Here is an 82877-nt window from a genome sequence, read left to right as displayed (position 1 = left end):
GTGGATGCGCATTATAGGGATGCGAAGAATTAACGCAAGCACTTTTTGTAGAAAACTACTAAAAACTTACCTTTCGCGCAAAAAACAAGCTAAAGGCAGTAAAAAACACAGTTTACTGTACAAAATACAGCCAACTTTTCTCGAGAGGATCTTAAGTATTATCGAAATTAGGTAATACGCAAGTTTTTAAATAAAAAAAGCGCCACAATTTTTAATGGCGCTTTTATCAATCAATAATGGATTAGTACAAGATACTATATAACTTACGGCGATACTTAGATGCCAAGGCATCGCCATCAGGTAAAGAAGCGATAATTTCTAGATAGCTTGGTTTTGCATCTGCGTAATTAAGATCTTTTTTAAGTACATTAAATAACATCTCTAAAGCTTCTTCTTTACGACCCGCACTATTAAGTGCATTACTTAGTTCTACTTTTATCTCTAAATCATTTGGGTATTTTTCAGCTTTCGTTTGTAGTGCTTTTATTTCAGGTGAATCTGTTGCAGCTAATGCTTGTTCACACTTTGCTTGAATATTTGTGAAATACGCATCTCGTTCATTTTCTGCAACTGAAGCTAACAATGCTTGCGCATCTTCTAATTTATGTATTTGAATACAGATATCAGCTAATACTAATTTTACACGCGTATGGCTTGGATCTAACTCGTAAGCCTGCTTTGCGTAATTAAAGGCATTATTTAAATCTTGATTAATTAACGCTTGTTTAGCTTGCTCTAATAATAACTCGTGCTGTGCTGGTAAATGTTTTGCAAGCGCATCACGAATTTGCTGTTCTGTTTGAGCACCCGGTAACATATCGACAGGTGCAGAATCTTTTAACATCACAAGTGTTGGTAATGCTTGTAAACCAATTTGTTGAGCAAGTTGCCCAGCAAGAGCTTGCTCAATATCACAATCTAATGTTGCTACCAATAAATGCTCACCATATTCATGTGCGATTTTTTCTAAAATAGCAGCTTGCTGATGACACTCAGGATTTTGCGCAGAGTAAAAAGTAAGTAACACTAATTTTTCAGCGGATGTTTCACCCAAAGCTTGCTGCAAATTTTGCGGGGTAAGATTTATCATATTATTCATTTGATTGATTGCACTATATAAGTATTTAGGTTTTTATATAGTGGCAAACATAACAATTACAAGTCCCACAGGTCGAGGTCATTATGAAATTATCTGCTATTTCTGCAGCTTTATTACTTCTTAGTCCATTCGCACAAGCAACAACACTAGATTTAAACCTTCAACAAACTATGCCTGAGATTGAAAAGCTCTATTTAGACTTGCATCAATCTCCTGAACTGTCGTACCACGAAAAACAAACAGGCCAAAAGATAGCAAAGCAATTAAAACAACTAGGCTTTACTGTTACAGATAATGTAGGGGGTTACGGCGTTGTTGGGATTTATGAAAATGGTGATGGCCCTACAATTATGATCCGCACTGATACTGACGGATTACCAATTGTTGAACAAACCGGTAAGCCTTACGCTTCTAAAGTAACCGTCACTAATGATACGGGTGCAACTGTTGGCGTAATGCATGGTTGTGGTCATGATATTCACATGAGTTCATTTATTGGCACAGCACAACAGTTAATGACCCACAAAGATCAGTGGCAAGGTACACTAATGATGGTCGCACAACCCGCAGAGGAAGTAGGCGGTGGTGCAAAAGCAATGCTTAAAGAAGGGCTCTTTACTAAGTACCCTACCCCAGACCATGTTATTGGGTTACATGTAAGTGCGAGTGTTCCAGCTGGTAAAGTCAGTATGAAAACTGAATATACGATGGCAAGTGTTGACTCTGTTGATATTACTGTAAAGGGTAAAGGCGGTCACGGTGCCTATCCTCATACAACAATAGACCCTGTTGTGATTGCTTCGCGCATTGTATTAGCACTACAAACAATTACGAGCCGTGAATTGTCACCATTAGAACCGTCTGTTATTACTGTTGGCTCAATTCATGGTGGCTCTAAACACAATGTCATTTCAGATGAAGTAAAACTACAACTGACACTGCGCAGTTATAACCCTGAAGTTCGTTTACAACAAATCGCGGCGATTAAACGAATTTCTAAAGGCATAGCATTAAGTGCTGGCCTTGATGAAAGCTTAGCGCCTGAAGTCTATGTACATGAAGACGAATCAATTCCTTCAACTTATAATAATCCAGCTCAAACCAACCTAGTGCGTTCAGCAATTGCTAACGCTATTGGTGAAGAGAATGTACTTGAAACTGAAGCTGTCATGGCAGGTGAAGACTTTGGTCTTTATGGTCGTACAGAGCAGCACGTACCAATTACTTTGTTTTGGTTAGGTGGTGTTGAACCGAGTCAATATGATGCAGCAATGCAATCTGGCGCAACATTACCTTCATTACACTCAAGTAAGTTTGCGCCTGATTACAAGAAGGCGCTTCCTACTGGCATTACAGCGATGAGTAACGCCGCGGTTGCCCTATTCAACAAAAAGTAGTTTAGGCTGACTTGGCTCTAGGCTTAGCTTTTCTTTTAAAACGTCGCTTTTGCGGCGTTTTTGGTAATTGGGCGAATACTTGACTGTCGCACTGCTTTGCTTGCTCAACTAAAGCATGCAGCTCTGCTAGTAATGGCGTTAAAAACTGCTGATAACTCATATGTTGCTCAGCTATATTCCCTAACGACGCTTCCCACTTAGCTGTTAAGTCAGGGCTAGCAAGCTGCTCTGGTAATGTACTTATGAGAGCTTTACCTGTTGCGGTAGCTAGAATGTTTTTACCCTGACGCTCTAAAAAGCGGCGTTTGAATAAAAGTTCAAGAATACCTGCCCGTGTAGCCTCAGTGCCTAAGCCATCAGTTTCTTTGAGGATCTTTTTAATTTCAGGGTCTTTCACATAGCGGCTGATACCTGTCATAGCACTTAATAAGGTAGCATCAGTAAAGTGTGCTGGCGGTGTTGTCATTTTATCTACCACTTCACCTTGATTACAATGCAGCTGCTGACCTTTTTCAAGTGGCGGTAAGGTCTGCTCATCTTTTAATTCGGTTTTGCCCATTAATGCTTTGAAGCCTAAGCTAACATCTTGCTTAGCCGCTGCTTTAAAAAGCCCACCCGCAATTTCGACCGTTACTTTGGTTTCGTTAAATAGATAGTCTGGATAAAACTGAATTAAATAATGACGGCAGATCAACCGATAGATTTTTTGTTCATCACTATTTAATGAGGCTGAGCGAAGTTGTTTTTCGGTAGGAACAATGGCGTGGTGAGCTGCAACCTTACTATCATTAAAACATTTACTCCGCTTACTCATATCGGCTTGCTTGCAAGCTTCACTTGCTTGCCCTTCATTATTCGCAATAGCAGCAATAATTTTAGCTGCATCTTTATGATGCTCTTTTGGTAAATAGCGATTATCTGAACGAGGATACGTAATTAACTTATGACGTTCATATAAACTTTGACAGGTATCGAGCACCTTTTGCGCTGGCATTGAAAATGCTTTTGCCGCATCAATTTGTAAAGCGGATAAATTATAAGGTAGCGGGGCTTGTTGCTTTTTTTGCTTTTGCTCAAGCTCAGCTACTTTAGCTGGCTGATTAGTTATTCGTGATACAACATTTTCAGCAAGCCCTCTATGCAATACTCTACCCTCTTCATCTTGATAAGGTTCGCAAGCTTTACTTGGTTGCCACTTAGCAGAAAATGTTTGCTGCTGCTCTGTTTCAAGGTGTGCTAAAACTTCGTAAAAAGGTTTTGCTACAAAATTAGCGATTTCATTATCACGATTAACGACTAAACCTAAGATAGGCGTTTGTACACGCCCAACAGATAACACATTACCAAATCCAGCTTTTTGCCCAGCAAGCGTATAAGCGCGAGTTAAATTCATGCCAAATAACCAATCGGCACGTGAGCGAGCTAAGGCTGATACGCTCAAGGGAATAAAATCGCGATTCGACTTTAAGTTATTCAGTGCTTTTTTCACCGCACTTAAGTTTAAGTCGCTGATTAATAGTCGTTGAATTTGCTGTTTCTTAGCTTGGCTTAATTTGACCTGTTCAATTACCTCATCAACCAATAACTGGCCTTCGCGATCAGGGTCGCCAGCATGAACAATTATGTTTGCCTGCTTAATTAGCTTTTTTAATACAGTAAGTTGTTTGCGTGTTTTTGCTTTAGGTTTTAATTGCCATTGTTCTGGCACGATAGGTAAGTGCTCAAATCGCCACTTTTTAAAACTTGCATCGTAATCATCTGGCTCTGCTTGTTCAAGCAAATGACCAATACACCAAGAAACACAATCACCATTAGCAAGCTCTATATAACCATCCTGTTTTTTTTGTGGTTTAGGCAATGCATCTGCAATGGCTCGCGCCAAGGACGGTTTTTCGGCAATGTAAAGTTTCATAACGCAACACTAAATACTGTTTTTATAAACAGTAGTCTAGCACAAGAATTTTAACTAAGGAATGACTTACGTCTGCGGGCTACGTCGAGTAAAAAGGTAAATGAGGGGTAGATAGCAGACGACCACAGTCCCAATATTGATTAGCGGTAGCAGGGTCTTATACATGTAAGTGCTGTATGACAAATCCCACAGATGGCGGTCAACTAAACGAAACAATTGCAAAATGGGCGCCATTATAACAACAAGTTGCCCCAAAGCACTTTGCCATAAGTAAACTTTATCTTTAATACCTAAGTAAGCAATGACAGCCATCCAAGCAATATCATTAAAAGCCCAAACGACATAGCGCCAGATATAAATGTCATCAAATGCTTTTAAAGCAGAATAAATAAGAGTCCCGTATAGGAAGAAAGCGGCTGTGATAACAGCAAAGTAAAATGCAGGCCAGTCTTTACGAAGATAAAAAATAATAATAGCTGGGCTCAAAATGAACACCCAGCTATTGCTCAAAATAACTCTAATTTGTTCAAACCAATCAGGCACAATAAAGCGTCTTAATCAGTTTTATCATCATCACCGCCATCACCATTGCCTGGCATGTAGCTATATTTATCAACTTTTTTCATTTTTATACTCCATTACATGTGTTAATGAAGTTTCACTTTAATTGATTTACGGCCTTACATCAATAGGGTCAGATTCGTGTGCTTTGCCTTGCATGATAGAGATTTCAACACGGCGATTTCGTTTACGATCTTCATCGGTCACATTCGGTACAAGGGGCCTTGTTTCAGCATGCCCTACCACGACCATTCGTGACTTATCAAAGCCTGGTGCTTTTTCCATTTCACTGGCGACTGCCACTGCGCGTTTTGATGATAAATCCCAGTTATTCGTATAAAGCTCATTCGATACTTGGAAATCATCAGTATGCCCTGACACGGTAATTTCGCCCGGCACATCTTTTAACAGCGTGGCGATATCTCGAATAATCGGTTTAAATTTTGGCTGTAAAAACGCACTGCCAGACGGGAATGAACCATTTTCTCGAATGCGAATAATAATTTGTTGGCCTAATGACTCAAGCTCAATTGCCCCATCCATTATTTGCTGTTCTAGCTGCTGGGCAATTTTCTTCACAAGTTCATTTGTTTGTTCTTGATCAGCCGCAGAAATTGACTGTTCCAAGGCTTGTTGCTGAGCCGTACTTTGTGACTCACCACCACGCTTGTTACCGCGTTGCTCTTGACGACCACCGGCAGAGCTTTCGTCGCCGGCCTGAAACTCAAGCATTTGCTGCGTCATTTCTACGGTTTGTTGTTGAATCGTTTCAATTGGAGTGGGTTCAGGCTTACCAGGCGTGAACTCCATGGCAATGACTGAGGTTCCTTTAGGAATATCTTTTACTTCTATTTTATTTTGTACACCGAAAGCAAACTTCATAGAGCCGGCAATTTGCTTGAACTTCAGTACATCCATTTCAGAGAAGGCAAGTAAGAGTACAAAGAAACACATTAATAGTGACATTAAATCTGCGAAAGTTCCCATCCAAGCAGGTAAGCCTGGTGGTGGGCATTTGCACTCTTGATCAGACATCCCCTACTCCTCGGTATCAACTTTACGTTTTGATTCAGCCAAGTAGTTTTTCAAGATACCTTCAATCACTTTCGGGTTTTGGCCATCTTGAATACCCAGTACTGCATCAAGAATTAAGCGTTGGTTAAGCGCTTCCTCATCTTTACGCAGCTCTAGTTTTACCTGAATAGGAATAGCAACAACGTTTGCTAAGAAAGCACCATAAAGTGTTGTTAAAAGAGCAACCGCCATTGCAGGACCGATTGCTTTAGGGTCATCCATGTTTGACAACATAGCAACCAGACCGATCAGTGTACCGATCATCCCCATCGCTGGAGCGATATCGGCGAGGGACTTAAATAAGCCTGCACCAATTTCATGGCGAGTAGCAGTAAGGGAAATATCTTTTTGCAGTGTAGCTCGTACCACATCAGCATCATGACCATCCACTAACATATCAACCCCTTTACGCATAAAGCCGTTAGGGATTTCGGCTTCTTCTAATGCTAAGAAACCACCTTTACGTGCTGAGTCAGCTAATTCTACTGCTTTTTCGATTAATTCTTCTGGCGATTCAATTTTGAACATAAAGGCTTTCGCAGCGACCTTACCAATGCCCAAAAATTGCCCCATAGTGAAATTCGATAATACGATAAAAATCGAACCACCAAATACAATGACCACCGAAGGCGTGTTGTAAAACATTGCAACTTGGCCGTCACTACTTAACACCATCGACATAGCAATTAAGCCTATGGCACCAAGAATACCTATTATGGTTGCTAAATCCACATACCCCTCCAGAGGAACAATTACACGACACCCATAGGCATCAAATTTTTATTATTAACTGCTTATCGGCAAGCAATTGAAATACTTAAATCATTAAATGAATTAATTTTATTTTAATGTAAGATTTTTAAGCTACAAGTTTAAGCTGTATCTAAAACCGTAAAAATAGCATATTGAAAATGGATTATGCGTAAAAAAACACATCATTCTTTGACCTAGTTTAGCATTCCCCCTAAAATTGGCCTCACTTTCTAACAGCTATCGAGGCCACAATGGCAACAAAGAAACCAGAAAACTTAAGCTTTGAAGAAGCACTGGATGAATTATCTCAAATTGTTGCACAAATGGAGCAAGGTGAACTGTCGCTAGAGCAGTCACTAAAACAGTTTGAACGCGGCATTGCGCTGGCGAATGCTTCATCTGGTAAGTTACAACAAGCCGAACAAAAGGTTGCCATTTTAATGGGCAACGATAGCCAAGCGCCTCTTAGCAATTTTGATTCAAACCTGGACTAATTAAGTGCAATTAAAAGAACAACTACAACGCGCTCGAGAAGACGTTGAAGCACATTTAAATCGCTATTTCGAACGACCACTTAATACCGAAAAAACCATCAAAGAAGCCACGCATTATGGTGTTTTAAATGGTGGTAAGCGCTTACGTCCCTACCTTGTTTATGCAACTGGCCGAATGATGGGCGCAGACAAAGCCGATCTTGATATTCTTGCCGCTGCTATTGAGTGTATTCATAGCTACTCATTAGTCCATGATGACCTACCTGCCATGGATGATGATGACTTAAGACGTGGCCGTCCTACCTGTCATATTGTTTACGGGGAAGCGCAAGCCATACTTGCCGGAGATGCATTACAAACACTGGCATTTGATTTAATCGCCAACCATCAATTTGCAGTTTCAGCTACGCAACAAGTAAAAATGATAGCCTCGTTAAGCAAAGCCTCAGGTATTGAGGGTATGGTAGGTGGACAAGCACTGGATATCGAAGCGACCGATAAACAAATTACTGTTGAACAGCTGGAGCGCATTCACCAGCTAAAAACAGGCGCATTACTTAATTGTGCAATTACACTTGGTGCGTTGTGTGCTAAAAATTGCGATGAACATACCCTCGCGCAATTAAACCTATTTGGCCAAGCAATAGGACTGGCTTTTCAGGTACAAGACGATATCCTTGATGTAGAAGCTGATACTGAAACATTGGGTAAACCACAAGGTTCAGATATTGCAGCTAATAAAGCAACTTACCCTGCTTTATTAGGTATGGCTGGCGCAAAGCAAAAAGCACAAGATTTACTGGCTCAAGCTCATCAAGCTCTTGAGGCAATTGATTACGACACCAGCGAACTGGCGAGCCTTGCTAGCTATATCGTTGAACGTAATTATTAATGCCTACAAAAGAAAGACAAAATAACTAAAAAATCAGAGCAGCAATGGGCTATAATGCACTCTGGTTAGCGAAGGATGTATAAAAAATCATGACACTTGATAGTAGCAAGTATCCATTATTAAGTTTGGTTGACGAACCAGCACAACTGCGTGATTTAGCGCAAGACAAGTTACCTGCGTTTAGTAAAGAGTTACGCGAATACCTACTTAACTCGGTTTCGCAAAGTAGTGGTCATTTAGCATCAGGTTTAGGCACTGTTGAACTAACAGTTGCGCTGCATTATGTTTATAACACTCCTGAAGATCGTTTAGTATGGGATGTGGGTCATCAAGCATACCCGCACAAAATCTTAACGGGTCGCCGTGACCAAATGCATACTATCCGTCAAAAAGACGGTTTGCACCCTTTCCCATTCCGTGAAGAAAGCCCTTACGACACTTTCAGTGTTGGCCATTCGAGCACCTCAATTTCAGCAGCCTTAGGCATGGCCATTGCCGCTGAAAAAGAAGGTAAAGATCGTAAAACTGTAGCGGTTATTGGCGATGGTGCGATTACGGCGGGTATGGCATTTGAAGCAATGAATCACATGGGTGATGTAAACCCTAACGTGTTAATTATCTTAAACGATAATGAAATGTCGATTTCAGAAAACGTAGGTGCACTAAATAATCACTTTGCTCGTATTTTATCTGGTAGTTTCTACACCAATATTCGTGAAGGCAGTAAAAAGCTGCTTTCAGGTTTACCGCCAGTGAAAGAACTTGCTAGCCGCATGGAAGAACACTTAAAAGGTATGGTCATTCCAGGCACGTTCTTTGAAGAATTAGGCCTAAACTACATCGGCCCAATTGATGGTCATGATGTAAATATGTTGGTTGATACCTTACGTAATATGCGTAACCTTAAAGGCCCGCAGTTACTGCATATTAAAACGCAAAAAGGTAAAGGTTATAAGCCTGCTGAAGCGGATCCAATTGGTTACCATGGTGTACCAAAATTTGATCCGAGCATGTCAAAATTACCAAAATCAAAACCAGGCGCTGCCACATTCTCAAATGTGTTTGGTGACTGGTTATGTGATATGGCAGCACAAGACGACAAGCTAATGGCAATTACCCCAGCGATGCGTGAAGGCTCAGGCATGGTACGTTTTTCAAAAGAGTATCCAGCTCAATACTTTGATGTGGCGATTGCAGAGCAACATGCTGTAACGCTTGCTGCTGGCTTTGCATGTGAAGGTTTGAAGCCTGTTGTTGCTATTTATTCAAGCTTTTTACAACGTGCGTACGATCAACTTATCCACGATGTAGCATTACAAAACTTACCTGTTTTATTTGCTATTGACCGTGCTGGTATTGTTGGTGCAGATGGTGAAACTCACCAAGGTGCTTATGACTTAAGCTTTATGCGCTGTATTCCTAATATGGTTATCATGGCACCAAGCGACACGAACGAGTGCCGTCAAATGCTTTATACTGGTTACCAATGCAATCAACCTGTCGCTGTTCGTTACCCGCGTGGTAGTGCAGGCACGTGTGAGGTTGAATCAACCATGAGTGCGATTGAAATTGGTAAAGCGCGTAGTATCAAACAAGGTAGCAAAGTGGCCATCTTGTCGTTCGGTACGCTTTTAGAGAACGCCAAAGTAGCTGCAGAAGCGCTTAACGCAACAGTCATTGATATGCGCTTTATCAAACCGCTTGATACTGATGCTATTAGTGAGTTACTTAATAACCATGATGTGATTGTTACCTTAGAAGACAACGCCATTGCTGGCGGTGCAGGTTCTGCTGTGAATGAATACTTAGCTGCAATTAAAGCAAATGTGACTATCTTGAACTTAGGTATTCCAGATGAATTCATTAAGCATGGTACGCAAGATGAAATGCATGCCGAAATGGGCCTAGATGCAAATGGTATCTTAACTCGCATCAAAGAGTTCATGGCTTAAGCCAAACACCATTCACAAAAAAGGAGCCTTAAGGCTCCTTTTTTAATACCAATAGAAACGCTAGCGCATCCAAATTTTAATATCGGCTAAGCCATTAGCTTGTAGTGCACTAAGTTGCTGATCAACATTGTTGCTTTGCTCGAACTCAAACGCATCTAATTGCTCATCAAAGGTAATATTTGCAACGCCATCGCCACCGCGCTTTTTAACTTGGTGCAGTGCGATATCGGCAAGGTTAACTGAGGTTTCCCAACCAATAACTTGGCCACCCAATAAAGGTAATGGGTAGAAAGACCAGCCAATCGACGCAGTAATGGTGGTCGATTCTCCATTCGGTAATCTAAATAGGTTTGCTGCAATTGCTTCACATAAATCGGCCACATAATTGTCTATCGCTGTGCGTTTGAAGTCACGTAGTAAGAGTAAAAACTCATCGCCACTCCAGCGTGCAACATAGTCAGAACCTTGAGTACGACTATTCAATAAAGTCGCCATTTGTTGTAAACAGCTATCGCCAGCAAGGGGGCCATACGCATCATTAATGCGACTGAAGTTATCAAAGTTAATTATCAATAGAACGAGCGACTTACCCTGCGCTTGCAATGACTGCGAGTTACGCTGGAAGTGTTCGATATCTTTAGGGAGCTGATCAAATAAGAAGCGGCGACTACGTAACCCTGTAAGCTCATCTGAGTGACTAACTAACTTAAGCTGTGAATTCACTTGGTTAAGCTTATCGTTGGCTTCTCGAAGCTCTACGGTTCGTTCTGTTACTAAGCTTTCAAGCGCTAATTGCTTACGTTTCTCTTGCGCTCTAAATACCCAAAATACAAGGTAGAACAGTAAAATAAAGCTACTGGTGATCAAGAGTCTAAAATAAATAGTCTCATCAAAACGGCGCGGCACTACAAAGCTGTACTCAGTACGACGTGCTTTTTGCCAATCTTCACCACGGCGCTTTGCTTCAAGTTGGAATAAAAACGACCCTGGCGGTAAGTTGGTATAAATTGCCTCACGACGAGTATTGGCATAACGCCAATCACTGTCTAAGCCACTTAAGCGATAGCGGAACTCGATACTTGAAGGGGCATAATAATCAATCGCGGTGTATTTTAACGTTACATCGCGTTCATCAATTTGCAGCTGTGGTTTATCACCTAAGGTTGCGGTACTTAAATGACGAAGCGGCGTGATCAAGCTTTCAATACGTGGCTTAAGTGCTTGAACACCAAAAAGCTCAACGCTCTTAGGTATTTCTACCACACCTTGTAAGCTTGGGTACCAAATAGAGTTACCCGTGTCTGCTACAGCATCGTGGCCAAGGCCGGCACAACATTGACTGGCTTTACCATCTAGTTGGCGGTCAAACGATGAAATCACTTGTTCTACTTTTAAGCTCTCGATATCTGTACCAAACTGCTCTACCGGCATGCGGTATACGCCTTTCATGGTGCTGACCCAGATACGTTTTAATTGCTTATCGTAAACCAGACTAAAAATAGAGCCATAAGGTAGACCATCGGTCGCATCTAACTGACGCCATTGGCCTTTGGTACTGCGATAAAATAAACCATCGTTAAGTGAGCCAATTAATATACCCACCCCTTCAATATTCAAAATACTGGTGACGTAGGCACTTTCTAAGCTAGTTTGGTCGCCAATTTTTTCAATACCGCGGTCGGTAAAGTAATACGCCCCTTTACTGGTGCCAATTAAGCCAAAGTTTTGCTCATCCAGAACATAGGTAATAAATTTACTACTTAAGAAGGCATTGTATGCAAAAGGTGTTAAACCACCATAACTTAAGCGGTACATTCCGCGGCCTGTACCTAGCCAAAAACCGCCTTTGCTAGAACGGCTAATTGCGAATACTGGGTTATCGCGCAGTGCTCGCCCCGGCACCGTATACAAGTTTTGGTTTTCGTAATAAAACACACCGCGGCCTGTTGCGATGTACAAACGATCACCATCAAATTGTAAGTCGTGTACCGCAGCTCGACCAAATTGATTACTCGGAATTTGATTTACAAAATTCTTGTTGTAATCGAAGTAGCCGACACCGCTGCGGTTAGCTACCCATAATTTGCCATCAGGTGCTTGGCTAATCGCCATCACCGCTTCGGTCATATTTGAGATAGCTGAGTGACGCTCAATACGCCCCTCGTGAGCAAGCCATAAGCCTTCACTGAAGCTTGCCAGCCAAATGTTATTTTGATTGTCACGGAAAATATCGGCAAACCAAATGCTTTGATCGAGCTGGCTTGGCTCAACCCATTGCCAATCCCCTGAGTTATCACGAAATAACAGTCGGCCGTAAGTCGAAATCCAGAGCGCCCCATCAGAGTCACTCATAAATTTATAAACGGCAGAGTTACTCGCATTGGGCAGTGGGAATGGACGCAGCTCGTCATCTAAATCAAGAAAGTAGGCACCCAGCTCTGAGGCAAGGTATAAGTTACCTTCAAGCCACGCCATATCATGAATAATGGTTTGTGCTAAACGCTCAGGTAATGAAACCTTGGCAGTAAGCTCTAATCGTAATTTAGCAAAGTCAGATGAAGTATTGGTTAAACGCAATAAATGGCGCTCATTGACCAGCCAAATGCCTTCTGGCGATAATGCCATTTGACTCACCGAACCAACAATTTGCGTAATAGCGGTGGCATTGGAGACCGGTACAATTAACGCGGAGTTTTGATTGAGTGTGACTTGATTTCGAGCAACATAATAAAGGCCATTGGCTGCAATCCAAATGCTGCCTTTGGAATCTTCGAGAATATCGCGAACCGGGCCTTTTACATTAAAGGTCTGCGACATCATGGTCTTAGGGTCCAGTGTTACCAAGCCATTTTTGGTACCAACCCAAAGTAACCCTGTGCTATCGACTAATAGTTTATTAATACCATTACTTGGCAGGAAGTCGCTGTTTTGCGTATTGAAGTTAGTGAACGTGTTACCATCAAAGCGGCTTAGACCAAACTGGGTACCCAGCCACATATAGCCTTGCTCATCTTGGGCAATACTTTTTAAGGATTGTGATGGCAAGCCATTTTGGATGTTCCACTGTTTGACCACATACTCTGTGATAGATGCAAACGCAGGCATGCTGCAAAACACCAACAAACAGACAACTAGAAATCGCATCATATACTTGCCACCAAGTAACACTTAACTCATCGTTTAAAAAGGTAAATAACCAGCTTTAAACAAGGCTTGAACACAAATTAATGAAAAAACACCTGCTAAAATATCATCAGCCATGATGCCCAAGCCACCGTGTAAACGTCTATCTAAAATTCGGATAGGACCTGGTTTAGCGATATCAAAAAAGCGGAACAATAAAAAACCCACCAACAGTGACTGCCAACTCAATGCAGCACCAATCATGGTGATATAATAACCAGCAACTTCATCCCAAACAATGGCTGGATGATCATGTACCCCTAAGTCATCTGCTGTTTTACCACATGCCCAAATACCAAACACGCTGATCACGATTGCAAACACAATCTGTAACCACAGCGGAAAGTACATCGTGGTGAAAATAAATGGCAAAGCAGCAAAAGTACCAAATGTGCCTGGCGCTTTAGGGGCAAGGCCTAAGCCAAAACCCAAACCAAAAAATTGGTGTGGGCGTTTTAAATTGAATAAACGGTTACTGCTCAAACCGGCTCCTTCGCGAAGTGCTGAAAGCCCTTTCCTTGATAGTTAAACTTTTCACCATCAAGTAATAGCTCAATCTCACCTTCGCCACTTTTAATTTGCCCAACACAACTTGCTTCAACACCATATTGGCGTAATTTCATATCAACCATGCTTTTATTGCTTTCAGGCACAGTAAACAGCAACTCGTAATCGTCACCGTAATTTAAGATATAATCAAACTGCTCGGCACGTGGAATCGACGAATTTAATGCATCAGAAACAGGCACTTTATCGACATTGATCACCGCACTAACTTGCGATAGCGCTAAAATATGGCCTAAATCTGCCAACAAGCCATCAGAAATATCGATAGCCGCAGAGGCCGCGCCTCGCAAAACCTGACCTGCTGCTACACGAGGCGTCGGATAATCAAAGCGATTATTTAAATAGCTTAAATGTTCAGGGGCAATATCAAGGCCTTGTTTACGGGCTTCAATAGCTACACCAGCATCACCTAATGGGCCTGTTACATAAATCCAATCGCCAACTTTAGCACCGCTACGGCGTAGTGCTTTGCCTTCAGGCACAATACCTTTAGCGCAGATTGTAATAGTTAAAGGGCCTTGGGTGGTATCACCACCAATGATTTGCACATTGAAGTACTCTGCAATTTCATGCATACCTTCAGTGAACTCTTCAAGCCACTCTATATTTACCTCAGGCAAGGTTAAGCCAACCGAAATCCACGTAGGTTCAGCGCCCATTGCCGCAAGATCACTTAAATTAACAGCTAACGCCCGATGCCCAAGGGCACGCGCAGAGATGTCATCAAAAAAGTGTACGCCCGCAACTAAGGTGTCTGTTGTTACCGCCAATTGACAGTTTTCAGGCACAGTTACTAAGGCACAATCGTCACCAATACCTAGGTTCACATCACGGCGAATAATGCCACGACCCTTAAAGTAACGATTGATTAGTTCAAATTCCTTCATACACAAAAAAGCCGGCCCAAGCCGGCTCTCCTTTACGGGGCTACTTACTTACGCAGCTCTTTAACTGCTTTATCAAGTACACCGTTGACAAACTTATGGCTGTCTTCAGCACCAAACATCTTCGCAAGCTCAATGCCTTCATTGATTGCCACTTTGTAAGGTACGTCTTCACGGAATTTCAGCTCATAGGCAGACAGACGTAAAATTGCTTTTTCGACCATGTCTAACTCATCTGCTGGGCGTGCTAAATGTGGCGCAACGATTTCATCTAATTGCTTACAGTTAACAACAACACCGCGTGCTAGGTCTTTGAAATATTCGACGTCGATCTTAGTCACATCATTTTCAATTAACATTTGCTGTTCAATATCAGCAATTGGGTTACCGCTTAACTGCCAAGAGTATACGGCTTGAAGTGCTAAGATACGTGCTTTACGTCTTGCTGCTGGTTTCACAGAGATTCCTTAAACTTAAATTTTGTCTAACACATTAACCATTTCAAGCGCGCCTAAAGCAGCTTCGCCGCCTTTATTACCCATTTTGGTACCTGCGCGCTCAATTGCTTGCTCAATGCTTTCAGTGGTTAATACGCCAAATGCAACCGGGATATCATACTCAAGAGATACTTGCGCAAGACCTTTGTTTGATTCGCCAGCGACTAAATCAAAGTGTGGTGTACCACCTCTGATCACTACGCCTAAAGCGATGATTGCATCGTGTTCTTTCTTTGCTGCAACGCGTTTCGCTGCTAAAGGTAATTCAACGGCACCTGGTACGTAAACAACAGTAATGTCGTCATCAGATACGCCACCTGTGCGCTTAAGCTCATCAACAGCACCTGCTAATAGGCTGCTACCAATAAAGTCATTAAAGCGAGAAATGACAATGGCAAATTTTTTGCCCGGTGCGTATTTGTTACCTTCAATAATTTTCATTTAATAACCCTAAAAAATAAGTTTAAGCGGTTGCGATTGCGCAAAAATTACGGCGCATAATACCACAAAAATATAAAAGTAGCCTAGAAAATCTGTTTTCCCTAATTAAGAGCGCGGCTCAACGTAGTCAACCACTTCTAAGTGGAAACCAGATAATGCATGGTACTTCTTAGGACGGCTCATTAAGCGCATCTTTTCAATACCTAAATCAGCCAAAATCTGAGACCCCACGCCCACTGTACGCGATGTACCTTGGAACTTTCGATGACTGACATTTTCGCCCGCATCTTCAGCAGCAAACGCTTTAACGGTTGCTTCTAAGTCTTCAGTTGATTCTTGTTTACCTAAAATAACCAGCACGCCGTTGTGCTCAGCGATATAAGCCATTGCATCTGATAAGCCCCAGCTACGATCAGCACTTCTATCTGATAATAGAATGTCGTTAAAGGTGCTTTGTAAGTGAACACGTACTAGCGTAGGTTCATCTTTCGATACTTCACCTTTTTGTAAAACATAGTGAAGCTGACCATCAATAGTGTCTTTGTAGGTCACTAAATCAAACTCACCGTGATCTGTTGGCAGTTTACATTTAGCAACGCGCTCAATGGTGGTTTCGTTTAGGTTTCGGTATTCGATTAAATCTGCAATAGTGCCAATCTTTAAGTCATGCTCTTTAGCAAATACTTCAAGATCTGGGCGACGAGCCATGGTGCCATCTGCATTTAAGATTTCAACAATTACAGATGAAGGCTCAAGACCTGCTAAACGCGCTAAATCACAACCTGCTTCGGTATGACCAGCACGTGTTAACACGCCACCTGGCTGCGCCATGATAGGAAAAATATGCCCTGGTTGTACAATATCGCTCGGCACGGCACCTTTAGCAATTGCCGCTTGCACTGTACGAGCACGGTCAGCTGCTGAAATACCCGTTGTTACGCCTTTCGCTGCTTCAATCGACATGGTGAAGTTAGTTGAAAAAGCAGCCCCGTTATTTTTCACCATTAACGGCAAATCTAACTGCTGACAACGCTCTTGTGTCATTGTTAAACAAATTAAACCACGACCATGTGTTGCCATAAAATTGATAGCATCAGCACTAATGTGCTCTGCTGCGATAATTAAATCGCCTTCATTTTCTCGGTCTTCATCGTCCATTAAAATAACCATTTTACCGGCTTTAATGTCATCGATAATTTCTTGCGCGCTGTGTAAATTCATAATGTGCCCATGAGAGTATGATTAATAGTGACGTATCTGTACTTATTTAATAAAGCCAGCTTGTGCGAGCAAGCTCATTGATATGTCTGAACGGGAAGGTTGTTCGGCCCCTTTTATTAGGCGCTCTAAATAGCGAGCAATCTGGTCAACTTCTAAGTTCACCTGAGTCCCCACCTGAAATTCTGCAATCGTAGTTTGCTCAGCAGTATGCGGAACAATCGTCAACTTAAAGCGATTTTGCTCGACCTCGTTGACCGTTAAGCTAATGCCATCAATACACACCGAACCTTTGTACGGAATATATTTCATTAAATCGCTATCTGTACTTAGCCAGTACTCTGTTGCACGAGCATTAGGGCTGATACTTTCAACGGTCGCAATACCATCAACATGGCCTGACACTAAGTGTCCACCTAAACGAGAAATAGGTTGCATGGCTTTTTCAAGATTAACTGTTTGCCCTTTTTTGTAATGAGCAAACCCAGTTAAGCTGATGGTTTCGTTTGATAAGTCAGCACTAAAACCATCGCTATGTTTAGCGACAACCGTTAAACACACACCGTTGGTGGCAATACTGTCACCGAGCTTGACGTCTTTCATATCCAAATTAGCGCTTTGAATACGAATAGCTAGATCACCTTGCTTTTGTGTTAGTTCAACAATTTTACCTGTTGCTTCAATAATTCCAGTAAACATAGTGCTACTCTTTATTTTCAATGTCTGTGGCTTGCTTTGCTTTTACCGCTGTTAGGCGGATGTCGTCACCAATCATCACTGTATCAGTAAAGGTCAGTTCAGTGATATCACTCATCATGGTGACTTCTGCAAAGTTTAGTAAGCTTTTGCCCATATCACCTATTAACTTAGGGGCAATATAAACAAAGTATTCGTCAATTAAATCTTGCTCAGCAAACACGCCAGCCAGGGTCGCACCTGCTTCGAGCCAAACGTGATTAAATTGTAGTTCAGCAAGACGCTTTAAAAGTGCCGATAAATCAACTTTATTATTAACTGCTGGCACTACTTCGTGTTTAACAAAGTGAGGCCACTTAGTTTGATTATCAAGCGACGTGGTAAAAATTATCACCGGGCTCTCGATGCTGAATAACGCAAGCTCAGGCGTTAACCTATTTTGTGAGTCAATAATGATTCGGGTAGGTTGGCGTAAAGGCAACGAGGTCGGCATGCTAAATGGCAACTCATCAACACGGACATTAAGTTTGGCATTATCGCTAATAACGGTGTCTGCACCGGTTAAGATAGCACAGCTTTGCGCACGAAATGCTTGCACGTCTTGGCGCGCTTTAGGACCTGTTATCCATTTACTTTGGCCATTATTGAGTGCGGTTTTACCATCTAAACTGCACGCCATTTTACAGGTTACATATGGCAACCCTGTTTCCATTCGCTTTAAAAAGCCTTTGTTTAAATCCCGCGCTTGTTGCTCAAGTAAACCAGATGCCACCTCAATGCCAGCATCGGCTAAAATCTGTAGGCCACGACCACTCACAGCAGGGTTTGGGTCAACCATAGCAGCAATCACCTTGCTAACACCCGCAGCTTTTAAACCTTCGGCACAAGGCGGAGTTCGCCCATAATGACTACAAGGCTCTAAAGTGACATAGGCAGTAGCACCTTTCGCTTTGTCGCCAGCCACGGCTAATGCATTGACTTCAGCATGGCCCTGCCCTGCGATTTGATGAAAGCCTTCACCGACTATTTCGCCATTTTTAACCAGTACACAGCCAACATTAGGATTTGGCGTCGTAGTAAAACGGCCGTGTTTAGCAAGCTCAATGGCACGCGCCATATAAGCAGTATCAAGCTCTGTAAATGACATGATTAATCACCTAAACGAGCGATTTCTTCACCAAACTCGCGAATATCTTCAAATGAACGATAAACCGAAGCAAAGCGTACGTAGGCCACTTTGTCGAGTTTCTTCAGAGATTCCATGATGCACTCACCAATCAAATGGCTAGAGATTTCACGTTCACCCGTGGCACGAAGTTGAGATTTAATGATGTTAACGACTTCGTCGACCTGCTCAGTGCTGACTGGGCGTTTCTCTAAAGCGCGATGCAAGCCATTCAGTAACTTGTCTTCATTGAATGGTTCACGGCTACCGTCTTGCTTGATGACTCTTGGCATAACAAGTTCAGCGCCTTCAAAGGTGGTAAAGCGCTCATGGCATTCGTTACATTCACGTCGACGTCTCACTTGATGACCACCGCCAACAAGTCGAGAATCAATTACTTTGGTATCTTTTGCTGTGCAAAAAGGGCAATGCATAGGGTTCAACTTCCGTTTATAAAAAACAAAAAAAGGCCGCTTTATAAGCGGCCTTTATAATAGCAAAAAACAACGCTATTGTTATCTTAATTACGGTTTAACCAGTAATTAAGCGTAAACTGGTAATTTTTTACAGATAGCTTTAACTTTCTCTTTTACTTCTGCTTGTACAGACTCATCGTTGATGTTGTCTAGTACGTCACAGATCCAGCCAGCAAGCTCTTTTGACTCAGCTTCTTTGAAACCACGGCGAGTAATAGCCGGAGAACCAATACGAAGACCAGACGTTACGAACGGTGAACGAGGGTCGTTTGGTACTGAGTTTTTGTTAACTGTGATGTTTGCGTTACCTAGTGCAGCGTCAGCATCTTTACCTGTGATATCTTTATCGATTAGGTCAAGAAGGAATAAGTGGTTGTCTGTTTTACCAGAAACAACTTTGTAGCCACGCTCTTGTAGTACTTCAACCATCGCTTGTGCGTTCTTAACTACTTGTGCTTGGTACGCTTTGAATTCTGGTTGTAATGCTTCTTTGAAAGCAACCGCTTTAGCAGCGATGATGTGGCATAAAGGACCACCTTGACCGCCAGGGAATACAGCACTGTTTAGCTTTTTGTAGATCTCTTCATCACCACATGCAGAAACGATTAGACCGCCACGAGGACCCGCTAATGTTTTGTGAGTTGTTGTTGTAACAACGTGTGCGTGAGGGATTGGGCTTGGGTATACACCAGCCGCGATAAGACCAGCAACGTGAGCCATATCTACGAATAAGTATGCACCTACTTTATCAGCGATTTCACGGAATTTAGCCCAGTCAACAACGCCTGAATATGCTGAGAAACCAGCGATGATCATTTTTGGCTTGTGCTCTAATGCAAGTGCTTCAACTTGAGCGTAATCAATTTCGCCTGTTTCTTCATTTAGGCCGTATTGAATTGCATTGTACGTTTTACCAGAAAAGTTAACGTGTGAACCGTGAGTTAAGTGACCACCATGAGCTAAGCTCATACCTAGTACTGTATCATGTGGCTGAAGAAGTGCTTGGAAAACAGCTGCGTTTGCTTGTGAACCCGCATGTGGTTGAACGTTAGCGTAGTCAGTGCCGAATAACTCGTTTGCACGGTCAATAGCTAGTTGCTCAACAACGTCAACATGCTCACAACCGCCATAGTAACGTTTGCCTGGGTAACCTTCAGCGTATTTGTTGGTAAGCTGAGAACCCTGCGCTTCAAGTACGCGTGGGCTACAGTAGTTTTCAGACGCGATCAGTTCGATGTGCTCTTCTTGACGAGCCGTCTCTTTAGTGATGGCTGCAAATAACTCTGGATCGAAATCCGAAATATTCATGCTACGTTCTAACATGGGGTCTCCTAAGGCAACGTGTATGGTGTTTTTTTGAAGGCTGTATTGTACGCTTAAAACGCACTTTTGCCTATCTTGTAAAGATGAACATATTTAAACAGGGATTGAATTTATTTCACAGTGTTTTAATAATGATATTTTTTTATTGATACATAATAAAAATTTATGAATTTAAAATATTTCATAGCTTTTTAAAATGTTATTTCAACAAAAAATAGCCCTGTTACATTGCGTTTTTATAGGGGCAAACTAAGCTTATAGGACTGGTCAATATCAAGGATGGTATAAGTTCATGTTAGCTAAACCAATATACGAATTAGTCCCCTACGGATACTTTTTTCTCGGCATCAGTTGTATCACATTAGCCAATGATTATGTGCCTACATTAATCGGTGTCATCTTATTTTTATTAGGTGCTAACATTTGGCGGATGCGTTCTGAAGCCAGAAGAACCGATCATTCAAGCCAGCGAGTTAAACAAAAAAAACTTCGCTATTACTATGAATTTAAACCTTTTATTATTTTTATTTCGGCATTCACTTTGATGCAATGGACACAAAATGAACTCGTCTCTGTGATCAGCATTTTGCTGTGTATTGCGGCTGGGGTCATTCTAAGTATGCGGGTTTTAAACCGTCATAGTCATTCGTTACTTCATTAAAGGCTTCACTTAAAGACTGCATTAAAAAGAGCGGCTTAGCCGCTCTTTACTTGCTGTTATGCTAATTTATTTAACAGCTCAGTGCGAAGCAATTGATAATCAAACTTAATATCTTCTGCTAAACACTGTTTTGCTAATGCATCTGCCAGTGGTTTCGGCATAGGCAATTCGATGTCTAAAATTTGCTCTACGCTGTCTTTGAATTTAGCTGGGTGTGCAGTCGCTAAAAAGATACCTGCACTGCCATCAGCTAGATTTTCTTTCAAGCCCTGATAAGCAATTGCAGTATGAGGCTCTGCGATGTAACCGGTTTGATGAATTTTTTTCATCACCTCTTTTGTTTCTTCTTCACCTACACAGCTTGAATAAAAGTCATCATAGCTAAACCATTCGTTATCTAGCATAAATTGCACTCGTGGCCAGTTATTCGGTTTACTTACATCCATAGCGTTGGATAACGACTCAAGGGTGTCATTTGGCGCCCACTCTTTGCTTTGTAAGAAACGTGGCACTGTGTCGTTTTGGTTAGTGGTAGCGCTTAATTTCGCTACTGGCATACCAAGCACAGCACCAATCATTGCAGCGCACACATTACCAAAGTTACCACTAGGTACTGAGATATGCGCTTTACTGCGCTGCTCTTTTGGTAATTGAGCAATCGCTTCAAAGTAATAGCATACCTGTGCAACTAAGCGACTGATATTGATTGAGTTTGCTGAGTTTAGACCAAGCTTTTGTTTAACTTCGTCGTCTAAAAAGGCTTGCTTTACCATGCTTTGGCAATCATCAAAGCTGCCATCAACCGCATAGCAGTGAATGTTATTACCTAAAGTAGTGAATAGCTTTTGTTGCGCTAATGAAATCTTACCTTTCGGGTATAAGATCACGACATCGATATTAGGCTTATTATAAAAAGCATGGGCAACCGCCGCCCCTGTATCGCCTGATGTAGCCGTTAAAATCGTGACTTTTTCGCCCTGATTAAATTGCGCAAGACACTCAGCCATAAAACGGCCGCCAAAGTCTTTAAACGCAAGCGTTGGGCCATGAAATAATTCAAGGCAATAAATGTCTTTTTCTACTTCAACTAATTTCACATCAAAGTTAAAGGCATTTTGCACCATCTGTGCAACGGTATCGGCAGGAAGCTCGTCACCAATAAGGTGCGATAAAATCTTGCTGCTACGGCTAACAAAGTCTAAATCAAGTAACGCATCAATATCTTGAATTGGCGTAAGACTATTAGGGAAGAATACACCTTGATTACGCCCTAAACCCGTTTTTACCGCTTCAACAAACGACACCTGTTGTGTTTCATCTTTTAAATTATGTAATTGCATGTTTATTCCTTAAATTCTTTAAAGCTGTCGTGTGCCAAGCTGATCTAGTTGACAGATGTGGCAGAAGCCCTGCTCATTGATGTAATTATCATTCAGCCACGCTGCACACTTTTGTGCAGCTTCAAGGCTCTTACACACGGTAAATAATGTTGGCCCAGCCCCCGAAATGCTGACTATCTCTGCGCCAAACTCAGGTAAAGCACTTTTAGCTTCTGCAAAGCCTTGAATAAGCGGTGCACGATGTGGCTCGGCTATTTCATCACTCATAATGGAGAGCGCTGCATCAAAGCGACCTGTTAGTAATAAACTACTAAACGCAGAAAGTCGCTGTGCAAACTCAACACTGTCATGCATTGATAATTGCTTTGGCAGTACTGAGCGCGCTTTTGCGGTATTCAGTGAAAAACCTGGAAAAGCCGCTACGTAATACCATTGATTATCAACGGGTAACGAAATTGACTTGTTCGGAATAAGTTCACCAGTTAATTGCAAGCCACCCAAGTAACATGGTGTGATGTTATCGTAATGACGGCCGCCACTAACAATAGCTTCAAAATCAGCCATCAACTCGATAAGTTGCTCTTGAGATAAATTCGTTTCAGCGAACTTATCAAGGGCTGCAAACGCAGCCACCACAGAACACGCGCTTGAACCTAAACCAGAACCAATTGGTAGGTTCTTTTTCAGCTCAAGTTTTACCGCTGGCATAGTCGGCGCAACGTGTTCTTTAAAATGAATTAAACATTGATAAGCCAAGTTTTCTTCAGCATTAGCAGGCAGTTTATGGGCATAGTCGCCAGAGCAAACAAAAGTATCTTGCTCAGCGGCACTCACCTCAACAACATCACCTAATAAGGTGCCATCGATAGGTGCTAGCGCAGCACCTAAAGCATCAAAGCCGACAGCAAAATTCCCGATTGAAGCGGGTGCATATACACGGATCATGACCAGCTCCTAACGCGTTAACGTTTTTAAAATGTCGGCAAATACGCCTGCAGCCGTTACTTCAGCACCTGCGCCATAACCACGGATCACAAACGGACGAGGTTGATAATATTGACTTAAGATGGCCAGTGCATTTTCACCGTCACGGATATCGTAAAGAGCATGGCTACTATCTACAGCTTCAATGCCTACTTTACATTGACCGTTTTCAATAGTGCCCACATAACGAAGTACTTTACCTTCACTTGCAGCGCTTTGAATGCGGTCGTTAAACTGTGCATCAAGTGATGGTAGTTTTGCCATAAAATCTGCTACAGAATCACCTTCTGCAAACCCTTTTGGTAAAACAGATTCAACTTCGATATCGCTTAGTTCTAACTCAAGACCCGATTCACGAGCAATGATCAGTAGTTTTCGAGCCACATCAGTACCTGATAAATCATCACGCGGATCTGGCTCAGTAAAACCACTTTCTTTCGCTTTTAACGTTGCTTCGCTAAGTGATAAACCATCTTGTAGCGCACCAAACATATACGATAATGAACCAGACAAGATACCGCTGAACTTAATAAGTTCATCACCGGCACCAAATAGCGATTTCAGATTATCAAGAACCGGTAAGCCGGCACCTACGTTTGTTTCGTATAAAAATTTACGATTATTCTTTTGTGTCGCTGCAACTAAATCTTGATAGTAAGCATACGAGCTAGTATTGGCTTTTTTATTTGCAGCAACGACATGGAAACCTGCATTCAAGAAATCAACATATTGCGCAGCAAGTTTATCGGCTGAGCTACAATCTACGATCACTGGATTGATTAAGTGATTTTGTTTAACAAATTGCTCAACCAGATTTAAATCAAATGCCTGCTCTGACTCGGCTAGTTTGTCTTGCCAGCCATCAAAAGCAATGCCTTCGCTATCTAGATAAAGCTGTCTTGAGTTAGCTACACCGTATAAGTTCAGTTTAATGTTACGTTTTTCAAGCCATGCTTGTTGACGCTTTAACTGCTGGATAAGTTCTTGGCCGACTAAGCCACAGCCAAGTAAAAACACATCGATTGAAGGAATGTGAGTAAAGAAGTTCTCATGGCACACTTTCACCGCGTCGTTGCATAACTCACCGTCGATAACCGCTGAAATGGCGCTTTCTGTTGAATCCTGTGCAATAGCAACAATGTTAACTTGGGCTTGTGCTAATGAGGCAAAGAACTTAGCAGCTAAGCCTTTGTGCGCACGCATGTTATCACCCACTAAAGTGACAATAGCAAGGTTACGTTGTACTTGAACTGGTTCGATTAAACCGGCTTGTGATTCCAATTCAAAAGCAACTTGAAGCGCTTCAAGCGCGAGCGTTAAATCACTTTCGTGAACACAAAAACTGATACTAAACTCACACGAAGATTGAGTGATTAGCACAATTGAAACATTGTCGTGTGCCAGCGCATTAAATACTTTTGACGCCATGCCCACTTTGCCTTTCATACCTGGACCAGACACCGTCAACATAGCCAGGTTTTGTAAGCTTGATAGCGCTTTAACAGGTTCGTTCGATACACTGTCGTTGCTGATCACAGAACCTTCAGCACGTGGGTTATGAGTATTTTTGATCTCACACGGCACGCCTGCTTTAGCACAAGGTAAAATCGTTTTCGGGTGCAATACTTTTGCACCAAAGTAAGAAAGCTCCATTGCTTCTTTATAGGATAATGAATCAACTTTAGAGGCTTTTTTGATATAGCGCGGATCCGCATTGTAAACGCCATCTACATCAGTCCAGATCTGACATACGTCGGCTTCTAAACACGCTGCAGCAATCGCAGCTGAGTAATCTGAACCATTACGACCAAGTGTTGTTAGCTCACCTTGCTCATTGGCAGCAGTGAAACCCGGCATGATATAAATAGTACTTGGTGCTGCTTTTAAGGCTTCTTGAAAACGTAGCTTACTAGCATTCAAGTCTGCTTCAGCATCAATGTAGCCACCCACTGATGCAATACAGTCTGTTGCTTCTAAATAACGAGCATTACTTTCTTTAAGCATGCACTCCATTAAAGCAACACTAACGCGTTCACCAAAGCTGATAACATAAGCACGCACTTGGTCTGGACAACACTTTAAAAGTGCAACACCATCTAGTTTATTCTTAAGTTCACTAAGATTAGGCCAACTTGCTACCTGACCAAAATCAGCTTCGACAGCAGCTTTTAATTGCTCACAACGTGCAACCAAAGCTTGCCATTGCTCACTAAACTCTTGCCCCTGCTCTGCAGCACTTGCTAATGCAACTAATGAATCTGTCATACCACCTGGTGCAGACAGTACTAACAACATTTCATCGCGTAATTCTTCTTTAACTAACTGAGCTACCTGTTGCAAACATGCGTAGTCGGCCAAGGATGACCCACCAAATTTTAATACTCGCATTATTTATGTTTCCTCATTCCATAAACGAAAAAGGCCTGTGTTCTAGTGAACACAGGCCTATAAATTTGTTGCACCGACCTATGCCACTATCCCGTAAGGATGATGGTTGTAATAATAATGGTCGTTGCGTGATTAAATGTTTTCATAGACTGTAGACTGCCTTAATTATAGCCAGCCTGTCAACCCTTAAAGAAAAGATAAATTATGCGTTTGCGTTATATAAAAGATTAATGAATACCAAATTTATGCAAAGTTGCTTTAAGACGCACAAGATCTATCGGTTTATCAATGAAGTCAATAGCACCCAATTTTACTACTCTTTGTTTCATTTCAGCCTGAATATCAGCCGAAATCACTATTACGAAGCACTCTATTTTCTCTGCTTTAATCGTTTCGAGCACTGCAACGCCATCAATTTCAGGCATGGTTAAATCTAAGCACAGTAGATCAAAATTTTGCTCACGAAGTAGCGCAAGAGCTTCTCGGCCATTGGTAGCTTGCTGAATATCTGCATCCAAGCAATCACCTAAACAGCGTACTACCTGCTTACGGGCAATATTTGAATCATCACAGACTAGTACTGAAAAATTAGGATTATTCATGAAATAAAAATCTTCGCTGTAGCAAATACAACATTAAAAAAGGCTAAATTAAAGATGAAATAAATTTATAACACACTTTTTCAAGCGCAGTAAGGTTAAGTTTTTTCAAAAAATACTAACAATTTATAAATGTTCCAGTAAAAAAGGATATATTTATTTCTTTTTAACCATTTATTAGCTAACTTTAGAACTAGCTGAATGTATTACAATTGTCACCAAGGAGCTATGGATATTCCATGCTACAAAAAAGCCTGTCAAAAGAATTATTAACAAATGTACTCTCAGTCTACTTTTTACTTACTTTTGTAGTGACCTGTGGACAAGTTATTGCTGAGTACGTTAATACCAAAGATTACATTCGTGACGAGTTAACGACTTTACAAAAAACATTTAGCCGTAGTTTAACCCGCGCTATTTGGGAGTTGAACGATAAACAAACCATTACGACAGCTGAAGGCCTATTAGCGATCCCTATGATTGAAGGCATTATTGTACGTGATGACAGTGGCGAAGTGCTTTCACAACTAGGCCGTTCGCTAGATATCCATGAGCTTTACAGTCAGCAGTTAGTGCAAGAAGAAGCGATTATCGAAGATACGCCGTCAGGTTTATTCGGTTATACATTCCCACTCATTTTTGAATTCTCTGGTAAAACAACCCAAGTAGGTGACGTAACCTTATTCTCAAGTCGTGAAGTGGTATTTAGCCGCATCATGATTTCTATCTACTTTTTAATTGGTAATGCGATGATCAAAACCACCTTTTTGATCATTCTTTTCTTACTGGCATTTAGAAAACGCTTAACCGAGCCATTAGCAGAATTTACAGAACAAATTGAAGATCTTGAATTAAACGACTTAGAAGGTCGCCATATTCAGATCCATACCGTTGAGCACAACGAGCTTAAAGTAATGGAAGAGTCTTTCAACCGGCTAATCGATAAGGTGGTACTTTACCGTGAAGAGCTCGAACATACACAAAAAGAATTATTGATAAGCAATGAAAAGCTCGACCAACATAACTTACAGTTAGAACAAGAAGTGGCGCGCAAAACATCAAACTTAAGCCAAGCAATGATGGACTTGCAGCAGCAAAAATATGAGCTTGAAAAACAAAAGCTAACACTGACTGAAGAAATCGATTTACGTAAGCAAACTGAACAAGAGCTCATCACCAAACAAACAGAGTTACAACGCTACCTTGATGAACTAAATATGGCGCAAGAACGTTTAGTTGGCTCAGAAAAAATGGCTGCATTAGGCGGTTTAGTAGCGGGTATTACGCATGATGTGAATACACCTATCGGGATTGGTGTTACTGCGACGTCATTCTTACAAGAACGCTTGGACCAAATTGAAGCGGCTTACAAGGATAAAACCCTGTCACCAAAAGCCCTTGAAGAATTTATTAATGATGCTAAACAAAGTACGAGCCTACTGACTAGTAACCTAGATAGAGCTTCAGAGCTGGTTGCAAGCTTTAAGCAAATTGCAGTAGACCAAGCCAGTGAAGCGGTACGGACGATTAACTTTAAAGAGTACTTGGGTGAAGTGATCCGCTCACTCCATCCAAAACTAAAGAAAACGTCGCATCATATTAATTTAGATTGCCCTGACGATTTAACACTTAACCTGCCCGCGGGGGCGATTAGTCAGATTTTCACAAACTTGATTATGAACTCTCTTATTCATGGTTTCGAAGGAATTGAAAGTGGCATCATCGATATCGTTATCAAAGAAGAAGATGACGAAGTCGTTATCGACTTTAAAGATAATGGTAATGGCGTATCAAAAGACCAGCTAGAAAAGCTATTTGACCCATTCTTTACAACCAAGCGCGACCAAGGCGGCAGTGGCTTGGGCACGCATATTACTTTTAACCTCGTTAAGCAAACCCTGAGTGGCGATATTGAGGTATCAAGCGAAGTCGGTAAAGGCTTGCACTACCATATTAGTTTTCCGAAAAACATGCCAAAACCACTTTCAATGTTTAACTCATAAGCAATTAGCACTGATGCCGAAATGATTCATTTCGGCATCAGTTTTTTATTGTTATGATTGGGCAAATTTATTGAAAGGATTAGCCTAATTATGTGGTTTAGTAACCTTATCTGTTACCGTTTTAAACAAGACGTTTCATACGCTCAAGAAGACTTCGACAAAGCCCTAGAACAAGACCTGTTCCGCTCATGTACAGGCCAAGAGCTTGCAACTTTCGGTTGGACAAAAGCCTTTGGTAAGCACGGTCAAACTCTGTCTCATTTCTCTCAAGACAGCATTTTAGTATGCGCTAAGCGTGAAGAAAAAGTGCTGCCAGCTGCCGTTATCAACGAATTGGTTGCAGAGAAGGTTGAACAAATCGAAGCCGAAGAGAACCGCCCAGTAAAGAAAAAAGAAAAAGACGAACTAAAAGAAAATATTCTGCACACTTTACTGCCTCAAGCATTTAAAAAATCGAGCCTGCAGTTTGCATTTATTGATCAAAAGAATGGCTGGGTTGTGGTTAACAGTGCAAGCTTTAATAAAGCAGAAGAGCTTTTAGCTCTACTTCGTAAATCACTTGGCACGCTTCCTGTCGTACCTGCATTTGCGAATTACGATTTAGATGTATTTTTAACTGACTGGTTAACTAATTTCAGTACCCCTGAAGGCTTTTCTATCGGTAATGATGCAGAGCTTGAGGAAGCCGATGACAGTGGCGCTCAGGTTAAATTAAAAGGCCATGACTTATCGTGTGACGAAGTAAAATCACACTTAGAAAATGGTAAGCGCGTAACTAAGCTGGCTCTTGATTGGCAAGAACGCGTTAAGTTCATGCTACAAAACGATGGTTCAATTAAGCGTTTAAGCTACTCAGAAACATTAAAAGAAGAAAACGCCGACATTCCAAAAGAAGATATGGCGGTCAAACTTGATGCTGACTTCATCTTAGCGTCAGAAGAAATTAAACAATTACTAGAAGAGCTAACCCAAGGTTTAGGCGACGCAGAAGATTTATAAAATTAATCTGAGAGTTAGTTAATTTAAAGCGCGACTAAGTCGCGCTTTTTGCTGTAGTTAGTCAGTAAAAATTGCTTTTACTTCGTTAAGCATATCGTTATATTCATCGTCACTGAACATATCAAGTGATTCAATCACGCCTTTATCCATATAGGTTTGTAATGCCGCTGACTTATCAGAAACCTGTAAGATGCCTTCTAATATCGCACCAATACGAATGAAATCGACATAACAAATATGCTCTGGTCGATAGTTTGGATTTGCCCAACTTTCAGCAACTTCTACAAACTCATCAGTAAATCCCCAAGCACGCATAATTGCGCCACCCACTTTACCGCCCAGCTTTTGGATAGCATGAGCAAGGAAACTAGGGTTTGCAAACACTTCAGGGTGCTTCTCAGCTTCAGTTAAAATTGGCAGCACGCCAATGTTATAAACTAATGCAGCCAAAGTAATTGTGTCACGATTCAATGATGTATGCTTGTTTCGGCGTAAAAAGAAGTCCATCAAGGTAATTGAATGGCACGCTACTTTAAGGGTTTTCTGCCATGCCTTGTCCATATAGCCTTTAATCAGCTCATTATGTGATACAAACAGCTGCTCCATTGCCATTGCCGTCGCAATGTTCTTGATTTGACGCAGGCCAATTCGTGTTACAGCTTGGTGTAGGTTTGTGACTTTAACTGAGCGCCCCATAAATGCACTATTCGCGACTTTGATCATCCGTGCCGACAATGCAGGGTCATGCGAAATGACATCTGCCATATCCATCAAGTTTACCTCGGGGTTATCCGCGGCTTGCCTCACCTTCACTGCAACTTCTGGTAAGGTAGGTAACACTAACGTGTCATTATTTATTCTGTCGACCAATATGGTCAGTAATGCATTCTCTGTTGACATATGTGTGCCATCCTCTTGGGTTAGTTTGTCAAAATAAATACAAACTAATGACTGACATTATTAGATTAGTTATAGTTTTAGTATTGTCTAACTTAGCGCTAAAGTTAAGAAATTCACAGAAATTATCTATTTTTATATTTTTTAACTCCCTAACTCATAAATAAATATTGCTTCTAGCGCTGTAAACTTGCCATATATATGTCAGGTTTGCTTTAATGCATAGACTTTTTGTTTTCTAAGCAATGACTCTCACTTTTTAACGGGCAAAAAAATGACATTAAATAAAATTAGCCAAGCACTTATCTTATCAGGTGCTGTTTTTCTTGGTGCATGTTCTGATCAACAAGCAACCACTTCTCAAACTAAGCCTGCTGCAGAGCAAACAAAGCAAAGTACTGAACAAAACAACCCACAACTTATCAATGCAGAGAAAAGCCGTTTAGACATTTACACAGACTTCACGCTTACTTCTGATCTTAGTCACTTAAGTGACAACCAAAAACAAATGGTTGGTAAGTTGATCGAAGCCTCAAAAATTATGGATGAGCTATTCTGGCGCCAAGCATTTGGTGAGAATAAAGACGCATTTTTAGCAAAAATTAATGATGAAAAAGTTCAGAAGTTTGCAGATATCAACTATGGCCCTTGGGATCGCTTAAACGGCGACCAAGTATTCTTATCAGGTTATGAAGAAAAGCCACTAGGCGCTGAGTTTTACCCAAGCGATATCACAAAAGAAGAGTTAAACAATGCAATCGTTGATGACAAAACCGGTCTTTACTCGGTGATCAAACGCGATGAAAAAGGTCTTCTTTATAGCGTAGCTTACTCGGTTGAGTACGCACAAGAACTAGAAAAAGCAGCTAACTTATTACGCGAAGCAAGCACTCTTGCTGATGATAAAGAGTTCGCTAACTACCTAAGCATGCGCGCAGACGCATTGGTAAGTGATGACTTCCAACCTTCTGATTTTGCTTGGATGGATATGAAAAATAACCCAATTGATGTGGTTATTGGTCCTATCGAAACCTATGAAGATCAATTATTTGGTTACCGCGCAGCGTATGAAGCCTATGTACTAATCAAAGACTTAGCTTGGAGCGAGCGTTTAGCCAAGTTTGCCGCTTTCTTACCAGAGCTACAAAAAGGTTTACCTGTAGATGAAAAGTATAAGCAGGAAGTCCCAGGCTCTGATGCTGACCTAAATGCTTATGATGTTGTTTATTACGCAGGTCACTCAAATGCAGGTAGTAAAACTATTGCTATCAACCTGCCAAATGATGAGCAAGTACAGCTAGAAAAAGGCACACGTCGTTTACAGCTTAAAAATGCAATGCGTGCTAAGTTCGATAAAATCTTAGTGCCAATTTCAGAGCAGCTAATTGTTCCTGAGCAACGCAAGCACATCACCTTTGACGCGTTCTTCGCAAACACAATGTTCCACGAAGTAGCGCACGGTTTAGGTATTAAAAACACCATTACAGGTAAAGGAACTGTTCGCCAATCATTGCAAGAGCATGCTAGTGCCCTTGAAGAAGGTAAAGCGGATATCTTAGGTCTATACATGGTTGAGCAATTACTTAAGAAAGGCGAGATCACTGACGGTACATTAGAAGATTACTACATTACCTTTATGGCTGGTATCTTCCGCTCAGTGCGTTTTGGTGCATCAAGTGCACACGGTAAAGCGAATATGATCCGCTTTAACTTCTTTGCTGAAGAAGGTGCCTTCTCAAAAAATGCTGACGGCTTATACAGCGTTAACATGGAGAAGATGAGCCAAGCAATGGAAAAACTATCACGCTTAATCTTAACGATTCAAGGTGACGGTGATTACCAAAAAGTTGATCAGCTAATCGCAACCCATGGCGATATCAAAGCTGAACTAGCTAAAGACTTAGAAAAGCTAAGCCAAGCTAACATCCCTGTTGATGTTACTTTCAAACAAGGTAAAGAAGTATTAGGTCTTTAAGCCCTATTCTCCTTTAATAAAAAACGCTGCAATTGCAGCGTTTTTTATTGCCTGAAATCGAGTAAAACACGACTAGTGTGCAACGAAGTTCAAACCATATTTGGAGTTTAGTTCTACAATATCCCCGTTGATCAGCATTTTTTGAAACTCGGCATTAAAAGCATCAATAAATTCATCGAGTTCGCGTTGTTTACTAAAGCCATAGTAGCCCTGATTAATCGTGACAGGTGGCGATAACATAATCACTTTATCTGCTATGTCTAAACTGTCGATCACTGGCTTTGCTGCCCGAGGATGGGTGAGAATTAAGTCAACTCGGTTATACATCAGCTGTAAAAAACTAGCCCGCACATTGCCCACTTCAGATAGCGATAAACTTGTTTCATTACGTTTAAATTCAGGGCCATAGTTCCAGCCTCGAATGGTACCAATAATATCTTTTCGTAAACTGGCAAAATTACCAACCCAGGTCACATCATTGTTCTTCTTGGTATAAAAAACGATCGGGTCTTCGTAAAAGGGCAAGTCACTAAATTGCATATACTGCTGACGCATAGGGGATTTGTAAGGACCGATAATGGCATCAGCGTGACCTTGCTCTACCATTTTTAGTGCGCGTTTTAGTGGCATGATATCAATAACCAACTCATGCCCTAAACGTCTGCAAATTTCGTGTGCGATATCGGCACCTAAGCCGACCACTGTTCCCTGCTGATCTTGTTCTAAAATGGCAGGAAAGTGACTACCAACAAAGTAATAGCTTTTTGCTAAACAAGAAAAAGAGCTCAGAATAAGCAACACGGCAAACACTGTGTGTTTCATTTATTCTGTACCCCTTCGTGCATCATCCATTTAGCTTAGTCCAATCTTGGTAGAACAAACAGTTTAAAAGTGCGCTTTTAATACCGCAATTTGTTCGTCTGTATAAGGCACTGCTGGTAATTTACCCCAGATTGGTGTTGGCCAAGCCGCATCAGTTGTGAAGCGCGCAATATGATGAACATGTAATTGCGGTACCATATTCCCTAGTGCTGCTACATTAAGTTTGTCTGGGTTGAATACCTGTTGTAATAGTTTACTCAGTTTGCCCGACTCTTGTAATAAGGTAATTTGTAGCTCTTCAGAAAGGTCGATAATCTCTTTAACACCAGCGACTCTTGGCACTAAAATAAACCATGGGTATTGGCTATCATTCATCAGTAATACTTTACACAGTGGCCAATCCGCAAGCTCAATGCAGTCGCGTTGTAGTTCTGGGGCCAGAGAAAACGGCGTATCAGTATTTTTCATCAATAAATCCTTTGATATTGGGTAAACATCCCCTACTTTATAGCATTTTGTTGCAGTTGCCTAAGCTTACCATTACCATCGTGGCAGTTTTTATTCGAGCGAAGGTACTCCTGTGCTAAAAAAAATTAAATCTCTCTCACTTGCTTTGCCGATGGTGGCAACAGCATTCAGTGTGACCGCTGAACCGCTTACTCTTGAGCGTATTTTTGACGATCCAAGCTTAGCAGGCAAAGCGCCTGTGCAACTTAAATTCTCTCCAGATGGCAGTCGTGTCACTTACCTGCAAGGTAAAACCGATGATTACAATCGCTACGACTTATGGGAATACAACTTAAAAGATAACAAAAACCGCTTATTAGTTGACTCTGCTGCACTATTCTCTGGTCCAGAGAACTTATCTGACGAAGAAAAAGCACGCCGTGAGCGCCAGCGTATTTTTGGTAAAGGGATTTTAGAATATAAATGGTCAAAAGACGGTAAAGCGCTTTTATTTCCACTTAATGGCGACCTTTACTATTATGAGCTTGCTTCAGCTAAAAGCCGTAAATTAACCGACACAGAAGCATTTGAAACCGATGCACGTTTCTCACCTAAAGGCCATTATGTGTCGTTTATTCGTGAGCAAAACCTATATGCACTTAACTTAAAAACGGGTCAAGAAATCCAATTAAGTAAAGATGGTGGCGGCGTTATTAAAAACGGCATGGCCGAGTTTGTTGCGCAAGAAGAAATGGGCCGTATGACTGGCTACTGGTGGTCTGGTGATGAATCTAAAATCGCTTATACCCGTGTTGATGAAAGCCCAGTAAAAGAAGCTATCCGTAATGAAATTTACGCGGATGAAGTAAAGCTTTTTAACCAACGCTACCCGTTTACAGGTACCGACAACGTTAAAATTCAGTTAGGTGTTGTAAGCATCAACAATCAAAAAACTGACTGGGTTGATTTAGGCGACGATCAAGATATCTATATCGCTCGTGCTAACTGGTTAAAAGATAACAAAACACTTTCTTATCAGTGGCAAGACCGCTCGCAACATAACTTAGAGTTACGTTTTTATAATAGCGACACTAAAAAACAAACCGTTGCCCTAACAGAAAGCAGTGATACTTGGATTAACCTGCACTTTGATTTGCAGTTCTTAAACGATAAAAAACATTTCGTTTGGGCATCTGAGCGCGACGGTTTTAAACATCTTTATTTATACCGCACAAACGGCGAAATGATCCGTCAAATCACCCAAGGTGAATGGGTTGTTGATAGCTTAAAAGGTATCGATGAGAAAAAAGGCATCGTTTATTTTGCAGGTCGTAAAGATACAGCACTTGAAAGCCACCTTTACAGCGTACCGCTATTCAAGAAAGGCGAAATTAAACGCGTAACTGAACTAGGCGCTTACCATAATGTGGTGATTGCTAAAGATAACAAAACCTTTATCGATAACAGCTCATCAGTTAATAAGCCAGGCTCAGCAGCATTACGTAAAATTAATGGCGAATTTATCACTTGGCTTGAAGAAAACAAGTTAGATAAGTCACACCCATTAACGCCTTACCTTGCTGATTTGATCACACCTGAATACGGCACGTTGACGGCTGAAGACGGGCAAATCATGCATTACCGTTTATTCAAGCCAACTAATTACCAAGACGGTAAAAAGCACCCGGTTATTGTTAACGTGTATGGCGGCCCTCATGCTCAGCGCGTAACAAACAGCTGGCGTAGTAAAAACTTATACTTCCAGTACATGGCACAACAAGGCTATGTTATTTTCCAACTTGATAACCGTGGTTCATACAACCGTGGTAAAAAGTTTGAAGACGTGATTTATAAGCACTTAGGTGTTGCTGAAGTGGCAGACCAAATTAAAGGGGTCGAGTTCTTACGTACCCTTGATTACGTTGACCCTGAGCGTATTGGTATTTATGGCCACAGCTACGGTGGTTACATGGCGCTTATGACCATGTTTAAAGCGGGCGACTACTTCAAAGCCGGTGTTTCTGGTGCGCCAGTCACTGATTGGGAACTTTACGACACTCACTACACTGAACGTTATGTAGGTCACCCTGCAACTAACGCGAAAGGTTACGAAGCAAGTGCAGTTTTCCCGTATGCTGAAGGCTTAAAAGGCCCACTGATGATTTACCACGGTATGGCTGATGATAACGTATTATTCACTCACGCCACTAAGTTATTCAAACAACTGCAAGATCAAGAAAAACAGTTCGAAATGATGACTTACCCGGGTTCAAAACACAGTTTACGTGGCAAGAGCGTACAAACGCACTTACACCAAACTATCACAAGTTTCTTCAACCGACACTTTAACGTTGAATAATCACGTTCAATTTCGATAACTTAGACTAAAGGCTGATTGTTAAATCAGCCTTTTTTTTGTCTCAATGTATTCTACTATTTAACTAGATTTTCGACCTATTTTGGCTACGCTTAATACATTGCTCCTATGAGCATGACGAAGGAACACACATGAATTACTTACGCCGTTTTACAATTTTTCAGCGCCTCGCCATGTTAGTGAGTGTGGTCGTGATAGGGCTGATATTTTTGAGCGTCTCGAGTTTAACGCAGCAATACAGCTCGCTAAAACATGAGCAATACATAAAAACCCAAAACCTTGTTGAGTCTGCTTACTCTATTATTGAGCATAACTATGAATTGTTTGAGCAAGGTAAGCTAAGTGAGCAACAGGCCAAACAAGCAGCCCTCGAAACAATTTCTGCACTACGTTATGACAACAACAATTACTTTTGGATCAACGATTATCAACCCGTGATGGTCATGCACCCGTTTAAGCCCGAATTAAATGGTAAATCGCTAGCGAGCAGTAAAGATCCAGATGGCGTGTTGTTATTTGTCGATATGGTCAATATTGTCAAAAAACAAGGTAAAGGCTTTATTCCCTACAAGTGGCCAAAACCTGGTAAAGACAAGCCGGTTGATAAAATTGCCTACGTAAAAGGTTTTGACAAGTGGCAATGGATTGTAGGCTCTGGTGTCTACATCGATACCATTGAAGAAGCATTCTCTTCGCTTCGTACCCATGTCATTATCACCGCTGTGGTGCTCATTGCCCTACTGGTTGCACTTAGCTACCTAATTGCCAATAGTATTCTACGCCCGACCCAACTTGCCGCAAACATGATGAAAGACATCTCACAAGGCGAAGGGGATTTAACCCAAAAGCTTGATGAAAATGGCAACGATGAAGTGTCTCGTTTGTCGCGCTATTTTAATTTGTACACCGCAAAAATGCGTGAGTCACTGAAGCATGTTGCCCACAATGCCGAGCAAGTAAATCAGTTTGCTCATAGCGTAGATGATGCCAGTAAAACCAATCACTCTTTTATTGAATTACAAAACGATAGCTCAACTCAAGTAGCAACCGCGATGGAACAAATGACTCATCAAATTCACGATGTTAGTCAAAATGCTGACCAAGCTGAACATGCCGCCAATGAAGCGGCGCAAAATGCCGAAGCAGGCAAGCAGGTTCTTAACAAGACCATTACCGCCATTGAGACCCTGTCGCATAATATTGAACAAGTGAGTAAGGTAACGGCGGATCTTGCTGCAGAGAGTAACAACATAGGCTCGGTATTAGATGTTATTCGCAGTATTGCTGAGCAAACCAACCTACTGGCACTCAATGCTGCTATTGAAGCGGCTCGTGCTGGTGAGCAAGGCCGAGGCTTTGCTGTGGTAGCTGACGAAGTACGTACATTAGCAAGTCGTACAGGTAAAAGTACCGACGAAATTCAAGCCATGATCAGTAAACTACAAACCGGTGCACAAGCTGCTGTTGATGCTGTATCAGCAAGCCAACAGTTATCAACCGAAACAGTTTCACAGGCAGGTGAAGCAAATAGTTCGCTGAGTGAGATTGAGCGACTTGTCACTATTATCAAAGATATGAACAGCCAAATCGCCCGCGCTACCGAGCAACAAACTAGCGCCGCAGATGAGGTTAATTTACGGATTAATGAGCTTTCGCAATCAACTGAGCAATCACTGTCGAATACCGAAGGACTTTCGAACGCCAGTGAAAACTTAAAACAAAGCTCGCAAGCGTTAAGTGATGTCGTTAACCGCTTCAAGCTCGACTAACACCACAAAAAAGCCCCGCACTGCTGTGCGGGGCTTTTCAAACTTAAAACTTATAACTTTAGCTTATAAACAATAACGAGCGAATAAGCTGCTTACTGTTGCTGCGGTAGGCTTACCATGTTGCCAATCACCACCTTCTACACCGCTACCTGCGATATCCATATGAACATACGGTAATGGCTTTTCAGATTCAGTGCCATGCTTATCTAAGCCACCAACAATCGCTAAGAATGCCATTGGGAACTGGTGACCACGTGCAGTTACAGCTGATGGTGCATTGTTGCTTGAAAGTACGTCATCTGCCAGTGTACGTGGTTTTACGAAATCGTAATCTTCACGGCGGCTACGAGATACTTCTGCGCCATCTGCCCATAAATCACCTAAATCAGCAATTTGGCGTGAAACATTCGCTGCACGAGCTGGACCATTTTCAACATACGCACTGTAAGGACCCATCGCACGTGCTGCGTGGCCTGTTAGCGTAGCAACAGTGAATAGCTCTGGGTTCACTTCGTTTAAAGCGCGATCTTTCATTTCACTTAGTAAGTCACCCATTGCTAAACGACCTTCAGCATCGGTGTTACCGATACGAACACGTACACCTTCACGGCAAGTGATGATTTCATCAGGAACAAAACAATCAGAACCAATTGAGTTACGAACCACGGCTAAATAGGCAATTACTTTTACGCCTTTTGGTGCAAAGTCAGCCACTGATTTCATAAAGCCAGCAACCGAAGCCGCACCGCCTTTATCGCGGCTCATGCCTGCCATAAAGCCACCCACTTTAAGGTCTGCACCACCGGTATCGTAAACTAAACCTTTACCAACAAACATTAAGGTACGCTCAACGTCGCCTTCAGGCACGTATTCTAGTTTTACAACACGTGGGTGATGACGTTCAACAGCGTAAGATGCGCGCGCTACAGTGCTCATCATTGGGTAATCTTTATCGATAGTGTTGATATCTGAAATCACTTCAACAGATACCTTGCTACCCGCAAATAACTCAACGCAGTAATCAGCAAAACGTGGTGGTGCCATACGCTCAGGTTCTGTACCACATAAATCACGTGCAGCGTATTGACCCGCAGCAATAGCATTAAGCGCTTTGCTCATTGCCTCGTCTGCGCCAACTAGGCTAATTTGGCTAATTGGTTCAATCGCTTGACCATGGTACTCACGAGCCTCAAGTGGTTGCCAAAGTGCTTGGCAAGCACCTAAATAAGCCACTTCGAGGGCGTGCTTGTAACGGCTATCTTGATTTACATTAGCAAGTAAAATTGCAGGCTGAGTGCTACCCGATGCTTTCGCTTCTAGTACACCTTGCTTTGCCGCATCAAAGTAACGACGTACATCATCATAATCACGGTTCAGAGGGCCTGTAGGCGCCAAAATAACGCGTTTAGAGTCAATTACAAGTAATGTCACTTGTTTACCAATACGTGCGTCTACGGCTTGTTGAGCGCTAATAGCTTGGCTTAAGCTTGCGTCTGCTAAAGAAGAAAAATCATCACCGATAATAATCAATGCATCGTGATTTGCATCCGCTAATTGCGGGGCTGCAACTGCATGAGGGTATGCCATAAAAAAGGTCCTGCTGTTAGAAACATAGGACCTTATTATCATTGATTTAAAGCGCTATTGCCAGCCAAGTAAGATAGCTTACGATAAGGCTGGCAAGCTAAGTTTACTGCTCTGTAATGTCTGCTGAGTCTTTACGATGCTTAACAATCACAGACCAAGCTTCAAGCATAACCAGTACGCTCACCACCAGTACTAACAAATCAAGTGTCACCAGTAACCAGTTACCTTGTTGATAGTACTCGCCAAGTTTAATAACCCCAGCAAAGAACGCCATTATCAATACAAAACTCATTGGGATCAGTGTGTATTTTGCAGGACGATTCGCCTTAATTAGCATCACTGAAATAACCAACAAGGTTAAACTTGCAAGGATTTGGTTAGTCGAGCCGAATAACGGCCAAATGATCATACCGCCGCTACCATCAGCGCCACCAGCACCAAAAGCAAGCAGTAAACAGCAAAGTACAGCAACTAACGTCGCAACCACACCGTTTCGAATAATGCTGATATTATAAATATCGCCCCATTCTTGGATGATATAACGCTGCAGACGAACGCCAGAGTCCATCGTAGTCCCCGCAAACAGCACCACCATTACGGCAAGTAATGTTGAGGCGACTTCTTGCGAAATACCCCAGCCGTTTTCAATTAGATTAGCGCCACCATTAATAAAGGCACTCACACTACCGGCACCTAAGTGGCTGTAAATTTCATGCCATTCTTCTGGAGATACCGCAAGCGCAACACCACTTACTGCAACCAATGTAATAAGCGCAAGCATACCTTCGCCTACCGCACCTAAGTAACCAACAAAGCGACCATCGGTTTCTTTGTTAAGCTGCTTAGAACTGGTACCTGAAGACACAATACCGTGGAAACCCGATACCGCACCACAAGCTATAGTCACGAATAACAATGGAATAATACTTGGTGTATCTACCGCCGTTTGGGTATTAAACGCAGGCGCTGTGATATCTGGCATTGAAATAAATACCGCACCATAAAGTAGTACTAATCCCACTAATAACTGCATACCGTTGATGAAGTCACGTGGCTGTAACAGCATCCATACCGGCAATAATGAAGCAATGGCAGCATAAATAAATAAGATGATGATCCAGTTCGCATTCGCACTCAATCCGAACATTTCATCAGGTAATGCGATTGGCATGCTACTACCTAGGTAAATTGTGTAGTAAAGAATGGCAACACCAATTAAACACAGTGGAATTAACGACACTTTACGGCGTAACAATTGACCGATGACTAAAGCCACCACAATCGCTGACCAAGCAGGGAATACCGCGTTAGGTTGAGATACAAATGATTTAGCAATGACCACACCAAATACCGCATTCACCATCAGCAGTACTAAGAACACCACAATCATAAATAACGCACGGGTGCGTTTACCAATTACGCTTTCAGATAAAGCGCCCATTGATTTGCCTTTGTTACGCGCACTGGCCCATAGAGCCCCCATGTCGTGAACACCAGCAAAAAAGATAGTACCAAATACCACCCAAAGTACCGCAGGCACCCAGCCCCAATAAACGGCAATGGCAGGGCCAACAATTGGCGCGGCACCTGCAACAGAAGTGAAATGGTGACCCCATAACACAACTTTGTTAGTTGGCACATAATCCACACCATCCTCAAGTTCATGAGCAGGTGTGACAAAATTATCATCCATTTTAAATATTTTTTCGGCGATGAATTTCGAATAAAAGAACCATCCGAACAACATACCGACTATTCCGAGCAGCACGATTACGACCGATTGCATAGTCATCTCTCTTATTAAGTTATAATGTTGTCTAAGGTGTTGAACTAGGCAGGCCTAGCACCCCAACTAGACACTAACAAACTTTCAAGCACCAAGGTGTTAACCTTTAGTCTAATATACTCAGCTGAAAATGCTCGTGAGCCTGACTCTTTATTCCGACACCTATCCCTAGCAGGCGTACTGGCTGGTTGTTACCTCGCTCATAGGCTTTGCTCATTAACTCAGCAAAAATGCGTTCGTCTAATTGATGGTGGCTTTGATCGGCACTGGTCACAACAAAATTGGCAAACTTGACCTTCACCGATAATTTATTGATGCGGTTGTTTAATTGTTGTCTATCAAGACGACGAGTTAATTCATCCATCAAGCGGGGTAACTGGCTTAAACACTCGTCTAAATTATTTTTGTTGTATTCATAGGTGTGCTCAACACTGAGCGACTTTCGCACTCGCTCTGTTGACACTTTGCCAACGTATTCGCCTGCACACTTTTGATATAAAGACACGCCAAAATTACCAATGTGCTGCTGCATCCAATTAACCCCTTTCGCACGCACATCAGCCCCCGTGTAAAGCCCTTTAAGTTGCAGCTTTTCTAATGTCACCTTGCCTACGCCAGGAATTTTGCCAAGCGGTAAACTCGCCAAAAAGTCATCAACTTGATCGGGCAATACCACAAACTGACCATTAGGCTTATTTTCATCGCTGGCTATTTTGGCAATAAACTTAATTGGCGCAACGCCCGCTGAGGCTGTTAGTCCGGTGGTGTCATAGATTTCTTGGCGGATTTGCTCTGCCATCAGAGTTGCACTGCCTTTGCATGCGGTACTGTCGGTTACATCAAGGTAGGCTTCATCTAACGATAACGGCTCAATAAGGTCAGTGTACTTTGCAAAAATGGCGCGAATTTGCGTGGAGATTTCTTTGTAAACCTGCATGCGTCCGGGCACGATAACCAGATCGGGGCACAGTTGTTTGGCGTGATAGTTCGACATCGCCGAGCGCACACCATATTTACGGGCAATATAATTAGCTGTTGATAGCACCCCGCGACGACTATTACCACCTATAGCCAGTGGCACATTGGCAAGCGCGGGGTTATCACGCATCTCAACGGCTGCATAAAAGCAGTCCATATCGATGTGAATGAATTTTTTCATCAGGAATACAACAACTGTTTATATATACAGTTATTATATTTAAACTTCCTGAGAGTGCAAGCTAAGAGGTTTGGCTTGTTTGTTGGTTTGGTTTTTTGCGACTGATAAGCCGTGCGCCAAATAACCAAAACGCGGCTTCGAATAACAAGCCCACGACAATTAAAGCGATAAATCCTGACATTGTGCCCATGCTATAACAGAGCAAAGCTAGAGCGAGTAAGATGAAAAGTGCAATCCACTTTATCACCCTCAAGGTTAGTTGCTGCATAATTAAGGTCCTTTAATGTGTGTTCATTTTGCTCACACTTTACGTAAGCGTGAACTTATAAATCTAGCACAATCTACTGAGTTTTCTAATTTCCTTGAGCTAAAAGCAGCATATTGCTAACCTAAGTTTTCTCACAATCAACGAAGATTTACTATGCAATCGTTTATAGAACAACACCCTATCAGAACAAAAATTAATGTTGCATGGGGTGAAATGGATGCCCTGCAGCACGTCAATAATGTGGTGTATTTTCGCTACTTTGAAACAGCCCGTATCGATTTTTTTACTCAACTAGGTTTTCTTAAAGATTTACAAGTAACAGGTGTGGGTCCGGTGATCAGCGAAAACAATGCTCGCTATAAACGCCCGGTGACATTTCCTGATACGGTGCATGTTGGTGTAAAGATTAGTGACATTGAACACGATCGTTTTATGATGCATTACACTGTATTTAGTGAAAGCCAAGACGCAGTAACAACCATTGGCTCATCACAAGTGGTTATGTTTAATTTTAAAACGGGTAAAAAAGCGCAGTTAAATGATGAGTTATTAACTGCACTTAAAGCCCATTCTAGCGATTAACAAGGATCTATTATGCTTTATAGCCCACTTGGTCGAAGTGGTATTGATGTATCTCGTGTTTGCTTAGGTAGCATGACATGGGGTATGCAAAACAACCAAGCCGATGCCGATGAACAAATCGCCTATGCATTAGATAAAGGCGTTAACTTTATTGATACTGCCGAAATGTATGCCGTACCACCTTCTCCAGACACCTACGGTAAGACAGAAGAGATCATCGGTAATTGGTTAGCGCGTAATAAAGACAAACGCGATGATCTTGTCATTGCCACTAAAATTGCGGGTAACGGCTTACCTTGGGTACGCGATGCAGGCGATATTACTCGCCAAGCAGTGGTTGAAGCCGTTGATGCATCTCTTAAACGCTTGCAAACTGAGGTTATCGATTTATACCAATTACATTGGCCTAACCGTACATCACCGCACTTTGGTAAACAGTGGCCAGGTAAAGTGTGCTTCTCAGAGGCTGACACTGATCAAAATATCGCGGGTATGTTAGATATTCTTGAAGGGCTGAATGACTGTATCAAGGCTGGTAAAATTAAGCACTGTGGTTTATCAGACGATACACCTTGGGGCATCAGCCAGTACTTACGCTTAAGTGAGCAGCATAACCTTCCGCGCATGGTATCGATTCAAAACGAATTTAGTTTATTGCACGCCAAAGATTGGCCGTATTTGATTGAACAATGTATTCATGAAGATATTGCTTACCTACCTTGGTCACCCCTAGGTGGCGGCATGCTAAGTGGTAAGTACTTAAATGGTGCTCGCCCTGAAGGTAGTCGTTGGACGCTAGTGCAACGTAATGGCCTATTTAGAGACACAGCACAATCACGCGCTGCGATTGCTGAATATGTTGAAATTGCTAACGCCTTTAATTTAACACCTTCACAACTTGCATTGGCTTGGTGTGATCAAGTGGATGGCGTAAGCTCAACGATTATAGGTGCAACATCAATGGCGCAGTTAAAAGAAAATATCGATGCTTTCTCGGTGCAATTAAGCGATGAAGCTAACGATAAAATCGCTGACGTATTTACCCGCTATCCTATGCCTTTCTAGGTAATATTCGAAAATATGAGTGAGTCTACCCTCTGTAGGCTCACTAGCACTAATTTATCATTTTTCTGTTTCACCTACAGGTTTATCCATACTTTAGTGTATAGTTACTCATAGCATTTAACTTTGTAGGGTGTTAATGAGTAGAGTCGTAAAACAAGTATTATGCGTGGTTGCAGGGTCGTTGTTTGCCACCATTACTCATGCCTCTGAGCAGCTCTCAATTACTTGGCTTGAAAATGATGGTAAGCCCTTCTTTATCGAGAAAAGTAACGCTTATCCCCATGGTGGGCTATGCAATGAAATTACCGATATGTTGATTGAAGCCTTACCCAACATTAACCACAACAAAGTGATGTTGCCGCAAAAACGTGGCAGTAAATATCTCGATGACGGACAAATGGCGTGCTATGCCTGCATGATCCATCGTGATAAAAAAACCAACCGCGCTACTTACTCAATCCCAACCACAGTGTACCCACCCTTTAGCGTATTAAGTACCGAAGAGAAAGCACTGAAAATTAAGCAAAAACACGGTAACCCAGTATCACTTATCTCTTTGCTCACTGATGCCAATTTTATTTATGGTCAAAATGATGCGCGTAAATTTGGCAATAAGCTTGATGCTATAGCGAAAAATACCAAGCTTTACGAAAGTGCAGCATTAAGTGGTAACGGCAGTAGTCCAAATTTTGCTTTGCTCTCGCAGTTAGAGCATGGCTACATTGATTACACCATTGATTACCCCTACGTTGCTGATTATTACAATCAACAAAACCAACAGAATATTCAAAAGCTCACCATTGTTAATCCGGCTCAGAATGTGGTATTTGGCGCCATTGGTTGCTCAACGAACGCGCCTAATAACTATGCCGAAAAAGTGCTTGCAGAAATTAATGAGGCGCTGAAGAACAAAGTACTGCCAAGTGAGAGATACCAGCAAAGCCAACGAACTTGGCTCGAACAAAGCTTTCCTGAGTTTTCAACTTATTACCAGCGCTACATTTTAGAGCCGCTTAAAGAGCCTGCCACTGATGAGATAGCAACGCCTGTTGATCATCCATAAGGGTTACAACAAAGCTTGAATTAGCGACAACCTTCCCTACCCCTTCAGGCGTGCCAGTCATAATGATATCGCCATCTTCTAGGTCCATAAATTCACTGATTTCAGCTAAGATTTGCTCAGCGTTATGCAGCATTAACTTTGTATCGCCGAATTGGGTCTCTTTACCATCAATCTTCAGACTAAATTGATAATGGTAACTGTCATTCACCGTGACAAATTCAGTAAAAAGTGCAGAACCATTAAATGCTTTTGCTCGCTCCCAAGGCAGGCCTTTTTCTTTAAGCGTGCTTTGTAGGCCTCGCTTGGTTAAATCAAGCCCTAGCCCAACCGCAGACAGTTGTTTGTTTTTAACTAAATAGCAGAGCTCAGTTTCGAAGTGGAGTGCCTCACCTAAGTGCTCACTTTTAAGAGACTCTGTGATTGCGCTATTTGGTTTTGCAAACAGCACCATATTTGTTGGTGTTTCATTGTTAAGCTCTGCAATATGCGCAGCATAATTACGACCAACGCAAATGATTTTGCTTGGGGTAAACAGACCTTCATTCCATTTCACTGATTGCACAAAAACACCTCTTGTTTTAACAAATGTAAAAGACTCTAATTTTCTAATTTTAGCTGAAAGGTGTTGCCTTTGTACCTAAAAAACAGAAACTTTTTGATAAAATATTTCCCATAATAACATAAACATAGATATTACCTCTAATCTTAAACCGTTATTTGTGTTGACGATTGTTTTACTTTCTAATAACTTAATGTAAGCGGTTACATTTATAAAATCGGGTTCGGCGATTTTTTTTGAAAGAAAATGTAAGCGCTTACAAAAATAGACAACAACATAAAATAAAACCAAATCTGGAGATTTGCATGAACCACACACTTTTCAAGAAAAAGCAGCTTGCTATTAGCCTGTCTATGGCAATGGGTCTAAGCGCGCTAGTTCCTCACTCAGCTGTCGCCGAAGAACAGCCCGACAAAGCAAGTGATATTGAAGTAATACAAGTATCAGGTATTCGCGGAAGCCTAGTAAAATCAATGGATATCAAACGTCAATCTGCAGGTGTTGTTGATGCAATTACCTCTGAAGACATTGGTAAATTCCCTGATACCAACCTAGCAGAATCTTTACAACGTATTACCGGTGTGTCTATTGACCGTAGTAATGGTGAAGGTAGCAAAATTACGGTTCGTGGTTTTGGTCCTGAATTTAACTTAGTAACCCTTAACAATCGTCAAATGCCAACAACTGGCGGTCGTTCATTTGATTTTGGCGACATCGCAACAGAAAGTGTAAGCGGTGTTGAAGTATATAAAACAGCGCGTTCTGATATCCCTAGCGGGGGTATTGGTGCAACAGTTAATATCACCACAGCTAAACCTCTTTCTAACCCTGGTTTACACGCTTCGATTGGTGCAAAAGCAGTTCACGACACATCAAACGAAACAGGTGATGATGTAACACCTGAGCTATCAGGTATCTACAGCAACACATTCAACGATGACAAATTCGGTATTTTAATTTCAGGCTCAGTTCAAGAGCGTGACAACCGCGAACAATCAATGGCGGTTGATAACTGGATCCCAAATGTTGATATTTCATCGTCTCCTGATTTAGCACTGACAGATAACAACCAACGCGCTGATGGCGCAACCTGGTACCCGCAAAATGCTGGTTATGCGTTTTCAGACAATTCACGTAAACGTACCAATGGTCAACTTGTGCTGCAATACGCACCGAATGACCGCATTACTGCAACCGTTGATTACACTTACTCAAAACTTGAGTTTGAAAAAGATGGCCGTAGCTTTGGTGTGTGGTTCAACAATGGTGGTAATGTTAGCGCAGCAACGATTAATGAAAACGGTACTTACACGCAAGTAACTGAAATTGGTGGTGACTACTCAACAAACTTAAACCGCGGTGCAACAACTAACGAAAATAAATCACTTGGTTTAAACATTGATTGGCAAGTAACAGACAATTTAAACATCGAGTTTGATGCGCACAACTCATCGGCTGAAAGTGCCGGTGTGGGTATCGGCCATGATGCGTTTATGATTATTGGTAACACGTCATGTTCATGGTGTGAAAACCCAACAGTGAATATCGACGAAAAAATGGCTGACTTCAGCAAAGGCGAAATTCCGCTTATCGATATGACATTAACCAATGGCCAAGCAGAAATTTTACCGAGCGACATGGGGACCCTTTTCGCCGGTGTAAACAAAGACACTAACACCAACGACCTTGACCAATACCAGTTAAAAGGTACGTGGTATAACGAAAACAGCGGTGCCCTATCGAGCATTAACTTTGGTGTATCACACACAAAAATTGATTTCCGTACGACTACAGCCTACTCAGGTCAGCTTGCTGCTGGTTGGTGGTTAATGTCAGCTGATTGGTACGATGACAGCATGTTCACTCGTGTAGACAGCTCAGGTTTACTTGATGGCTTCTCTGGTGGTGGTAGCGATAAGCTATTAAATTACTACTACGATGCTGATTTCGATGACATTGTCGCGATTGCCGAAAGCATTGACTGTGATCACCCTGATGGCGGCGTTGGCGCATGTAGCTGGCCTGCTGATGTAAACGGCATGGTACAAGCGGGTCCAATCGATGACGATCATCGTGTAAGCGAAGAAACAACTGCGGTATACGCACAAGCTAACTTCGAAACAGAATTTAACGGTATGCCAGTGAACATCACTGCGGGTTTACGTTACGAATCAACAGATGTTACAGCAAACAGCTTAGAGCGCCCTGCTGTTGCAATGGAGTGGGTTAACGGTAACGAATGGTCTTACATTTACGCTGATGAACGTTCATTCTCAAACGGTGAAGGTAGCAGCAAAGAGTTTTTACCTAGCATCGATATGAACATCGAAGTAGTTGAAGACGTTATTGCACGCTTCTCTTACAGCCGTAGCCTTGCTCGTCCTCCTGTTGGCGCGCTTCGCTCAACAACGTCATTCTTAGGTAACCCGAAAGTGGGTCAACGTAAAGTGGCTGTGGGTAACCCGAACTTAAAACCTTACACTTCAGATAATATCGATCTATCACTTGAATACTACTACGGTGAAGGCAGCTATGTGTCTGCGGGTTACTATCGTAAGCAAGTTGATAACTTCCTTGTAAATATCACAACCGAAGAAACGATTGATGGTATTACAGACCCATTCATTGGTGATCGTGCAGAGCAAGCGCGTGAAGATTTAGCAGCAGCAGGTGAGCAACCATCTGACCAAGCAATCCACGATAAGATCAACGAAAACCAAGGCACTGAAGAAGGCACGCCTATCGTTGGTAACGATACAGATCCACTGGCAAGCTTCTTCGTATCGCGTGATAACAACGTTGAAACAGCAAACCTATGGGGCTGGGAACTAGCAGCGCAGCATATGTTTGGTGATTCTGGCTTTGGTATTGCCGCTAACGCGACTTTCGTATTTGGTGATGTTGAAGCAGACCGAGATGCTATTGGCTATCAATTTGCCCTACCGGGTTTAAGTGATTCAGCTAACTTCTCTGCGATTTATGATTTAAACGGTTTATCTGCTCGTATTTCTTATAACTGGCGTGATGAGTTCTTAACAGGCTTTGACCAACATGCTTCACCAATCTTTACTGAGTCTTATGGCCAGTGGGATATTAACGTGAACTATTCAGTTAGCGAGAACCTAACGGTGTTTGTTGAAGGTCTAAACCTGACAGATGAAACGCAACGTACTTACGTTCGTTACTCTGAGCAGCTGTTACGTGCAAACCAATATGGTGCGCGCTACAACATCGGCTTCCGCTACTCGTTCTAGCATTTTGTTGTCAAAAAAGCCGCTCAACAGCGGCTTTTTTTTTCGTATTTATGCTAGTTTGTCTACATAGCATTTGAGATGGCCTTAAACATGCAACAGAATGAAGTAAAAAAAGTCGTCATTTTAGGTGGTGGTTCTGCAGGTTGGTTGTCTGCGGGTTTAATTGCTGCCCAGCCCCATTTAACTCACAACGCACAGATCACCCTGATTGAGTCGCCCGATATTGCCACCATTGGTGTTGGTGAAGGCACTTGGCCAACCATGCGACAAACCTTAAAAACCATCGGCATTAGCGAAAGTGAATTTATTCAACGTTGTGATGCGTCTTTTAAACAAGGTTCACGCTTTGATGGCTGGTGTGACGATGAAGGCGACGCACATTATTACCACCCGTTCAGCTTACCGGTGGCGTATCAGCAATTAAATATTGCACCTTACTGGTTTGCCAACAAAGATGCTGTGAGTTTCAGCCACGCGGTGGCAAGCCAAACCTACTTATGCGATCACCATAAAGCACCGAAAAACCACTTGCATAGCGCCTATCAAGGTGAAGCAAACTATGGCTATCATTTAGATGCCGGTAAGTTTGCCATGCTGCTACAACAGCACTGCACGACCAATCTAAACGTTGAGCATATCGTCAGTCATGTTGAATGTATCAATAGTGATGAAGATGGCTATATTAGTTCATTGCAAACCCGCGATCATGGCACTATTGCGGGTGATTTATTTATTGATTGCTCTGGCACCCACGCAAAGCTGTTACATCAACATTACGGTATAGAGCTAATTGAGCAACACGATGTGTTATTTAACGATCGAGCCGTTGCCGTACAGGTGCCCTATTTAAACCCGCAGCAAGAGATCCTTTCTTATACCAAAGCCACTGCGCAAGATGCCGGTTGGATTTGGGATATCGGCTTACAAAGCCGCCGTGGTCTAGGTATAGTGTACTCAAGTCGTTTTGCCAGTAGCGAAGATGCGAAACAGGCGCTTAGCCAGTACATTGCAAAAACCCAGCCCGGCACCGCGCAAAATGAACTGACATTTCGTGAAATCAGTTTTACGCCCGGCTATAGACGCCGTTTTTGGTATAAAAACTGTTTAGCTATTGGTATGTCTGCAGGCTTTATTGAACCACTTGAAGCCTCAGCGTTAGTCATGGTGGAGCTTGGCCTGAATAACTTACTTGCTAATTTCCCAACACATCGTGCTGCAATGCCGACACTGGCAAAGCGGTTTGATGAGCAGTGCCATTATCGCTGGCAACGTATCATTGAATTTTTAAAGCTGCATTATGTGTTGTCAAAGCGCACTAGCCCCTATTGGCAAGCCCATAAAGAGGCAAACTCAATCCCTCTGCAACTTCAAGAAAACTTAGCACTTTGGCAATATCAAAGTCCGTGGTTAAACGACTTTGACCGCGCTCAAGAGGTCTTCTCTGCAGCCAGTTACCAGTATGTACTTTATGGAATGAAGCAATTGCCACAATTTCCTGTACTTGCAATGCCAACGGCTATTATTGAGCATTTTAGTGCTAACCAAAAACAAGCCAAACGCGGATTACAACAACTACCCACTAACCGCGAGCTGTTAAATCATATTCAGCAATTTGGTATACAACCTATTTAATCTCAGTATTAGGAGGCCCAATGGCCAATCATGTCTTACTTGATAACATCAGCCATAAAGACCTAAAAGTGATCACCACACGCGGTGCTAACTGGGGCGACAATATTAGCTGCGCTACCGTATTTCCAAGTGAGTTTGCTAAAGTTCAAGCAAATCAACCTATCGTATTTCGTAAGCACCCGCAAACAGGTCAATTCGAAGCCCTCGCTTTATTTGGTTTCGAAAATGGCGAAAACTTGCTGCTAAACGAGCAAGGCGAATTGCAACTGAGTTACTTACCGCTAAGTATGCAGCGCCAGCCATTTTTAATTGGTCAACAAACCCAGTATAACAATGGTATTCCTGAGCAATCTCTGGTGGTACATATTGATTTAGACAGCCCACGCATAAGCACACATGATGGCGAAGCCATTTTCCTTGAACATGGTGGAAATAGCGAATACTTAAATCATATTGCTCAAGTACTTAACGCGTTACATCAAGAACACCAAACAATTAATCAGTTTTTTGAGCGTTTGCTTAGTGTTAATTTACTCGAAGCTTTCAGTATTGAATATGCAGATAAAAATGGCGAAAAAGTCACAGTGAGCGGCTTTTATACTATTAACCAACAGATACTCAATGGCTTAACCGCTGAACAGCTTAAGCAGTTACAACAGCAAGGTGACCTACAGGCTATTTATATGGTGCTGGCATCAATGGAGCACATTCCTCATTTGCTTAATAGAAAATGGGCTCAGCAGTAATGTTTGCGGCTGCGCCAATAAAAGAATGCCAGGCTTCAAGCATTGCTGATCTAAAAACGTTTTTAGCTGAGCTAACTGAGCCACTGGTCATCAGAGATCTCTGCGCTAATTGGCCCCAAGTCATTGCCGCTAAACAAGGTTCTAAAAACGCCTTAGACTATCTTTTAGGGCTTGCTAATACCGCCCCAGTACGCAGTTTTAGCAGCCAAGCAATTCATCAGGGGCGCTATTTTTATAACGCTGATTTCTCGGGGCTTAATTTTTCACAGCACGCCGATAACCTACTTTCTGTGCTGCAAAAATTAGCACTAACACTCACACAAACCGGCAGTGATTCACTGTATATGGGCTCTACTGCTGTGGAGTATTGCGCTCCGGGCTTTAGTGTTGAAAACCCATTAACAGTGACCGATTATAACTGCTTAACCAGCCTCTGGGTGGGAAATCATAGCCAGATTGCGGCTCACTATGACAACGCCGATAACCTAGCTTGTGTTGCTGCGGGTGAGCGTACGTTTACACTATTGCCAACTGATCAGGTCAATAACCTTTACGTTGGTCCACTCGAATTTACACCCGCTGGGCAAGCGATTAGCTTGGTTGATTTTGATAACCCTGATTTCAGCCGCTTTCCACGCTTTAAAGAGGCTATAGCAAAGACGCAATCGGCAACTCTTGGCCCTGGCGATGCTATTTATATTCCAGCGCTTTGGTGGCATCAGGTTAGCGCAACCAGTCCGTTTAATGTGTTGGTGAACTATTGGTGGCGACAAGCCCCAGAGTATTTAGCAAACCCATTTGATGCCATGCTGCACAGTATGCTGGCAATTAAAGACTTGCCAAACGAGCATAAACAGAAATGGCAGCAACTATTTAATCATTATGTGTTTGCTGATGATGTGGATTTAGCAAGCCACGTTGCTGAGCCTGCGCAAGGGATATTAGCGGATATCGACGAACTAACAGCCAGAAGAATAAGACAGCTATTACAACAAAAGCTCAACCGATAGAATGAACCAAAAGCCAGCGGATGCAACGAGTTCGGCGAAGCATCTGCAGGCTCTTGGTTCATAATTCACTTATAGCAATCCGCTTAATTAAGTACTATTGCGGATTGGTCTTACCCTTTATTTGTACTGCTGATGGCTGCTTTGTTGCACAGCCGATACCTGTTTCACTATTTTTACTACATTGAAAAACACGTACATAATCCACCAGCATTTGCTTAGGATAACCGGCAAAATCAACGCCTTTATCATTCACATTTGCTGGCCAGTTTCCGCCTACTGCAAAGTTAAGCAGTAAATGAAAACGCTGATCAAACGGAGCAAAGCCGGTATTTTCTATAAACGAGCCGTCTTGTTGTTGTGATGTTGAATACCACTGGTCGTGGCGAAATGTCGCATAGTGAACATCATCAACATACCAACGAATTTCATCTTGCTGCCATTCAAGGGCATACACATGAAAGTTATCAGCCGGGTTATTAGCTTCGCTGAAACGGTACGGCGAACCGCTGTAAACATTTTTGGGTGCAGGACCACCGTAATGCAAGGTGCCGTGTACGCGCGTTTCAAGGCTGCCAGCTGGCGCTGTTTTGTCATCAGTGAGAGTCTTTAAATTAACTGCTTCCATGATGTCTATTTCGCCTGATGATGCCCAGCGACCATAACGCCAATCAGTCGGTAACATCCAAATTGCTGGCCACGCGCCTTGCCCTGCTGGCAATTTAGCGCGAATTTCAAACCGGCCGTATCGCCAATCAGCTAAGTTTTTAGTGCGTAAACGAGCAGAAGTGAACGGCTGAGTCGCTTGTTTTTCTCGCTCAGCATCGCTACTCACTTCATCGCTATTATGCAATGGCCCAGTGTATTGCTCTTGGCGAGCAACAATATGCAATAGGCCATCTTTAACAAAACTGTTTTCGCTACGCGCGGTATAACATTGCAGCTCATCATTACCGCCACCTCGACAATTTACTTCGTGTTGCCACTTAGTTAGGTCGAGATCATTTTGCGAAAATTCGTCTTGCCAAACTAACTGCCAGCCTTCTCCTAGGCTGGCTTTGACAGGCGCTGGGGTTTGCTGACAGGCACTAAGCGCACCTGTTAGCAAAATAACAGCATACGATTTTACTGACATGAGACTGTTGCGTCCTCGGTGTGCGCGCTCGTTACTGATAGTTTAGCAATTGATACTTGCCATGCACCTTCAGTGGCTAATTGCCAAGGCGAGAATACTTGCCCAAGCTGCACACCTTGCTCTGCAAAGCAGCTCAAATCTACGGTTAGCGTTTGCCAATCATTTGCTGCTTTAACCTGTTTGCTAATATCAAATTGGCCATCACAGTTTTCACCACATTGCATACCCAGCATTAGCGGCGCATCAGCAGCTTGATCTACCTTAATTTGCATTTGCAGTTGACCCGCTTTTTCAACGTATGAACGTAAATCCGATGGGAACGCCGCCATTAAACGAACCGCAGCCGCTTCTTTACCATTAAAGCTGATTGCGCGCGCATCTTCTTGTACGTCTTTATCAAAGGTTTTTACGCTAACAGCGTTAAGTGCTGCACGGCTACTGGTCATGGCTTGTAGCTCAGAACCACTTTGTAGTTGCAGTGACCACGGTGCTTTTACGGCACGTTCAAATAATACTAAGTCTTCTAATTTAGCCGCGACTTGTGATTTTTCGCTAAGATTATCCGCCAAGGTGTTTTTATCTTGGTAAGTTAAACCAAAGCCATAAGGCAATAATGGCGCGTAATCTTTATCACCACGGTTTTGGTTACCTACCGGGTTATTTGGCCATGAGAACGATAACTTACCTTTAAAGTCATGATTGATAGAGCCATCTTGCTTTTTAAAGATGACATCGCTGATTGCATCACCTTCACTGCCTGGTAACCAAGTTGCGACAAACGCATCACTGGCATTCAGCTCTGCATTCACCCACATTGGGCGACCACTAATAAATAGCGACACCACAGGAATGCCGGCATCTTTTAGCTTTTTAAGTAGGGCTAAATCAGTTTTATTACCGCGTTGGTATTCAAGGTTATCTAAATCACCATTACCTTCTGCATATGGTTGCTCACCGAACACCACAATCGCGACATCTGGCTTAGATTCAAATTCGCCATTCACATTGTATTGAACCTGACCACCTGCTTGCTCAACTGTATTTTTGATGCCATCAAAAATTGAAGAACCACCCGGGAAGTCGCTATTCTCGTTACCTGTACCCTGCCAAGTGATTGTCCAACCACCTGACTGCATACCGATGTTATCAGCGCCTTGACCGGCAACTAATACATTTGCATTTGCTGATAGCGGTAACAACTGTTGTTTGTTTTTAAGTAGTACCAGTGATTCACGGACTGCTTGTTTTGCAACTGCGCGATGTTCTGCACTACCAATGATCTCTGTTTTACCAGAAAGCGGACGCTTAGCAGGGCTTGGCTTATCAAACAAACCTGCGCGCATTTTTACACGTAAGATACGCGTTACTGCATCATCGATGCGGCTTTGTGCAATTTCGCCACTTTTAACTTGCTTAATAAGGTTTTCGTAAAGTGGTTTCCATGCATCTGTCGGTACCATGTACACATCAAGACCGGCATTTGCTGCTTGCGCACAGTTGCCATTAGTACAACCCGGAATTTGACCGTGGCCGTTCCAGTCACCAACAACAAAACCATCAAAGCCCATTTTGCCTTTAAGTACATCGGTAAGTAGGTATTTGCTGCCGTGAATTTTTTCACCGTTCCAGCTGTTGAATGACGCCATTACGGTCTGAGCACCCGCACCTAACCCACCAACATAACCTTGCGCATGAATATCAAATAATTCTTGCTCAGATGCCGTGTTATTACCTTGGTCATCACCGCCTTCAGTACCGCCATCACCTAAAAAGTGTTTAACCGTACTTATCACGCGCTTATCAGATAAAAAGTCTTCATCAACCGCACCTTGCAACCCTTTAACAATGGCTGCCGAGTATGCTTTCACAATTTCAGGGTCTTCAGAATAGCCTTCATAAGTACGACCCCAACGGTCGTCACGAACAACTGCGACTGTTGGTGCGAACACCCAGTCGATGCCGGTTACCATCACTTCTTGCGCGGTAGCAGCTGCAATTTTTTCGATTAACTCTGGGTTGTTTGTTGCACCTAAACCAATGTTATGTGGAAATAATGTCGCACCAATCACATTATTGTGACCATGCACGGCATCAGTACCCCACATTGTCGGAATTGAGCTGCCATCAAGCGAGTCATCAATTGAGGCTTGATACATTTTCTCAGCAAGCTCAATCCAATCTGCGGCACTGGCATGTTTATCATTATTTGGGAATGCACCACCACCATTGAGGTAAGAACCAAAGCCGTATTTACGCATATCTTCAACGGTAATATCGCGAATTTCTGGCTGGATCATTTGCGCAATCTTTTGCTCAAGGGTCATATTTGCCAGCATGTTTGCAATTTTTGCTTCCATTTCTGGATTTGCAGCAATACCCGTTTCAATGTTTGGCCAAATTTCTTGCTCAGCGTTCACGTTGGTCACCTTATCTTGCCCAGTACAACCTAGCATGCTGACGCTTGCCATCATTAACGAACAGAGAGTGAATGTTTTTTTCAATTTCATTTTTGCACCTATGAAGTCTGAGTCGATACTTTTGAGCCAACCAGCGCAAAGTAAGTAATATATAAATAACAGGCGATAGGTAAGAATAACGCCATTTGTACGCCAACAGAATCGGCTAACACACCTTGTAGTAATGGGATAATTGCCCCACCTACAATCGCTAAACATAAAATGCCAGAGCCTTTTGAGGTGTATTTACCAAGGCCGTGTAAAGCAAGGCTGAAAATGGTTGGGAACATAATCGAGTTACATAAACCCACAAGTAAAATTGCCCACATAGCGAGGCTACCCTCACCTGTCATTGCAATCACAACCAGCAGTACTGCCAATAAGGCATGGCACGCCAGTACCTTACCTGCATTAAATTTTTGCATTACAGCAGCACCAATAAAGCGGCCAACCATAGCACCTGCAAAGTAGTAACTAATGTAATGAGCGGCTTCTTTTTCGGCGAGACCCGCAATGTTATCTAGGGTCAAAAAGCCGACTAAAAAGCTACCTATTGCCACTTCTGCACCCACATACACAAAAATACCAACAGCACCTAAAATAAGGTGGCGATAGCGCCAAACACTGCCTAAATCAACAAAGTCTTCTAAATCTTGATGTGCCGCTTCGCTGTCACTTTCTTTACCTAGTTTTGGCAGTTTTAAAAACGCAAAGATAACCGCAAGTACCAACAAGCTTAACGACAACATTAAATAAGGCAGTTTCACTTGTTCTGCAGTAGCTTGGCTAATTTCAGATAGAATTAACCAGCCACCAAAAATTGGCGCAACTGTTGTTCCTAAAGAATTAAAAGCTTGCGTCATAGTCAAACGCGAAGACGCTGTTTTTTGTGGACCAAGCACACTTACATAAGGGTTAGCAGATACTTGTAAAATAGTGATACCCGAAGCAAGTACAAACAAAGCCAATAAAAATAACTCATACACATGGGCAACTGCAGCGGGGTAAAACAGCGCACAACCAATGGCTGCAACTACTAAGCCGACAACAATACCAAATTGGTAGCCAATACGACTGACCAACTTACCTGCGGGAATCGACATCACAAAATACGCACCAAAGAAGCAAAATTGAATGAGCATAGCCTGCGTATAGTTAAGTGAAAACATACCTTTTAAATAAGGGATTAAAATGTCATTCAGACAGGTGATGAATCCCCACATAAAAAATAATGTGGTCAATGATGCCAGCGCAAAGTGCTGCTTAGGCATATCTGCTTGGCTTGCAGCAGCCGACACAGGGGTTGAAACATGAGCCATAATTTTTCTTCTCTAGTTAATTATATTTATCAGTTTGTTACAGCAACGTTTGGTACTTAATCACTAACAACAAATAGCGAAATATGTTGCAACATTAAATGTAAGCGCTTACATTTATAACATATAAATCATATTTAGCAATTTATTTGCAGAAAAATTGTAAGCGCTTACAGTCGAGTCTAAGCTCTAATTAGCCAAGCCTTACACTTAACCCGAAGGACGAGTATCAACTGTGTATAAATCAATTTCACTGTTACCAGATTCATCTTTACTCAAGCCCGAGTTCACGTTCGGTGTGGCAACAGCCTCATTCCAGATTGAAGGGGCACGCGATAAGCGCCTCGATTGTATCTGGGATACATTTTGCGAAAAGCCTGGCGCTATTGCAGACCAAAGCCATGGCGATGTAGCTTGTGACCATGTTGCACGTTGGCAGCAAGATGTCGAGATGATTGCAGATTTGGCTGTCGATGCTTACCGCTTATCAATTTCGTGGCCGAGGGTCATGTTGCAAGATGGCTCGGTTAACGAGCAAGGTATGGCGTTTTATGCCCAGCTATTATCGGCGTTAAAAGCACGTAACATTAAGACCTATGTCACCTTATATCACTGGGATTTACCTCAATACCTTGAAGATAATGGCGGTTGGTTAAACCGCGATACGGCCTATAAATTCAAAGAATATACCGAACTTGTTACTCAACATTTAGGCCATTTGGTTGATTCATTCGCCACCTTGAACGAACCATTTTGTAGTGCTTACTTAGGTTATGAAGTGGGTGTACATGCACCTGGCATAAAATCACAACAAGCTGGCCGACAAGCAGCGCACCACTTACTACTCGCCCACGGCCTTGCTATGCAAGTATTACGTAAAAACTGCCCAGACACAGAAGCGGGTATCGTATTAAACTTCAGCCCAACGTATCCTTTAACAGCCGATGATAAAAAAGCCGCAGAACTTGCCGATCAATATCATAATCAATGGTATATCAAAGCGGTTTTAGAGGGGGCTTACCCTTCTTTACTGGATGATTTAGCAGATGAAGTTAAACCAACTATTATTGCTGGCGATATGACGATTATTAGTCAAGCCGTCGACTTTATTGGCGTTAACTATTATACCCGCATACACTACAAAAATACTGCTGATGGCTGGTTTGAAGAAGCAAGCCTTACGGATGTTCGTGTTACCGATATGGGCTGGGAAGTTTACCCACAAGGTTTAACAGAGCTTTTAGTATCACTTCATCAGCAATATGATTTACCAAAAATGTATATTACTGAAAATGGCGCAGCCATGGCCGACACGCTAGAAAATGGTGAAGTGAACGACATAGAACGCGTAGATTATTATCACACTCACCTAAATGCAGTATGTGATGCAATTCGTCAAGGTGTTGATATTCAAGGCTACTTTGCGTGGAGCTTAATGGACAACTTTGAATGGGCGTATGGCTACGAAAAGCGCTTTGGGTTAGTTTATATTGATTATCAAAGCCAACAACGCATTTTAAAAGAAAGCGCAAAACAATATCGCGCGCTGCTCAAACAGCGATAAAAATAACAACAATCGAGAACACACATGCTGACAAAAAGAGAAAAAATAGCCTACGGATTAGGCGACACAGCAAGTAATATCATCTTTCAAACGGTGATGTTATTTTTAACTTTTTTCTATACTGATATCTTTGGTATTTCACCCGCGATTGTTGGCACCTTGTTTTTGGTGGTGAGAGTCGTTGATGCAATTACCGACCCATTAATGGGAGCCTTAACCGATTCAACCCGCACTAAGTGGGGAAGCTATCGTCCCTACTTACTCTGGCTTGCTTTACCATTTGGGGTGATCAGCATGATCACCTTCACCACGCCAGACCTACCTGAATCAGGCAAAGTCATTTACGCGTTTGTCACTTACACTTTGCTAATGCTGGTTTACACCGCGATCAATATTCCTTACTCAGCCTTAGGTGGGGTATTAAGTGGCGACCCGAAAGAGCGAGTATCCATTCAATCTTATCGCTTTGTGTTTGGTATGCTGGGCGGCTTAATTGTCAGTGCCTGTACTTTGCCTTTGGTAAACTGGCTTGGCAAAGGTGATAACGCTACGGGCTACCAACTCACTATGGCCCTGATGAGCGGCTTAGGTGTGATCTTATTTCTAATTTGTTTTCGCTTTACCAAAGAGCGCGTAGCTGCTCATAACAGCTCATCGTTGAGCTGGAAAACCCGCATGAATACGCTATGGCAAAATGGCCCATTTAAAGTATTGTGCTTTGCCGCATTTATGCTGTTAACCAGTATGGTACTACGCACCACACTTGCCATTTACTATGTAAAATATGTGCTTGGTGAAGCTGAGCTGGTCACCTACTTTGTTACCATCGGCATGATAGGTAATATTTTGGGCTGCGCCTGTGCAAACCCACTCAGCAAACGTGTTGATAAGAAAACCGCCTATATTCGTTTGCAATATATTTCTGCGGCAATTAGTTGCGTGGCATTTTGGTTGCCGGGCGAACAGCTGATACTTGCCTTTGCGGTGTACTTTTTATGGTGTTTCTTCACGCAAATGGCAACCCCGTTACTGTGGGCAAAAATGGCCGACACCATAGATTACGGGCAGTGGAAAACCGGTGAAAGGCTAACAGGCCTAGTCTACGCAAGCGTGGTCTTTTTCATTAAGCTTGGTCTTGCCCTTGGCGGTGCCATTGCAGGTTGGTTACTGGCATTTTATGGCTATGAAGCCAATACCGAACTCAGTGAACACACGCTTTCGGGTATCTTAATTTCATTTACCCTTTATCCAGCAATAGGTAGTATGCTTGTCGCATTTATCATGAAAAGGTATATTCTTGATAATCAAACGGTTGAGCAGATCAGTGCCAATTTATCGTTAAAGCAGCATCCATAACTTTGTTTAAAAAGGAATAACATGGCCACCATTTACGAGGTGTCGAAACTTGCAGGTGTTTCTCTTGCAACCGTTTCACGAGTAATGAACAACAATGCAAATGTCAGTGATGCAACGCGTAAAAAAGTCACTGCCGCAATGGATGAGCTTGGCTATCGACCTAACTCTATTGCCCAGTCATTGGCATCAAATTGCTCGAACAGTGTTGGCCTACTGGTCTCTGAATTACAAGGTCCGTTTTACGGGCCTATGATGAGTGGCATTGAAAATACCTTTCGTAACCAAGGCAAACATCTGATTATTGCTGCAGGTCACAGTGATGAAGAACGCGAAAAACAAGGGATTGAATTTTTAATTAGCCGTAACTGCGATGGCCTTATTTTGCATGTTGAAGCAGTCAGCGACGACTACCTTATTAAGCTCAGTAAAGGTCGCACGCCGTTTGTTTTGATCAACCGCTATATCAGCGAACTCAGTGACCGCTGTATTTTGCTTAACAACATCAACGGTGGCTATTTAGCGGCGAAACATGTGTTAGAGCAAGGTCATAAAAATATTGCCTACATCAGCGGTCCACTATGGAAACAAGATGCCAAAGACCGCCTAGAAGGTCATAAGCAAGCACTGGCTGAGTTTAATCTTGAGTTTGATGAAAACCTCTTATTCCAAGGTGATTTCATGGAAGCGAGCGGTTATGAAGGGTTAAAGGCGCTGCATCAACAAACGCATCCATTCACGGCGCTTATCTGTGCCAATGATGAAATGGCAGTGGGTGCCATGGCAAGCGCGCGTGATTTAGGGCTAACTTTACCTAAGCAATTGTCGATTATGGGTTACGATAACGTGTTTTTCACCCGTCACGTTTACCCACAATTGAGCACTGTTAATTATCCAATAAATGAAATGGGCCGCATGGCAGCAGATTGGGTGTTAAGCCATGTTTATCAAAAACAAACACCACCGCTACAAACGCTATTTGAACCTGAACTTGTTATTAGGCATTCAATTAGCCGCCAATAAGCTCAGATAACAAACCAAGATTAATCGGCTTTAACAGCACTTGCTCAATCTCAAGTTGCTTGATTTTTTCTGGTTCTGGCTCGGCGCCACTAACAATGACTAACTTTAAGTCGGGGTGGCGCTGTTTTATCTGCTGGGCTAAATCAAGCCCTCCACCATCAGGCAAATGCATATCCAGTAATACTTTAGCAAAATTTTGATCGTCACTCAGCGTCGCAAGACATGCAGCACAACTTGGCGCTATAACAGTTTCAACACCTAAGCTTTCAAGCAATAACTGAGTGATTTGCGCCGCATCACTGTCGTCTTCGACCAGTAAATAACGTGTACTTTGTAATGTCATTTCAGGGCTGTCGTCTTGCTCAACCACAGGTGCAGTATTGCCTTCGCAAATATAATGATTGAGCACTTGGTAAAGCAGCCCAGAATCAACCGGCTTGGCAATCATATCGTTAAAGCCAAGCGCGCTTAACTCAGTTTTCACCCCTTTCATGGTGGCAGCTGTAAGCGCGATGATTGGTCCTTGATAACCCATTTTACGAAGCTCAATAGTGGCTTCTTTGCCGCCCATAACCGGCATATGCAAATCAATAAATACAATATCAAAAGGCTTACCCGCTTGCTCTGCATTAGCTACTTTTTCAATTGCTTGTTTACCGTGCTCGGCATAATCCACTTCTGCGCCAGTGCTGGTGATCATATGGCCAACGAGATTACGTAAATCTTTTAGGTCGTCGACCACCAACACTCGCCCAGTGGTTTTTAACGTTGCTAGTTTTTGCTGGCAATCGGGGTTTGAATCAAAGCGCAGCACTTGGCGTTCAATATCTCGAATATTGCCAGGGTAAATCGAAAGGGTAAATTCAGAGCCCACGCCTTGCGTTGATTCAAGTTCAATAGAACCTTGCATACGACTAAGTAACTCTGAACAAATAGCAAGCCCCAACCCTGCTCCACCGACATCTCGTGATTCTACATCAGCAATTTGTTCAAATGGTTTAAAGATCAGTGCTTGTTTTTCAGCTGGAATACCAAGGCCTGTGTCTTTAATACTAAAAAACAGCATTTCTCGTTCATTAACCCAAGCAGTCCAAGCACGCACGGTGATCTCGCCTTGGTTGGTAAACTTAATTGCATTATTAATAATGTTAATGAGGATTTGGCGTAGCCGTGTAGCGTCTGTGTTTATAACTAAAGGCAAGGCTTGCTGTGACTCAAATTTAAGTGTTAAGCCTTTATCAAGCGCAGAAACGCGCATTAAGGTATAAACGTCAGCCATTAGGCTATCTAAGTTAACATCACTGCAATTGAGCTCCAGTTTATCGGCAGCAATCTTTGATAGGTCGAGCACATCATTAAGCAAACTCAGTAAATGTTTACCATTTCGGTAAATCACACCCAACTCATTTTGAGCATGCTGATTTTTATCACTTTGCATGAGTAACTCTGTGTAACCCAAGATAGAAGACAGAGGTGTGCGTAACTCATGACTCAAATGGGCCAAAAAGCGGTCTTTAGAGCGGTTTTCAGCTTCTGCTTTTAAACGCTCAACACGCTCATCTTCAACATCTCGGCGAGCTAAAGCGTAGCGTATAGCACGGGCAAAGCGGCTAGAGTTCATCTCGCTTTTAACCAGATAATCAACCGCACCGGCATCGAGCGCTGCAGAATCGAGAGCTTCATCTGATTGCCCGGTTAGCATGATAATCGGGCCGCGAAAGCCATTTGCCACAGCCCGTTTTAATACTTCGAGGCCATCTGATGCGCCTAAGCGATAATCTAACAAACAAATATCATGTTTGTTTTCGCTAAGCTCACTAATGGCCTCTTCAGGGCAACTTAACCACTCAACATCGAATGTATGGGAACCTAATTGGTCTAGGTAGTCGCAAGTAAGAATATAATCGTCTTCGTCGTCTTCTACTAAGAGTAATCGGGTTACCTTGTCTAACATTCTTATTCCTTATTCCAATTTGCTTAATTAAGTATTTATGCGAATTGGACTTAATCGTTCTGTGATGTTGGCAGCTCTACAAACTCTACCCAGTATTTCCCTAGTGTTTGCATTAACTCAACTAAACCTTCAAAAGTAACCGGTTTAGTGATGTATGATGCAGCGCCCAAGTCGTAGCCTTTAACCATATCTTCTTCTTGTTTTGATGTGGTTAAAATCACAACCGGTATGCCCTTCAAGTTAGGGTTGGCTTTGATGGCTTGTAAAGCTTCTCGACCATCCATACGCGGCATATTTAAATCGAGTAAAATCAAGCCCGGACGAGGCGAGTTTTCTTTTTCACTAAATTTGCCTTTACGCTCAAGGTATTCAAGCAGTTCTACACCGTCTTCAACAAAAAACAGCTCGTTCAATACACGGCTTTCGGCCAATGCGTCTTGGGTTAATAAACGATCATCTTCGTCGTCATCAGCCATTAAAATGGTAATTGGTTTAACTTTATTAAGTGGCATTACGCCTCTCCTTGTAATGTGAAAAGCGATGCTTCCACGGGTAATTTAATAGTGAAACTTGCACCCTCACCAACGCGACTGCTTGCGGTTATTTCTCCGCCGTGACGCTCAACAATACGGCGACAAACCGATAAACCTATGCCTGTGCCTTTATATTGAGAACGACCATGCAATCGCTGAAACGGAACAAATATTTTTTCGAGATACTCTTCAGAAAAGCCGATGCCGTTATCTGAAATTGTAATAACTTCCCACTCCACATCGCTATTGTGAGTTTCGCTAAATTCTGACGTTCGTTGGTATGCAATATCAATCACAGGCGCAACATTCTCACGTCTAAACTTCACCGCATTAGAAAGAATATTTAAGAACAATTGCAGCATTTGGCTTGGATCGGCTTGAATGTGCGGTAAAGTATCAAGGTTAACTGTGGTTTCAGATTCTTTTATCGCAATTTCAAGATCATCAAGAACTTCTGCAACAACTTCATTTAAATCAGTATCAGTAAAATCTTTACCCCGGGTGGTTACGCGAGAGAACTCAAGCAGGTCATTGATTAAATTAGACATACGCTGCGCCGCATTTTTCATCCGGCTAATATAGTCGATACCTTTTTCACCGAGTTCATCTTTAAACATCTTTTCAAGGCGGTCACTGAAAGCTTGGATCTTACGCAGTGGCTCTTGTAAATCATGACTTGCAACAAAAGCAAAGTCTTCAAGCTCTCTGTTAGAGCGGCTTAGTTCGTCAGAATAGATGGTTAGCTCTTGCGTGCGCTCTGCGACTTTTGCCGCCAAGTTCTCGTTTTGTTGTTCAAGCTCTGCCCTGTACTTAGTTTGGTTGCGTAGGTTAATACGAGTTAACACAAACATACCAATAATCAATAAGGTACTGGTCACAGCGGTTATCAAAAATGTGAGCTTTGCTTCGTTTTTAATTTGCGACAGCTTCGCAAACTGCTCGATTTTAAAGTTAAGCTCACGCATTTGAATTTCATCAACCGCTACACGAATGTCTTTATATAATTCGCGGCCTTGGTCTGTTAGCAACAGTTGGCGTGCTTTAAGATCTTTATTTGCAAGGGCCAGATCGGTGGTTTTAGTCATCACCGCCACTTTGTCGTTTACTAGATAAATTAACCGCGCAATGCGGTCTGCCTGACCGGGTATTTCTGAATGCAAACTTTTCACAAGCATGATTTGCGCTTGCATCGACGCAATCGCATCATTGTAAGGGAGTAAATAGTCTTTACGATCGGTTAATAGATAACCACGCTGACCAGACTCAGCTTGCACCACAGATAAGTGCAAACGCTCAATCGCAGTGTTGAGTGAGTTGGTATTATCAAGGCTACTTTGTGTTTCAGTGAGTGAGCGAATGCTATTAAGTGCTAAAAATGCATTAGCCACCACAATACAAAGCACCACGGCAATAAAGCCAGCCCAACTGACTGCTATTTTTCCTTTTTGTTTTTGCATTTACTTCTCAATCTATGAGTGCTTAATCAGCTGCGTGAGCGTCGCTTATTTCCTGTAAGTGCTCACTACACTGCTGACAATTAGCAATAATTTTATTCAATGCCTCAAGTGCTTTTTGTTTTGGCATATCATTTTCTAATACGAGCTTAACTAACTCAGCATTCATCGAAATACGGTTTAGTGGCGCACGTGCATCATGCACCATTTTTCGTAAAGACTCGTTATTATTCATAGTTATCCTTTGTTATTTGTATTCGCCAATGCCTCCATAAGCATTTAAACGGTTATAAAGTGTTTTAGTACTGATCCCCAGCATTTGTGCTGCAATCGTCTTATTACCTTGTACTTTGTCTAAGGTCGCGTGGATCAATTCTTTTTCAACTTCTTCAATAGTTTGCCCAGCAACAACTTGGTTTGCTTGACTCTCTTTATTCACTTTAGAAAATGGCGACTCTAATGAATCAGGTAATGTAATAACGGAGCCTTTCGGGTCACTCATAATAAAAGCACGGTGAATAGCGTGACGAAGCTCACGTACGTTACCCGGCCAATCATGGGCCTCAAGCTCTTTGATTTGCGCCGCTTGCCATTTAAAGTCAGTGCCGTTTTCTTCATTAAGCTGCTCTAAAAAGGCATTGGCAAGCAGTGGAATATCTTCTTTGCGCTCACGAAGCGGTGGAATATCAATGGGGAATACCGCTAAACGAAAGTAAATGTCTTCACGTATAACATTGTTTTGCGCAAGGTCGGTCAAGGTGCGATTTGTTGCAGAAATAACACGGCAATTCACTGCTTGCTCTTTGGTGCCACCCACTCGAGTTACTTTTTTGCTTTCAAGCACACGCAGTAAATTTGGCTGCATATCAATTGGCATTTCGGTCACTTCATCTAAAAATAAAGTACCACCCGCAGCTTGCTCAAACACCCCCTCTTTACGAGCAATCGCGCCTGTAAATGCGCCCTTTTCATGGCCAAAAAGCTCGCTACCAATCAGCTCTTTTGAAAATGCACCACAGTTGGTTGCTACTAACGGACCATCACAGTCAGTCGCATTATGAATCGCCTGCGCCACCACTTCTTTACCTGCACCACTTTCACCCATCAACATCACATTAGCAGAAGTGGCAGCGACGCGTTCAATCATAGTGTAAAGCTTTTGCATCACTTCAGATTCACCTATTAGAGTGCCGAAGTGGCGCTTGATTGCTGGCGTTGCTTTTTTCTTAGGGGCTGCTTTTTTAGGGTTAAGTACACGCTCAATGTCTTCACGTTGCAGTGGCTTAACTAGATGGCCGACATTTGGCTCACACATTTCAGCCAGCTTACCTTTTACTGAAGGGTGACCTGAAATTAACGTAACACGAGGCGATTGACCGATTGCTTTTAAGTGCTCAAGTAAATGAAGGCCGCTGCCATCTGGCAACATAAAATCTAAAAAGACATGATCAAACGTATTGTTTTCAAACCATTGCTCCGCTTCAGCAAGGTTCGCTGCAGTATTTATATTGTGCCCGAGGAACTCAACAATGTGACAAACTACATCACTAAATTCACTGTCATCATCAACCAAAAGTACGTTTAACATATTCATTCCCTAAGCTTTTTTAATCATTTTACGCACAGTTATATTGAAATGAAAACTATATGCGCTAGATACCTAAATAGTTCTTAATTCCAGTTATATTACCTTATTAGTTTCAATTTGGGGTAAGCATAATGAATTAAATGCGAAAAAAAAGTTATTATGGCACGTTCAATATTAAGCTAAGCTGTACTTGCATTAATTTAAAGTTGTAATCCTATGAAGTTATTAAGAAAAGTAGTTCACCCAAGTTTAAGTAATGACTATGGCACGGTGTTTATTCGTAACACTGCCCGCGCCATTGTTTTAAAAGGTGAACAAATACTACTTTTATACACCGCCCGTTATGATGACTACAGCCTACCTGGTGGTGGCGTTGATGAAGGCGAAAGCATTGAGCAAGGGCTTCTACGAGAGTTACATGAAGAAACAGGCGCACAACAAATTCAAATAAAGCAGCCACTAGGATTATACGAAGAAGTTAGGCCTTGGTATAAAGACGACTTTGATTGTGTTCATATCAAATCCTATTGCTACTTCTGTGAAATTAGTGATGAATTTGCAGACCCAAAAATGGAGCACTACGAAGTGCAAAATGGTATGCACCCTAAGTGGGTGAATATTTTTGATGCCATTGCACATAACGAAACCACCATGGCAATGAGTGAGAAACAGGGCCTATCGATTCAGCGCGAAACCTTTTTATTAAAGCTGATTGCTGACACTCTTTAAGTTACTTTACATTACTTTACGCAACCCTCTGCCATTGTGGCAGTCTATACTTATAATTAAAGCCAATTATAAGAGTAAACCATGAGTAAAGTAGCTGCCCTTTCAAAACCAACCATCCTGTTACATTGGACCGTTGCCATATTGTTTATCGGCGTATTTGCGATGGGCATTTATGTTGCAGATTTTGCCGAGCCCCCCGCTAAATTTACCTATATGGGTTGGCATAAATCAATGGGCTTAGTGGTATTGGTTTTTGCCATTGCAAGACTCATTTGGCGTATTAAAGAAGGCGCATTACCTGCAACATCTGCAATGCCTAAATGGCAAACAGCAGTTGCTCACCTCACTCATGGCTTATTGTTACTTGCGACCCTAGCTATGCCGCTTTCTGGCTTTATCATGAGCTATGCGGGCGGTCGTGCAATTAGCTTCTTTGAGTTTGAGCTATTGAGCGCACCAGAGAAAACACCTTGGCTTGCTGATGCAGGCAGCTTTGTACACCACAGTTCAGTGCTTATTATCGTGGTGATTTTAGCCTTGCACATTGCCGCAGCACTTAAACACCAGTTTGTTGACAAAGATGGCATGCTGAGCCGCATTCTAGGTAAGTCTTAAATCAAATTTAAGCGGGCTTAGGGTGAGCATAAAAGCGCCATAAGCCCACTAAATTACTTATTAAAAAGACCGTCTCCATAAGCACTGCCAATGGTGAAAAAACCAAGATGTTATGGACTATCCAGCCAATCGTGCCAACAATCATCAGTATACGTAAGGTAAAGTCTTTGCCTTGGAATGAAGCGTAGGTTTGCAGTAATGTTGCCGACAGCGCGATAAAGCTCACCCAGCTTTGCCAAGTAAATAGTACTGCGCTAATACTCAAAAGCATAAAAGCTATCATCACCCAGCTTTTGCGGGCAAAAATACAATAGCCATAACGCAGTGCAGCAATCAGCATTAAGCTTGCTGCACTAAAGTTTTCGAGCAACATAAAGTGCACAGATGTCAGTAAAACCGAGCTAAACAAACAAGCTAAAATTGCCTGTCTTTGTTTAAATTGAAAAGAAGCCAAATCGAGTAATGTGGCAATGGCAACTAGGCTCTGAGATAAAATAAACATAACGACTCCTGAAAAATCAGTAGTGTAATGTTCACTATTTTGCTACGCCTTAACTTAAGTTAAGACGCCGTCTAATTCGCGATAAAGAAATCGCAGAAATCCCTAAATACATAGCAACCTCGTTTAAACTCAGTTGTTCAAGCCAATGCGGTTTTTGTTCCAGTAAATATTGATAACGCTGCTCAGGGGTATTGAGTAATAAAAACGCTTCTTTTGCTTCTTTAAACAATAATTGCTGACTAACTAACTGATGTTTAATTGCTTGCCAGTCAGCACTATCAAGTAAAACCAAAGGCACCTTAATAAGCTCAGCATCACGTATCACTTTGAGCTGGTAAAGCGCTGGGGTTTTGGTTAACCAGTTACCATATAGCAGTGCAAATTCATCTTGAAAGTAGAACTCTTTACACTTTTGCGCACCTTGCGATGATGCATGTAATGCCCCAAGCACCCCTGATATAATTAAGTAACCTGCATCTTGTTCGTCGCCTTGCTGCAATAAAACATCACCTTTAGCGTAACGCTTTATAGCGCATTGCCCAGCAAGCTTGTTACGAAATTCACAGGCTAGTTGATGGTAACTATCACCGAGCGGAAGTAACTGGGTATCTATCAAGATTGCCAACCTTGCATTAGTAATTCAGTCATTTGCTTGGCGTTTATACCTTCTCGAACCACAAAGCGCTCACCACACCAAAGCGGTGAAAAACCACTGTCACCTTTAGCCTCTGCTTTTGCACGTAATGCCGTCATCGCAATCGACGCATACGGAAAAGGCGGCGCTTGCTCTGGCATCGCGCCTAACTCTTGCATCACTCTGTTGCGTATTCCTCGTGCCGGGCGGCCAGAAAACAATGTCGTCAATTCGGTTGAGTTTGGTGCTGCTGTTTTTAATACTTCACGATGCAAAGCACTTGTTGTCGCTTCTTCACAAAGTAAGTAAGCGCTCCCTACCTGCACTGCTGCTACACCTAATGCTTGATAGTGTGCTACATCTTCTGCTGTACAAATTCCACCAGCTGCAATAACGGGAATATCAAGCTTTACACACTCTCGCACCAATTGCGCTGTGGTTGGTTGCAGCGATAAATCCATCGATAAAAAATGGCCGCGGTGGCCGCCTGCTTCAATCCCTTGTGCGATAACCGCATCGGCACCATTTGCTTGTAACCAACGCGCTTCATCTAACGTTGTGGCTGATGAAAGAACGACCCCGCCCCATGCTTTTATTTGAGAAACAATCTCTTTACTTGGCAGACCAAAGTGAAAGCTCACAACAGCAGGCTTATAAGGGGCGATAATATCGATCACTTGCTGATTAATTGGCTGGCGTGAGGCGTTACGGGTAAATTGTGAGACATCGACAGCAAACTCATCAAAATAAGGTGTAAGCACATTATGCCAAGCAGTTTGCTGAGCCAGTGAATAGTCAGGTGTTTGATGGCAAAAGAAATTAAGATTGAACGGCTTATCCGTCTGCTGACTAATGTAATCAAGCTCTGAGACAAGCTGCTCAGCCGAGAGCATAGCGCAAGGTAACGAGCCAAGCCCCCCAGCTTCACACACAGCCACTGTCAGCTTGGCATTTTGCACACCCGCCATCGGTGCTTGAATAATCGCAAGTTCGGTATTTAACACTGAGTTTGTCATTACGTATTCCTTGTAAGTTTTGCAGCCTGTTGCAGTTTTTACAGAAAAAAGAGTGCCTAGTTAAGATTAAATAAAAATAAAAGGCATTTAAATCATATAGATAAAATATCGAAAATTAGGTATTAGCCTTGCAAACCTTTTCCTACAATTTTGTAAGGAGATAATGATGACTGATACTGTAACTACAATCAATCCAGCCAATGAGCAAACCTTAAATACGTATAATTTATTGTCATTGCAACAAGCACAGAGTGAAGTTGACCAATGTCATCAAGCTTTTTTAAAGTGGCGCACCACATCCCATAAACAGCGCGCTAAATTACTCAATCAACTTGCACAAGTGATTGAGTCTAATCAACAAGAATTAGCCCAATTGATGACCGATGAAATGGGTAAGTTATATCAACAAGGCCTACAAGAAGTTGAGCTTTGCGCTGCAATTTGTCGCTATACCGCTGAGCAAGGGCCCAAAGTGCTTGCTGATGAAAGCCGTGATATGCAAGACGGGCACGCAATTATCAGCTATCAACCCATCGGTGTCGTTTTAGGTATCCAACCTTGGAACTTCCCGCTTTATCAAGTTATTCGCTATGCTTGCGCGAATATCATGGCGGGTAATACCACGGTGCTAAAACATGCAGGCAATGTATTTGGCATGGCCGAAAAAATTGAGCAGTTATTTACTCAAGCAGGTTTTGATGACTATTGCTTTAAAAACTTACTGATTGACGGCAAAACCGCAAGCAAGCTTATTGAGCACTCAGCTATTCGTGGCGTGACATTTACTGGTAGCGACGAAACAGGCAAAAAAGTGGCTGAGCTTGCGGGTAAACAGGTTAAGAAAACGGTACTCGAACTTGGCAGTAACGATGCCTATGTTGTACTCGATGATGCTGACTTAAATACGGCGATTACCGCATGTACGCAAGGGCGCTTGATCAATAACGGGCAAACCTGTGTTGCAGCAAAACGCTTTATTGTGGTTGATGCCTTATACGATGATTTTAAAGCCCTAATTAAAGAGCAATTTGAACAGGTTGTTCTTGGTGATCCGAATGATGAAAAAACCACACTCGGCCCAATGGCCCGTAAAGATCTACGCGATAAGCTTCATCAGCAAGTGACTGAATCAGTCAATGCAGGTGCGAGCATTATTACCGGCGGTAAAGTTGCCGAACACTCAGGCTTTTATTACACCCCGACTCTACTTGAAAATATAAAACCGGGCATGCCCGCCTATGATGATGAGTTATTTGGCCCTGTAGCATCGCTTATCAGGGCTAAAGATAACGCTGAAGCAATGCAAATTGCTAATGATTCACGCTATGGTCTTGGTGGCGGTATTTTCTCAAAAGATGAACAAGCAGCCATTGAACTTGCAAAACACCATTTTGATACCGGTATGGTGAATATCAATGGCTATGGCCTTGCGCAGCCGAACTTACCATTTGGTGGTGTAAAAGACAGTGGCTATGGCCGTGAACACGGCGGCTTTGGACTACGAGAATTTGTTAATATCAAAACTATTATGGTCAACGACTAACCACAAAAAGGGCTCATTAGAGCCCTTTTTAATACTAAAACGTATCACTTTTCATACCAATCCGCTTAATTAAGTAGTCTATTTTGAGGCAATAAAACCTCGTTGATAACAAGGCAAAAATTTCGTTATTTAGTTGTTCTAAATGAGAAATTTTTAACGCAGTTAGCGACAGGTTTTATCCCTCAAAATGATTAAGTATTATTGCGGGTTGGTATCAAACATTGGCACTTGCTGTTTAGAGGCTGATGGCATTTTTAACTCATCCACGGCTTTTTCTTTATCAATCTGCTCTTGTTGTTTTTGATTGTCAGAGTCGGGGTTATAAACAAGCTCAGTAAGCAGTGCAAAGTGATCAGAACCATACTTTGCCAAACGCTCAATACGCTTAACACTAAACTCATTACTATGAAAAAGGTGATCAAGCGGCCAGCGCATAAAGAAATAGCTGGCATGAAAGGTATTAAAAAAGCCGCGACCTTTACGTGGGTCTAACAAACCGCTAATACGCATAAACAAGCGGGTACTACGCGACCATGCAACATCATTTAGATCTCCTGCAACAATACAAGGTCGCTGTCTGTTTTTAAGTGCTTTCGCTAAAATTATCAGCTCAGTATCACGCGGTCGAGAGCTGTCTTCTTCTGTGGGGCTCGGAGGAGCAGGATGAATAAAGTGCCCTTGTACTTCTACGCCATCTGCATCTTCGAACAAAATATGGATTGAGGGGATATCGCTTTCTATAAGCTCACAAACTTGCTGTTGTTTAATTTTAAACTTGCTGTACAAGTGCATGCCATAACGATTATCTTTTGGGCAGTACACTCGATATGGGTACTCTTGTTCTAAACTGCTCAGTTTATTTTGCCAAGTTTGATCAGACTCTAACGTAATGAGTAAATCAGGTTGATGCGTGTTAACTAAACCAATGAGTTGGTCATATTCAGTGTTCGACATCAGTACATTTGCCGACATAATACGAATACTGTGCTTATCGGATTTATTGCTTGAGGCAACTTCTTTATTAGCGAGCCTTGTGTAAGGGTAAATCCAGCCGACTTGTAAAAGCAACACGACGATACTCGCCAGAGCACAACCAATATAAAGCGCGGAGCCCGTAGGACTGATTAAATAGCTTGCAGCAATTAAACTCGCACAAGCAAGGTAAACCACTTGCAAGCGTACAAAGTCACAACTGCGAATTAAATAATGTTGGGAATATGAAAATGGCAAGATTGAGACCACTAGCAGCATGGCCAATAGTGAACTCAATCCATAAGTCATGAACGATTCAAGCAAAACTAGCGGCTCAGAATAGAAATAATTTCTCGGGTATCTTCCACTACACGCACGACAGTATCGTCGACTTGAATTGAAATTAGACCATCTCTGTCTCGTGATTTAATCACTTTACCGCGGCGGTAAATATCACGGTCAAGAATATCGCCTTTACGTAATTTCTTTTGCCAACCAGGTGGTAAATCACCACCATTATCAAGTTTCTTTTCAAGGCCAGGTGGCAGACTTTTATTTTTGTCCTTATCCTTGTCTTTATCTTTTGCAAGTGCGCCAGCCGTCACTAGGCTTAAACCAATCACTGCAACTGTTAACAATGCTTTCATGCGAGTGCTCCTTTTATTAGTCCCAATTAAGCGTAGCAAGTTTTTCTGAACTGGGTATGAAACAAGCTAAAAAAAGCCGCTAAGCGGCTTTTGACAGGATTAACGATGGCGAGTAACGATTGATAAAATCTCTCGCGTATCGTGTACTAAATGAATAAGACGGTCATCGATTTCGATGGCAATAATGCCATTTCGGTCGCGACGTTTAATCACTCGACCATGGCGATATATATCTCGGTCAAGAATATCACCATGGTGATAACGCTTATACCAACCTGGTGGTAAGCCACCACCATGTCCTACTTTTTTGTATAAACCGGGTGGTAAATCACGGTAGCTGTAATAGTCATATCGGTCATGGCGATCATGTCTGTCATGATGGTGATGCTTGTGATGTTTTTTATGTTTATGCTTTTTGCGTTCGTGTTTTTGTTCGTATCTATCATGGTCACGATCATGTTTCGCGTTTGCTTCCATAGGTATCAAACTCAAACCTAAAACGGCAACTGAGATAGTAATTAATTTATTCATAATAGAGACCCTCAACGTTTGCTCTTGATAAAAAGCCTAACGTTTTAGCCTGAATCATAGATGAAGGGTTACAATTTAAAAACGCAACTGTTTACATATCAACACATTAGAAAGCCAATCTTTACATTTCTTTAAACATCTTTGGCACTATTTACGAAAAATCAAGTCTGAGTTACAGTTCCAGTTGCAGTGTTTGTCTTTATATTTGCAACATAAACAAACGCTTCTTCACTACATAATAAGGATAATTTATGAATGTACTAAAATGGTGTTTGATAATTAGTATTACTGCACTAACAGGTTGTAGTGCCATGATGAGCCAATATGGCAATCAAAAAACGCAATCAAGTTCATTGGTTGAGTACCTTTACCCAGACCAACAAGACAGAGCTGCACACCAAGCAACGATTCCAACCTTGAACTTACCTGCCACAGTAGGGATTGCCTTTATCCCTAACAAGTACAATGATGGCTTGCATCATGGGGATGAAGTCGCACTGCTTAATAAAGTTAAAAAGCAGTTTATGCAATATGACTACATAGACCGTATTGAAGTGATCCCAAGCACTTACTTAAAAGGTAGTGAAGGATTTACCGCATTAGAGCAAGTTTCTCGTTTATATGATGTGGATATTATGGCGCTTGTTTCGTACGACCAAGTGTCGCAAAGCTTAGAAAATAACGCTGCGTTTTTATATCTAACGATTGTTGGTTTATATGTGATTCCGGGCAATGAAAACTCAGTACAAACCTTTGTAGATACCGCCGTATTTGACGTAAAAAGCCGAAAAATGCTGTTTCGCGCGCCAGGTATTCATAAAGCAGAGCAACGCAGCACAGCGATTGGCATCGATGAAGTCGCTAAAGAGCAGTCACTAGCAAGCTTTAATGGTGCAGTTGATGACATGATCACGAATCTCGATGCTGAATTGGCGCAATTTAAAACCCGCGTAAAAGAAGAAAAAGTGGCTAATGTCACGCACAGAAATGGTACTGGCGGCAGTAGCTTATTCTGGTTAGTGGCAGTACTGGCAGGTTTTGCCGTACATCGCCGTAGTGCATAACAGACAAAGTTATTAATCGCGAAAGCTTTTACCCATCCTAAAAAGCAGATACCCTTTGGTTTTTGTTGTACCTAACCAAAGGGTTTTCATGAAGTTGTCGATACTCTCAGTGCTTGTGAGCACCTCATTATTTAACCATCAAGCTTTCGCTAATAATGAGCTAGAACATATTACAACGACCGCCTCGCGCAGCGAAGTGTTGGCAGATCCATTGCCTGTTGTCGTCAGCAGTATTTCACAAAAGCAACTGGCTCTTATCGCTCCAACTCATATTGAACAAGCCCTAAAGCAAGTGGCCGGTGCTAATCTTCAACATGGTAACGGACAAGAGTATTTACCCGCTTTACGTTCACCTGTACTTTCTGGCGCAGGTGCCTGTGGCGGCTTACTCACTGCCGAAGACGGTATTCCACTTCGCGCAGCCGGTTTTTGCAACATCAATGAATTATTCGAAGCCCACACTGAAATGGCTGAACGCATCGAAGTACTGAAAGGTCCGGGCTCTGCACTTTATGGTTCAAACGCTGTGCATGGTGTGATCAACGTAATCACCCCAGATACAACCTACGACTATAACCAACTTGGTTTTGATTACGGCTCGTTTGGCTACACCCGCTACAAACTAGGTACGGGGCGTGACTTTGGCCAGCAAGGTTTAGGCATTAATGCTACGATCACCCGAGATACGGGTTATCGTGATGATGAAAGTGTTGACCAAGAAAAACTTTCGCTACGTCACCGTTTTGATGGCAAAAAACTAAACGTAAGTACAGGCCTGACTTACACCCATTTAGATCAACAAACGGCTGGTTTTATTGAAGGCTTTGAAAGCTATAAAGATGAGCAAATAGCTCAGTCTAATTTTGCCCCAGATGCATTTCGTAAAGCCCGCTCTTTACGTGTTTGGTCGAAGCTAAATTGGACACAAGATGAGGCTAACAGCTTTACCATAACGCCTTATATCCGCGACCAAGACATGACCTTCTTTAAGCATTTTTTACCGGGTACTCCCCTTGAAGAAAATGCTCAGCAAGGTGTTGGTATACAATCAAGCTGGCAGCATAAGTTAACAGGTTCTAGCCTGTTAACTGTTGGCTTTGATGGTGAGCTTACGGATGCTGATTTTTTACAATATCAAGATAGCCCAACTGAAGGCTCAGCGTTTTTAGTCGCCACCGTGCCACTAGGTAAACATTATGACTATCAAGTAACTAGCACCCTATTAGCACCATTTGTTAACCTTGATTGGCAGCTTGATGAGTTACTCATCAGCCTGGGTGGCCGATACGAGCGTATGCGATATGACTACAACAACCATATGTTGGCTGGTCGTACAAAAGATGATGGCACAGAGTGCGCCATGGGCGGATGTCGCTATTCTCGACCAGAAAGCGGCGTAAATCGCTTTACTAACTTCTCGCCAAAGCTTGGTTTAAGCTATCAATATGCTGAAAACCAGTTTATCTATGCCAATGCATCAGAAGGTTATCGAGCACCGCAAGCGGCAGAGCTTTATCAGTTACAGCGCGAGCAAAATGTCGCAGATCTGAAATCTGAAACAGCTAAAAACCTAGAGCTTGGTTTAAAAGGTCAACAAGCACAGCTGCATTATGTAGTTAGCTTTTATGCAATGAATAAAAAGAACGTAATTTTCCGAGACAGTGATTTTTATTACGTCAATGATGGCCAAACCCAGCATCGTGGTATTGAGCTTGAACTAGCCTATGCCATAACGCCTAGCTTATCGATGCAGTTAGCCGCGAGCCACGCCAAGCATACATACAGTTATGACCAATTACTTAGCGGAGTTAATATCAATGGTAATCTCATTGATACTGCACCACGTAACATCGCTAACTTACAGCTACTATGGCAAGCAAACGACATAACGCGTGTTGGCCTTGAGTTACATACCACCAGCAGCTACTTTACTGATCCTGAAAACCAGCATAGTTACGAAGGCCATTCATTAGTAAATTTAAGAGCGGCGTGGCAGCTAACAGACAACCTAACGGTGACTGCGCGAATAAACAATTTAACCGACGAGCGTTATGCAGAGCGCGCTGACTACACTACATTTAGTGGCGACCGCTACTTTCCAGGTAGACCGCGCAATGCCATGTTATCAGCAAGTTATCAGTTTTAAATAACCGCATTTTTTGGTGAGCTATCTCATAGTTCACCCACGCTGTTTAGTGTTTTGGTATGATAAATGTACCTCTTGCTATTACTCCTAAACAGCGTGACATCTTCTCAAAATCTAATTCGTAACCTTCTTTTAGTGCTGGGCATTTTTCTTATTGCAGCCAGTTTACGTGCCCCTATCACTGGTATTGCACCGGTGCTTGAACAGATCATTGAACAATTTAAGTTAAATGCATCACAAGCTGGCATGTTGACGACATTACCTTTAATCGCGTTTGCTATTGCCTCGCCTATGGCAGCAAGCCTTGCTAAAAAGTGCGGCCTTGAAGTATCACTGTTCATTGCCCTGGTACTCATAGGCATAGGGGTTGTCTCTCGAGTTATTGATTCTGCCACCGTGCTATTTATTGGCACCGCTGTAATTGGTGTCGGTATCGCGATTGGTAATGTGCTATTACCTAGCTTGATAAAACGTGACTTTCCACACAAAGTAGCAGTAATGACGTCTAGTTATGTTTTGGCAATGGGTATATTTGGTGGCAGCTATTCAGCACTCATCATTCCGCTAGCTGAATACAAAGAACTTGGCTGGCAATTGGCGCTTGCCAGTTATGCCTTATTGGTTGTGCTGGCTATTGTGGTGTGGTTGCCACAACTTAAGCAACATACCATGCCAAAACAGGCATCCGTTTCAAACAGTACACAAAGCAAAATTTGGCACTCTACACTTGCTTGGCAAATCACCTTATTGCTCGGCTTTAACTCATTTTTCACTTATATCATGCTAGGTTGGCTACCCAGCATTTTAATAGAAGGCGGCCATAGTGCGCAGCATGCGGGTGCTTTGCAAGGCGCCTTTCAAGTTGCCTCTGCGCTGCCAGGAATTGTGCTTATTCCACTACTTGCCAAATTAAAAGATCAACGCATCTTAACCCTAAGCTTAGCGTTACTTGGCGCGCTTTGTTCTGTTGGATTATTAATTGCGCCTAGTTTTGCGATGCTTTGGTCAGTCACCTTAGGGTTTTGCTCAGGTGCCTGTTTTATCTTGGGCTTATCATTTGTAAGCCTGCGCACTCATGACTCAATGCAAGCTGCGGCGTTATCGGGTATGGCGCAATGTATCGGGTATTTATTGGCTGCAACAGGCCCTATTATTGCGGGCGCCTTACATAGTTATTTTAATAACTGGGCGGGAGCACTTTGGCTGTGTATTGCATCAAGCCTATTGTGTGCTTTATTTGGTTACTTAAGTGGCCGAAATATCACTATCGGCCAACAATAAATATGAAACCGCAGCTATTTAGGGGCGGTTTCAAAGGCGCTCATATTACTAAGGTTATCGAGCCAAGGTTTATGTGAGCGATACCAAATATGAGCTTTTGGAATAAGCTTATCAGCTTGCTCTATAGCGCCAATACGTAAGCCATAAATACGTTCACCTGCACCTACAGAAGTCGCGTATAAGGCTGTACCACAGTTACCACAAAACCCTTGCGCACGCTGATTACCACTCTCGGCAATTTTTATATATTCTTTTGGCTCAGCACCTGTAAAGGTAACCCCATCAGGCATAGACACCACAACCGTGCGAAATGGCGCACCCGAGATAATTTGACAGTCAGTACAGTGACAGTTAATCACTTTATTTTCATCCACTTCTGCGTGGTAAGTGACTTCACCACAATGGCAACGGCCGGTGACCTTCATATTAAATTCCTTGTTGAGATGATTGCCCTTTTACAGGGTAGTGATTGGCATGTTCTAAGCTTTGAAAATCATTAAAACGTACCCCATGCTGGGCCATAATAGGACGTATTTTTTTGCTGATCAATTGTCTAATATAAAAGGGCTGATTCGGCACAAAATGATGGATTGTGTGGGTGCGACCAAAATCAAAACAAAATAGCTGAAACGGTAAAAACCAACGGCTGGTGATCACATGCGTTTGCTCAAGTAAATTATTTACACCGCCATAATAATGCATTGAGGATGTCACTAAGTTAAGAGAACTCGAACGAATAATATTAGGCACAATAAGTATCACCATTAAAAACTCGGCTCCCGCCAGTAATTCAGCTCCCCACGGCGGCAATGTAAATGGCTGTACAAACTGCACTGCGTAATAAGCAATTACCCCATAAAGAATCGCAAAATACGCGGTTGCAATCGGAAAGCCTGCATTAAACACCCGTAAAAACTTAAAACCGCTAATTTCTTTACTAAATCGCTTGGTGTTAACTAGCAAACCTAGCAGACCATCAGTAATGACCAAGGCTCTTAAAAATGGCGATTTAATGCCATTGCCCACTAAACGCTCTTCTAAATCTTGTGAGGTGCCGGATACTTTATGGTGATGTAAATGAATCTTTCTGCGATACCAAGGATTAACTGTATTTGGCCGCATAAGCCACACTGTTAACATCATAAAGTTATGTATAAAAGGACGATTACTAAAATACTGCTTATGGATAAGGTCATGCTCAAGCTCATGCGATATCGAGGTAATAAAGGCAGCCAGAATAATACACAGCCACGAGGGAATAACCGCTAAATAATAAAGTGTTGCAACAGCGATTAGTGAACACAACGACGCCAGCAGAATAATCATCGCAATGGCGTTTTGCTGGTTAAGAATAGGGAAACGCGTTCTAAGCGATTGCTCTTCGGCTTTTATCGCTGTAACAATCGCCTTTATGTTTTGCTTTGCGGTTAATTCTGACATCACAAGGTTTGCTAACTGATTGATGTCAAAATCATACCGTAATTAACTACTGCTCTCGAGAGAATTGCGTTAAAAATGGCACTACATCATTTGCTGGCAACGGCTTAGAAAAGTAATAACCTTGGATATAATCACAACCGGCTTCAGTAAGCACAGCCAATTGCTCGCGCTCTTCAACTCCTTCTGCAACGACTTTAATACCCAGTACACGACTCATTTGAATAATCGATTTAACCAGCGCTTCGTCGCCTAAATCAACATGTACTTCATCAATAAATGACTTATCAAGTTTAAGTACATCAACCGGAAAACGACGCAAGTAGCTAAGAGACGAATAACCCGTACCAAAATCATCTAACGAAATTAAACACCCAGCTTGCTTCAACTGCTTTAACACATCGAGATGATTCGTATTTTCTGGCGCTAAAACACTCTCAGTTAATTCAAATGAAATTTGTGATGGTTTAACCCCTTGCCCTTTAATAATCTCAAGCCATGCATTACGTTCAGGGTTAAACTCAGTAAATTCAAATAAAGAACGATTCACATTAAAAACAAAGTTTTCATAACCTTGTGCTTCTAACGCCTTTATTTGCTGGCAGGTTTTAATCAATACAAGTTCACCGAGGGGAATAATTACCCGCGACTCTTCTGCTAACGGAATAAACTCAGCAGGTGATACCCATTGCCCTTGGTTATTCCAACGCACTAAACTTTCGAATTTAGCGACCGTGTTATTTTCAATATCAATAATAGGTTGAAAATACACTTCTATGTCGTTGTTCTTTACGGCTTGTGTAAGCTGCTCAACCAGTAAGTTGTGCTTTTTAACCTTGTTATCCATCTCTTTGCAGAAAAACAGATATTCATCGCCTGTCTGTTTTGCATTCAAGGTAGCAAGCTCAGCTTGGCGAACTAAACGACGAGCAATTTTTTCGATTTTTTCTTGTGAAGTCGCCGTTCCAGCTTGCTCAAATTGACTAATGCCCAGCGTAACTGAAACCTGCTGACTAATGCCGCCTATAGAAACAGGCTCAACAAGTAACGCGGTAATTTGTTTGCAAACATGCTCTAGTTCACTGACATGCTGATAAGTTTGTAAGATAGCAAAACTATCACCATCGATACGTGAAAAAGCCGATTCTTTAAAGCTACCGTCGAGGCGTTCTGCAAGCTCACACAAAACCTTATCACCAAAGGTTAAGCCATAAACGGTGTTGATATCTTGAAACTTATCAACATCAAAGTAGATCACGGCTAAGTTAGTATTCTCATCATCTTGATAAGACAAAGATGATAGCAACTGGCATAAGTACTCTTTGAAGTAAAAACGATTGGTCAAACCGGTGAGTTGATCGTGGTTTGCATGAAAATAAATTTTCTGCTCAGCTTCTTTTTTCTCGGTGATATCCAAAATAAACGCCACATAGCAATCTTCACCATTATTTTGCATTTTGGTTATCGATAAAAACTGCGTGTACAACTTACCTTGTTTGGTTTTATTAGTGATCTCACCAGACCACTTACCCTCAGTATTAATTTGGTGCCACATTGCTTTATAAAAATGCGGGTCATACTTGTTTGAGCTTAAAATTTTTGGATTTTGCCCTAAGACTTCATCCAATGAATAACCCGTCATTTTAGTAAATGCGGTATTCGCGTAGGTAATATGTACGTTGTGGTCGCAAATAAAAATCGCTTCGTGACTTTGCTCAATCAGTTGGTTTGAGAAATCTAATTTAGCTATAAAGCGATCTTTTTCGATTTCACGCTGGATAAGACCAGTAAATAACGAGAAAAAAGACTCAATTTGCATCGCATCATTTATTTCATGCTGAAATAGCGCGACAAGAATGGTATCGGTTTTACCCGATATACTTTGTAAAGGCACACCCACATAGGCTTCGATACCCATATCAACGAGCATCTGATCATCTGGGAATAACTGCTGAACACCCGAGCTGAAACTAGAGATACTGCCACAGCTGACATCGTTACAAGGCGTACAGCGGATATCGTAGCTGATGTTTTCAACAATTTCGTCATGCGCACACAAAGCTATAGTCGTTGCATACAAAGTTGACTCATCGACTTGAGCTAAAAAAACATGAGAAGCACCAAGCACTTCTGATAAAGACAGGCATATTGCATTATAAAAGTTCTCACTTTTAAGATTTGAAATACTTTCAACAATACGCTTTAAGTCGTATGTACCCACGCTATGCTACCCTACCGATATTGTGCACTAAGTGATTGACTTCACTTATAGTTCAGACCGCAAATTGTATTATAAGATGTATTCAAACACCATCGTACTCTAGTCTTAAATGATTAATTTTCAACCAAATAAGCACACATTTTTCGTGGTTATTTGTAGGCTAAGCATAGTTTGAACTTGACCGCTTATAAATAGAACAAAAGTTGCTTTAATAAAGGCTGAATTGGTACTTAGATTTGAGTTATAGGCTCTGGGTGCTAGGTGCTAGGTGCTAGGTGCTAGGTGCTAGGTGCTAGGTGCTAGGTGCTAGGCGCTAGGCGCTAGGCGCTAGGCGCTAGGCAAAATGTACCCGTAGGAATGGCTTTAGCCATGAATTATGTTTTTCAGCATTGCTGGTTTGGTGTTATTTGGGTAGGTTTTGCTAGTTCGGCACTAAAGTACCTCCTACAATACCTTTACGAATTGAATTGCTGAGGGTGGTTTCAAAAACCAATAACCGCACCGATCTGATCTGACTCCATAAAAGTAGACACCTTTTTGGAGCCAGTAACCATGAAAGTAAAACCATATCGCAAACATTCGCTCGAATTTAAAATAAAAGTCGTTCAAT

70 protein-coding genes are annotated in these 82877 nt (G+C 42.2%); 26 read left to right on the top strand and 44 right to left on the bottom strand.

Going from position 1 to position 82877, the window contains the following annotated elements; genetic code table 11:
• Positions 1-241: 241 nt before the first annotated feature.
• On the bottom strand, positions 242-1099 hold the full coding sequence (locus CWC28_RS02420; protein WP_063702274.1) for a tetratricopeptide repeat protein: 858 nt from the start codon (positions 1097-1099) through the stop codon (positions 242-244).
• A gap of 83 nt (positions 1100-1182) precedes the next feature.
• On the opposite strand from CWC28_RS02420, the gene CWC28_RS02415 reads away from it, so the two are divergent.
• Complete coding sequence (locus CWC28_RS02415; RefSeq protein WP_063702272.1) at positions 1183-2496, top strand: M20 metallopeptidase family protein; 1314 nt, start codon at positions 1183-1185, stop codon at positions 2494-2496.
• 1 nt (position 2497) lies between these two features.
• Here the strand turns inward: CWC28_RS02415 and CWC28_RS02410 are convergent, their stop codons facing one another.
• From CWC28_RS02410 to pomA, 4 genes are all read right to left on the bottom strand, one after another.
• Positions 2498-4408, bottom strand: coding sequence for a DNA topoisomerase III (locus CWC28_RS02410; protein ID WP_063702270.1), 1911 nt, complete (start codon positions 4406-4408; stop codon positions 2498-2500).
• Positions 4409-4474: 66 nt separating this feature from the next.
• A complete protein-coding gene (locus CWC28_RS02405) occupies positions 4475-4951 on the bottom strand; it encodes a hypothetical protein (RefSeq protein WP_063702268.1) in 477 nt (158 codons plus the stop codon).
• A 129-nt stretch (positions 4952-5080) separates the two neighbouring features.
• Entirely contained in the window at positions 5081-6004 is a 924-nt protein-coding gene (locus CWC28_RS02400) for a flagellar motor protein MotB (protein ID WP_063702266.1), read from the bottom strand.
• A gap of 3 nt (positions 6005-6007) precedes the next feature.
• Positions 6008-6775: a flagellar motor protein PomA gene (pomA, locus tag CWC28_RS02395; protein WP_063702264.1), complete on the bottom strand. Its 768-nt coding sequence runs from the start codon at positions 6773-6775 to the stop codon at positions 6008-6010.
• Between the two features lie 272 nt (positions 6776-7047).
• On the opposite strand from pomA, the gene xseB reads away from it, so the two are divergent.
• The 3 genes from xseB to dxs all read left to right on the top strand — a co-directional run bounded on the left by xseB (position 7048) and on the right by dxs (position 10134).
• A complete protein-coding gene (gene xseB / locus CWC28_RS02390; RefSeq protein ID WP_054552565.1) occupies positions 7048-7290 on the top strand; it encodes an exodeoxyribonuclease VII small subunit in 243 nt (80 codons plus the stop codon).
• Positions 7291-7294: 4 nt separating this feature from the next.
• The gene (ispA, locus tag CWC28_RS02385; protein WP_063702262.1) at positions 7295-8182 is read left to right on the top strand and encodes a (2E,6E)-farnesyl diphosphate synthase; all 888 of its coding nucleotides are present in this window, start codon (positions 7295-7297) and stop codon (positions 8180-8182) included.
• A gap of 89 nt (positions 8183-8271) precedes the next feature.
• A complete protein-coding gene (gene dxs / locus CWC28_RS02380; protein ID WP_063702260.1) occupies positions 8272-10134 on the top strand; it encodes a 1-deoxy-D-xylulose-5-phosphate synthase in 1863 nt (620 codons plus the stop codon).
• A gap of 60 nt (positions 10135-10194) precedes the next feature.
• Here the strand turns inward: dxs and CWC28_RS02375 are convergent, their stop codons facing one another.
• From CWC28_RS02375 to glyA, 10 genes are all read right to left on the bottom strand, one after another.
• Positions 10195-13281, bottom strand: coding sequence for a ligand-binding sensor domain-containing diguanylate cyclase (locus tag CWC28_RS02375; protein WP_063702258.1), 3087 nt, complete (start codon positions 13279-13281; stop codon positions 10195-10197).
• 33 nt (positions 13282-13314) lie between these two features.
• Positions 13315-13800 carry a phosphatidylglycerophosphatase A family protein gene (locus tag CWC28_RS02370; protein ID WP_063702255.1) on the bottom strand — a complete coding sequence of 162 codons (486 nt, stop codon included), beginning with the start codon at positions 13798-13800 and terminating at the stop codon, positions 13315-13317.
• The gene (thiL, locus tag CWC28_RS02365) at positions 13797-14771 is read right to left on the bottom strand and encodes a thiamine-phosphate kinase (RefSeq protein ID WP_063702253.1); all 975 of its coding nucleotides are present in this window, start codon (positions 14769-14771) and stop codon (positions 13797-13799) included. The genes CWC28_RS02370 and thiL overlap by 4 nt, the downstream gene beginning before the upstream one ends.
• A gap of 44 nt (positions 14772-14815) precedes the next feature.
• On the bottom strand, positions 14816-15226 hold the full coding sequence (gene nusB, locus CWC28_RS02360) for a transcription antitermination factor NusB (RefSeq protein ID WP_063702251.1): 411 nt from the start codon (positions 15224-15226) through the stop codon (positions 14816-14818).
• 15 nt (positions 15227-15241) lie between these two features.
• Positions 15242-15706: a 6,7-dimethyl-8-ribityllumazine synthase gene (ribH, locus tag CWC28_RS02355; RefSeq protein WP_036966328.1), complete on the bottom strand. Its 465-nt coding sequence runs from the start codon at positions 15704-15706 to the stop codon at positions 15242-15244.
• Between the two features lie 105 nt (positions 15707-15811).
• Positions 15812-16927: a bifunctional 3,4-dihydroxy-2-butanone-4-phosphate synthase/GTP cyclohydrolase II gene (gene ribBA, locus CWC28_RS02350; protein ID WP_063702249.1), complete on the bottom strand. Its 1116-nt coding sequence runs from the start codon at positions 16925-16927 to the stop codon at positions 15812-15814.
• A gap of 42 nt (positions 16928-16969) precedes the next feature.
• The gene (locus CWC28_RS02345) at positions 16970-17623 is read right to left on the bottom strand and encodes a riboflavin synthase (RefSeq protein WP_063702246.1); all 654 of its coding nucleotides are present in this window, start codon (positions 17621-17623) and stop codon (positions 16970-16972) included.
• A gap of 4 nt (positions 17624-17627) precedes the next feature.
• Positions 17628-18767: a bifunctional diaminohydroxyphosphoribosylaminopyrimidine deaminase/5-amino-6-(5-phosphoribosylamino)uracil reductase RibD gene (gene ribD, locus CWC28_RS02340; protein ID WP_063702244.1), complete on the bottom strand. Its 1140-nt coding sequence runs from the start codon at positions 18765-18767 to the stop codon at positions 17628-17630.
• Positions 18768-18769: 2 nt separating this feature from the next.
• Entirely contained in the window at positions 18770-19219 is a 450-nt protein-coding gene (gene nrdR, locus CWC28_RS02335) for a transcriptional regulator NrdR (RefSeq protein ID WP_054552576.1), read from the bottom strand.
• Positions 19220-19327: 108 nt separating this feature from the next.
• The gene (glyA, locus tag CWC28_RS02330; protein WP_063702242.1) at positions 19328-20584 is read right to left on the bottom strand and encodes a serine hydroxymethyltransferase; all 1257 of its coding nucleotides are present in this window, start codon (positions 20582-20584) and stop codon (positions 19328-19330) included.
• Between the two features lie 292 nt (positions 20585-20876).
• Here glyA and CWC28_RS02325 point away from each other — a divergent pair, with 292 nt between their 5' ends.
• Entirely contained in the window at positions 20877-21245 is a 369-nt protein-coding gene (locus CWC28_RS02325; RefSeq protein WP_063702240.1) for a hypothetical protein, read from the top strand.
• A gap of 56 nt (positions 21246-21301) precedes the next feature.
• On the opposite strand, the gene thrC is transcribed toward CWC28_RS02325, so the two are convergent.
• From thrC to CWC28_RS02305, 4 genes are all read right to left on the bottom strand, one after another.
• Entirely contained in the window at positions 21302-22585 is a 1284-nt protein-coding gene (gene thrC, locus CWC28_RS02320) for a threonine synthase (RefSeq protein WP_138600406.1), read from the bottom strand.
• Between the two features lie 18 nt (positions 22586-22603).
• Complete coding sequence (thrB, locus tag CWC28_RS02315) at positions 22604-23530, bottom strand: homoserine kinase (protein ID WP_063702236.1); 927 nt, start codon at positions 23528-23530, stop codon at positions 22604-22606.
• A gap of 9 nt (positions 23531-23539) precedes the next feature.
• On the bottom strand, positions 23540-25957 hold the full coding sequence (gene thrA, locus CWC28_RS02310) for a bifunctional aspartate kinase/homoserine dehydrogenase I (RefSeq protein WP_063702234.1): 2418 nt from the start codon (positions 25955-25957) through the stop codon (positions 23540-23542).
• Between the two features lie 227 nt (positions 25958-26184).
• Positions 26185-26559: a response regulator gene (locus tag CWC28_RS02305; RefSeq protein WP_105174557.1), complete on the bottom strand. Its 375-nt coding sequence runs from the start codon at positions 26557-26559 to the stop codon at positions 26185-26187.
• A 236-nt stretch (positions 26560-26795) separates the two neighbouring features.
• On the opposite strand from CWC28_RS02305, the gene CWC28_RS02300 reads away from it, so the two are divergent.
• Complete coding sequence (locus CWC28_RS02300; protein WP_063702230.1) at positions 26796-28559, top strand: sensor histidine kinase; 1764 nt, start codon at positions 26796-26798, stop codon at positions 28557-28559.
• A gap of 90 nt (positions 28560-28649) precedes the next feature.
• The gene (rdgC, locus tag CWC28_RS02295; RefSeq protein WP_105180225.1) at positions 28650-29558 is read left to right on the top strand and encodes a recombination-associated protein RdgC; all 909 of its coding nucleotides are present in this window, start codon (positions 28650-28652) and stop codon (positions 29556-29558) included.
• A 57-nt stretch (positions 29559-29615) separates the two neighbouring features.
• Here the strand turns inward: rdgC and CWC28_RS02290 are convergent, their stop codons facing one another.
• Entirely contained in the window at positions 29616-30458 is an 843-nt protein-coding gene (locus tag CWC28_RS02290) for an HDOD domain-containing protein (RefSeq protein WP_063702226.1), read from the bottom strand.
• Positions 30459-30729: 271 nt separating this feature from the next.
• On the opposite strand from CWC28_RS02290, the gene CWC28_RS02285 reads away from it, so the two are divergent.
• On the top strand, positions 30730-32430 hold the full coding sequence (locus CWC28_RS02285) for a DUF8614 domain-containing protein (RefSeq protein WP_105180224.1): 1701 nt from the start codon (positions 30730-30732) through the stop codon (positions 32428-32430).
• Between the two features lie 72 nt (positions 32431-32502).
• Here the strand turns inward: CWC28_RS02285 and CWC28_RS02280 are convergent, their stop codons facing one another.
• Entirely contained in the window at positions 32503-33252 is a 750-nt protein-coding gene (locus CWC28_RS02280; RefSeq protein ID WP_063702222.1) for a substrate-binding periplasmic protein, read from the bottom strand.
• A gap of 63 nt (positions 33253-33315) precedes the next feature.
• Positions 33316-33720 (bottom strand): HIT domain-containing protein, encoded by a 405-nt coding sequence (locus CWC28_RS02275; RefSeq protein WP_063702220.1) that lies wholly within the window; start codon positions 33718-33720, stop codon positions 33316-33318.
• A 112-nt stretch (positions 33721-33832) separates the two neighbouring features.
• On the opposite strand from CWC28_RS02275, the gene CWC28_RS02270 reads away from it, so the two are divergent.
• Positions 33833-36058 carry a S9 family peptidase gene (locus tag CWC28_RS02270; RefSeq protein ID WP_063702218.1) on the top strand — a complete coding sequence of 742 codons (2226 nt, stop codon included), beginning with the start codon at positions 33833-33835 and terminating at the stop codon, positions 36056-36058.
• 149 nt (positions 36059-36207) lie between these two features.
• Positions 36208-37845, top strand: a complete 1638-nt coding sequence (locus CWC28_RS02265; protein WP_063702216.1) for a methyl-accepting chemotaxis protein — start codon at positions 36208-36210, stop codon at positions 37843-37845.
• A 63-nt stretch (positions 37846-37908) separates the two neighbouring features.
• Here the strand turns inward: CWC28_RS02265 and CWC28_RS02260 are convergent, their stop codons facing one another.
• From CWC28_RS02260 to CWC28_RS02245, 4 genes are all read right to left on the bottom strand, one after another.
• Positions 37909-39432 (bottom strand): M17 family metallopeptidase, encoded by a 1524-nt coding sequence (locus CWC28_RS02260; protein ID WP_063702214.1) that lies wholly within the window; start codon positions 39430-39432, stop codon positions 37909-37911.
• 103 nt (positions 39433-39535) lie between these two features.
• Positions 39536-41218 carry a carbon starvation CstA family protein gene (locus CWC28_RS02255; RefSeq protein WP_063702212.1) on the bottom strand — a complete coding sequence of 561 codons (1683 nt, stop codon included), beginning with the start codon at positions 41216-41218 and terminating at the stop codon, positions 39536-39538.
• A 106-nt stretch (positions 41219-41324) separates the two neighbouring features.
• Positions 41325-42377, bottom strand: coding sequence for a DNA polymerase IV (dinB, locus tag CWC28_RS02250; protein ID WP_063702209.1), 1053 nt, complete (start codon positions 42375-42377; stop codon positions 41325-41327).
• Between the two features lie 61 nt (positions 42378-42438).
• Positions 42439-42645 carry a hypothetical protein gene (locus CWC28_RS02245; RefSeq protein WP_054552594.1) on the bottom strand — a complete coding sequence of 69 codons (207 nt, stop codon included), beginning with the start codon at positions 42643-42645 and terminating at the stop codon, positions 42439-42441.
• Between the two features lie 153 nt (positions 42646-42798).
• On the opposite strand from CWC28_RS02245, the gene CWC28_RS02240 reads away from it, so the two are divergent.
• The 3 genes from CWC28_RS02240 (at position 42799) to CWC28_RS02230 (ending at position 45355) form a co-directional block, all read left to right on the top strand.
• Positions 42799-43227: an acyl-CoA thioesterase gene (locus CWC28_RS02240; RefSeq protein WP_054552595.1), complete on the top strand. Its 429-nt coding sequence runs from the start codon at positions 42799-42801 to the stop codon at positions 43225-43227.
• 12 nt (positions 43228-43239) lie between these two features.
• Positions 43240-44292, top strand: coding sequence for an aldo/keto reductase (locus CWC28_RS02235; RefSeq protein ID WP_063702208.1), 1053 nt, complete (start codon positions 43240-43242; stop codon positions 44290-44292).
• Between the two features lie 136 nt (positions 44293-44428).
• Positions 44429-45355, top strand: coding sequence for an ABC transporter substrate-binding protein (locus tag CWC28_RS02230; RefSeq protein ID WP_138624668.1), 927 nt, complete (start codon positions 44429-44431; stop codon positions 45353-45355).
• On the opposite strand, the gene CWC28_RS02225 is transcribed toward CWC28_RS02230, so the two are convergent.
• Positions 45306-45917, bottom strand: coding sequence for a fumarylacetoacetate hydrolase family protein (locus CWC28_RS02225; RefSeq protein WP_138624667.1), 612 nt, complete (start codon positions 45915-45917; stop codon positions 45306-45308). The two genes, CWC28_RS02230 and CWC28_RS02225, sit on opposite strands and share 50 nt — an antisense overlap.
• A gap of 302 nt (positions 45918-46219) precedes the next feature.
• On the opposite strand from CWC28_RS02225, the gene CWC28_RS02220 reads away from it, so the two are divergent.
• From CWC28_RS02220 to CWC28_RS02205, 4 genes are all read left to right on the top strand, one after another.
• Positions 46220-49168 (top strand): TonB-dependent receptor, encoded by a 2949-nt coding sequence (locus CWC28_RS02220; protein ID WP_249324936.1) that lies wholly within the window; start codon positions 46220-46222, stop codon positions 49166-49168.
• Positions 49169-49258: 90 nt separating this feature from the next.
• The gene (locus CWC28_RS02215) at positions 49259-50800 is read left to right on the top strand and encodes a tryptophan halogenase family protein (protein WP_138624666.1); all 1542 of its coding nucleotides are present in this window, start codon (positions 49259-49261) and stop codon (positions 50798-50800) included.
• A 20-nt stretch (positions 50801-50820) separates the two neighbouring features.
• The gene (locus tag CWC28_RS02210) at positions 50821-51546 is read left to right on the top strand and encodes a SapC family protein (RefSeq protein ID WP_138624665.1); all 726 of its coding nucleotides are present in this window, start codon (positions 50821-50823) and stop codon (positions 51544-51546) included.
• Positions 51546-52556 carry a cupin-like domain-containing protein gene (locus tag CWC28_RS02205; protein ID WP_171038275.1) on the top strand — a complete coding sequence of 337 codons (1011 nt, stop codon included), beginning with the start codon at positions 51546-51548 and terminating at the stop codon, positions 52554-52556. The genes CWC28_RS02210 and CWC28_RS02205 overlap by 1 nt, the downstream gene beginning before the upstream one ends.
• Positions 52557-52650: 94 nt before the next feature.
• Here CWC28_RS02205 and CWC28_RS02200 read toward each other — a convergent pair whose 3' ends face one another.
• The 3 genes from CWC28_RS02200 to CWC28_RS02190 all read right to left on the bottom strand — a co-directional run bounded on the left by CWC28_RS02200 (position 52651) and on the right by CWC28_RS02190 (position 57463).
• On the bottom strand, positions 52651-53688 hold the full coding sequence (locus tag CWC28_RS02200) for a glycoside hydrolase family 16 protein (protein WP_138624663.1): 1038 nt from the start codon (positions 53686-53688) through the stop codon (positions 52651-52653).
• Entirely contained in the window at positions 53679-56141 is a 2463-nt protein-coding gene (locus tag CWC28_RS02195; protein ID WP_483431357.1) for a glycoside hydrolase family 3 protein, read from the bottom strand. The genes CWC28_RS02200 and CWC28_RS02195 overlap by 10 nt, the downstream gene beginning before the upstream one ends.
• A gap of 62 nt (positions 56142-56203) precedes the next feature.
• Positions 56204-57463, bottom strand: a complete 1260-nt coding sequence (locus CWC28_RS02190) for a sugar MFS transporter (protein ID WP_138624661.1) — start codon at positions 57461-57463, stop codon at positions 56204-56206.
• A 232-nt stretch (positions 57464-57695) separates the two neighbouring features.
• On the opposite strand from CWC28_RS02190, the gene CWC28_RS02185 reads away from it, so the two are divergent.
• From CWC28_RS02185 to CWC28_RS02175, 3 genes are read left to right on the top strand one after another with little or no spacing between them, the layout of a single operon-like run.
• On the top strand, positions 57696-59024 hold the full coding sequence (locus tag CWC28_RS02185) for a GH1 family beta-glucosidase (protein WP_138624660.1): 1329 nt from the start codon (positions 57696-57698) through the stop codon (positions 59022-59024).
• Positions 59025-59048: 24 nt separating this feature from the next.
• Complete coding sequence (locus tag CWC28_RS02180) at positions 59049-60380, top strand: glycoside-pentoside-hexuronide (GPH):cation symporter (protein ID WP_138624659.1); 1332 nt, start codon at positions 59049-59051, stop codon at positions 60378-60380.
• 21 nt (positions 60381-60401) lie between these two features.
• Entirely contained in the window at positions 60402-61400 is a 999-nt protein-coding gene (locus CWC28_RS02175; RefSeq protein WP_063702186.1) for a LacI family DNA-binding transcriptional regulator, read from the top strand.
• Here CWC28_RS02175 and CWC28_RS02170 read toward each other — a convergent pair.
• From CWC28_RS02170 to CWC28_RS02150, 5 genes are read right to left on the bottom strand one after another with little or no spacing between them, the layout of a single operon-like run.
• On the bottom strand, positions 61387-63354 hold the full coding sequence (locus tag CWC28_RS02170) for a response regulator (protein WP_105180191.1): 1968 nt from the start codon (positions 63352-63354) through the stop codon (positions 61387-61389). The genes CWC28_RS02175 and CWC28_RS02170 overlap by 14 nt on opposite strands.
• Positions 63355-63404: 50 nt before the next feature.
• Entirely contained in the window at positions 63405-63866 is a 462-nt protein-coding gene (locus tag CWC28_RS02165; RefSeq protein WP_062566100.1) for a response regulator, read from the bottom strand.
• On the bottom strand, positions 63866-65344 hold the full coding sequence (locus CWC28_RS02160; protein ID WP_063702182.1) for a sensor histidine kinase: 1479 nt from the start codon (positions 65342-65344) through the stop codon (positions 63866-63868). The genes CWC28_RS02165 and CWC28_RS02160 overlap by 1 nt, the downstream gene beginning before the upstream one ends.
• A 22-nt stretch (positions 65345-65366) precedes the next feature.
• Positions 65367-65576 carry a hypothetical protein gene (locus tag CWC28_RS02155; protein ID WP_063702180.1) on the bottom strand — a complete coding sequence of 70 codons (210 nt, stop codon included), beginning with the start codon at positions 65574-65576 and terminating at the stop codon, positions 65367-65369.
• Between the two features lie 12 nt (positions 65577-65588).
• Positions 65589-66929 (bottom strand): sigma-54-dependent transcriptional regulator, encoded by a 1341-nt coding sequence (locus tag CWC28_RS02150; protein ID WP_063702178.1) that lies wholly within the window; start codon positions 66927-66929, stop codon positions 65589-65591.
• A 216-nt stretch (positions 66930-67145) separates the two neighbouring features.
• Between CWC28_RS02150 and CWC28_RS02145 the strand changes: the two genes are divergently transcribed.
• A complete protein-coding gene (locus tag CWC28_RS02145) occupies positions 67146-67658 on the top strand; it encodes an NUDIX hydrolase (protein WP_063702176.1) in 513 nt (170 codons plus the stop codon).
• Between the two features lie 81 nt (positions 67659-67739).
• Entirely contained in the window at positions 67740-68273 is a 534-nt protein-coding gene (locus CWC28_RS02140) for a cytochrome b (RefSeq protein WP_138624658.1), read from the top strand.
• 7 nt (positions 68274-68280) lie between these two features.
• Here the strand turns inward: CWC28_RS02140 and CWC28_RS02135 are convergent, their stop codons facing one another.
• Genes CWC28_RS02135 through CWC28_RS02125 form a run of 3 tightly spaced genes read right to left on the bottom strand, consistent with a single transcriptional unit; the run spans position 68281 to position 70425 of the window.
• Positions 68281-68775: a YgjV family protein gene (locus CWC28_RS02135; protein WP_105180187.1), complete on the bottom strand. Its 495-nt coding sequence runs from the start codon at positions 68773-68775 to the stop codon at positions 68281-68283.
• A gap of 49 nt (positions 68776-68824) precedes the next feature.
• Complete coding sequence (locus CWC28_RS02130; RefSeq protein WP_138624657.1) at positions 68825-69391, bottom strand: Crp/Fnr family transcriptional regulator; 567 nt, start codon at positions 69389-69391, stop codon at positions 68825-68827.
• Entirely contained in the window at positions 69388-70425 is a 1038-nt protein-coding gene (locus CWC28_RS02125) for an NAD(P)H-dependent flavin oxidoreductase (RefSeq protein ID WP_138624656.1), read from the bottom strand. Before CWC28_RS02125 ends, CWC28_RS02130 begins: the two co-directional genes overlap by 4 nt.
• Before the next feature lie 166 nt (positions 70426-70591).
• Between CWC28_RS02125 and CWC28_RS02120 the strand changes: the two genes are divergently transcribed.
• A complete protein-coding gene (locus CWC28_RS02120) occupies positions 70592-71968 on the top strand; it encodes an NAD-dependent succinate-semialdehyde dehydrogenase (protein WP_138624669.1) in 1377 nt (458 codons plus the stop codon).
• A 198-nt stretch (positions 71969-72166) separates the two neighbouring features.
• Here the strand turns inward: CWC28_RS02120 and CWC28_RS02115 are convergent, their stop codons facing one another.
• From CWC28_RS02115 to CWC28_RS02105, 3 genes are all read right to left on the bottom strand, one after another.
• Positions 72167-73249, bottom strand: coding sequence for an endonuclease/exonuclease/phosphatase family protein (locus CWC28_RS02115; protein WP_138624655.1), 1083 nt, complete (start codon positions 73247-73249; stop codon positions 72167-72169).
• A gap of 17 nt (positions 73250-73266) precedes the next feature.
• Positions 73267-73587 carry a hypothetical protein gene (locus tag CWC28_RS02110; RefSeq protein WP_138624654.1) on the bottom strand — a complete coding sequence of 107 codons (321 nt, stop codon included), beginning with the start codon at positions 73585-73587 and terminating at the stop codon, positions 73267-73269.
• Between the two features lie 99 nt (positions 73588-73686).
• Complete coding sequence (locus tag CWC28_RS02105) at positions 73687-74118, bottom strand: hypothetical protein (protein WP_105180184.1); 432 nt, start codon at positions 74116-74118, stop codon at positions 73687-73689.
• Positions 74119-74369: 251 nt separating this feature from the next.
• On the opposite strand from CWC28_RS02105, the gene rhlP reads away from it, so the two are divergent.
• From rhlP to CWC28_RS02090, 3 genes are all read left to right on the top strand, one after another.
• Positions 74370-75182: a rhombotarget lipoprotein gene (gene rhlP / locus CWC28_RS02100; RefSeq protein ID WP_138624653.1), complete on the top strand. Its 813-nt coding sequence runs from the start codon at positions 74370-74372 to the stop codon at positions 75180-75182.
• A gap of 88 nt (positions 75183-75270) precedes the next feature.
• Positions 75271-77328 (top strand): TonB-dependent receptor, encoded by a 2058-nt coding sequence (locus CWC28_RS02095; protein WP_138624652.1) that lies wholly within the window; start codon positions 75271-75273, stop codon positions 77326-77328.
• A 66-nt stretch (positions 77329-77394) separates the two neighbouring features.
• A complete protein-coding gene (locus CWC28_RS02090) occupies positions 77395-78609 on the top strand; it encodes an MFS transporter (RefSeq protein WP_138624651.1) in 1215 nt (404 codons plus the stop codon).
• Positions 78610-78623: 14 nt separating this feature from the next.
• Here CWC28_RS02090 and CWC28_RS02085 read toward each other — a convergent pair whose 3' ends face one another.
• The 3 genes from CWC28_RS02085 to CWC28_RS02075 are packed head-to-tail and all read right to left on the bottom strand — an operon-like array spanning position 78624 to position 82267.
• Positions 78624-79034, bottom strand: coding sequence for a GFA family protein (locus CWC28_RS02085; protein WP_105180180.1), 411 nt, complete (start codon positions 79032-79034; stop codon positions 78624-78626).
• Between the two features lies 1 nt (position 79035).
• Positions 79036-80049, bottom strand: coding sequence for a fatty acid desaturase (locus CWC28_RS02080; RefSeq protein ID WP_138624650.1), 1014 nt, complete (start codon positions 80047-80049; stop codon positions 79036-79038).
• Between the two features lie 46 nt (positions 80050-80095).
• Entirely contained in the window at positions 80096-82267 is a 2172-nt protein-coding gene (locus tag CWC28_RS02075; RefSeq protein ID WP_105180178.1) for a putative bifunctional diguanylate cyclase/phosphodiesterase, read from the bottom strand.
• Positions 82268-82877 lie beyond the last annotated feature (610 nt).

This window comes from Pseudoalteromonas sp. S4492 (assembly GCF_005886115.1).
Taxonomy (GTDB): Bacteria; Pseudomonadota; Gammaproteobacteria; order Enterobacterales; family Alteromonadaceae; genus Pseudoalteromonas; species Pseudoalteromonas gelatinilytica.
This window is presented reverse-complemented; position numbering and strand designations above follow the sequence as displayed.

What these genes read in the sequence shown, in the direction of transcription:
- CWC28_RS02420 (WP_063702274.1), bottom strand. Translation starts at nt 1,099, where the DNA reads ATGAATAATATGATAAATCTTACCCCGCAAAATTTGCAGCAAGCTTTG.
- CWC28_RS02415 (WP_063702272.1), top strand. Translation starts at nt 1,183, where the DNA reads ATGAAATTATCTGCTATTTCTGCAGCTTTATTACTTCTTAGTCCATTC.
- CWC28_RS02410 (WP_063702270.1), bottom strand. Translation starts at nt 4,408, where the DNA reads ATGAAACTTTACATTGCCGAAAAACCGTCCTTGGCGCGAGCCATTGCA.
- CWC28_RS02400 (WP_063702266.1), bottom strand. Translation starts at nt 6,004, where the DNA reads ATGTCTGATCAAGAGTGCAAATGCCCACCACCAGGCTTACCTGCTTGG.
- xseB (WP_054552565.1), top strand. Translation starts at nt 7,048, where the DNA reads ATGGCAACAAAGAAACCAGAAAACTTAAGCTTTGAAGAAGCACTGGAT.
- dxs (WP_063702260.1), top strand. Translation starts at nt 8,272, where the DNA reads ATGACACTTGATAGTAGCAAGTATCCATTATTAAGTTTGGTTGACGAA.
- CWC28_RS02375 (WP_063702258.1), bottom strand. Translation starts at nt 13,281, where the DNA reads ATGATGCGATTTCTAGTTGTCTGTTTGTTGGTGTTTTGCAGCATGCCT.
- thiL (WP_063702253.1), bottom strand. Translation starts at nt 14,771, where the DNA reads ATGAAGGAATTTGAACTAATCAATCGTTACTTTAAGGGTCGTGGCATT.
- ribH (WP_036966328.1), bottom strand. Translation starts at nt 15,706, where the DNA reads ATGAAAATTATTGAAGGTAACAAATACGCACCGGGCAAAAAATTTGCC.
- ribBA (WP_063702249.1), bottom strand. Translation starts at nt 16,927, where the DNA reads ATGAATTTACACAGCGCGCAAGAAATTATCGATGACATTAAAGCCGGT.
- CWC28_RS02345 (WP_063702246.1), bottom strand. Translation starts at nt 17,623, where the DNA reads ATGTTTACTGGAATTATTGAAGCAACAGGTAAAATTGTTGAACTAACA.
- ribD (WP_063702244.1), bottom strand. Translation starts at nt 18,767, where the DNA reads ATGTCATTTACAGAGCTTGATACTGCTTATATGGCGCGTGCCATTGAG.
- nrdR (WP_054552576.1), bottom strand. Translation starts at nt 19,219, where the DNA reads ATGCATTGCCCTTTTTGCACAGCAAAAGATACCAAAGTAATTGATTCT.
- glyA (WP_063702242.1), bottom strand. Translation starts at nt 20,584, where the DNA reads ATGTTAGAACGTAGCATGAATATTTCGGATTTCGATCCAGAGTTATTT.
- CWC28_RS02325 (WP_063702240.1), top strand. Translation starts at nt 20,877, where the DNA reads ATGTTAGCTAAACCAATATACGAATTAGTCCCCTACGGATACTTTTTT.
- thrC (WP_138600406.1), bottom strand. Translation starts at nt 22,585, where the DNA reads ATGCAATTACATAATTTAAAAGATGAAACACAACAGGTGTCGTTTGTT.
- thrB (WP_063702236.1), bottom strand. Translation starts at nt 23,530, where the DNA reads ATGATCCGTGTATATGCACCCGCTTCAATCGGGAATTTTGCTGTCGGC.
- thrA (WP_063702234.1), bottom strand. Translation starts at nt 25,957, where the DNA reads ATGCGAGTATTAAAATTTGGTGGGTCATCCTTGGCCGACTACGCATGT.
- CWC28_RS02305 (WP_105174557.1), bottom strand. Translation starts at nt 26,559, where the DNA reads ATGAATAATCCTAATTTTTCAGTACTAGTCTGTGATGATTCAAATATT.
- CWC28_RS02300 (WP_063702230.1), top strand. Translation starts at nt 26,796, where the DNA reads ATGCTACAAAAAAGCCTGTCAAAAGAATTATTAACAAATGTACTCTCA.
- rdgC (WP_105180225.1), top strand. Translation starts at nt 28,650, where the DNA reads ATGTGGTTTAGTAACCTTATCTGTTACCGTTTTAAACAAGACGTTTCA.
- CWC28_RS02290 (WP_063702226.1), bottom strand. Translation starts at nt 30,458, where the DNA reads ATGTCAACAGAGAATGCATTACTGACCATATTGGTCGACAGAATAAAT.
- CWC28_RS02285 (WP_105180224.1), top strand. Translation starts at nt 30,730, where the DNA reads ATGACATTAAATAAAATTAGCCAAGCACTTATCTTATCAGGTGCTGTT.
- CWC28_RS02280 (WP_063702222.1), bottom strand. Translation starts at nt 33,252, where the DNA reads ATGAAACACACAGTGTTTGCCGTGTTGCTTATTCTGAGCTCTTTTTCT.
- CWC28_RS02275 (WP_063702220.1), bottom strand. Translation starts at nt 33,720, where the DNA reads ATGAAAAATACTGATACGCCGTTTTCTCTGGCCCCAGAACTACAACGC.
- CWC28_RS02265 (WP_063702216.1), top strand. Translation starts at nt 36,208, where the DNA reads ATGAATTACTTACGCCGTTTTACAATTTTTCAGCGCCTCGCCATGTTA.
- CWC28_RS02260 (WP_063702214.1), bottom strand. Translation starts at nt 39,432, where the DNA reads ATGGCATACCCTCATGCAGTTGCAGCCCCGCAATTAGCGGATGCAAAT.
- CWC28_RS02255 (WP_063702212.1), bottom strand. Translation starts at nt 41,218, where the DNA reads ATGCAATCGGTCGTAATCGTGCTGCTCGGAATAGTCGGTATGTTGTTC.
- dinB (WP_063702209.1), bottom strand. Translation starts at nt 42,377, where the DNA reads ATGAAAAAATTCATTCACATCGATATGGACTGCTTTTATGCAGCCGTT.
- CWC28_RS02245 (WP_054552594.1), bottom strand. Translation starts at nt 42,645, where the DNA reads ATGCAGCAACTAACCTTGAGGGTGATAAAGTGGATTGCACTTTTCATC.
- CWC28_RS02240 (WP_054552595.1), top strand. Translation starts at nt 42,799, where the DNA reads ATGCAATCGTTTATAGAACAACACCCTATCAGAACAAAAATTAATGTT.
- CWC28_RS02235 (WP_063702208.1), top strand. Translation starts at nt 43,240, where the DNA reads ATGCTTTATAGCCCACTTGGTCGAAGTGGTATTGATGTATCTCGTGTT.
- CWC28_RS02230 (WP_138624668.1), top strand. Translation starts at nt 44,429, where the DNA reads ATGAGTAGAGTCGTAAAACAAGTATTATGCGTGGTTGCAGGGTCGTTG.
- CWC28_RS02220 (WP_249324936.1), top strand. Translation starts at nt 46,220, where the DNA reads ATGAACCACACACTTTTCAAGAAAAAGCAGCTTGCTATTAGCCTGTCT.
- CWC28_RS02215 (WP_138624666.1), top strand. Translation starts at nt 49,259, where the DNA reads ATGCAACAGAATGAAGTAAAAAAAGTCGTCATTTTAGGTGGTGGTTCT.
- CWC28_RS02210 (WP_138624665.1), top strand. Translation starts at nt 50,821, where the DNA reads ATGGCCAATCATGTCTTACTTGATAACATCAGCCATAAAGACCTAAAA.
- CWC28_RS02205 (WP_171038275.1), top strand. Translation starts at nt 51,546, where the DNA reads ATGTTTGCGGCTGCGCCAATAAAAGAATGCCAGGCTTCAAGCATTGCT.
- CWC28_RS02200 (WP_138624663.1), bottom strand. Translation starts at nt 53,688, where the DNA reads ATGTCAGTAAAATCGTATGCTGTTATTTTGCTAACAGGTGCGCTTAGT.
- CWC28_RS02195 (WP_483431357.1), bottom strand. Translation starts at nt 56,141, where the DNA reads ATGCTAGGTTGTACTGGGCAAGATAAGGTGACCAACGTGAACGCTGAG.
- CWC28_RS02190 (WP_138624661.1), bottom strand. Translation starts at nt 57,463, where the DNA reads ATGGCTCATGTTTCAACCCCTGTGTCGGCTGCTGCAAGCCAAGCAGAT.
- CWC28_RS02180 (WP_138624659.1), top strand. Translation starts at nt 59,049, where the DNA reads ATGCTGACAAAAAGAGAAAAAATAGCCTACGGATTAGGCGACACAGCA.
- CWC28_RS02175 (WP_063702186.1), top strand. Translation starts at nt 60,402, where the DNA reads ATGGCCACCATTTACGAGGTGTCGAAACTTGCAGGTGTTTCTCTTGCA.
- CWC28_RS02170 (WP_105180191.1), bottom strand. Translation starts at nt 63,354, where the DNA reads ATGTTAGACAAGGTAACCCGATTACTCTTAGTAGAAGACGACGAAGAC.
- CWC28_RS02165 (WP_062566100.1), bottom strand. Translation starts at nt 63,866, where the DNA reads ATGCCACTTAATAAAGTTAAACCAATTACCATTTTAATGGCTGATGAC.
- CWC28_RS02160 (WP_063702182.1), bottom strand. Translation starts at nt 65,344, where the DNA reads ATGCAAAAACAAAAAGGAAAAATAGCAGTCAGTTGGGCTGGCTTTATT.
- CWC28_RS02155 (WP_063702180.1), bottom strand. Translation starts at nt 65,576, where the DNA reads ATGAATAATAACGAGTCTTTACGAAAAATGGTGCATGATGCACGTGCG.
- CWC28_RS02150 (WP_063702178.1), bottom strand. Translation starts at nt 66,929, where the DNA reads ATGTTAAACGTACTTTTGGTTGATGATGACAGTGAATTTAGTGATGTA.
- CWC28_RS02145 (WP_063702176.1), top strand. Translation starts at nt 67,146, where the DNA reads ATGAAGTTATTAAGAAAAGTAGTTCACCCAAGTTTAAGTAATGACTAT.
- CWC28_RS02140 (WP_138624658.1), top strand. Translation starts at nt 67,740, where the DNA reads ATGAGTAAAGTAGCTGCCCTTTCAAAACCAACCATCCTGTTACATTGG.
- CWC28_RS02135 (WP_105180187.1), bottom strand. Translation starts at nt 68,775, where the DNA reads ATGTTTATTTTATCTCAGAGCCTAGTTGCCATTGCCACATTACTCGAT.
- CWC28_RS02125 (WP_138624656.1), bottom strand. Translation starts at nt 70,425, where the DNA reads ATGACAAACTCAGTGTTAAATACCGAACTTGCGATTATTCAAGCACCG.
- CWC28_RS02120 (WP_138624669.1), top strand. Translation starts at nt 70,592, where the DNA reads ATGACTGATACTGTAACTACAATCAATCCAGCCAATGAGCAAACCTTA.
- CWC28_RS02115 (WP_138624655.1), bottom strand. Translation starts at nt 73,249, where the DNA reads ATGACTTATGGATTGAGTTCACTATTGGCCATGCTGCTAGTGGTCTCA.
- CWC28_RS02110 (WP_138624654.1), bottom strand. Translation starts at nt 73,587, where the DNA reads ATGAAAGCATTGTTAACAGTTGCAGTGATTGGTTTAAGCCTAGTGACG.
- CWC28_RS02105 (WP_105180184.1), bottom strand. Translation starts at nt 74,118, where the DNA reads ATGAATAAATTAATTACTATCTCAGTTGCCGTTTTAGGTTTGAGTTTG.
- rhlP (WP_138624653.1), top strand. Translation starts at nt 74,370, where the DNA reads ATGAATGTACTAAAATGGTGTTTGATAATTAGTATTACTGCACTAACA.
- CWC28_RS02095 (WP_138624652.1), top strand. Translation starts at nt 75,271, where the DNA reads ATGAAGTTGTCGATACTCTCAGTGCTTGTGAGCACCTCATTATTTAAC.
- CWC28_RS02090 (WP_138624651.1), top strand. Translation starts at nt 77,395, where the DNA reads ATGTACCTCTTGCTATTACTCCTAAACAGCGTGACATCTTCTCAAAAT.
- CWC28_RS02085 (WP_105180180.1), bottom strand. Translation starts at nt 79,034, where the DNA reads ATGAAGGTCACCGGCCGTTGCCATTGTGGTGAAGTCACTTACCACGCA.
- CWC28_RS02080 (WP_138624650.1), bottom strand. Translation starts at nt 80,049, where the DNA reads ATGTCAGAATTAACCGCAAAGCAAAACATAAAGGCGATTGTTACAGCG.